The sequence below is a fragment of the Mesorhizobium sp. M0848 genome, assembly GCF_040319805.1.
Lineage (GTDB): Bacteria > Pseudomonadota > Alphaproteobacteria > Rhizobiales > Rhizobiaceae > Mesorhizobium.
The window spans coordinates 1-115,343 of the sequence record NZ_JAMYOM010000014.1 but is presented as its reverse complement, the minus strand read 5'-3'; the positions used below and the strand labels follow the sequence as shown (position 1 = coordinate 115,343).

98 protein-coding genes, 1 tRNA gene, 6 pseudogenes and 1 riboswitch (1 of these 106 running past the window's edge) are annotated in these 115,343 nt (G+C 61.0%); of the genes and pseudogenes, 62 read left to right on the top strand and 43 right to left on the bottom strand.

What is annotated here, in order from left to right; genetic code table 11:
* Together NKH95_RS17740 and NKH95_RS17735 are read left to right on the top strand one after the other, a co-directional pair.
* A protein-coding gene (locus NKH95_RS17740) for an ABC transporter ATP-binding protein (protein WP_352892189.1) crosses the window boundary here: on the top strand, positions 1 to 758 show its end. Its footprint begins 1,087 nt before the window's first position; only the last 758 of its 1,845 coding nucleotides appear in the window; the start codon falls outside the window, past its left edge; its stop codon occupies positions 756 to 758.
* 22 nt (positions 759 to 780) lie between these two features.
* Entirely contained in the window at positions 781 to 2,673 is a 1,893-nt protein-coding gene (locus NKH95_RS17735) for an ABC transporter ATP-binding protein (protein ID WP_023736290.1), read from the top strand.
* A 595-nt stretch (positions 2,674 to 3,268) separates the two neighbouring features.
* On the opposite strand, the gene NKH95_RS17730 is transcribed toward NKH95_RS17735, so the two are convergent.
* The 3 genes from NKH95_RS17730 to nifA form a co-directional block, all read right to left on the bottom strand.
* Complete coding sequence (locus tag NKH95_RS17730; protein ID WP_023766908.1) at positions 3,269 to 4,309, bottom strand: LLM class flavin-dependent oxidoreductase; 1,041 nt, start codon at positions 4,307 to 4,309, stop codon at positions 3,269 to 3,271.
* Positions 4,310 to 4,399: 90 nt separating this feature from the next.
* Entirely contained in the window at positions 4,400 to 5,539 is a 1,140-nt protein-coding gene (gene hisC, locus NKH95_RS17725; protein ID WP_031257920.1) for a histidinol-phosphate transaminase, read from the bottom strand.
* A 218-nt stretch (positions 5,540 to 5,757) separates the two neighbouring features.
* Positions 5,758 to 7,524, bottom strand: coding sequence for a nif-specific transcriptional activator NifA (gene nifA / locus NKH95_RS17720; protein ID WP_352892187.1), 1,767 nt, complete (start codon positions 7,522 to 7,524; stop codon positions 5,758 to 5,760).
* 1,282 nt (positions 7,525 to 8,806) lie between these two features.
* Between nifA and NKH95_RS17715 the strand changes: the two genes are divergently transcribed.
* Positions 8,807 to 10,135 (top strand): dicarboxylate/amino acid:cation symporter, encoded by a 1,329-nt coding sequence (locus NKH95_RS17715; RefSeq protein ID WP_032923201.1) that lies wholly within the window; start codon positions 8,807 to 8,809, stop codon positions 10,133 to 10,135.
* A gap of 305 nt (positions 10,136 to 10,440) precedes the next feature.
* Positions 10,441 to 11,472, top strand: a complete 1,032-nt coding sequence (locus NKH95_RS17710) for a LacI family DNA-binding transcriptional regulator (protein ID WP_023736284.1) — start codon at positions 10,441 to 10,443, stop codon at positions 11,470 to 11,472.
* Between the two features lie 489 nt (positions 11,473 to 11,961).
* Here NKH95_RS17710 and NKH95_RS17705 read toward each other — a convergent pair whose 3' ends face one another.
* On the bottom strand, positions 11,962 to 12,987 hold the full coding sequence (locus tag NKH95_RS17705; RefSeq protein WP_352892184.1) for a LysR family transcriptional regulator: 1,026 nt from the start codon (positions 12,985 to 12,987) through the stop codon (positions 11,962 to 11,964).
* A gap of 238 nt (positions 12,988 to 13,225) precedes the next feature.
* On the opposite strand from NKH95_RS17705, the gene NKH95_RS17700 reads away from it, so the two are divergent.
* The 13 genes and pseudogenes from NKH95_RS17700 to NKH95_RS17640 all read left to right on the top strand — a co-directional run bounded on the left by NKH95_RS17700 (position 13,226) and on the right by NKH95_RS17640 (position 25,929).
* Positions 13,226 to 13,819: a NodA family N-acyltransferase gene (locus tag NKH95_RS17700; protein WP_023736281.1), complete on the top strand. Its 594-nt coding sequence runs from the start codon at positions 13,226 to 13,228 to the stop codon at positions 13,817 to 13,819.
* Entirely contained in the window at positions 13,816 to 14,475 is a 660-nt protein-coding gene (gene nodB, locus NKH95_RS17695; protein WP_023766912.1) for a chitooligosaccharide deacetylase NodB, read from the top strand. The genes NKH95_RS17700 and nodB overlap by 4 nt, the downstream gene beginning before the upstream one ends.
* Before the next feature lie 14 nt (positions 14,476 to 14,489).
* Positions 14,490 to 15,848, top strand: a complete 1,359-nt coding sequence (nodC, locus tag NKH95_RS17690) for a chitooligosaccharide synthase NodC (RefSeq protein ID WP_352581813.1) — start codon at positions 14,490 to 14,492, stop codon at positions 15,846 to 15,848.
* A 35-nt stretch (positions 15,849 to 15,883) separates the two neighbouring features.
* A complete protein-coding gene (nodS, locus tag NKH95_RS17685) occupies positions 15,884 to 16,492 on the top strand; it encodes a nodulation methyltransferase NodS (protein ID WP_023736278.1) in 609 nt (202 codons plus the stop codon).
* A gap of 35 nt (positions 16,493 to 16,527) precedes the next feature.
* A pseudogene (locus NKH95_RS17680) lies at positions 16,528 to 16,773 on the top strand (carbamoyltransferase N-terminal domain-containing protein); the annotation flags it as partial.
* A 43-nt stretch (positions 16,774 to 16,816) separates the two neighbouring features.
* Entirely contained in the window at positions 16,817 to 17,728 is a 912-nt protein-coding gene (gene nodI, locus NKH95_RS17675; RefSeq protein ID WP_023766916.1) for a nodulation factor ABC transporter ATP-binding protein NodI, read from the top strand.
* 3 nt (positions 17,729 to 17,731) lie between these two features.
* Positions 17,732 to 18,520 carry an ABC transporter permease gene (locus NKH95_RS17670; RefSeq protein ID WP_023736275.1) on the top strand — a complete coding sequence of 263 codons (789 nt, stop codon included), beginning with the start codon at positions 17,732 to 17,734 and terminating at the stop codon, positions 18,518 to 18,520.
* Between the two features lie 66 nt (positions 18,521 to 18,586).
* Complete coding sequence (locus tag NKH95_RS17665; RefSeq protein WP_352892182.1) at positions 18,587 to 19,537, top strand: LysR family transcriptional regulator; 951 nt, start codon at positions 18,587 to 18,589, stop codon at positions 19,535 to 19,537.
* Between the two features lie 30 nt (positions 19,538 to 19,567).
* Positions 19,568 to 19,829 (top strand): annotated as a pseudogene (locus tag NKH95_RS17660) (hypothetical protein); the annotation flags it as partial.
* A 612-nt stretch (positions 19,830 to 20,441) separates the two neighbouring features.
* Positions 20,442 to 20,954: pseudogene (locus tag NKH95_RS17655) on the top strand (beta-barrel domain-containing protein); the annotation flags it as partial.
* Positions 20,955 to 21,667: 713 nt separating this feature from the next.
* On the top strand, positions 21,668 to 22,468 hold the full coding sequence (locus tag NKH95_RS17650; protein WP_352632591.1) for a calcium-binding protein: 801 nt from the start codon (positions 21,668 to 21,670) through the stop codon (positions 22,466 to 22,468).
* Between the two features lie 397 nt (positions 22,469 to 22,865).
* Positions 22,866 to 24,641: a type I secretion system permease/ATPase gene (locus NKH95_RS17645; protein ID WP_352892180.1), complete on the top strand. Its 1,776-nt coding sequence runs from the start codon at positions 22,866 to 22,868 to the stop codon at positions 24,639 to 24,641.
* Positions 24,616 to 25,929, top strand: a complete 1,314-nt coding sequence (locus NKH95_RS17640; RefSeq protein ID WP_352720444.1) for an HlyD family type I secretion periplasmic adaptor subunit — start codon at positions 24,616 to 24,618, stop codon at positions 25,927 to 25,929. Before NKH95_RS17645 ends, NKH95_RS17640 begins: the two co-directional genes overlap by 26 nt.
* A gap of 343 nt (positions 25,930 to 26,272) precedes the next feature.
* On the opposite strand, the gene NKH95_RS17635 is transcribed toward NKH95_RS17640, so the two are convergent.
* Entirely contained in the window at positions 26,273 to 26,371 is a 99-nt protein-coding gene (locus NKH95_RS17635) for a hypothetical protein (RefSeq protein ID WP_352892177.1), read from the bottom strand.
* A 108-nt stretch (positions 26,372 to 26,479) separates the two neighbouring features.
* Here NKH95_RS17635 and NKH95_RS17630 point away from each other — a divergent pair, with 108 nt between their 5' ends.
* The 6 genes and pseudogenes from NKH95_RS17630 to NKH95_RS17610 all read left to right on the top strand — a co-directional run bounded on the left by NKH95_RS17630 (position 26,480) and on the right by NKH95_RS17610 (position 30,957).
* Positions 26,480 to 26,704 carry a hypothetical protein gene (locus tag NKH95_RS17630; RefSeq protein ID WP_352892175.1) on the top strand — a complete coding sequence of 75 codons (225 nt, stop codon included), beginning with the start codon at positions 26,480 to 26,482 and terminating at the stop codon, positions 26,702 to 26,704.
* Positions 26,705 to 26,728: 24 nt separating this feature from the next.
* Positions 26,729 to 26,866: pseudogene (locus NKH95_RS33465) on the top strand (IS1 family transposase); the annotation flags it as partial.
* Positions 26,863 to 27,876, top strand: coding sequence for a hypothetical protein (locus tag NKH95_RS17625; protein WP_352892173.1), 1,014 nt, complete (start codon positions 26,863 to 26,865; stop codon positions 27,874 to 27,876). The pseudogene NKH95_RS33465 and the gene NKH95_RS17625, both read left to right, overlap by 4 nt.
* A gap of 42 nt (positions 27,877 to 27,918) precedes the next feature.
* Positions 27,919 to 28,464 carry a uracil-DNA glycosylase family protein gene (locus NKH95_RS17620; protein ID WP_352892170.1) on the top strand — a complete coding sequence of 182 codons (546 nt, stop codon included), beginning with the start codon at positions 27,919 to 27,921 and terminating at the stop codon, positions 28,462 to 28,464.
* A 422-nt stretch (positions 28,465 to 28,886) separates the two neighbouring features.
* Positions 28,887 to 29,405, top strand: a complete 519-nt coding sequence (locus NKH95_RS17615; RefSeq protein WP_352892168.1) for a hypothetical protein — start codon at positions 28,887 to 28,889, stop codon at positions 29,403 to 29,405.
* An 829-nt stretch (positions 29,406 to 30,234) separates the two neighbouring features.
* Complete coding sequence (locus NKH95_RS17610; RefSeq protein WP_352892166.1) at positions 30,235 to 30,957, top strand: hypothetical protein; 723 nt, start codon at positions 30,235 to 30,237, stop codon at positions 30,955 to 30,957.
* Positions 30,958 to 30,961: 4 nt separating this feature from the next.
* Here NKH95_RS17610 and NKH95_RS17605 read toward each other — a convergent pair whose 3' ends face one another.
* Positions 30,962 to 31,843, bottom strand: coding sequence for a hypothetical protein (locus NKH95_RS17605; protein WP_352892164.1), 882 nt, complete (start codon positions 31,841 to 31,843; stop codon positions 30,962 to 30,964).
* A 938-nt stretch (positions 31,844 to 32,781) separates the two neighbouring features.
* Here NKH95_RS17605 and NKH95_RS17600 point away from each other — a divergent pair.
* The 3 genes from NKH95_RS17600 to NKH95_RS17590 all read left to right on the top strand — a co-directional run bounded on the left by NKH95_RS17600 (position 32,782) and on the right by NKH95_RS17590 (position 35,506).
* The gene (locus NKH95_RS17600; RefSeq protein WP_352892162.1) at positions 32,782 to 33,582 is read left to right on the top strand and encodes a hypothetical protein; all 801 of its coding nucleotides are present in this window, start codon (positions 32,782 to 32,784) and stop codon (positions 33,580 to 33,582) included.
* A gap of 84 nt (positions 33,583 to 33,666) precedes the next feature.
* Positions 33,667 to 34,824 carry a DUF262 domain-containing protein gene (locus NKH95_RS17595; RefSeq protein ID WP_352892160.1) on the top strand — a complete coding sequence of 386 codons (1,158 nt, stop codon included), beginning with the start codon at positions 33,667 to 33,669 and terminating at the stop codon, positions 34,822 to 34,824.
* Positions 34,825 to 34,831: 7 nt separating this feature from the next.
* Positions 34,832 to 35,506 (top strand): hypothetical protein, encoded by a 675-nt coding sequence (locus NKH95_RS17590; protein ID WP_352892158.1) that lies wholly within the window; start codon positions 34,832 to 34,834, stop codon positions 35,504 to 35,506.
* A 447-nt stretch (positions 35,507 to 35,953) separates the two neighbouring features.
* Here NKH95_RS17590 and NKH95_RS17585 read toward each other — a convergent pair whose 3' ends face one another.
* The 7 genes from NKH95_RS17585 to NKH95_RS17555 all read right to left on the bottom strand — a co-directional run bounded on the left by NKH95_RS17585 (position 35,954) and on the right by NKH95_RS17555 (position 43,131).
* Positions 35,954 to 36,712: a competence protein CoiA gene (locus NKH95_RS17585; RefSeq protein WP_352892279.1), complete on the bottom strand. Its 759-nt coding sequence runs from the start codon at positions 36,710 to 36,712 to the stop codon at positions 35,954 to 35,956.
* Positions 36,713 to 37,863: 1,151 nt separating this feature from the next.
* Positions 37,864 to 38,337: a hypothetical protein gene (locus tag NKH95_RS17580; RefSeq protein WP_352892156.1), complete on the bottom strand. Its 474-nt coding sequence runs from the start codon at positions 38,335 to 38,337 to the stop codon at positions 37,864 to 37,866.
* A gap of 16 nt (positions 38,338 to 38,353) precedes the next feature.
* Positions 38,354 to 38,746 carry a helix-turn-helix domain-containing protein gene (locus NKH95_RS17575; protein ID WP_352892154.1) on the bottom strand — a complete coding sequence of 131 codons (393 nt, stop codon included), beginning with the start codon at positions 38,744 to 38,746 and terminating at the stop codon, positions 38,354 to 38,356.
* Positions 38,747 to 40,047: 1,301 nt separating this feature from the next.
* Positions 40,048 to 41,115 (bottom strand): hypothetical protein, encoded by a 1,068-nt coding sequence (locus tag NKH95_RS17570; RefSeq protein ID WP_352892153.1) that lies wholly within the window; start codon positions 41,113 to 41,115, stop codon positions 40,048 to 40,050.
* A 4-nt stretch (positions 41,116 to 41,119) separates the two neighbouring features.
* Positions 41,120 to 41,398: a helix-turn-helix transcriptional regulator gene (locus NKH95_RS17565; protein ID WP_352892152.1), complete on the bottom strand. Its 279-nt coding sequence runs from the start codon at positions 41,396 to 41,398 to the stop codon at positions 41,120 to 41,122.
* A gap of 3 nt (positions 41,399 to 41,401) precedes the next feature.
* Positions 41,402 to 41,737 (bottom strand): hypothetical protein, encoded by a 336-nt coding sequence (locus tag NKH95_RS17560; protein WP_352892150.1) that lies wholly within the window; start codon positions 41,735 to 41,737, stop codon positions 41,402 to 41,404.
* A gap of 200 nt (positions 41,738 to 41,937) precedes the next feature.
* A complete protein-coding gene (locus tag NKH95_RS17555; RefSeq protein WP_352892148.1) occupies positions 41,938 to 43,131 on the bottom strand; it encodes a tyrosine-type recombinase/integrase in 1,194 nt (397 codons plus the stop codon).
* A 433-nt stretch (positions 43,132 to 43,564) separates the two neighbouring features.
* On the opposite strand from NKH95_RS17555, the gene parS reads away from it, so the two are divergent.
* From parS to NKH95_RS17535, 4 genes are all read left to right on the top strand, one after another.
* Complete coding sequence (gene parS, locus NKH95_RS17550; protein ID WP_352554104.1) at positions 43,565 to 44,050, top strand: type II RES/Xre toxin-antitoxin system antitoxin; 486 nt, start codon at positions 43,565 to 43,567, stop codon at positions 44,048 to 44,050.
* Complete coding sequence (locus NKH95_RS17545) at positions 44,047 to 44,556, top strand: RES family NAD+ phosphorylase (RefSeq protein ID WP_352441449.1); 510 nt, start codon at positions 44,047 to 44,049, stop codon at positions 44,554 to 44,556. Before parS ends, NKH95_RS17545 begins: the two co-directional genes overlap by 4 nt.
* 229 nt (positions 44,557 to 44,785) lie before the next feature.
* Complete coding sequence (locus NKH95_RS17540; RefSeq protein ID WP_023813918.1) at positions 44,786 to 45,223, top strand: hypothetical protein; 438 nt, start codon at positions 44,786 to 44,788, stop codon at positions 45,221 to 45,223.
* Positions 45,224 to 45,398: 175 nt separating this feature from the next.
* Positions 45,399 to 46,508 carry a DUF4432 family protein gene (locus tag NKH95_RS17535; protein WP_352892146.1) on the top strand — a complete coding sequence of 370 codons (1,110 nt, stop codon included), beginning with the start codon at positions 45,399 to 45,401 and terminating at the stop codon, positions 46,506 to 46,508.
* Here the strand turns inward: NKH95_RS17535 and NKH95_RS17530 are convergent.
* The 3 genes and pseudogenes from NKH95_RS17530 to NKH95_RS17520 all read right to left on the bottom strand — a co-directional run bounded on the left by NKH95_RS17530 (position 46,505) and on the right by NKH95_RS17520 (position 50,337).
* Positions 46,505 to 47,394, bottom strand: a pseudogene (locus NKH95_RS17530) (alpha/beta hydrolase). The gene NKH95_RS17535 and the pseudogene NKH95_RS17530 overlap by 4 nt on opposite strands.
* A 23-nt stretch (positions 47,395 to 47,417) precedes the next feature.
* Positions 47,418 to 49,469, bottom strand: coding sequence for a Fe(3+)-hydroxamate ABC transporter permease FhuB (gene fhuB, locus NKH95_RS17525; protein ID WP_352892143.1), 2,052 nt, complete (start codon positions 49,467 to 49,469; stop codon positions 47,418 to 47,420).
* Positions 49,462 to 50,337 (bottom strand): ABC transporter substrate-binding protein, encoded by an 876-nt coding sequence (locus NKH95_RS17520; RefSeq protein ID WP_352892141.1) that lies wholly within the window; start codon positions 50,335 to 50,337, stop codon positions 49,462 to 49,464. Before NKH95_RS17520 ends, fhuB begins: the two co-directional genes overlap by 8 nt.
* A 598-nt stretch (positions 50,338 to 50,935) precedes the next feature.
* On the opposite strand from NKH95_RS17520, the gene NKH95_RS17515 reads away from it, so the two are divergent.
* Positions 50,936 to 51,190, top strand: coding sequence for a hypothetical protein (locus NKH95_RS17515; protein ID WP_031213787.1), 255 nt, complete (start codon positions 50,936 to 50,938; stop codon positions 51,188 to 51,190).
* An 83-nt stretch (positions 51,191 to 51,273) separates the two neighbouring features.
* On the opposite strand, the gene ggt is transcribed toward NKH95_RS17515, so the two are convergent.
* From ggt to NKH95_RS17500, 3 genes are all read right to left on the bottom strand, one after another.
* The gene (ggt, locus tag NKH95_RS17510; RefSeq protein ID WP_352892140.1) at positions 51,274 to 53,013 is read right to left on the bottom strand and encodes a gamma-glutamyltransferase; all 1,740 of its coding nucleotides are present in this window, start codon (positions 53,011 to 53,013) and stop codon (positions 51,274 to 51,276) included.
* 293 nt (positions 53,014 to 53,306) lie between these two features.
* Entirely contained in the window at positions 53,307 to 54,599 is a 1,293-nt protein-coding gene (gene rhaI, locus NKH95_RS17505; protein ID WP_352799170.1) for an L-rhamnose catabolism isomerase, read from the bottom strand.
* Between the two features lie 128 nt (positions 54,600 to 54,727).
* Entirely contained in the window at positions 54,728 to 56,830 is a 2,103-nt protein-coding gene (locus NKH95_RS17500) for a bifunctional rhamnulose-1-phosphate aldolase/short-chain dehydrogenase (RefSeq protein ID WP_352799171.1), read from the bottom strand.
* A 187-nt stretch (positions 56,831 to 57,017) separates the two neighbouring features.
* Here NKH95_RS17500 and NKH95_RS17495 point away from each other — a divergent pair, with 187 nt between their 5' ends.
* The 7 genes from NKH95_RS17495 to NKH95_RS17465 all read left to right on the top strand — a co-directional run bounded on the left by NKH95_RS17495 (position 57,018) and on the right by NKH95_RS17465 (position 64,163).
* Positions 57,018 to 57,827 (top strand): DeoR/GlpR family DNA-binding transcription regulator, encoded by an 810-nt coding sequence (locus NKH95_RS17495; RefSeq protein ID WP_352799172.1) that lies wholly within the window; start codon positions 57,018 to 57,020, stop codon positions 57,825 to 57,827.
* 55 nt (positions 57,828 to 57,882) lie between these two features.
* Positions 57,883 to 58,878: a rhamnose ABC transporter substrate-binding protein gene (rhaS, locus tag NKH95_RS17490; protein WP_023813908.1), complete on the top strand. Its 996-nt coding sequence runs from the start codon at positions 57,883 to 57,885 to the stop codon at positions 58,876 to 58,878.
* Between the two features lie 84 nt (positions 58,879 to 58,962).
* Positions 58,963 to 60,504 (top strand): sugar ABC transporter ATP-binding protein, encoded by a 1,542-nt coding sequence (locus NKH95_RS17485; RefSeq protein ID WP_352441457.1) that lies wholly within the window; start codon positions 58,963 to 58,965, stop codon positions 60,502 to 60,504.
* Positions 60,501 to 61,481, top strand: coding sequence for an ABC transporter permease (locus NKH95_RS17480; RefSeq protein WP_352632438.1), 981 nt, complete (start codon positions 60,501 to 60,503; stop codon positions 61,479 to 61,481). Before NKH95_RS17485 ends, NKH95_RS17480 begins: the two co-directional genes overlap by 4 nt.
* Complete coding sequence (locus tag NKH95_RS17475) at positions 61,478 to 62,473, top strand: ABC transporter permease (RefSeq protein WP_352632436.1); 996 nt, start codon at positions 61,478 to 61,480, stop codon at positions 62,471 to 62,473. Before NKH95_RS17480 ends, NKH95_RS17475 begins: the two co-directional genes overlap by 4 nt.
* Entirely contained in the window at positions 62,473 to 62,790 is a 318-nt protein-coding gene (rhaM, locus tag NKH95_RS17470; protein ID WP_352632434.1) for an L-rhamnose mutarotase, read from the top strand. The genes NKH95_RS17475 and rhaM overlap by 1 nt, the downstream gene beginning before the upstream one ends.
* On the top strand, positions 62,787 to 64,163 hold the full coding sequence (locus NKH95_RS17465) for an FGGY-family carbohydrate kinase (protein ID WP_352892138.1): 1,377 nt from the start codon (positions 62,787 to 62,789) through the stop codon (positions 64,161 to 64,163). The genes rhaM and NKH95_RS17465 overlap by 4 nt, the downstream gene beginning before the upstream one ends.
* Here the strand turns inward: NKH95_RS17465 and NKH95_RS17460 are convergent, their stop codons facing one another.
* The 3 genes from NKH95_RS17460 to galE all read right to left on the bottom strand — a co-directional run bounded on the left by NKH95_RS17460 (position 64,164) and on the right by galE (position 68,344).
* A complete protein-coding gene (locus NKH95_RS17460; RefSeq protein WP_352632430.1) occupies positions 64,164 to 65,990 on the bottom strand; it encodes an alanine racemase in 1,827 nt (608 codons plus the stop codon).
* A 2-nt stretch (positions 65,991 to 65,992) separates the two neighbouring features.
* Positions 65,993 to 67,243 carry a D-amino acid dehydrogenase gene (locus NKH95_RS17455; protein WP_352632428.1) on the bottom strand — a complete coding sequence of 417 codons (1,251 nt, stop codon included), beginning with the start codon at positions 67,241 to 67,243 and terminating at the stop codon, positions 65,993 to 65,995.
* A gap of 105 nt (positions 67,244 to 67,348) precedes the next feature.
* Positions 67,349 to 68,344 carry a UDP-glucose 4-epimerase GalE gene (galE, locus tag NKH95_RS17450; RefSeq protein ID WP_352632427.1) on the bottom strand — a complete coding sequence of 332 codons (996 nt, stop codon included), beginning with the start codon at positions 68,342 to 68,344 and terminating at the stop codon, positions 67,349 to 67,351.
* A gap of 268 nt (positions 68,345 to 68,612) precedes the next feature.
* Between galE and hemA the strand changes: the two genes are divergently transcribed.
* Entirely contained in the window at positions 68,613 to 69,890 is a 1,278-nt protein-coding gene (gene hemA, locus NKH95_RS17445) for a 5-aminolevulinate synthase (protein WP_127297829.1), read from the top strand.
* 73 nt (positions 69,891 to 69,963) lie between these two features.
* Here hemA and NKH95_RS17440 read toward each other — a convergent pair whose 3' ends face one another.
* Entirely contained in the window at positions 69,964 to 71,130 is a 1,167-nt protein-coding gene (locus NKH95_RS17440) for a pyridoxal phosphate-dependent aminotransferase (protein WP_023813898.1), read from the bottom strand.
* A 112-nt stretch (positions 71,131 to 71,242) separates the two neighbouring features.
* Entirely contained in the window at positions 71,243 to 71,665 is a 423-nt protein-coding gene (mscL, locus tag NKH95_RS17435; protein WP_023813897.1) for a large conductance mechanosensitive channel protein MscL, read from the bottom strand.
* A 264-nt stretch (positions 71,666 to 71,929) separates the two neighbouring features.
* Between mscL and NKH95_RS17430 the strand changes: the two genes are divergently transcribed.
* Complete coding sequence (locus NKH95_RS17430) at positions 71,930 to 75,418, top strand: PAS domain-containing hybrid sensor histidine kinase/response regulator (protein WP_352892134.1); 3,489 nt, start codon at positions 71,930 to 71,932, stop codon at positions 75,416 to 75,418.
* Between the two features lie 147 nt (positions 75,419 to 75,565).
* On the opposite strand, the gene NKH95_RS17425 is transcribed toward NKH95_RS17430, so the two are convergent.
* On the bottom strand, positions 75,566 to 76,474 hold the full coding sequence (locus NKH95_RS17425) for a LysR family transcriptional regulator (protein WP_023813895.1): 909 nt from the start codon (positions 76,472 to 76,474) through the stop codon (positions 75,566 to 75,568).
* A gap of 146 nt (positions 76,475 to 76,620) precedes the next feature.
* Here NKH95_RS17425 and NKH95_RS17420 point away from each other — a divergent pair, with 146 nt between their 5' ends.
* Positions 76,621 to 78,132, top strand: a complete 1,512-nt coding sequence (locus NKH95_RS17420) for an MFS transporter (protein WP_352892133.1) — start codon at positions 76,621 to 76,623, stop codon at positions 78,130 to 78,132.
* 32 nt (positions 78,133 to 78,164) lie between these two features.
* Here NKH95_RS17420 and NKH95_RS17415 read toward each other — a convergent pair whose 3' ends face one another.
* Positions 78,165 to 78,824, bottom strand: a complete 660-nt coding sequence (locus NKH95_RS17415; RefSeq protein ID WP_352774600.1) for a response regulator transcription factor — start codon at positions 78,822 to 78,824, stop codon at positions 78,165 to 78,167.
* A gap of 120 nt (positions 78,825 to 78,944) precedes the next feature.
* On the bottom strand, positions 78,945 to 79,373 hold the full coding sequence (locus NKH95_RS17410) for a hypothetical protein (RefSeq protein ID WP_352613069.1): 429 nt from the start codon (positions 79,371 to 79,373) through the stop codon (positions 78,945 to 78,947).
* 187 nt (positions 79,374 to 79,560) lie between these two features.
* On the opposite strand from NKH95_RS17410, the gene NKH95_RS17405 reads away from it, so the two are divergent.
* Positions 79,561 to 79,911: a DUF952 domain-containing protein gene (locus NKH95_RS17405; protein WP_023813891.1), complete on the top strand. Its 351-nt coding sequence runs from the start codon at positions 79,561 to 79,563 to the stop codon at positions 79,909 to 79,911.
* A complete protein-coding gene (locus NKH95_RS17400; RefSeq protein ID WP_023813890.1) occupies positions 79,908 to 80,984 on the top strand; it encodes a quinone-dependent dihydroorotate dehydrogenase in 1,077 nt (358 codons plus the stop codon). The genes NKH95_RS17405 and NKH95_RS17400 overlap by 4 nt, the downstream gene beginning before the upstream one ends.
* Positions 80,985 to 80,991: 7 nt before the next feature.
* On the opposite strand, the gene NKH95_RS17395 is transcribed toward NKH95_RS17400, so the two are convergent.
* Complete coding sequence (locus NKH95_RS17395; RefSeq protein ID WP_023813889.1) at positions 80,992 to 81,165, bottom strand: hypothetical protein; 174 nt, start codon at positions 81,163 to 81,165, stop codon at positions 80,992 to 80,994.
* Positions 81,166 to 81,452: 287 nt separating this feature from the next.
* Positions 81,453 to 82,826, bottom strand: a complete 1,374-nt coding sequence (locus NKH95_RS17390; RefSeq protein ID WP_352892131.1) for an MATE family efflux transporter — start codon at positions 82,824 to 82,826, stop codon at positions 81,453 to 81,455.
* A gap of 132 nt (positions 82,827 to 82,958) precedes the next feature.
* Here NKH95_RS17390 and NKH95_RS17385 point away from each other — a divergent pair.
* A pseudogene (locus NKH95_RS17385) lies at positions 82,959 to 83,764 on the top strand (histone deacetylase family protein); the annotation flags it as partial.
* Between the two features lie 156 nt (positions 83,765 to 83,920).
* On the opposite strand, the gene NKH95_RS17380 reads toward NKH95_RS17385, so the two are convergent.
* On the bottom strand, positions 83,921 to 84,235 hold the full coding sequence (locus NKH95_RS17380) for a DUF6460 domain-containing protein (RefSeq protein WP_196815359.1): 315 nt from the start codon (positions 84,233 to 84,235) through the stop codon (positions 83,921 to 83,923).
* A 20-nt stretch (positions 84,236 to 84,255) separates the two neighbouring features.
* On the bottom strand, positions 84,256 to 84,408 hold the full coding sequence (locus tag NKH95_RS17375) for a hypothetical protein (RefSeq protein ID WP_352892130.1): 153 nt from the start codon (positions 84,406 to 84,408) through the stop codon (positions 84,256 to 84,258).
* A gap of 236 nt (positions 84,409 to 84,644) precedes the next feature.
* On the opposite strand from NKH95_RS17375, the gene NKH95_RS17370 reads away from it, so the two are divergent.
* The 10 genes from NKH95_RS17370 (at position 84,645) to NKH95_RS17325 (ending at position 94,173) form a co-directional block, all read left to right on the top strand.
* On the top strand, positions 84,645 to 85,262 hold the full coding sequence (locus NKH95_RS17370; protein ID WP_128305256.1) for an outer membrane protein: 618 nt from the start codon (positions 84,645 to 84,647) through the stop codon (positions 85,260 to 85,262).
* A 317-nt stretch (positions 85,263 to 85,579) separates the two neighbouring features.
* Positions 85,580 to 85,972: a hypothetical protein gene (locus NKH95_RS17365; RefSeq protein WP_352441472.1), complete on the top strand. Its 393-nt coding sequence runs from the start codon at positions 85,580 to 85,582 to the stop codon at positions 85,970 to 85,972.
* A gap of 40 nt (positions 85,973 to 86,012) precedes the next feature.
* Entirely contained in the window at positions 86,013 to 86,687 is a 675-nt protein-coding gene (locus NKH95_RS17360; RefSeq protein WP_128305258.1) for a response regulator transcription factor, read from the top strand.
* Positions 86,684 to 88,183 carry a sensor histidine kinase gene (locus NKH95_RS17355; protein ID WP_352441474.1) on the top strand — a complete coding sequence of 500 codons (1,500 nt, stop codon included), beginning with the start codon at positions 86,684 to 86,686 and terminating at the stop codon, positions 88,181 to 88,183. The genes NKH95_RS17360 and NKH95_RS17355 overlap by 4 nt, the downstream gene beginning before the upstream one ends.
* A gap of 80 nt (positions 88,184 to 88,263) precedes the next feature.
* The gene (locus NKH95_RS17350) at positions 88,264 to 89,253 is read left to right on the top strand and encodes a glycosyltransferase family 2 protein (protein WP_196815360.1); all 990 of its coding nucleotides are present in this window, start codon (positions 88,264 to 88,266) and stop codon (positions 89,251 to 89,253) included.
* Positions 89,246 to 89,947, top strand: a complete 702-nt coding sequence (locus NKH95_RS17345) for a class I SAM-dependent methyltransferase (protein WP_352892128.1) — start codon at positions 89,246 to 89,248, stop codon at positions 89,945 to 89,947. Before NKH95_RS17350 ends, NKH95_RS17345 begins: the two co-directional genes overlap by 8 nt.
* Positions 89,925 to 90,392 (top strand): GtrA family protein, encoded by a 468-nt coding sequence (locus NKH95_RS17340; protein ID WP_031213781.1) that lies wholly within the window; start codon positions 89,925 to 89,927, stop codon positions 90,390 to 90,392. The genes NKH95_RS17345 and NKH95_RS17340 overlap by 23 nt, the downstream gene beginning before the upstream one ends.
* 38 nt (positions 90,393 to 90,430) lie before the next feature.
* The gene (locus NKH95_RS17335; RefSeq protein WP_352441475.1) at positions 90,431 to 91,912 is read left to right on the top strand and encodes a hypothetical protein; all 1,482 of its coding nucleotides are present in this window, start codon (positions 90,431 to 90,433) and stop codon (positions 91,910 to 91,912) included.
* Between the two features lie 196 nt (positions 91,913 to 92,108).
* The gene (locus NKH95_RS17330) at positions 92,109 to 94,022 is read left to right on the top strand and encodes an acyltransferase family protein (protein WP_352679616.1); all 1,914 of its coding nucleotides are present in this window, start codon (positions 92,109 to 92,111) and stop codon (positions 94,020 to 94,022) included.
* A 77-nt stretch (positions 94,023 to 94,099) separates the two neighbouring features.
* Positions 94,100 to 94,173, top strand: a tRNA-Gly gene (locus tag NKH95_RS17325).
* Between the two features lie 2 nt (positions 94,174 to 94,175).
* Here NKH95_RS17325 and NKH95_RS17320 read toward each other — a convergent pair.
* Together NKH95_RS17320 and NKH95_RS17315 are read right to left on the bottom strand one after the other, a co-directional pair.
* Positions 94,176 to 94,412, bottom strand: coding sequence for a hypothetical protein (locus tag NKH95_RS17320; protein WP_127266711.1), 237 nt, complete (start codon positions 94,410 to 94,412; stop codon positions 94,176 to 94,178).
* A 232-nt stretch (positions 94,413 to 94,644) separates the two neighbouring features.
* Positions 94,645 to 95,634, bottom strand: coding sequence for a LysR family transcriptional regulator (locus tag NKH95_RS17315; protein ID WP_352679613.1), 990 nt, complete (start codon positions 95,632 to 95,634; stop codon positions 94,645 to 94,647).
* Between the two features lie 312 nt (positions 95,635 to 95,946).
* Between NKH95_RS17315 and chvE the strand changes: the two genes are divergently transcribed.
* From chvE to araD1, 4 genes are all read left to right on the top strand, one after another.
* Positions 95,947 to 97,017: a multiple monosaccharide ABC transporter substrate-binding protein gene (gene chvE / locus NKH95_RS17310; protein WP_023813878.1), complete on the top strand. Its 1,071-nt coding sequence runs from the start codon at positions 95,947 to 95,949 to the stop codon at positions 97,015 to 97,017.
* Positions 97,018 to 97,140: 123 nt separating this feature from the next.
* On the top strand, positions 97,141 to 98,673 hold the full coding sequence (gene mmsA / locus NKH95_RS17305) for a multiple monosaccharide ABC transporter ATP-binding protein (protein ID WP_023813877.1): 1,533 nt from the start codon (positions 97,141 to 97,143) through the stop codon (positions 98,671 to 98,673).
* The gene (gene mmsB, locus NKH95_RS17300; protein ID WP_023813876.1) at positions 98,670 to 99,962 is read left to right on the top strand and encodes a multiple monosaccharide ABC transporter permease; all 1,293 of its coding nucleotides are present in this window, start codon (positions 98,670 to 98,672) and stop codon (positions 99,960 to 99,962) included. Before mmsA ends, mmsB begins: the two co-directional genes overlap by 4 nt.
* 299 nt (positions 99,963 to 100,261) lie before the next feature.
* Positions 100,262 to 101,254, top strand: coding sequence for an AraD1 family protein (araD1, locus tag NKH95_RS17295; RefSeq protein WP_352613082.1), 993 nt, complete (start codon positions 100,262 to 100,264; stop codon positions 101,252 to 101,254).
* 55 nt (positions 101,255 to 101,309) lie between these two features.
* Here the strand turns inward: araD1 and NKH95_RS17290 are convergent, their stop codons facing one another.
* Positions 101,310 to 102,080 (bottom strand): ABC transporter substrate-binding protein, encoded by a 771-nt coding sequence (locus NKH95_RS17290; protein ID WP_352774615.1) that lies wholly within the window; start codon positions 102,078 to 102,080, stop codon positions 101,310 to 101,312.
* 97 nt (positions 102,081 to 102,177) lie between these two features.
* Positions 102,178 to 103,272 (bottom strand): 2'-deoxycytidine 5'-triphosphate deaminase, encoded by a 1,095-nt coding sequence (locus NKH95_RS17285; RefSeq protein WP_352892120.1) that lies wholly within the window; start codon positions 103,270 to 103,272, stop codon positions 102,178 to 102,180.
* A 138-nt stretch (positions 103,273 to 103,410) separates the two neighbouring features.
* Positions 103,411 to 103,488: riboswitch (SAM riboswitch) on the top strand.
* Between the two features lie 57 nt (positions 103,489 to 103,545).
* On the opposite strand from NKH95_RS17285, the gene NKH95_RS17280 reads away from it, so the two are divergent.
* Positions 103,546 to 104,733 carry an O-succinylhomoserine sulfhydrylase gene (locus NKH95_RS17280; protein WP_352892118.1) on the top strand — a complete coding sequence of 396 codons (1,188 nt, stop codon included), beginning with the start codon at positions 103,546 to 103,548 and terminating at the stop codon, positions 104,731 to 104,733.
* A 5-nt stretch (positions 104,734 to 104,738) separates the two neighbouring features.
* On the opposite strand, the gene NKH95_RS17275 is transcribed toward NKH95_RS17280, so the two are convergent.
* Together NKH95_RS17275 and NKH95_RS17270 are read right to left on the bottom strand one after the other, a co-directional pair.
* Positions 104,739 to 105,890, bottom strand: a complete 1,152-nt coding sequence (locus NKH95_RS17275) for a ceramide glucosyltransferase (RefSeq protein WP_352892117.1) — start codon at positions 105,888 to 105,890, stop codon at positions 104,739 to 104,741.
* Positions 105,891 to 106,011: 121 nt separating this feature from the next.
* Complete coding sequence (locus tag NKH95_RS17270) at positions 106,012 to 106,215, bottom strand: hypothetical protein (RefSeq protein WP_352554071.1); 204 nt, start codon at positions 106,213 to 106,215, stop codon at positions 106,012 to 106,014.
* Positions 106,216 to 106,240: 25 nt separating this feature from the next.
* Between NKH95_RS17270 and apaG the strand changes: the two genes are divergently transcribed.
* On the top strand, positions 106,241 to 106,633 hold the full coding sequence (apaG, locus tag NKH95_RS17265; protein WP_013533640.1) for a Co2+/Mg2+ efflux facilitator ApaG/CorD: 393 nt from the start codon (positions 106,241 to 106,243) through the stop codon (positions 106,631 to 106,633).
* A gap of 48 nt (positions 106,634 to 106,681) precedes the next feature.
* Here the strand turns inward: apaG and NKH95_RS17260 are convergent, their stop codons facing one another.
* The 3 genes from NKH95_RS17260 to NKH95_RS17250 form a co-directional block, all read right to left on the bottom strand.
* Positions 106,682 to 107,713, bottom strand: coding sequence for an Hsp33 family molecular chaperone (locus NKH95_RS17260; protein ID WP_352892115.1), 1,032 nt, complete (start codon positions 107,711 to 107,713; stop codon positions 106,682 to 106,684).
* 78 nt (positions 107,714 to 107,791) lie between these two features.
* Positions 107,792 to 108,703: an ornithine carbamoyltransferase gene (gene argF, locus NKH95_RS17255; protein WP_352613090.1), complete on the bottom strand. Its 912-nt coding sequence runs from the start codon at positions 108,701 to 108,703 to the stop codon at positions 107,792 to 107,794.
* A 17-nt stretch (positions 108,704 to 108,720) separates the two neighbouring features.
* On the bottom strand, positions 108,721 to 109,920 hold the full coding sequence (locus tag NKH95_RS17250) for an aspartate aminotransferase family protein (protein ID WP_023811341.1): 1,200 nt from the start codon (positions 109,918 to 109,920) through the stop codon (positions 108,721 to 108,723).
* Positions 109,921 to 110,278: 358 nt separating this feature from the next.
* On the opposite strand from NKH95_RS17250, the gene NKH95_RS17245 reads away from it, so the two are divergent.
* The gene (locus NKH95_RS17245) at positions 110,279 to 110,797 is read left to right on the top strand and encodes a GcrA family cell cycle regulator (protein ID WP_023811342.1); all 519 of its coding nucleotides are present in this window, start codon (positions 110,279 to 110,281) and stop codon (positions 110,795 to 110,797) included.
* Positions 110,798 to 110,903: 106 nt separating this feature from the next.
* Here NKH95_RS17245 and NKH95_RS17240 read toward each other — a convergent pair whose 3' ends face one another.
* The 3 genes from NKH95_RS17240 to NKH95_RS17230 all read right to left on the bottom strand — a co-directional run bounded on the left by NKH95_RS17240 (position 110,904) and on the right by NKH95_RS17230 (position 114,108).
* Entirely contained in the window at positions 110,904 to 111,914 is a 1,011-nt protein-coding gene (locus NKH95_RS17240; RefSeq protein WP_023811343.1) for a magnesium and cobalt transport protein CorA, read from the bottom strand.
* Positions 111,915 to 112,003: 89 nt separating this feature from the next.
* A complete protein-coding gene (gene phoU, locus NKH95_RS17235; RefSeq protein WP_023811344.1) occupies positions 112,004 to 112,729 on the bottom strand; it encodes a phosphate signaling complex protein PhoU in 726 nt (241 codons plus the stop codon).
* Positions 112,730 to 112,842: 113 nt separating this feature from the next.
* A complete protein-coding gene (locus tag NKH95_RS17230; protein WP_352892112.1) occupies positions 112,843 to 114,108 on the bottom strand; it encodes an ATP-binding protein in 1,266 nt (421 codons plus the stop codon).
* Between the two features lie 224 nt (positions 114,109 to 114,332).
* Here NKH95_RS17230 and ppk2 point away from each other — a divergent pair, with 224 nt between their 5' ends.
* Positions 114,333 to 115,241: a polyphosphate kinase 2 gene (ppk2, locus tag NKH95_RS17225; protein WP_023811346.1), complete on the top strand. Its 909-nt coding sequence runs from the start codon at positions 114,333 to 114,335 to the stop codon at positions 115,239 to 115,241.
* Positions 115,242 to 115,343 lie beyond the last annotated feature (102 nt).

Here is a 115,343-nt window from a genome sequence, read left to right as displayed (position 1 = left end):
TTGAGATAAGCGACGGCACTCTGCGCTTCCACAATGTCTCATTTGCGTACCCCAATGTCGAAAACCGCGCCATTCTGAAGAACCTCAGCTTTGAGGCCCGGAGAGGCGAGACGATCGCGATCGTCGGTCCGCAGGGTTCCGGCAAATCGACGATGGCTCATCTGATCCCCCGCTTTTACGACGTGACCGGTGGCGCCATCACGTTGGACGGCCAGGACATACGCAATGTCACCCTCGAGAGCCTTCGCAAGGCGGTTGCCGTTGTACAGCAGGATGCGTTCCTGTTCACCACCACGATTGAGAACAACATCGCTTATGGCGACCCCTGGGCGAAGAGACAGCGAATTGAACGCGCTGGCGAATTCGCCCAGCTCCACAACTACATCCTCGGGCTCCCAGCAGGGTATGAGACGGTCGTGGGCGAACGCGGCGTCTCTCTCTCTGGCGGCCAGCGCCAGCGTCTCACGATTGCTCGCACCATGATGCTGCGCCCCTCTGTCGTCGTTTTCGACGACTCGATGGCCGCGATCGATGCCGGCACCGAGCAGCGCATTCGCGCGGCGACGCGGCGCTTCGCCAAGGATCGGGTGACGATCATCATCGCGCACCGGCTGAGTGCGCTTATGCATGCCGATCAGATCCTTTTTGTCGATAACGGCGAAATCGTAGAACGCGGCACGCATGAAGAGCTTCTGGCGAAGCGGGGACGCTACAGGGCCCTTTACGATCTCCAGACGCGCCCAGGTGATAGCATATGACCCAGTATGGGGGCGCCCGCTGATGGACCAGGGCCCCGGCGAACTCGAAGCCGAACGTGACGACGGCAGACGTCCTCCGCGCGCGGTCGTCGGCTCGCACCGGATCGAGGAGGAGATGTTCGGCCGGGCTTTCGACAAGAGCATCCTCCGCCGGATCTGGGGCTTCGTCCATCCCTATCGGGCAAAGGTAGTTGTCACGATTGTCGCGATGTTGATCTTCACCGGGACGCAGCTTCTCATCCCCTTGATCATCCGCTACGCGATCGACCAGGGCATGAACCCGGCAGCGAGCGATCGCTCAGCCCAGCTTGCGGCCGTCGGCGCGTTCCTTTCGGCGATTTTGGTCAATTTCGCCGCCGGTTACATGCAGGAAACCTTGGATGGGAAAATTGCCGAAACTGTCCTGTTCGACATCCGCCGCGCCATGTTTGGCCATCTGCAAAAGGTTTCGCTCTCGTTCATGGACAAGACTGAGGTCGGACGTCTGATGTCGCGCCTGCAAGGCGACGTTAACTCCATACAGGAGTTCCTGGAAACCTCGGTATATTCCCTAGGCGATGTTGCGCTTCTCTTCGGCATCGTTTTCGTAATGCTGTGGCTCGACTTTCGCCTCGGCCTCCTGACGCTGTCGGTTCTGCCGATCCTGGTGATCGTCCGCATTGTCTGGCTGCCGCGTGCCCGCGACGCCTTCATGGCTGCACACGAAACCAATTCAGTCGTCAATGGCGCGCTGGCCGAAGCCATTCACGGCGTGCGGACCATACAGTCGATGGATCGCCAGCAGGTGAATTTCATTCTTTTCGACGACCGGGCCCATGCCAACCTCAGGACCCAACTGATCGCTGCCAGATATGCACTGGTCATGGTGCCTATCGTCGATGGCCTCACGGGCCTCGCCTTGGCCGCCGTTATTGTGGTCGGCGGCTCGATGGTCGTGAATAGCCGTATAGATGTGGGCGTGTTGGTAGCCTACCTGTTTTACATCCAGCGCTTCTTTGACCCGATCCGCTCACTCACCTTGCAATATTCGATCATGCAGCGCGCCATGGCCTCAGGCAAGCGCCTGACCGATGTGCTCGATGTCAAGATCGATGTTCAGGACAAACCCAATGCCGAGGTACTTTCGCCCGAAATGGACGGCTCGGTCGAGTTTAGGGACGTCACATTCGGCTACGATCCGAACCGTTCGGTTCTGAAAAATGTCTCCTTCAGGGTCAATCCCGGCGAGACGGTCGCACTGGTCGGACCGAGCGGTTCTGGCAAATCGAGTGCGATGGCCCTGGTCCACCGCTTCTATGATGTTCAGCAGGGTCAGGTGCTGGTCGGCGGGCATGATGTGCGCGACCTCACCCAGGAATCGCTCGGCCGCCAGGTCGCCATGGTGCTGCAGGAGCCATTCCTGTTCACCGGGACGGTCTTCGAGAACATTCGATACCAGAAGACGGAAGCCACGCGCGACAAGGTGATCGAGGCGGCGAAGGCGGTCGGCGCGCATGACTTCGTCATGAGCCTCGCCGACGGGTATGAGACCCAACTTGGCGAACGCGGCGACAACTTATCTCTCGGCCAGCGCCAACTTATCAGTTTCGCCCGCGCCCTCGTCGCTGACGCCAAGATCCTCGTGCTCGACGAAGCGACCGCCAACATCGACAGCTATACGGAATTGCAGATTCAGAAGGCTCTGATCAAGCTGCTTGAAGGGCGGACTGGCCTCGTCATCGCCCACCGTCTCGCCACGATCCGGGGGGCCGACCGCATCATCGTGCTTCAGAATGGCCAAGTTGTTGCGACTGGCAACCACGATGAGCTAATAGCTATGGGCGGCCTGTATTCCAAACTCTACTATCTCAACTACGCCTCCTTCGACGACATCCCCGAACACGAGACCACCGTCCAAGCTGGCTCCCAGACCTGAGTTTTTGGCGGCCTTGTGGTAGTGGCGTTGACTTTCGGGCGTGTCGGCGGACCACTCAGGCCACCGCAGACGGCCAGCAGGCAGCATTCAAGGACAAGCACTCCTCGCAGAAGACCGGCTGCGAACGATTTCCTTCAGCATCATATCCCGACCGCGGTGCACCCCATCATCGGGCGAGCTCGCTCCCGTTGGTGGCTGGGCGTAGCAAAGCCGCTCGCGAGCGCGCCCTCAACAGCGCCGTAGCGAGTGGCGGCTTTGCTACCGCCGGGCCGCTGATGAAGCTGGAGGCGCCGCACCGACGCCGCCCCGGGCGAGAAGAACCTCTGCGGCGGGCTATGGGCAACGGGTAGCGCGAGCGCGACGAGCAGACGCGTGCCTGCATCGTGACGCGCTCGGCCATCATCTCCTTAGGATCATGCAGGTTCACACGATGGCCCGGACGCCAGCCAACGCACAAAGCTGGTATTCTGTGCCGCCGGCTCGTCGTCAGTTTGGCCTCCCTCCCGATTGCCCGTCCCCATCACGTGCACGCTCGAGCACGTGGATGTGAGGGAGCGCTGTACAACGATTCAACCTCAGACCGCGAATTTCATGGTCAGCCAAATCGAGCCATGATTTCGGATTGAATGGTCGTCGCGGTGTACAGGGAAGCATCTAGCGGCAGATTTCCAAATGCCAGTTGACAAAGCAGGTAGTTGGCACCTGCCACTTCCAACTGACCTAACAGAGCTTTTCGCACAGATTCTGCTGATCCTACCACGCACAATTCACTCTCGACTGCCGCATCGAAGGTCAGCGGCAGGTTTGGTGGAGTGGGGATAGCGTTAAGCTCGTAAAGGAATTGGAAGCTCTTGAGCCAGCGTTCGTAAGCAGGTGCCGCGAGCGAATAGGCATGTGTGTCACAACGCCCAACCACGACCATGCGGAGCAATCCGATAAATTGCTCCTGATCCCCCGCGCCAGCGTTGTCCTCTCGATAGGCGCGGAACGCATCAGTAGTTTTGCGAACAGAAGAGGAAGGTCCTACACACGCGATATTGGTTCCATTCGCAGCCGCCCAAGCTGCGGACTCGGGTCGATTGGCAGCAACCCATGTCGGCGGATGTGGACGCTGATGAGGTCTTAACGTCAAAGGAACGTCATTGAGATCAAAATGGCGGCCTTGATAGCATAGCGTGCCGACCTTCATCGGATTAACAAGTATTTCCATGAGGATTTCGCTGGCTTCGGCATAACGGCCCGGCACCGCGTCCGCACCAATCCCGAAGTAGCCCAATTCGATCGGGAGAGCACCGCGCCCTATGCCCAGTTCGAGCCTGCCACCGCTCAACTGGTCCAGCATACAGATCTCTTCGAACGCACGCAGCGGATGATAAAGCGCAAGCAGCATCACCAAGGGTCCGAGACGCAAGCGCCGGGTGCGCTGGGCGACGCTCGATAAGAACAGATTCGGCGATGGACCTCTCCCATGGGGAGTACAGTGATGTTCTGCGAGATGATAGGCATAGAACCCTAGCTGATCGCACGCCTCTGCTAATATCAGGCGATCTTCGTATTGCCGACCGATGTCGCGGCCATCCTCGTCCAGATGATCGAAGATGCCGAACGCTAGGTTTGAAGGAAAGACGTTTGTCACTCGATAAGTCCCCGATTTTAAAAGGCACGCTGTTCTCTTGCTGGGATGACCAAGCAAGTCGGAAGAGATGTGTGTGATCGCCGATTTGCGTCAGCGTAACGAAGAAGCAGAGCCTGACGCTTCCCTGCCCTTGGAGCTTGGCACCATTAAGCTTCCAGCAATGTCGCCAGCGGCAGCAAGAAATGCATCCATCTGCTCTTTTGTGCCGATGCTGACGCGGATGCAGTGTTCCAAGCCTTTGTCCGGAAAAAACGCGACAAGTATCTTTTGCCTTTCCAATGCTGCTTGCCACCATGAGCCGTCCTGTCCCGCGGGCACACGGGCCAGCAAGAAATTTGCGCGGGAGGGCGTTACGGAAAATCCGAGTTGCGACAGCGCGACTGTCACTCGCTCTCGTTCATCCTTGATGTGCTTGTGGTTCTCTGCGTAGGCGCCGCGATGCGCAAGCACGCTGATACCAACGGCATGCCCGATGACGTTCATGTTGAAGACGTTCTGGATGTTTCGCAGCCTGCCAATAATTTCAGGGTGACCGAAACCGAAACCGACGCGAATGCCGGCGGCGGCATAGCTTTTCGAGAATGACCTCAAGATCAGAACGTTCGGATACCGGTTGATGAGGCGCAGGCCATGATCGGGTGCAAAGTCGACGTAGGCTTCATCAAGGACAACCAAGCGGTCCGATTGTGCTACGAGGCGTTCGATATCGCTTATCGGGAGGAATGTTCCGGTCGGATTGTTTGGATTGGCCAACATAATGAACTTGGCGTCTTTTGCCGGACCGGAAAGCAATTGCTCCATTGGCAGGGAATGAGCTTGACATCCGATTTCGAGAAACTCGGCGCCCTGAATCATGGCAAGTTTGCGGTTGAACGAAAACCCTGGCGACATCATCGCAACCTTATCGCCAGGCGCGAGGAAAGCTCTGTAGATGAGTCCGAGCAGTTCAGACGACCCGTTGCCTGCGATGACCTGATCCCTGGAAACGCCATAGGTGCTGGACGCCGCTTCCCTCAAGCTGATGTTATCGTCATCCGGATATAGATACTGGCACTTGAGAGCCGCCACTGCACTTTGCATTATGATTGGCGGCAACGGAAACGGGTTTTCATTCGTATTCAGCTTGACAAAATTTCCGTCCGGCGCCGGTCCGTTGGACGGCAGAGCATCTAACTGTCGCGTCACTGGCGGAAGAGCCGAAAGCACAGTTTGCAGTTTTGCATCGGACATATTTTAACTCCGTTTCATTCACCAGGGGCATCCGTATGAGCTCGCAACGAGAGCAACATGGCGGACAGGATTGACGATGGAAGCGTTGCCTCTCACACGATGGTCGCAACGCAGACACGGGAATTCGGCCAGGCTGTCCTCGATGAATCGAGTGGAAGCGGACGCGGACCTGCATCGCTGCCGCAAGGCGCTAAGCAGCTCAGCTCATCTGCTCGGTTTCAGATACGCTTGATCTCGACGCCGTATTTCCTCAGCACGTAGCCAATCTGGCGCGGGGTCAGTCCAAGGAGGCGCGCTGCCTTTGCCTGCACCCAGCCACATCTTTCCATGGCAGCAATGACGCGCTCTATGTCGGGGGTCCTCGCACCAATTGGGTGTGTTGCGCCGGCACGCGCGACTGTGGTCGCGGCCGAAGAGGCTGCCGCATCCGGCGGCGTGGCCGGATTCACTGACTCCGGCAGGATCGGCGCTGGTTGCAGCGCGGCCTTGCCCGATCTGCACTTCCACAGCGCCTCGGCAAAGCATTGGCCTTGGGAGCAGGAAAAGTCGTTTCTCCCGATTGATAGTCCCTCGGCCAGGATCGCTGTCCGGTGCACGCAATTTTCAAGCTCGCGAATGTTGCCGGGAAACTCACATTTCATCAGCACTTCAATCGCACACGGATCGAAGGTAAGCGTACAGCCGTTCTCGTCGTTGAACTTCTTGAGAAACTCAGCTGCGAGCAGCGGAATATCGCTGCGCCTCTGGCGCAATGCTGGTACCAGCAAGGGAACCACGTTGATGCGGTAGTATAGGTCGGCGCGGAACTCATTCCTTGCAACCGCCTCTTCCAGGTTCCTGTTCGTGGCGGCAATCACGCGAACATCGACCTTAATGGTCTGATTGCTGCCGACGCGCTCAAACTCCTGCTCCTGCAGCACGCGCAGTAGCTTTGCCTGGAACGAGGCCGAGATCTCGCCAATCTCATCCAGAAACAACGTCCCCTTGTCAGCGAGCTCAAAGCGCCCCTTGCGGGAGTTGAATGCGCTTGTGAAGGCACCCTTCTCATGACCGAACAATTCGGATTCCAGGACTGTCTCTGGGAGCGCTGCACAATTGAGTTTAACGAAGGGCCGCTTGGCGCGCGGCGATAACTCGTGAATTGCCTTGGCAGCCAGCTCCTTCCCGGTACCGGACTCGCCTCGCAACAGAACCGTGGTTTTTGCCTTGGCTACGATCGCGATCTTCTCCAGCAGCGCGCTTATCGCCGGACTGTCACCAATCATCCCCTCGACATGAACTTTTTTGCGCCGGGGTGCAGGGTGCTTAACATCTGAAAATTTCGTCTGCAGCCGATCTTCCAACTCCGGCGGTCGCTCGCGGTCCCCCGCGCAGAAGCGGTGCAACTTGACTGTCTGTCCCACCATGTTGGCAATCATGGTGAGCAGTCGGACATCGTAATCGAGCCGATAGCTCGACCTGCTTTCCAAAGCCCTGTCCACAGTCAGCGCGCCTACGGCGTTCCCATCAACACGAATGGGAACGCCGATGAAGGACACGGTGTCGGAGGCCCCAAGCACCTCGATGTCAGCGGCAGTGAAGGCCGGATGCATCGCTATGTCCTCGGCGATGAGCGGCGTGTCCGTCGTCACAATCTGATCGATGGCGTTGCGCGGCACGCGCGACCGGGAGGGCTCATTGCTGTTCGTGTCGCAGTCGCTGGCCACGGTGATGTCCAGTCCGGCCTCGGCATCGCAGAGAGTGATGATGCCGTGCCGCATCTGCACTAATGAGTGCAGGAGATCAACGACCTTGGCCAACGTGAGTTCGAGCCGGGCGGGACCGGTGAGTATGTTCGATATTTCGAAGATTCCGGTGAGGGCGCGCTCGTGCAATACCCCATTCGCAGGATTCGTCTCGGACGTTGGACAACCCCTTATCGCATCCGGCAGCGATATGCCGCACTCGCTGGCATTTTGTTCTGATTTGCGAATGTTGTGGTGCATGTGATCCTCGATCTCGCGCCATCAAACGTAGGCCGGCGGCATGTGCGCCCGCGACGTCGCGAGCAAGCGCGAAAATACTCCGACGTGAACTCGTGCCGCCGCCGTTTGGTCGAGTGCAGAGCGGATCGAACCCTGATGCATCGCTTGGCTCTCCCCTCCACGAAGCTTGGCCATGGTCTCGGCTTGCACCAAGGCAACCACACGTTGTTTTCAACAGACTGGAGCGAGGCGGGATAGTCAATCGAGCTTTCTTTCATTCGTGAAAGGAAACCTCGCGGCATATGATAGAATTCATCAATTCTGTTTTTGCCGTTGAACGATGGAAATACTTGCGCCGGCGATGCGGTGCCCGAGCGGCTGACCGCGCCGAGTGTAAAAGCCGGGCCGTGCCATTCACCAGCGCCCGCGAAGGAGGGGCGGAAGTGATAATAACCGCCAACGGCACTGGTCGTTTGCGGCAACCGCCATTTTGCTCGAGTTGACCATGCGGCGGCGGTTTCGCGTGTGAAGGCGCGAAGCTGGCGTCGAGTACGGCTTGGTAGGCGGTGCTCGCAATTTCCAGATCGCATCGTCGTGGTCAGCGCCAACGGCGTCAATCTCTACGTCTCGACGTGGCTTTCATGCAGCGGGAGCGCTGCAAAGAGCACAGCCATTCTCGGCTCTGATGCCACCGATGAACCGCGAGCCAGAGGGATCGACCGGCAGCACTCTGTCAGTGAACATCAACGGGTCGTGCTGGACCCTCGTCGTTCCCGCCTTGTGCCAGCGCATTCATTCCATCATGGGTGCCACGGCTAGTCAGGGAAAGCGAAGCTCTCGGCCTCCTCTAGACCAACGGATTTCGTCATGTGGCGCAGGCGTTCCGGCGAGAGGAACTCGCCTGTCACAGCGCTTCCGAACAGGGGTAAGTTAGCCTGTCATCTGGACGGGCTTATGAACAGGCGACCTATTTGGTACGCGCTGGCGCCAGCGATGCGGCCCGGTCCAAAGCCGGCTAAAACGAGGAACCCACCACGCTCTGTGCAGCAAACCGCTAGCCAGAGGGATCGACCGGCAGCACTCTGCCAGAGACATCAAGGGCGTGCCGGACCGCGGCCTATCCCGCTGGTCTGACACCGCATCATTCCTCCATCATTGGCGAGCCCACCTCAGTTCAGGTCATGCGGATTCATCTGGCATGGGTATTGCGGCGGCGTTGGTGCAGCGTTCGACCGGAGCGCCGCGATAGGGAGAAGCCCGGGAGAAGTCACGCCACCTCGATCCGGTCAGGGAGAGAGAACCAGTGTCAGCTGCACAAGTCCGCGGCGCGAGTCCCGCGCCCCGCAAACCCTTCTACACCAAGCTCTACGCCCAGGTGCTTGCCGCCATCGCGCTCGGCGTCGCAATTGGCTATTTTTATCCGGAGACCGGCGAGAGCCTGAAGCCGCTGGGTGATGCCTTCATCAAGCTGGTCAAGATGATCATCGCGCCTGTCATCTTCCTGACAATTGCCACCGGCATTGCCGGCATGAACGATCTTCATAAGGTCGGCCGGGTCGCCGGTAAAGCGATGGTCTATTTCCTCACCTTCTCGACACTCGCGCTGATCGTCGGCCTCATCGTCGCCAATGTCGTCCAGCCTGGCGCCGGCCTCAACATTGATCCGGCCTCGCTCGATGTCCAGGCCGTGAATACCTATGCCGCAAAAGCTAGCGAGCAGTCGGTCACCGGCTTCCTGATGAACATCATCCCGCCAACGATCGTCGGTGCCTTCGCGGAAGGCGACATCCTGCAGGTGCTGTTCTTCTCGGTTCTGTTCGGCATGGCGCTTGCGATGGCCGGCGAGCCGGGCAAGCCTGTCGTTTGCTTCCTTCAGGCGCTCATCGCGCCTGTCTTCAAGCTCGTTGGAATTCTGATGAAGGCCGCGCCGATCGGCGCTTTTGGCGCAATGGCCTTCACCATCGGCAGATATGGCATCGGTTCGGTGGTCAACCTCGCGATGCTGGTCGCGACGTTCTATTTCACCGCCTTCCTCTTCGTGTTCGGGGTTCTCGGCGCGGTCTGTCGCTACAACGGCTTCTCGATCTGTTCTCTCATTCGCTACATCAAGGAAGAGCTGCTGCTTGTCCTCGCAACGTCCTCCTCGGAGGCGGCGCTCCCTTCGCTGATGCAGAAAATGGAGAAGGCAGGCGCCAGGCGTTCGGTTGTGGGTCTCGTCATCCCGGCCGGATACTCATTCAATCTGGACGGCACGAATATCTACATGACGCTGGCGGCCCTCTTCATCGCGCAGGCGACGAACACGGATCTGTCCATCGGCGATCAGGTGCTGCTGCTGCTCGTAGCAATGCTTTCCTCCAAGGGCGCTGCAGGTGTCACAGGCGCGGGCTTCATCACCCTGGCGGCTACGCTCGCCGTAGTTCCGAGTGTTCCCGTTGCTGGGATGGCACTGATACTCGGCATCGACCGCTTCATGTCCGAATGCCGGGCGCTGACGAATTGCGTCGGCAACGCAGTGGCATCCCTCGTCGTCGCCCGCTGGGAAGGAGAATTGGACCGAGCACAGATGAAAGCCGCCTTCTGCGGTCATCAGCTTGCCGAGGCATCAAACCGGCTACCCTCCTCCAAGTAAGGTGGGCGGCCCACGACCTGTTAAGTCGCCTAGCTGGTCACATGAACTGAACGACCGACCCGCAGCCTCTAAACGGCTCCTCACGGACCATGTAGCCGAAGCGCTAAATGTGTGAGTGCAAACCGTCACCGCCCTTTAAGCGAATGAGCCTTTCAGTATACCCGGCCGGTTTACGTCTGGAATGATGTTCGTCCAACACGCTGTTGGCCATTCGTATGGGACGTTTTCACTTTGCCACCCGAAACCGAAACGCGTTAGGCGACAGAGAGCCGGCCCGCGTCAAAAACCGATCAGAATAGGGACCTATGACCAAGCGCCCCACAATTGCCGATCTCGCCCGCGAAGCCCGAGTCAGCGTAGCAACGATCGATCGGGTTCTGAACGCCCGCCATCCGGTGCGCGAGGAGACCGCGCGGCGGGTCCACGACGCCGCCCACGCGATCGGCTATCATGCTGCCGGGCTAATCAAGCAGCGCTTGCGGCGAGACCTACCGCACTACCGTCTGGGCTTCATCTTGAGAAAACCGGCCCAGCATTTCTACCAAGATTTTGCGCGCGAGGTCGAAGCATCGGTCAATTTGGCCCAGTCCTTCCACGGCATTCCGCTCGTCGAATTCGCCCCGTCACATATGCCGAGCGACCTGATCGCACGGCTCAAGGATTTGGGCGCACGCTGCCATGCGATCGCGATGGTGGCACCGGACCACCCGAAAATTACAGCAGCGGTTGAGGACCTCAAGGCCAAAGGCATTCCGGTTTTCTCGCTGCTTTCCGACTTCGCCGCCGGCGTACGACAGGGGTATATCGGCCTTAACAACCGCAAGGTGGGGCGCACGGCCGCTTGGATGGTGTCGAAGGTCGCAAAACGGCCCGGCAAAGTGGCGGTTTTTGTCGGCAGCCATCGTTTCCAGGGGCACGAGCTCCGTGACGTCGGCTTTCGCTCCTATTGCCGTGAGAACGCGCCCACGTTCGAGGTGCTGGATCCTGTCATGAACCTCGAGAAACGGCAGATCACCTACGAGGCAACGCTTGATCTCATGCAGCGAGAGCCCGAGCTCGTCGGCTTCTATGTCGCCGGCGGCGGCATGGAGGGCGCCATCTCCGCGCTCCGAGAAGAGGGCAAAAGTCGCGATCTCGTCGCGATCGTGAATGAAATCACGCCGGAGTCTCGGGCGGCGCTCGCAGATAATATCGTCACGATGGCGGTCGCCACGCCAATGCGCCGACTTTGCCGGGAGCTGATAACGCTGATGACGCGGGCTATCGAGACCGGCACCGCTGAAACACCCGGACAGACATTTCTCCCGTTCGACATCCATCTGCCGGAAAATATATGAAACTCATGGGCTCTATCGTGAGCGGGGAGTTTCCTTTCATAAACGAGAGAAAGTTGAATGATGATCCAATCCCGCGGGGTGGCCGCACCCACGGACCTCAGCCGGGCAGAATGTAGCGCCGATTAGATGAACGGATCGGCCACGCGTTCAGGCAGAAGCGCGGGGTCAATTGCCTGGGTCCGCAGCGTCAAGCTCGACCTGCCCGACTTTCTCGGTGCAGGGGACTGTCGTCGACGCCAGTAGCCGAGCGAGGCTGGCACAGATGATCGACCACGTGGACCGCCATCTCCTCGCCTGGCCGCGCGTGAAAAGCCGCGGCAAGGCCTGCGACGTTGGCAATTAAGTGGGGCTGAGCATCTTCTGGGACTCCGCAAGCAAAATCGGAGGCGGCAGTCAATTCAGTAGCAACCCCGGGCGTGTGTTCTGCTCGTTCCTGGCCCTCGTACTTGACAAGCAACTGCGCCGCTCTGCTGGGCAAAGGCCCGGTGTTTAAGTGGGGCTTAACATCTTCCGGGACTTCGCACGCGAAATCGAGGTGGCAGTCGGTACCAACAACCGCAAGGTCGGATCGGCGTGCCCGAGACGCTCATTGATTTCAGGCAAAGGCGCCAGGCTAGATGCCTCCTGCAACATCATTTCCCGCATCCACATGCTTGCCGGATCAGTATTGTGAAGCTCAGGCCATTGGACGGCCTCCGTGAATGCGGGAGGAGGAAGTGGCGGCGGAAGTTGGACAATCCGCAGGGGTGTTGTTTGTGCGAAATGCTGCGCCAGCCGTAAGGGCATGGTCCCGATGCGGTTGCTGCCTGACAGGACGGGCGCGATCAGGCTAAAGCCCTGTACGACGACCTCGACACGTCTCTCGAAACCGTGCTCGAGCAAATACCATTCCTCCATGGTGGGCTGCCGGGTGTGCCTGAATTTGAGCACGACATGCCCCATGGACAAGTATCGCTCGAATGTAAGTGGCTCTGACAGCTGCTTGTTCGTGCCGCAGCCTACGCATACGAGCATATCTTCGAACAGGACTGCTCGAGGATGTTTCGACATGAACACTTCCGGCATAATCAGAAAATCAAGGTCGCCGCGCCGGAGAAGCTCCTCGGGGTCGTCGCAAATAGGCAGACATTCAAAGCGAACGGCGGGAGCTTCCCGCGCAGCACGCTCTACGATCTTCTTAAAAAATACGAGCGTGATGTAATCGGAAAGCATCATTCGGAAGAGACGATCCGATTGCGCTGGGTTGAAAGCGTCGGAGGAAATAATCGATAGCTGGATGTGCAGCAATGCCTCCCGGACTGCTGTGGCGAGCCCGTCGGCGCGCGGTGTCAAAATGAGCTCGCGGCCGTTCATCGTAAATAGCTCATCGTTGAAGTAGGCGCGTAACCGAGCAACGGCGGCGCTCATGGCCGGCTGGCTCAGGTTGATACTGCGAGCCGCGGCAGTGACTTTACGCTCCCTCATCAGAGCGTCCAGCACAACGAGGAGATTTAGATCGAGTCCCTTGAAACGCATGTCATGTTTTATCCAACGCGTGGATGCGTATCATTCAAACAATCAATTTTACGAATTTACGAGCCATGCATTAGAGGAACGTTAATGAGCGACGTCAAGCTCAAATCGACGACACGGGCCGGAACTTCGAGAGAGCGTCTGGCTCACCTTCGCCAACGACAACGGCTGAATGCAGCCAACAGCGCCGCTTTAATCGGGTAATGCGGCCGCAAAAAACTAATATGAAGAGAGGTCCTGAATGCGCCATCAGGTGCAGTGGAAGTTGTGCTGGGAAAACGAATTGCAGCTCTCCGATCACGTTGAGCTCGCCGAGTTCTTTCGTGATACGTACGGGCCGACTGGGGCGTCCAACGCAGAACCGTTCGAAGGTAGTCGAAGCTGGGCCGGAGCCAGGCCTGAACTCCGCGTGATCGCCTATGATTCAAGTGGTGTAGCGGCTCACATGGGCATACTGCGCCGTTTCATCAAGGTTGACGCGGTCGACCTGTTGGTGGCTGAGCTGGGCCTGTACGGGGTACGCCCGGACCTTGAGGGTCTCGGAATCGCCCATTCAATCCATGTCATGCTTCCAATACTGCAGGAGCTTGGCGTTCCATTCGCTTTCGGAACGGTCCGGGACGCGCTGCGGAATCATGTTGAGAGGTTCGGGCGGCGATACAGGCCTTTGGCCGTTTTGTCGGGAATTCGCGTGCGCTCCACCCGACCAGAGGCCCGCCTCGACCTGCCGCCCACACGCATCGATGACGCACTCACCATTGTTCTGCCGGTTGGACGGCCGATCAGCGAATGGCCCACGGGCACGATGATAGATCGGAACGGACCAGAGCTATGAGCCGTCCCGATTGCTTGTACGAAGTGCGCCGTGAGTGCTCTGACGGCACCGGCCGTCGCAGCGTTTATCTGACGTTTGACGACGGTCCCAATCGACTTTTCACACCGGAGATTCTCGATGTGCTGGCAGAGCAGCGGGTGCCGGCGACTTTCTTCGTCATCGGCGCCTACGCCTTAGAGCACCCAGATCTAATCCAACGGATGATCGCAGAAGGGCACGAGGTAGGCAACCACACGATGTCTCATCCGGATCTGTACCAATGCGGTTTCGGCGAAGTGCAACGTGAGGTCTTTGAAGCGAACGACGCCATCATGAGAGCGTGCCCGCAGGCCTCGGTGCGCTATGTTCGCGCGCCCTACGGCGCCTGGAGTGAAGAAGTCTTCACAGCGTCACAGATCGCCGGGCTGGCGGCCCTCCATTGGTCCGTCGACCCTCGAGATTGGTCTCGCCCTGGGGTCGACGCGATTATCGATAAAGTGCTCGCCTCTGTCCGGCCGGGCGCAATCGTACTCTTGCACGACGGATGCCCTCCCGGCGAGTTGGGCCGGGGCGCTCACGCCGGTCTGCGCGACCAGACGGTCACGGCGCTGTCCCGGCTGATTCCAGCATTGCGTGAGCGCGGATTTGTAATCCGCTCACTTCCTCAACATCACTAAACAAACGAGATCCCATGACTCTTCTTGGTACAACCAGCACTGTGGCCATATCGCTTTATGCGCTGCTCTCGACTGCTTATAAGAGCATGCAGGGGCTTTATGCTCTGCCGACAAACGACCCATCGGCGTTGGAGGTTCTCGTCGGCTCCGATCAACTGCCCAGCGTGGATGTCATCGTCCCCTGCTTCAACGAGGATCCGCGCACGCTTTCAGAGTGCCTGGCTTCCATTGCCGACCAAGAATACGCCGGAAGACTTCGGGTCTATGTGGTTGATGACGGTTCTGGAAATCGCGAAGCCTTAGGAACTGTCCACGAAACCTACGCGCGCGACCCTAGGTTCGACATCATTTTGCTTCCCGAGAATGTTGGAAAGCGCAAGGCGCAGATCGCCGCGATACGCCGCTCATCAGGGGATCTGGTGCTTAACGTTGATTCAGACACGTTACTCGCGTCCGACGTCATTGCCAAGCTTGTACCGAAGATGCGAGATTCAGCGGTCGGCGCAGTCATGGGTCAGTTGACGGCCAGTAACCGGACCGAGAGCTGGCTGACCAGGCTGATAGACATGGAGTACTGGCTGGCTTGCAACGAGGAGCGCGCGGCGCAGGCTCGCTTCGGTGCCGTTATGTGCTGTTGCGGCCCATGTGCCATGTACCGCCGGTCTGCGCTCCTTTTGTTACTGGACCAGTACGAGTCGCAGTTTTTTCGGGGCAAGCCAAGCGACTTCGGTGAGGATCGCCATCTTACTATCCTGATGCTGAAAGCAGGCTTTCGAACCGAGTACGTTCCGAGCGCCATCGCGGCCACAGTCGTCCCGAACAGACTAGGACCGTATCTGCGCCAACAACTCCGTTGGGCACGAAGCACATTCCGGGACACGCTGCTTGGGCTGCGCTTGCTGCCCAGCCTGAATAGCTATCTCACGTTGGACGTGGTCGGACAGAATCTCGGCGCGCTACTCCTCGCCATATCGGTATTAACGGGCCTCGCACATTTCGCACTGACAGGCTCTGTGCCTTGGTGGACAGGACTGATGATTGTGTCCATGACCCTGCTCCGATGCAGCGTGGTAGCATTTCGTGCCCGACAGTTTCGATTTCTGGGCTTTTCGCTGCACACGTTCATCAACATCTTTCTCTTGCTTCCGTTGAAAGCCTACGCGCTGTGTACATTGAGCAATAGCGATTGGCTGTCGCGAGGCTCTGCTGTCGCTACATCGAACACTGGGGGAAAACAGGCCCCCACCCAAACTCCGATCACTGGTTCCAGCAGGGCAGAATTCTCGCCGCATGCGGCTCCGCTTCGCAGGCTCAATCTTGCGCGGGATTCTTCGGAATTAGTGCTGTCGGGCAACATTTGCGGCGACGAGTGATCGCTAATTACCTAGTGGACGAGAGGTGCACGAGTTTGACCCAGAACGTGAATCATCAGTTGCTTGATCGGGAATTGGCCGCAGACGATCCGTGGCTTCTCGACGGCAATCCGTTCGAGCGGAAGCGCCACACGCAAATGCTCCAGCTGGCGCTTGCCCAAGGCTCCATTTCAAATGCCCTCGAAGTCGGGTGCGCTGCCGGCGCATTCACGGAAAAACTAGCCCCCTACTGCCAAGGGCTCACCGTCATCGATGTCGTGGCGCAAGCGATTGCTCGAGCACGTCAACGGATAAACGAGCCGTCGCGCATCAACTGGATAGTCTCCGATGTTCAACAGTTTTCGACCGACGAGTTGTTTGACCTGATCGTTGTGGCGGAGGTCCTCTACTATCTCGAAGACATAGCCGAGATGCGCGAGGCCGTCAAAAACCTGGTGCGGGTGCTTGCGCCTGGCGGGCATCTGATCTTCGGATCGGCAAGGGATGCTAATTGCCGTCGCTGGGGTCACGCCGCTGGTGCTGAGCCGGTCATCGCCATGCTGAACGAAACGTTGATCGAGGTAGAGCGTCTTGAGTGTCGGGGCGAGTCGGTCAACGAAGACTGCTTGCTCGTCCGTTTCCGAAACCCGCTTTCCGCTTCCTGATGAATCGAATCTATCGCCGTTAACCTGGAGACACTATGCGCATCTTTGGTATCAAGCTGACCCATGATGGGGCGATCGCCCTGGTCGAGGATGGACGGCTCGTCTTCTGCGTTGACCAGGAAAAGCGGCACAACGATCCGCGTTACCAAGCCATCGATAATTTATACGCAATTGTCGCCGCTTTACCGGAACAGGGGCTAAATCCTTGTGATGTCGATCAGTTCGTTATCGACGGCTGGGATGGCGAAGACGAGTCACAGTTTCAGGTCCGGCAGGCAACCAAGCAACCGCCAGTCTTGGCGTCCCTCTCGGTAAAATGAACCCATGTCCATGGTAGCGATCGATCTTACTGACGTAAGCAAAACTTATGACAAGCTCGTTGTCGACAGACTGTCGTTCCGCGTTGCGGCGGGGGAATGCTTCGGGCTCTTGGGACCGAACGGCGCCGGCAAAAGCACGATTGCGCGTATGGTCCTCGGCATGACATCGCCCGATGCGGGGAAGATTACTGTGCTCGGCGTTCCAGTGCCGGCGCGCGCGCGTTTGGCACGTATGCGCATCGGCGTGGTCCCGCAGTTCGACAATCTTGATACCACGTTCACTGTACGCGAGAACCTGTTGGTGTTCGGGCGCTACTTCCGGATGAGCAGACGCCAGATCGATGCGGTCATACCATCGCTGCTTGAGTTCGCCCGCCTCGAGAACAAAGCGGATGCGCGCGTCGCCGAACTGTCCGGCGGCATGAAGCGGCGCCTGACGCTCGCGCGTGCGCTGATCAATGACCCGCACTTGCTGGTGATGGACGAGCCGACCACCGGCCTCGATCCGCAGGCCCGCCACCTGATCTGGGAACGGCTGCGATCGCTGCTGGCGCGGGGCAAGACTATTCTTTTGACTACCCATTTCATGGAAGAGGCCGAGCGGCTGTGCGATCGGCTGTGCGTTATGGAGGAGGGGCGCAAGATCGCCGAAGGCCGCCCGTCCGCACTCATTGACGAGCAGATCGGCTGTGACGTGGTCGAGGTCTACGGCGGCAATCCGCATGAACTGGGTGCGCTGATCCGGCCGTACGCACAGCGCATTGAGGTGAGCGGTGAGACGCTTTTTTGCTATGCACCCGATCCGGAGCAGGTGCTGGCGCAGCTACGCGGGCGCGCGGGTCTACGCCTTCTGCAGCGTCCTCCCAATCTCGAGGATGTGTTTTTGCGGCTAACCGGGCGCGAGATGGAGGACTGAACAATGGGCGAACGTTATGCGGCGGGCATGCCCGCCAATGCGTGGAATTGGGTCGCGGTTTGGCGCCGCAACTATCTTGGATGGAAGAAAATCGGGCTTGCATCGGTGCTCGGCAACCTCGCCGATCCGATGATCTATCTGTTCGGTCTCGGCTTTGGAATCGGAACAATGATAGGTCCTGTTGAGGGCACTTCGTACATTGCGTTTCTCGCGGCTGGCATGGTTGCCACAAGCGCGATGGCATCGGCGACTGCTGAAACGGTTTACGGGAGTTTCGGCCGCATGGGCGACCAGCGCACCTGGGAAGGAATGCTATGCACTCAGCTGACGCTCGGCGATATCTTACTCGGCGAATTGGCGTGGGCAGCCACCAAGGCCCTGATGGCGGGCACAGCAATCACTATTGTTGCGACCACGCTAGGCTACGCATCGTGGCCATCCATCCTCTGCTTGCTGCCAGTCATCGCTCTCAGTGGCCTCGCCTTCGCGAGTCTAGCGATGGTCGTCACGGCGCTTGCGCCCAGTTATGAATATTTCATATTTTATAATACGCTTGTTATAACGCCCATGCTGTTCCTTTGCGGCGCGATGTTTCCGGTCAACCAATTGCCCGGCGCTTTTCAGGACGTCGCCTCCTTGTTGCCGCTCGCACATGCAATTGACCTCATTCGTCCGGCGATGCTTGGCCGTCCCGCCGGCAGCATGGGCCTGCATATCGGCGCGCTTTGCATATACACGGTTTTGCCGTTCTTCCTATCGGTTGCTCTGTTTCGTCGTCGGCTGATGCGTTGACGCTCTCACCATTCGTGAAATTGATTGTTTGGGCGATACCCATCCACGGGTCGGATAGGTCAATGCATGCGTTTTAAGGGACTCGATCTAAATCTCCTCGTTGTGCTGGACGCTTTGATCAGGGAGCGTAAAGTCACCGCCGCAGCCCGCAGTATTAACCTGAGTCAGCCGGCCATGAGCGCCGCCGTCGGTCGGTTACGCGCCTATTTCAGCGATGAGCTATTTACGATGAACGGCCGCGAACTCATTTTGACACCGCGCGCGGAGGGGCTCGCCACAGCAGTCCGGGAGGCATTGCTGCACATCCAGCTGTCGATTATTTCCTGGGACCCCTTTAACCCGGTCGGATCGGATCGTCGCTTCCGCATCATCCTTTCCGATTACCTCACACTCGTATTTTTTAAGAAGATCGTAAAGCGTGCTGCGCGGGAAGCTCCCGCCGTCCGCTTCGAATGTCTGCCTATTTCCGACGACCCCGAGGAGCTTCTCCGGCGCGGCGACGTTGATTTTCTGATTATGCCGGAAGTGTTCATGTCGAAACATCCTCGCGCAGCCCTGTTCGAAGATATGCTCGTATGCGTAGGCTGCGGCACGAACAAGCAGCTGTCAGAGCCACTTACATTCGACCGATACTTGTCGATGGGGCAGGTTGTGCTTAAATTCGGGGACACCCGGCAGCCCTCCATCGAGGAATGGTATTTGCTCGAGAACGGTTTCGAGAGACGTATCGAGGTCGTCGTACACGGCTTTAGCATGATCCCGCCCCTTCTATCAGGCACCAGCCGCATCGGGACCATGCCGTTGCGGCTGGCGCAGCATTTCGCGAAATTAACACCCTTGCGGATTGTCGAACTTCCGCCGCCACTTCCTGCCGCATTCACGGAGGCCATCCAATGGCCTGCGCTTCACAATAATGATCCGGCAAGCCTATGGATGCGGGAAATGATGTTGCAGGAGGCATCTCGTATGATTGCCCTGCCTAAGAGCACCGGACGTCTCAGTTGTCGGCCGAATTGAGAAACTGACCCCTCGGTTATGAGAGGAGGCATGGATGGCGATTGGGATTGGGCGATTCCTGCATTGTCGAGAACGATGCAGGGAGAGCAGATCCTTCAGCCTGAAGAGGTGGCAGCGATGCTGCGGCGGCATGAGGTTGGCGGGGAACCGACGGGCGAAGGAATTCGGGTGCGCGCGCAACACCATGCATCGGCATCTAAGCGAGGGCGGGACTGTTCCGTTTCGCAAGCCCGTGCGGCCGACGGCGTTTGACGGACTGGACGATTGGCTGCGGGAGCGCTTCTTCCCCCATGGGTCGAGCCGGATGACGATCTCGACCCGCTCCAGATGCACCGGGAACGCCTTGCGCGGTCGCGCAGCACGTCGCGGCTCGCCTGTCGGTCTTGCGGCCTTGCGGCCTCGAGTTCGGACTCAATCGCGCCGAGCCCGGTCTGGATTCGAAGGCGAAGGCCTGCTGGGCACGTTCGAGCTTCTCGGAGCTGCGACCGAAGCGCCGCGCTCCAGCTGCTTGACGATCCCTGAAGGTCGGCGAGCCTCTCCTGGGCACGCTCGTTGAGTGTCGCCATCCGGACGATCTCGGCCTTGAGTGTTCGCTCCGGAGTTGTTGCAGTTCGGCCTTCTCCGCCGCCATGGGGACGAATATCGCCTTGAGCGGAACGATTTCGTGGAGACGGGCCAAAGCGCTTCTCTTCATGACGCCGACAAAAGCTTATTTTGCACGGCCAGAGGCCCGCCTTTTGCGCCTGAGTCACTTCGCCACGGCCTATCCGGCCAACGTCGGACGCCGTCTCCGTTCGGCTTAAGCGCGCCAGTCCATGCCTTCGACGAGCGCCATCAGTTGGGCGCGGCAAGCCGGATCACGCCGTTCTCCACCCGCGGCCAGCGGAACTTGTCCTCGTCCAGCGAGGCGCAGGTCGGGGAGTATGGTGAGCGCAAGGTGGCGGCTGAACAGGAACTGCGACGGATCGATATCGTCGCGCCGCAGTCAGGCACCATTCAACAACTCGCAGTTCATACGCTCGGCGGAGTGATTACGCCCGCCGATCCGATCATGCTAATCGTGCCGGAAGGCGACGATCTTGCGCTGGAAGTACGGATCACCCCGAAGGACATCGACCAAATCCAGCTTGGTCAAAAGGCCGTGCTGCGGATGTCAGCCTTCAATCTGAGAACCACGCCGGAATTGAACGGATATGTCAGCCGGATCGCAGCCGATCTGGCGACGGACGAAAAAAACGGCATTTCGTATTACCTGGTGCGTCTATCGGTTCCGCATGCGGAACTGACGAAGCTCAACGACCTGACGCTCGTGCCCGGCATGCCGGCCGAAGCGATGGTCCAGACGGGCGAGCGTACGGCGCTTTCCTATTTTGTGAAGCCGCTGTCGGACCAAATCAGTCGGGCATTCCACGAGTAATGAAAGTAATGTTGGCGTAGGCCGCGTCGCGTAGAGCCCGTGCGGCCGACGTGCGGAAGCTGTCGTTCCGAGATCCTTGAACTCGCGGCTCGCGCGAACGCGCTCCCTAATGTTCCATTGCTCGCAATGGGCAGTGCTGGCGAGATACTCGGCAACACAGCCCTATGCCTGTTCTTCCGAGGCCGGCTTGACGGTGAGCGAATGCGTAACGCAGCTGTGAGGACCCGTCAGTTGTCGTTTCAGCTCGGCTTCGTCAACTTCGACAGCCTGTCGGCGAAAGGCGCTATCACGAGGCCATTGGCGGCAAATTGCCCTCCCCTTGTTGCGCGGTAGCAGCATGCGTGTCGGGGAAGGAACCGTCTCCGGCCCCCATTCATCGCTGAGGCCGCGCCGTACCCGCCGCCACCGGAACTTGTCCACGTCCAGCCCTTACGGTGCGGGTATGCCGGCGTCGAGCAAACAGAGAGAGATTGGGCCCAACCAGGGCGGCCGGTTACCAAGTTTTCCTCGTCCGCTTGAGTGTGAATGTTCGGGTCGATCGTCTGGGCGCGTCCCCGCCGCCTGCGAGCCCGCTACTGCTCAGCGGAAGGGCGAAGTGAACGTGAATGCATCCATTTCGTAAATGTGTGTCTATCCAAGCAATCGATTTCTCTAATTACCCGATGAGCAATATGAACGCGTCAGGCAGGGTGCATCATCAGGAGTATTTTTCGATGGCAAACATTATCAAGGGTAGCCCGGATGCCGAAACACTCCTCGGCACCAAGGGTGAAGATTGGATGGAGGGTTTCCAGGGCGGTGACTGGATTGACGGTCGTGGCGGCAACGACGAGATCTCGGCTGGCCCGGGCAGTGACCGAGCCCTTGGCGGCGAGGGTAACGACCGCATCTTCGGCGGAGATGGCTGGGACGATCTCTCCGGCGACAACGGCCGCTTCAACGCGCGCATCTCCGGTGAGGACAATGACAGGCTCAGCGGCGGTCCCGGCCAGGATGTCCTCTACGTGGGTGACGGCCAGGATACGTTGACCGGGGGCACCGACAATGACACGTTCGTGTTCCAGTTCCACAATCCGGTGCCTGGGGTCGATCCGAGTGTCGGGTCGAAGCCGGACATTACCACTATCACCGATTTCAACCCGGCGGAGGACAAGTTCGCCTTCGATGCGGTGGGCCTCTACAACGACGGTTTTGGCGCGAACTTCGTCAACAACGCCAGTATACAGTCCGGCTACCCGGTGAGCAGCTTCTACAGTGGCGCGGCCTCGGGTGCGAACGGCGAACATGTCGTGGTAATCACTGGCGAATCTTTCAACTCTGCTAATGAGGCAGCGCGTGCGATCTCCGGCGAGCACGCCGGCGACATCATTGTCTACCAAAGCAGCTACACCGACAGAGTCGCAACTCTGGCCTATGTCACCGCCGACGGCAGCGCGCACGAGTTCGCCCACCTGGGCGGTGTGGTCACCGTGGCCGACCTAGGCCTGACCGCGTCGGACTTCACCTTCGTTTGATCCAGAAAACCGATACGGAACCGCGCCCCGCCCCCCTGGGCGGGCGCTTTCCCGTTTCCGCTACTTGCCATGGGCCGGGGCGGCCGAGGGGCGCCCGGGAGCAGTTGCAGCGTGGATAGCTTGACGAAGCCCTGCGCGTCGCGCTGGTCGTGCACCGAAATCTCCTGAAAGTGTGGAGGCGGAAGCCTGTCCGGGCCCTTGCGGCCGGCCACGATGACGTTGCCCTTCCAAACCTTCAGCCGGACGGTTTGTTGACCCGCTCCATTAAATGCCGGGACCAAACATATTCGGCGGGAGCACTGATCCTGAACCAGCGAGCGGATGCAGTCGGTCGCCGGTCGGGGAGCAATATGGGGCTGAGTCGCCAGCCTCCGGAACTTACGTGAGAAGCCATTCCTTGAAGGATTCAGCTTTGAGACCTTTCCCTCTGAGTTCCGCTATTTGGGGCGTTGTGTTGATCAGCGGCGCGGTCAACGTGCTTGCGCTGATCTCGCCGCTGTTCATGCTTCAGGTCTATGACCGCGTTCTGGCAAGTGGCAGCGTATCGACGCTGGTGGGGCTCGTCGTGCTTGCTGCGGGGCTTTATGCGTTCCAATGCCTGCTCGACATTTTGCGCGCCCGCGTGCTGCTGCGGATTGGCGAGCGTTTCGATGGAGAGTTTTCCGGACGCGTTCACGATGCGATCGTTCGCCTTCCGCTTTCAACGCGCATGCCGGGCGACGGCTTGCAGCCGCTTCGCGATCTCGACAATGTTCGCGGCTTCTTGGGTGGAAACGGTCCGACAGCGTTCTTCGATCTGCCATGGATGCTGTTTTATCTTGGCATTTGCTTCCTCCTTCATTTCTGGATCGGCATGACGGCACTTATCGGGGCGGTCGGCCTCACATCTCTGACACTCCTTGCCAACACTCTCTCGCAACGGCCGATAAGCGATACCGTTGCCCACAACATGGCACGCAATGGTCTGCTGCAAGCAGCGCGTTGCAATGCCGAGGTCGTGCAAGCTCTCGGCCTTGGAAAGCGGATCGCTGCCCGATGGCAAAAGGCCAATGCCAAGTGTCTGGCCGCCAACCGGAAAGCTGGGGACGTGGCAGGTGGGCTGGGTGCCATTTCAAAATCGCTGCGCGTGCTGCTGCAATCGGCCATTCTTGCCGTCGGCGCGTACCTTGTCATCAGACAGGAGGCTACGGCCGGGGTTATGATTGCCAGTTCGATCATGATGGGGCGTGCGCTGGCTCCGGTCGATCTGGCCATTTCAAGCTGGAAACCTTTCCTCATGGCGCGCCAGGGTTGGGCGCGGCTGGAGGACCTCTTGGAAAAGGTTCCTGAATCCGCTCCTGTTATGCCAATGCCTGCACCTGAACGCGAACTGCGCCTCGAAAGCGTGACAATCGTTCCGCCCGGCGAAAGGAAGCCGACCGTGACCGGCCTTGCGTTTGCCATTCAGGCGGGAAGCGCACTCGGGATCATCGGTGCATCGGGCTCGGGCAAGTCGACACTCTCGCGCGCCATCGTCGGCGCATGGGCGCCGGTCGCCGGAAAGGTTCGCATCGACAGCGCAAGCCTCGATCAATGGGACCGGGAAGCACTAGGCCGTCATATCGGCTATCTGCCGCAAGGTGTTGAACTGTTCGACGGCACCATTGCCGAAAACATTGCTCGTTTTGAAGATAATCCTGACCCTGAGGCTATTGTCGCCGCGGCGAAAGCAGCGGGCACGCACGAACTGATCCTCCGATTTGAGCACGGCTACGAAACTCCGATCGGTGAGGCCGGATCGGCACTTTCCGCCGGGCAGCGCCAGCGTATCGGTCTTGCCCGTGCTCTTTATCGAGACCCTTTCCTTGTTGTGCTGGATGAACCCAATGCCAATCTCGATGCGGAAGGCGAGGCTGCGGTCGTTAAGGCGATCGCCTCCGTGCGCGAGCGCAAGGGCATTGCGGTTGTCGTCGCCCATCGGCCGAGCGCCATCCGCGCCGTGGATTTGGTGTTGGTGATGGAAGGTGGACGGCAGCGAGCATTCGGTGCGCGTGATGAAGCACTTTCCAAAGTCCTGAAGGGGACAGCGATGGCACGAGGCGCTGGCGTCAAGGCCATCGAATCTACACAGGATCGTGTGGGAGAGCGCGCTGACATGGAGGATCCCGGTGTCCGGCATTCATCAGAACAATGACGTTTCCAGCTCCATTCGCCGCCACCTGGTGGCGGGCCTTCTGGCGAGCGTAATCTTTGTGGGAGGAGCCGGAGCCTGGGCGGCCTTCACGAATCTCTCCGGTGCGGTTGTCGCGTCCGGACACTTTGTCGTCGATTCCTATGTCAAGAAGGTGCAGCACCCGACCGGCGGGGTGGTGGGAGAAATCCTGGTGCGCGAAGGCGATAAAGTGAAAGCCGGCGACATCCTCATGCGGCTCGATGCCACCCAGACGCGCGCCAATCTCGCCATAGTCACCAAGCGGCTCGATGAGCTCGCCGCCTACCAGGCAAGACTCGATGCTGAACGTGACGATCTCGCGGAGATCGCCTTCCCGGACTGGCTGCTCGTCCGAAGAGATGTTCCGGACGTAGCTTCGGCAATACATAGCGAGACGCTGCTGTTCGAATTCCGCAGACAATCCCGCGACGGAAAGCAGGCGCAACTGGCGGAACACATTACTCAATATCACCACGAGATCGAAGGATTCGAGGCGCAGGAAATTGCCTGTGAAAAAAGGATCGAGGTTCTCCTTAAGGAAATTGCTGTTCTGAGTGGGCTGCGCGACCAAGGCATTGTCTCGGACCAACGGTTGAACAGCCTGAAGATCCAGGTTGCCACTTTCGGTGGCGAACGCGGTGAGAAGATCGCACATCAGGCACAGACAGCAGCCCGCATAGCCGAAACGCGCCTGCAGATCCCGCAGATCGATCAGGATTTCAAGACCGAAGTCGGCCAGGAGCTCAGAGAGGTTCAGGCGCAGATCGGGGAGTATGGTGAGCGCAAGGTGGCGGCTGAACAGGAACTGCGACGGATCGATATCGTCGCGCCGCAGTCAGGCACCATTCAACAACTCGCAGTTCATACGGTCGGCGGAGTGATTACGCCCGCCGATCCGATCATGCTAATCGTGCCGGAAGGCGACGATCTTGCGCTGGAAGTACGGATCACCCCGAAGGACATCGACCAAATCCAGCTTGGTCACAAGGCCGTGCTGCGGATGTCAGCCTTCAATCTGAGAACCACGCCGGAATTGAACGGATATGTCAGCCGGATCGCAGCCGATCTGGCGACGGACGAAAAAAACGGCATTTCGTATTACCTGGTGCGTCTATCGGTTCCGCATGCGGAACTGACGAAGCTCAAGGACCTGACGCTCGTGCCCGGCATGCCGGCCGAAGCGATGGTCCAGACGGGCGAGCGTACGGCGCTTTCCTATTTTGTGAAGCCGCTGTCGGACCAAATCAGTCGGGCATTCCACGAGGAATGAAAGTAATCCACAGAAATATATTGTTGGTATTTATGTTGGTTGTTCGCAGGCTACGTGGGTAGTAACATCCTGAAAGTACTGGCATACTTTCCTCACTTGGATTCCGCCTCTGGGCACCATTTTCCTACTAAAAATGCTTTATTTCCAGTTGGATAGAAGGGCTCAGTGGATTTACATCCACCCGGAAATCCACCTTAGAACGCTTCGTTGGCACTATGCCAAACCTGCTTACCTTGTAGGTGTAGCAAGGTTGTCCAACTGGTCGCCCTTGGTCTCAAGCGCAATCACCCTAAATAGATTCCCCTTCGGTAAAATCGCGAAAATAAGATCGGGACAGCGTTAGTTAGAGGGTGAGGAACATTCCTTCTTCCTTGGCGGCAAAGGCCTTTCGGGCATCCTTCGGGGATGCCTCGTCTTCCATAGCCGAGACACAGGCTTCCACTGCCTGCTGCCATTTTGGGGCAGTGGGTCAGTTTGAAATTTGATCGATAGATTGTCGCTTTGAACAGTGATCACTTATATGATCCGAGACGTACGTGGAGGACTCACTATGACGATAACGATCAAGCAGCGGCCCGACGATTTTGAGGCAAAAGACGATGAATTTTTGCGGCGTCTTGGGGCTGCTATAGCCATCCATTGGGGCGCACTCTCGGAGATGCATCAAGTGGCCATCCTCGAACAAGCGGCAATGATGGGAGACAAGAAGGTGCCGGTATCTGAGATAAGAACTCAGCTAAAGGCATTCATTCAAAAACATTGGGACACGGAATAGGGATGCCTCGTAAGCCCAAGCGCCCGCGTGACGCCGGCAATGGCCGCTGGCGTGACTGGCAAGCTTTGGGAGGTTAGCGATATCGTTGCGCTGATCGAAGCGAAGGAAGCCGAAAAGCCGCTGGTTCGCGGACCACAGCGATATCGTAGGGCAAGACAATGAGTAAGCCACCCAAACGTCCAATCGATCTAAGACGCGAATCCGCGTTCTCGATGACAATCGGCGGCCAAGGCGACGGAGCAGCGGTCCTGAACATGGTCGCGACCACGGGATCAGCTTTTGTGATAAAGCAGAACTCAGTGCATGAGATCAGACTCGCGGATCAAATTGACCCTGATCGCACAAACATTAATGTTCCCAACACTCAGCAATTGTTCGCTGAGGCTGGTTCGGAATCCGACATCGTTGCCCGAACGTTTCTGTCGGCCGACGCACTTTTTACCAAAACCCATTTTCCGGATGAGAAGGTGAGAGACCGAGTGGTTTTGGTCTCGGCCGAAATCATGACTCACCTTTTGGCGGCGCAGAAGGTTCTGGATCACCTACAGGCAGACCAAGAAAAGCGAATTGCCGATGTAAAGGCGTCGAACGATCCGACAAGACTGCCAGCTGTCACGGAAGTCGAGTCTCGAGCGAATACGTTCATCCAGAAGGCGGAACACGCGCTTCAGGCAATATATCGTCTCGCCGAAGTCTTCTATGGCCCGCAAATGAGAGCCGAAGGAAAATTTCCTGACAACCTCCCTCTGGCCTTTGCAAAGGCCTTTGGGGAAAACGCCCCATCAACGGCTTATGCAAAGGCTGTGGCACTCTTTGGCCATCAGGTTCGCAACACGCGACATTGCGTCGAACACCGCAACGAAAATCAGCGGATCGTAGCGAAGGATTTTCAGCTCAGACCAGACGGAAAAGTTTATCCACCTTCAATTGAAGTTGTGCATCCCAAGACCCCCCTGGAGGAAACGGATCTTGCCGCATTCATGTCTGATTGGCTTGAGGGACTAACGGTTGTTACGGAGACGCTGCTTCTCTATCTCGCTGACAAGAATCACGCCCCTTTCGGAAATCTCTCTATGTGGGTTGGTTTAGTTCCCGAAGATCAAAGGCACCTGACGAAAGTTCGCGTGGGCTATCTAATGAACTTCGGCGGCAAATTGCAGCGCGTAGGCTAGGAAAATCCGCAAACTGGGACCGGCCCCTCCCGGAGCTCCGACGTGCGCTACCATCAGATTGTGCAGAAACGCAGAGAACTGTCGCGGCCGGGCTTCCTCACCCTGGCCGATGTCGGAATGGACGGTCCTTGGGTCAGCCCATACCAGATCATTTCCAAGTCTATGACAGGTCCAGTACTCCTTGCGAACAACTGGTTGGATGAGCAGTCGATCACGGCCAATCTGCCTCTCTTGCGCAAGCGCGGTTATCTGCCCGGAATGGTCTTCAATGACGTCCTGGACCTGATTAACGGCTTTGACCGAAAAGCGGTCTACGTCACACAAGTGTTCCATCTGGTGCCAGACATGCGCTACGGCGCGAAAGTTTCCCAGGCGGCCTTCGATGAGTCCTTCGATACGGTAACCCGGCACGAATTGCTCGACAGGTCTGTCGTTGCGCTAGGAAAGCGCGCCGCGAATATGTGCCGCCGGCATGGCGTGAAGTGCATTGAGACCAGGCATCCTAGCCACGGCGGTATAACCTATGCCGACCGCGCAAAGTTGATTGGCAGTGCGATCACCCAGGCGGGCGGCTTGTCAGGCCACTAGAATCGCAGGATGTCACGTGCACCGCGCGGTAGTGGTGAGACCCGGCCCTAGACCACCCCTGGCGTTGCCGAGAAAAGCCCGACAACAACCGACAACCGCTCCCATGGTCAGGTAATGCCTAGATGGGCTTATGCCGCTCAGCGGTCAAATCTCGCGCGGACTGCACGCCGTGAGGAAGTCAGGAAAAATCTTGCGCGATTTCGAAGCAAGGTCACTCCAGAAGGGGACCCCTCCCGTGCCGCAAATCTGTACCGGCCCCTCCCACTGAGACACGATTGCCATAACATTAGCATCGGCGCACACTTCCACCGACCGGAGACAGTGGCAGTTGGCCTGCGGTGGAAAGTGGCCTCATGTGTTTGCTAGCGGCCCTTATGCGATCAATATTGACCGGTCACGGACCGCATAGGGTTGTCTGTTCGGTGACTTTCCTCGCTCTTGCGCTTGTTTGTCCTGCGAAGGCAACTGATCCAAGCACGGCTAAAGGTGCGCCTTCTGCTTGCGATCCGGCATCGAACGCAAAAGAGGTGGCGGAGGCACGAGAAGGCATTAAACAATACCAAAAGTTCCTAGACGTCTTGAAATCTTCCGGTTTGCCCGTGCCGCCCACGCTTCAGGCTTTAGGAAACAAGTTTGGGGAAAGTGTAGAGATGGGTGTCGACCTGGCTGAGGCAGCAGGACAGGTGGAATTTGAGCTTCAGGAGATCAGAAAGAACAAATACAGCCTTTGCGCCCAATTTGACGATAACGAAGACGGAGTTTGCTGGGCAAAAGTTGATCGCTTGTGGCAGGCACGCAATGTCGAAGCGGTTCTCTCCAGCAATCCAGGTTCGGTTGTGCGTCGAGCGGTGAGCAAGTGGCTAGGCAATACCTGCCGAAAGACCTTCGATCCTTATGGCTCACCGTTGGGCAAAGAAGGATGGTATGACGGATCTAAATAATAGAACCGACTGGAAATTTGACTTAAAATACTTGATAGAATTAATCGTTACCTCATTGCACATGACGACCCTACGCACGTAGAGGGCGAAACACCGCCATTGTACGCGGGAGCCGGTCGGTATTGAGGCTGATATCCTTGTTGCGCGTTTCACTTGCAGGCCTCGACCAATCCAACTTGCCGCGTCGGCATGGATCTCCATTCCAACTCTGAGACGCATGGAGGCCAGTGCCGAAGCTGTCCGCCGCGCGCTCGAATCGGCCGGCGTCGAGTTCATCGCCGAGAATAGCAGCGGCGCCGAGTGAGGCTGCGCAAGGGTGGCGCTAATGACAGCGGCGGGCTAGTTGGAGCCTATGGCAGAAGACGAGTTCCAAGCAAACTGGAGGGGTGCGCGCAAACATCAATTTGACGAAGAAGCGCGCCGGAAGCAGGCCCGCGCTCAATCGCAAGTTCCCCGACGACGAGCCTCCCCCAATTGGTAAGCAGCATTGCCAATACATTAGCATTGACGCATATTGCCTTCTAAGTCTGTCCGTTGGATGCGACGCAGCAGTTTGGACCTGCAAATTGTCCATAAATTTTCGTGCGGGACTAAAACCCTGGGCCTAGGACGATCTGTTATGCGGTTCTTATCAACATGCCGTCGGATGCTGCCTTTTGTAGGGAGGTGGTGCCCCCTTTCGACAATTGGCCAACGGTTTCCTCGACAACACAGCCATCTGGCATCGCCAAAGGCGGCGCTGCGCGCACTGGTTACGATTGTTTGCGTTATCTTTGCCTGTATCAGTGCTGAAGCTGACGATAGCCAACTCCTAGGCAGAATAGCTAGTATGAAAAAGACCGTTAACGAGAAAGTTTGCCCTTCTCCGTTATTGCTGGCCCCAGAAATGAATTATAAAGACTATTGCGGCGAAGATTACATGGAGCGTATGAATATATACGAGATTAGCCGCTGCCAAGACAAAGTGAATAGTTACAATAACGCAATGTACCCATACAATGCGTTCGTAAAAAGGTGTGCTAAATCTCCCTATGACAACAACGCCGTCAATCCGACGCCAAAGGGGCTCGATCTAAGTAAACAGCTCGATTCAGCTGCCTCCAGTGCTAAAGGAGCCGAGCAAAAGCGCGATAGCTCTCTGGGGAACATGGACGACGAATTCCAATCAAAGATGAAAGACTCCGCTAAGAAATACGTTGATACACACCAAGCAGAAATCGAAGAGCAGGCGCGGATCGCTGATCAAATCGAGGCCGAAAAAAAACAGGCAGAAGCTGCGCGGAAAGATCAGGAGGCTGCGTGGCGTCGAGCGCAAGAATTTAAGGCACGTATGCGTAGACAGGCGGAAGCCGAAGAGCGACTTTCGCCGTCCATTATCGGTCCAACTAATTCATGTATGGATACGTGCAGCTCGCGCACTGACTTTAAGGGGTTGGGACCGCCGGGGTCAGGTTACAGGATTGCCCACTGTGCGGTTCAATGTGGCCTTTGGGATGGAAATAGGTCCAGCAGCGGCGGCGAATACTATTATTCAAGGATGATGGAGCCGTAATTTCCTATTTCGTCGGCCTCAATAGCGTCTTTGAAATCCAGCCGTCCACCCCAGCCCAATGAATCTTACACCATTCGAACTTGTATCCCTCGATCTTTTTGCACTCGGTAGGATAAAGGTTGCCAGACCATATCGGTATAGTGCCAATAGGGACTGAGTCATCGCTTTTGCGGGGCTGGTCTCTGATGGTAAGCGCCTCGATCGCGGGGGGTGCCACCACGATAAACGGTTCCGACAGGTCTTTTGGCTTTGTAAGGCCCGACTTGGAGGCCTGTATGAGAATGTTCATTCCCAGAGCAACATTCGCCACTTGCTCTTCGCAGATCCCATCTAGCAACAAGGAAGATTTGCTTTCGCGTTTTGTCACGTTGTCACGATAATTGTCGCCCTGATTTCCGTGCTGCTTGGAACCGTCGGCCCCTATCCCGTACTCGTCCTCAGGATAGTCGTATAGGCCGATGCATGGTTTGCTATCAACGCACCTCAGAGCAACCCTGCTCCCCTCCACGGTGGCGGTATTCAGCAGCCCCCAGCTAGCGCCATACTGGACTTTTGATTCCGTGACTTCACCGATCGACTCCCAAGTCTCCAGTTTGGTGACGTCCACCCCTGGCTTGGCATAGTGATCTGTCACCTTTTCCCGAACGCCAAGCTGATATTCATCGCCAATAGAGCTAAGCTCTTTTAGAATTTTGTCAGGGCCATCAACGATGGGTGGGGCTTGGCAGCTCATAGTTTTCTTAAGAAGATCTATCGCTTGATGGACAGTCTCCTCAGTAATTATTCCTGCATTATTGGTTTCTTGCGCCAAGGCAAGATGGACGCTGACGTTGCACAAAAATGTCGCGCATGACGTGGCTCTGACAAATAGACCCCATGAGAGCATGCCCCTGATCCCCACGTTGATCGCACAGATTGTGGTGTCGAAGTTGGTGAAAGGCGTCTCGCCTTTAAGTATCTGCTAATTTATTAATTGATGCAATCTATCGAGACCGCTTAGCGGTGGGGGTAGTGGGGGTGGGTTTCGGGGCGGCGGGAGCTATGGCTCTGGGTTCATACAGGCCCGACGGCTGCGTGACGGGGCATTGACACTACAAGGCAGCAGCTGATTAGCGCACGCCACTGTCCGGTCATTTGTCGGCCCCAGACAACACCAACAGCCCGCCAGGCCCACCATAGTCCTCCCTGTTCTTCCTAAACGCTGGAAAAGAGCATGTTTCAATGCTGGCTTCGGCGTGCGGTGTGATAACGGGCAATCTCCACGATCAGGGTAACTTCACTTTTCGGTGGATGTTTCTTTTCCATGGAAGGGAAATTCCATACGACACATCCCCAGGAAAACCAGTCGTCCACCTACAGGCAACGGACAATTCGTAGGTGAGGTGTTTTTTCCCAAGTCGTCGTCGTTCCATAGTCGTTCGTTGGGTATTCTATGTCGGTCTATCTTTTTGATAATTCATATTAAAATGGGGTTATTGGTTGGTATGCCTATCTATTAGGGTGTCGTGACCGCTGTCGGATGGCAGCTTTGCGCCTCATGTCGGTTTGCGGACTGTTATGCAGGTTCCCAAAAACAGACGTCACAATTCCCTCGAACTGTCCGAGAGTGTGAAATGGGACTTTCACACTATGACCACGCGCTGAAATTACGCCGGTTCGAGCGCAGCTAAACATGCCTATGGCGGGCGGCAGGGTTACCTCCGGCTAGCCAAGCGCGACTGCGAGCAACCTGCGGGCTGCTTTTGCTTTTCTGGGGATGGAAACCACCCTAACCCTAACGGGCGCACCCGGCGACTACTATATTGTGGTGAGGGGAGCGCTGGTATGGCCGTCAGGACTTGGATTCGGAATCGAGGATACGTCACCGCTTTGAAGATCGCGGCTAAGAAACCCGTACCGGAAAGGCTTTTCATCACCGGTTCGTCCGCTAGCGGCAACGACTGCGTTCATATCCGGTTCTATGATCCGGCTAACCAGAACAATGAGATCTTGGTAGACGGGCTCGGGCAGGTGGCTGCCTCCGGCCACTACTACAACGAGCCAACTGGCGGCGCCTATGCCTGCAGTATCCCCCGCGCCGGTCTGCAGGACTTTGGCTTCAAAGCCGAACACTATTTCAAAGGCCATCGCATCACCACGACCGAAGCCTGGCGCTTTGTTTTAAGTCAATGGACTTTCTATCATTGGATTTACCACCTCAAGGACCGGTGGGCGCAGGCACGCTTCAACCGAAGGCCGCTCGTGCGGCAGGGGCGCATTGATGTCCTCCGGTACTTCGTCTCGAACACGATCGAGAAGGGTGGTTTCACGTCAGATCGGACAGACCTGATCTGGAAACTCTATTCCCTACGAAGCTTCAGGCACCCCGACCGTGAAGCCACGACGAATTATTACGGGCTTATCCTGCAATCGCTTGTACAATCCGGAGAGTTGGACCAGGAGGCCGGAAACTATCGGCTGTCCGTTAGCGGCATCTCAGGGCTGATTGCTTACGAGCTGGAGGAGAGGCGATTCAAGCAGAACGCCCGGCTACAGGCCATTCTTGCCGTGTTGACCGGCGTTCTTATCCTGGTTGGCCTTGCTCAGGTCGTGGTGAGCTATCTCGCGGTGCCCGCCGTTCAATAACTGTGGTGTGGGCGCACCAAATCGTCATACAGCCGATGACTCCGGCAATAATATCGCTAGGCTACGGCCAACGCGGAGGGACGCATGGACGACAACAACGATCTGTTCAGCAGCGTAGGCGAGGTCAGTGAAGATGACCTCAATATCAAGCCCAAAGATTTCCAGGAAATGGTGGTTGCACCTACCGACTGGACTATTGGCGTTCTGGTCGACCTGCTGAAGCGGAAGAAAATCGACCTCCAGCCTAACTATCAGCGCCGAATCGCTTGGACGACGGACAAGGTGTCGAAGTTCATCGAGAGCCTGTTCCTCCGGCTCCCGGTCCCCCAGATCGTGCTTGCAGAAACGCAACCGGGTCGTTTCGCTGTGATCGACGGCAAGCAGCGCCTGAACTCGCTTGCCCGATTCTGCCTAGACACGAAGGACCCGCTGCGGCTCAAAGGTTGCGAATACCGGGCGGACCTGGAGAACCTGACCTATGACGAGATGCAGCAGAAGCCGGCATTGGAAGGCGCTCTGGATGCGTTCCAATCCCATACTGTTCGAACCACGGTCATCAAGAACTGGTCGAACGAACTGCTGTATCTGCTTTTCCTGCGCTTGAACCAGAACAGCGTGACGCTGTCGCCTCAGGAGTTGCGGCGCGCGCTGTTCCCGGGGCCGTTCGTGAACTGGCTCGACGACATGACGACGGCCTCACCAGGCATGCAGATGATCTTTACCAAAGTGCCCGATTTCCGGATGCGCGATATGGAGGTTGCAACGCGCTATATCGGGTTCCAGATCTTCGGCGGGTCGTACGTCGGCAATATGAAGCAGTTTCTGGACGATGTGACTTCCTACTGCACCAAAGACTGGAAAGGCATGGAGCCGGTGCTGAACGAAACGTGGCATCGCTTTGAGACTGCTGTGGACGCTACCGTCAAGATCTTTGGTTACGACGCGTACAAGGTGTGGCAGGAAGGCCGCTTCCTCATGGCCAAGAACCGGGCGGTCATGGACATCATGAATTACTATTTCTCGGAGCCGCATACGGCAGCGGCAGCCATTCAATCCGCGGATGCCGTTAGGGACGCCTTCAAAGGGCTCTGCGAACACAACGAGGCGTTCGTTCGATCGCTGCAGGTTTCAACTAAAACCGAGGATGCGACGCAAATCCGCTTCACCGAGTGGCGTCATGCGCTGGTACACACGCTCGGCAACGGTGTGATCCAATACCCGTCGCAGAATTTCCAATTCTGAGCCGACCATGGTCACCCGTCTGTTCAGGGACCTTGAAGCTCGGCTGCTTCATCTGGTTGCGCAGCTACCCGCACAACCAGCGGCGCCTGCTACGCTCGCACCGCCGGTCATTCATGACGCCGCATCCATCTACGCGGTGATGACACATGCCGCGTGCGAGGCGTACATGGAGGACCGCTGCAAGCTGGCAGCTGACACCGCTCTTGCAGACTATACGACCAAGAACCGGTTAGGGCGCATCGCAAAGCACCTCTGCGTATTTCCGTACTTCAAAGCCACCTCTGACGGTCCCGATCTGGCGAAGGTCGCTGCCTTGATCGGAATCGCCGGTTTTGGGATTTTAATGAAGCCAGCCATGATCGCCGCATCACGTGCCGACATTACCAGGGCGCTGGACAGAGGTCATAAAATCTATCTCAACCAGATAACCAAAAACCACGGGATGTCCTTTAATTACCAGTTCAACCTGTTGGCCCTCATCGGGGTCGACATCAACGGTTTTGACCCCACTTTCAAATCAAGGGTCGTATCGCTGGCGACCTTACGGGGCGAGGCCGCGCACCGGAACATTATAGCGGCGCAGACCATTCCGGCCGATCTGGCGGTATGGACCGCCGACCTAATTGCAGGTTACCGAACGCTAGACGACGAAATCACGAGGCTCCGGCGCATCGGGGCCTGACTCGCTGCTACTGTGGATGCCTCTGCATTACCGTGACCCCCAAACGATGATACAGAGCTGGCCGACCATCAGACCAGTCCTAAGAACCCGCCAATGCCGATGGCATACTTTTCCGCGCGCGTCACTCCGCACCTCGCGGCGTGCTGCGCTGCTCCAGCCCAGCCGGAAGCTTGCCCGTCCAAAGGTAGACCTTATGCTCGCCTTGCCCGCTGTCGGACGTTTGTCGGGGCGATGACAGGCAATTGCTAGCTGATCGCACGGTCGCCTGGTCGTTATCGCCGGTCTTTTCCGGTGACTGTGCGTCGGCCGCAGGAAGTCAGAAAAAATCTGCCGCGATTTCGAAGCAAGGAAACGTAAGAAGGTACCCCTCCCTCCCTGGGTTTTCATGTGGTGTCTGGGGGTAAGCACAACTGCTAGTCAGAGAAGCATTGGCGCTCCTCTGGTTCCTCAAGTGTCCCTCATCCTGCGACTACGGCGGAACGGTCTCCGGCGGCGCGGAGGAGGCGCATAAGCCCAACGGCCGGCCTCAAGCGCCCGCTCATACCTGAATCTGGTGGCGACCATTCCCAATATCGCTTGACCTGGAAAGATCTCCGCACGCTTCCGCGCCGCATTTATGAATGCACTTGGCGGCAGCGCCGCAACGACGGCATGCCCTTCGACGCGTTCCGGCAACAAACACCAGAGCATGCTGGGATTTGGTCCTGATGGCTCACTTGTAGCCGCGACACCTTCAAAGTCGAAGAACACAGGCGCAGTGCATTTAACCCACGCGATAGGGAAGCACGCTTCCGGGCTAGGTGTAATGAAAATGCTTGTTCGGGGTATCGGCCTGAAAAGCCTTCGACCTTGAAGAAACCGGGATCGATCTCTCTTCAGCCTCATTCCGTCCACGACCCAGACCATATTTCGATGGAACACCTCGCGTGCTGCCATCTCCTGTGCCGGCAAATGCGAATGCTGGAACTCGATGACCAAGCCATACTCGGTCTTCACATCTGCAATATGTTTCTCACCTGTCTCGTCACGCTGGATCACCTCCTGCCATCCCGCTGGAAATTGGTCCTTCCAGCCGCGATGCCACGGGGTTTCCGGCTCCCACCACGGGTCGCAGTTCCTGCTGCCGCGATGCGCCCAATGCCAGACCCTTTGCGTTCCGCACCTTGCAGTCATTGGCTGCGTGCACCCCGGGCAGAAAGCGATCATTCCAGGCGATGCCTCACACCGCACGTCGTTCACCAATGCAAACCGCATCTTCTTCTCCATAAGCGTTCAGGGCCGCACACCATCGCAGGCGGCAGCCAGATTCTTTGTTTGGGAAGCTATGTCGGCAGCGCGGCCAGCCTGAGCTGGTGCTGTTTCTTTTTATCTTCGACGTGAGGTCAGACCGTCGTCGGTTATCATACGGCTCAGAAAATGCCCGGCGCCGCTTCTTCTCAAAGCACGCACTAAAAATCATCTAACCGGCTGGTTCAGTCAAGTCTGTCGGGAAAGCGGCTAGGTCACAGTCTCAGCCACCGTAGACCGCCCCTGTCGCTGCCGAGAAAGCCCGGCAACCGCCGATGAGCGATCCGGCGGTCTGAGAGTGCCGACAAACGGTATCCCGCTCAGCGGCCAAATCTCCCGCAATTAGCCGGTGTGAGGAAGTAAGAAAATTTCTGGTGAGAATTTAGAAGCAAGGTAGATAGGAATAGGGGCCCTCCCAGTGGGCAAGCTGCCTTCGAGCGCGGTTGGCAAAGACCTTGACTCGCAATGAGGCTTGCGTGGAGTAATGATGTCGCCTTGCTTTAAAAAGGGGAATTGTGTTGCGCAATGCGTTGATAATACTGCTCCTGCTGGCTTGCAGCAGAGCCGAGGCAGCGCAGCCGACGCAGAGGGAAATCGATAATCTTGCTATGCTTCAGCTGCTGCCGATATGTGGAGTCTCCGAGCGAAAGGCCCAAAAGGCTTGGCACGTGCTCATGGATGATCTTTACCGCAAGTACGGCGCGACGCCGCAGACAGTGAGGAAACGAGTGAACCGCTCGATCGACAAGATAAGCGCTGATATGAAGCGGACCCCTCAGGGTCGGGATCTTTTCTGTGATGCTTTCCGCCAAGCTTTAAGGCGCCAGTAGCGTTCAGATTCGAACTCCATCCATGTCGCCGCTGCTTCGGCCCGACAAAGGCTGACAAGGCGATGTGTGCAAGTAAGCGGTTATGCCTCTCAGCGGTCATTTCTCGGGCGAATAGCCGGTGTGAGGAAATCAGAAAAAATCTGGTGCGATTTCGAAGCACGGTCACTCCAGAAGGATACCCCTCCCAGCCCGCAAATCAGGACCGGTCCCCAGGCTCTACTGCTAGAGCTGCTTTGCGCCTCATGACCGATCGACCTCAATTCCAACCGATCGTAATCGTGTCGCTGCGGCGTGTAATACCGAATCGTCAAACCTCTCAGAATGTCGAAGGGAAACCGCCTCGAAAGTCAGCTCGGCCATTTGCCGTTCAAGGAGCATGGAGAAGCCCTCCGATGGTTTCGCGCTGAGTATCAGGTCCTTGACCGTCTCTAGCTCGCCCACTCGGGCGATCTTTTGACGTGTTCGCGCCAACCGCGTCGTTTTTTCGCGTTCGCTCGAAAGCGTGCCTTCCAACGCGTAGATGCTTCGCCATACGTCATGCTCAAATGTGCCCGGCTTTTCCGATGGAAGGATTTCATAGAGACGCAAATCAGCTGCACGGGCAACAGCCAGCTCCCCTTGTCGACGGGCATTCGCGGCGATTTGTCTGAGGCTCTTCGGATCGACGCATCCCTCTATCATCTTCAGGGCGCGTGAGGCTGCCATATTGGTCATGGGTCTCACTTTCTGCTCATGCGACCGGAAGTGACTGAACGAACCGGGCCAAGCGATCGGCCTCCCTGTCTGTCAGGTCGTCGGGGAGATCGATGCTAATCTGAAGCCCTGGCCGGAGATGAAAGCTGTGTTGGAGCATGCCCGCCACGCTCGCAGGACCCTCGGCGACCTGACCGGGGTTTTCCAGGAGATCAAGGGCGGAAGCGATCCGCTCAATGTGCTGAGTGCCCACGTTTGCACTGCTGTTCATCAGATGATGCAAAAACGTTCCACTGAATCCAAGTTTACGACCCAAGGCCGCATATGCCATCCCCGTTCGTTCTTTGATCGCCACAAGGCGTTGGACTGTTTGCGGCGTCAGCGGTCCATTGGGGAATTGCTGGAATTTTGTAGGGTCAAAGGTAGCCATATGATTTTCTCCCGCCGCCCGCGATAAGGGGCACAAGGGCGGTGTATCTGTTACATAAACTTTTGTCAACTTTTGATTATAGATGATAAGTGATGCGCGTTCGCCATCCCTGTTTGTGCACACCTCGGCCCGTTCGGCACCTCGGTCTCTAGGCTCCGGTCAATCAGGGAAACAACAAATACGGTAGCGATATGTCGGCAAGGAAAGCTTGGGAAGGTACCCCCCTCCCAGCGCAAAATAGGAACCGCCGCTCCCTCGGCCTGCTCCGATGAAGCAGTTCTTTATGGGGCCCGCTCAGTGAGCGGGTGTCGCTGACGCCGTCGGCTTGCCGGCTTTTTCGCGCGTCGCACGCACAGCAACATCCCTGTGCTTGTTCACCGTTCGTAGAGTTGGTCGCGTATTGCCGTGTGCCAACTCCCAATGAGGCGTGCCCGCCCAGTGCGTAGGCGCACCCGTAATGACACCCAAGAGATACGGCTGCTGGGCGGCAGCAAAGTCGCCTGCATAAAGGCCACCTGCGCGTGGTTCTTCCCCGCTGTCCGCTCATGTGTCGCGGCGACAAATGTAGTTGGCAGGCGGGCCAGCGGCGTTTGTTCCTCACCCAACGAAAAGAGCACGGTCCTACCTAAGCGACGGCCGATGGTAAGATGGGAATGGGTACCCCTCCCGTGCCGCAAGTCGGGACCGGCCCCTCCTAGCCTCAGAAACAGCCACCACCAAGCGCAACGGTATCTGCCGGCTCCAACACCGGCCAAATGCCACAAGCCACTGTGCGGCCTTTTCTCGGGTCACTAAGCTGACTCGCCGTAGCCGATCACTTGTACCTGTGAAGCATGGTCTAGACCGTTGAGTGGATGCCGCCTGGTCCGGACCGACTCATCCCGCCAACGCCGATGACTGCGGCGCGGGAAAACAGGTCCTAGAAGCGTACGAAGGCGGTTTGCAAGGACTTTGCCGGCTGACGTGCCGTTTCAAGCTGTATCGCCCGTTGTCGAAGGCTGACCTTCCACCAACGCTGGACGCCGGGCGAAAAGAGCACTGTTCCGCCAAGGTCTCAGCGTTAAGCCGACACGGTGGCTTTCAGCCAGCCCTTTTTCGGGGCCGACGTAATCATTTTCACTACATGGTTCTTTTCCAGAACCGAGAATTCCATGTCCCACGACGTCAGAAAGCGCTGTCGTCGCATGAGGCTTGTCGGCGTTAAGTCGTGATCGTTCTATATGAAAGCTGTGGTTGTCTTATCTTACTGAAAATTCGTAGGAATTGAGCGGTAGTGTTGTCTGTGCACTTCATTAGGGTTGTTACGGCCGCCTTTTTCGCAGCCATATGCGGTTCCGTCTCAGTGGGATTCTTGTGAAGCAGGTTTGCAGCTTCTTCATTGTAAGCGGGTGTCGCTGACGCCGTCGGCTTGCCGGCTTTTTCGCGCGTCGCCTTGCCTGCATCTTTCTGAGGGCATTGCGGAACCGCCCCTTTATCTGCGCCGGGGATGATCGCCAAACTTCTTCCGGGACTTCTGCTATCTGTGGCCATTCACGCTGTTCGAGCACTTTGATCGCAAGGTGGGCGACCCTTCTTGCTCGGTAGTCCACACTGCGGAAAAGTGCGGTTACCTGAACGGCGTTCGCGCGCGCGTTGGTCGGTTTCGCGTGCCGCATCACGGTCCGCGGTGAGAGCTGCTTGCCAAGTTTGACGTAGTCGATCTGTTCCAGCACTAGGAACCGGTGAAGGTAGCTTTCCAAGTTGGCGTTGATGAGGTCCGAAAGTTGGTCGCCGCCGAAATGAGCCTTGACAGCCCGGCGGCCCTTCGATGTCCATTCAAGGCGGGTAATGATCGATCCAAATTGCCGTAGCGCCAGCTTCCTTCGCCGAATGTAGATTTTCAGGTTGTGGGCCGCCTTATCGTGCTCGAAGTAGACCGTGGGGTGGTCGAACAGGCCTCGACGCTTCAGTCGCTCCGCCGTGAGACTCGGACCTTTTTTCGCCTTGCTTACGAACCCGATGTACCCGCGCTTGTGATTTACCTTGTCGAGGTGCCGTAGCTGCCAATCTCGAAGAAGGAGGGCGCCTTTTACCGACCCAGCATCAAGGTCGAAGGCCGCTTCCACCTTGTTTGCCCAATAGGAGCCGAGTGCAGCTTCATGCTTTTTCAGGAGCCTCAGCACCGCCTTGCCTGGGAGGCAAACGATCTTAAGTCGGCTGCCTTGCCTCCCATGCCTGTTCTCAATTTGGAACGCGTGGCTACGTTGCTCAAGCTGCTTCTTTGGCAAGATTTGCTCTAGCTGGTCTTTTGGCACGTCGGTGCAAATGTTGACCGCGTCGAAGGTCGGCTGAAAAGTTCCAATGCCAGGGATGGTCAGGATCGCGGGCATGGCGCTATCTCAAGCCCGCTTCTTCCAACCGCAAACGGATACGCTTGTTCTTGTTCTTCGATGCCTGTGGCGGCTGTACCGACGCATTTACGTGCGTCTGGCGGGTTGCCATTTTCTTCTCAATCACGGCCAGCACTTCCCTCTCGATCCACCAGGTGTGGCCATCTATCCTGATCGGTTCCGGCAACGTGCCGCGTTGCGCGTAGCGCCAGACTGTCGCGACTGACACGTGCATCGTCACGGCAACTTCCTTGACGCTCAGAAATTTCACGGCCTGAGCCATCACCTAAACTCCTGTGCCACGGCTATGCAGGTCTGCTTTTATGAGCAGCACGTCGCGGACAAGGAACAGACGTTGCCCCTTTGCACTCAGTTCGTTGATCTCGAGTTCTCGGCTTAGTTTGCCGAACTCAGCAGCGCCGATGCCGAGCATATTGGCTGCCACGCTTGCCCGAACATAGCGGTGCTCCCAACCGAAAAACCCCAGGCGTAGCGTGCGGCGCTGGGTCGGGGGTAGCAGTTCATCCCGCTCGCGGTCAGTCAGCTCGTGCCAAGTTCTTACCCGCTGGGCGTCGGTGCCATGCTGCCTTACTCGTGGTCCCCTCGTGATCTTTTTGTCCATCGGCGCAACCTCATAGTTTGACTAGGTCGCGGGTCGGTATCAGTAGACGGTTAGGTCGACAAGAAAAGTGAATCCATCACTCCGGACGCAGCTCCGTCCAGCGCGTGCGCGTAGGCACGCGTAACAGCCAGAGGGGAAAAATATTTCAGCGGTTCTACAAAAAATATCGAGCGGCGCTGTCCGACCGACCTTTCGTGCACCTAGAGCCGGACCCGCGCACGGTAGTTTTTCCCGACGTGGCTTGCGACATGGACCGCCCAGCGCTCCAGCAACTCACGCCTTTGATCCAAATAGTCGGTGCGGCGGTAGGACCTTTCAACGCTTGAGCCGATCGTATGGCCAAGCATGGTTTCGGCTACCTCATGCCGCGCGTTCGTCGTTTCCGCCAGCCAATCCCGCAATGATGATCTGAACCCGTGCGGCCTGTACTCCAGCTTGGCACGCTTCATGTGCTGGCTCATGGCCATATCGCTAATGACGCCCTTCTTCGGGTTGGCAAAGAGGTAGCCGTCACGCTCGAACTGCTGGGCCTTCTCAATCACGGCCAGCGCTTCCGCTGACAAGGGCACCCTGAATTCCGTGGTGGCGTCCCGCCGCCCCTTCATTGCCTCGGCCGGTATCGTCCACACGTCACCTTCAATCTGGTCCTGGCGAATATATCTGATAGGCGCTGACCTCACCCCCGTGAGGATCAGCAAGCGCAGGGCCAAATGCGTGATGTTGTCGTCTTTAAGCGTGGCGTAAAACGCGGGCAGGTGCGACCAAGGCATGGCGGGAATATTCTGGGCTTTATGACGCTGCTTTCCCAACAAGGCCCTTGCCTTATCTGTGGCCAGTAGGTCGACTTCCAGGCCCAGGGCAGCGGCGTGTTTTAGACATATGCTCAGCCGGTTCATTGCCTTGCGCGCGGTATCGGCCTTGGCATGCCAAATGGGCGCCAGCGTGTCGCGTATGTCCCGCTGATCTATTTCCCCAACCGGCACTTTTCCCAGCTTGGGCAGCACATGCAGTTCCAACGGCGTAAACCATCGGCCAGCTTTCCCGTCTCCCTTCAGCTCAGCCTTGCGCGACTCAAAAGCATCTTGGGCGATGTCGGCCAAAAGGTGCAGGTTGCGTGCGGCTTCCCGCTTCTCCCGGTCGCGTACCTTGATGGGGTCTTTTCCAGCCCGCGCCACTGCCCGCCATTTGTCGGCACCATCGCGCGCTTCCTTGAGGCTGACTTCCACGATGGACCCCAGGCCCATTTCCCGCCGCCTGCCGTATATGGTGTAGCGCAAGAACCACTGGCCTCCGCCGTCTTCGCGCCTGAGCAACCACAATCCACCGCCGTCGGCGTGCTTGCCTGGCGCTAGCTTCTTGACGGCAATGGCACTTAGTCGGTTGAGGGCACGCATTGCATCCACCTCTCCAAAATTCCCAAATACACCTATCGCAAACCACCGCAAGATCCACCTTTCTATCTATGATAGGTTGCATTCATTTGCGACAGTGTGAGACATGAGAATCGGCTAAGTGTCTGCATTAGCAAGAAGGTTGACCCACCATGATACACGTTGAGGTCGTACGAAAATGCCGCCTCTGGGCACCATTTTCCAGACAATATCAATGACTTAATCGTTGGACGCTTAGCCGTCTTGCGCGCCGTCAAGACCCTGCCCACTACGTCAGATACGACCGCCTTTCCGGCCTTAATTCTAATCATCTGGCTACCGACGCCGCGCACTCGGTCATATCTTCCGGACTGGGTTCAAGTAGCGCCCGCTGCCCACTTGAAATCGCCACCGTCAACTGTCATATTTTACGCGACAGTTGACGCAGGAGGCGCACATGACGGCTACGGCGGATAAGGTCGTTACGGAAGCGAGAGACGGCGGTCTCCAACGAGTGGAGGCACTGCTCGGCGGGTCTCGTATATTGTCGCGTCGATTGACCAGCGCACTTGATGCGCATGAATTGCTTCTAAGTGGCCTGCCGGCCTCGGCGCTAAACCATCTCGTCGGACAACTGGTCTTCATTGACAAGACGGCGTCCCTCGAAAAGGCGGTTGGTATGAGCCTGCGAACCTGGCAGCGCCGCAAAGACGCTCCATCCAAGCCTCTTAGCCAAGAGCAAAGCGGACGGACTTGGAAATTCGCAGAGATCCTGGCGAAGGCGACGGATGTCCTCGGTACGCAGGCGGAAGCTGAGCAATGGTTGGAGCGCCCGGCGATCGGTCTCGACCAGCGCCGTCCGATCGATCTTCTGGGCACTCCCGCCGGCGTGGAACTGGTCGAAGACTATCTCGAACGGCTTGAATACGGCGTCTATGCATGACGCCTCTGCCAATAGCGCTCGGAGGAACGGAACTCATCGCGTGGCGGCTTGACCAGGCCGTCCATGCCGCGACATGGAATAGTGGCGAAGGTGCCTATCGGGTGGGCGGCCGCTGGAACAGCAAGGGCGTAAGAGCTGTGTACTGCTCGATCGATCCCGCCACGGCTATCCTCGAAGTCGCCGTACATAAGGGTTTTCGCGCCCTCGACACAGTTCCTCACACGTTAACAGCCGCTGTCATCAGCGATGCATCGGCTATACATGTCGTCGATCCTGCAAGCGTGCCCAATCCGAACTGGCTGCGCCCCGGCATACCAAGCGCGGGTCAGCAGGCATTCGGGGATGACCTTCTGATGGGCCATCGCGTGGTGGCGATACCGAGTGCGGTCTCTTCACATAGCTGGAACTTGATCTTCGTGGCAAGCGTAGCGACAGATACCTATGCGCTGAAGCTCCAGGAAACTTTTGCTCTCGACACAAGGCTGCATCCCCCGGCCGGCCGCTAATCTGGCCGCGTGGGCGCTGTGTGCAAGGCGTCGGCTCACCGGGAGTCGCAGCCAAAATATCTGCCGCTTGGTGACGGCCAGCAGGGTGGCCATAAAAGCTGGCCAACCGGTCACCGCAAGCATCATTGGCCGAAACAAGTTTGCGCTCTTCTGCCTGCATGCGGATTTAATTTGCTTGGCCACCCGTCAACCCTGGGGCAAACTGCCTGCCGGGGCTGCAGGAGGTGAAATGAGAGCACGCGCAGCAACGCTTGGGGATCTGGAGGATGTCTTTCGCGGTCTGTCCAAGCGGATGTCGGACGAATACGTGGCGGCCGGCAAGGACAGCAAGATCGCCTACGACAATCTGATGATGAATTTGAAGGAGGGCCGCGCGCACGCGCTTGTCGAGGGCGACAAGGCCGTGGCGATCATCGCCTGGCATGAGAACAGCGACGCCGCCGACACGCTGTTCGCCGCACGGGAGGACTTCTTCCGTGCCGCGACCGTTCGCTTCTGCAAGCGGCATATCCGGCACATCCAGGCGCTCGCCGGCAACCTCGCCATCCACTCGCGCAGCTGGCTGCAGGGGCCGGATGTCGCAAGATGGTTTGGCGTTATCGGCTATGTCGAGCGCGGCCGGGAGAATGGCGCCACTTTGTTCGAGCTGCCGCCGGCTCGCGGATAGGCAATCGCGGGATATTGCCTGGCAAGCTTGCAGTTTCGAGCGCTCTCCCAGGAGGGCGCGAAGAGACTTTTCCACCAGCCGTCCTGGCAGAAGCTGTGAGGCGTGCTGCCGTTGATTTCCAGATGTTTCCTGCGACTATCGGCACGCACGCTTGCGGAAGATAGAGGTCGAAACAATGCATCTGGACTACTCCGATCACGTCTTCGTCGACCTCGTGCCCGAGCAGTTCGGCGCGTCGGAAACCATCGTCGCGCGCTATCGCGGGCTTGTCGCCACCGCCTTTCGCTATCGATCCGGCGTTGCCGGGCTTCGGATCAGCAACGCGAAGGGCGAAATCGTCATGCTGCCGTTCCAAGGACAGCAGATCTGGGACGCGACCTTCCTCGGCCGCTCCCTGACCATGCGCTCGATGTTCGATGAGCCGGTCGCGACCCGGGACTATCTTTCCAACTACGGCGCGCTCTTCATTCACTGCGGCGCCACCGCAATGGGAAATCCGGGCCCGGATGACCGTCACCCGCTTCACGGCGATCTGCCCAATGCGCCTTATCAGGACGTGCAACTGATCGCCGGCAGCAATTCCGAAGGACCCTTCATGGCGCTGACGGGGCGCTGCCGACAGACCGTCGCTTTCAGCCATGACTATGTGATGGAGCCGACCGTACGGCTGCAACTCGATGCCAGCAGCGTCGCCGTCGACATCGTGATCGAGAACCTGAAACGCTCGGCCATGGAGTTGATGTACCTGGCGCACATCAATTTCAAGCCGGCCGATGGCGGGCGCCTGGTCGACACCGTAGCGGATGATTCCGCGGACATTGTCGTGCGCCAGACGCTGCCGCCCTTTTTCACACCGAGCGAAAGCTACCTTGCTTACCGCGATGCCGTTGTCGCCGATCCTTCGCGGCATCGCCTGCTGACCAAGGGCGAGCCGATCGACCCAGAACTCGTGCTGACGATGAGGGCTAAGGCGGACCTCCAGGGCTGGGCGCACGCCTTGCAGGTCCATCCGGACCGTACGGCGGATTTCGTCAGCTTTCGCCCCGACGAGCTCAATTATGCCGTCCGCTGGATCACGCGCGGCGCCGACCAGGACGCACTTGGCCTCGTGCTGCCGGCCACCGCCGAACCAGACGGCTATCTTGCGGCCAAGGAAAGAGGCCGCCTGGTTCGCGTCGTACCCGGGGAAAAATTCCGCTGTGCCCTGCGTTTTGGCGCTATGGACGCGGACGCAGCCGCACAACGGGAACAAGCCATCGCAGCGTTGAGAGGTGAAGGCCGTTAGTCGCAAGCCCTGACCGCAAACGCTGCCTGAACCGCGCGATTGACCGTGACCGGCAGGATCGACATGTGGTTCTCGCCGGCGTGCAGCTCGAAGCGCGCGCGCACGCCCGGGAGAGCATCAAGCCGCTGCGCCATTGCCCGCGCGAATTCGTCGGTGCGTGTCACCTTCTTCTGCCGCAGGCGCTTTTCCTCGTCCTCGGCGCCAATCTGGAACGGCGCCAGCTTCTCGGTCTCGTACTCGCCGGCCGACAGGATCATGGTCGCCGCCAAACCAGCGGGAACGGCGGCCTCGAAGGTTTCGAGAAAGCGGTCGATGGCACGCTCTTCCCAATAGAGGGCGGGGCTCGCCGCGATCCAGGTCTGGAAGGCACACGGCCGCGTGAACAGGGCATAGAGCGCGAACAGGCCACCGAAAGAATGGCCGTAAAGCGCCTGGCGGTTTGTGTCGACCGTGACCCGACTGGCGACCCATGGCTTGAGCTCGTCTTCGATGAAGGCAAGGAATTCCGCTGCCCCACCCGTCCGAACTTCGGGCGTGCCCTCGTAGAAGGGCGGGTAGGTCTTGCCCGGCGGCGGGCCGAGATCCCATGAGCGGCGCAACGGGTCGTAGGCGCCCTCGACGGGATAGCCGATGGCGACGATGACGCCCCAGCCGACATTGGTGCCCGTTGGATAGAAGGCCTGCGCGCGCATGGCGTCGACCGCCGTGCCGATGACGGCATTGCCGTCGGTCATGTAGAGGACCGGCCAGCCGGCTTCTGGCACCGGCCCGGACGGCACATGCAGGAATATCCGCCAGGGGGCGCCGCCCTGCGCCGGGACAAGATCGTGGACGTCGTGTCGGCGATCAAGGCTGGGGTCGCGTTGGACATGGATATCTTGGACATGGATATCTCCAGGAGCAAAACGGTCAGCGGCGGCGCAGCAGCCACATCAGCACCGGGCCGCCGATCAGTGTGGCGACGAGACCGGCCGGGACCTGGCGCGGGAAGATGGCGGTGCGGCCCACCCAGTCGGCGGCGACCATGATCAGCGCGCCGGCGAGCACCGCGCCAACGGCCTGCGGCAGCGCACGGGAGAGGCCAAGGCGACGGGCAAGATGCGGCGCCATCAGGCCGATGAAGGTCAGCGGACCGACGATCAGCGTCGAGGCTGCGGTGAGTGCCGCGACCACCAGCAGCACGAAAAGCCGCGTCCTCTTCAGATCAATGCCAAGGCCCTGCACGGCGGCGGGGCCGAGCGGCAGGATGTCGAGCCAGCGCATGAAGAAAGGCGCGAGCGCGAAGAGGCAGACGGCGATACCACCGGTCAGCAAGGCGTCACCGACATCGACGCCATAGGTCGAGCCGGTCAGCCAGTTGAGCAGCAGCATGGCACGCGGATCGCCGGTGGCGGTGAGCACCAGGATCAGCGCGTCGAACAAGGCCGTCAGGGCAACGCCTGCGAGCAGCAGCCGCTCCGGCGCATAGGCGGCACGGCGGCCGATCGCCAGCGTCACCAGCAAAGCGGCGAAGGCGCCGATGGTTGCCGCCGCCGTCTGAACCGGGCGTCCGGCATCGGAGAGCGCAAACAGCGCCACCATCATGCCAAGGGCGGCACCGGCGCTGATGCCAAGCACTTCCGGGCTGGCCATCGGATTGCCGGTCAGCCGCTGCATCATCAGCCCGGCGAGCGCCAGCATCGCCCCGGCGCTCAGCGCGGCAAGCACACGAGGCCACCGCCACGACAGCAAAGGCTGCAGCTCGTCGCCGAAGGCGAAGGTCCAGCCATGCGGACCCGGTCCATAGAGCAGGGCCAGCCCGAGCAGCAAAAGCAGGGCCAGGCCGATCGCCGTCAGTATAAGGCCGGGCCGGCTTGCGCGCGGCAGGCGCGCGGCCATCAAGGTCGGGACTTCCGAGCCAAGAGCAAGGCGCGGCAGCAGCCAGAGAAGCAGAGGCGCGCCGAGAAGTGCTGTGATCGCTCCGGTCGGCAGCAGGTCGCCTTGCGGTCCAGTGGCGATCTGTACGGCCTGGTCGGCTGTCCACAACAGCGCCCCGCCGATCAGCGGCGCCATCACCAGTTGTTGGCCCAGCCGCCGGGCACCGCCGATGCGCGCGAGCGTCGCCGCGGCCAGGCCGACGAAACCGATGACGCCGACAGCGGCAACGACAAACGCGATCAGGGCGACCGCGGCCGCCAGTCCTGCGAAGCGATAGGCGCCGAGCGGCACGCCGAGGCTGCGCGCGCCTTCATCGTCGAGACCAAGCAGGGCCAGCGGCCGCACCATGAGGAAGATCGCCAGTGCCGCGCCGCCGATGCGTGGCAACAGCCACAGTGTCGTCGACCAGTCCTGCTGGCCCAGCGAACCGGCGCCCCAGATGAACAGGCCGGCCAACCATTCATGCCGCAGCACAATGAGGGCAGCGCCGATAGCGCCGGCATAGAGACTGACAACAAGCCCCGCCAGCACGACCGAAAGCGGTGACAGGCCTTTGTGCCAGGACAGAGCGATGACGGCGGCAAGGGCAACGAATGCGCCGCCCAGCGCCACCCATTCGCGGCCAAAGGCAAGCAGCGACGGTGACAGAAGCGTTGCTAGTGCCAGCGCCAGATAGGCGCCGGCCGAGACACCGACCGTTTCGGGCGAGGCGAGCGGGTTGCGCAGAACCTGCTGCAGGACGGTTCCGGCAAGCCCGAGCGCCGCACCGCATAAAAGGCTGACGGCAAGCCTGGGCAGGAAGGCGTAGTGGACGAGCACCTGCCGCATATCATCAATGTCGGGGGCGGCGAGCGATTGGAGCCAAAGCGCCGATGGCAGCTGCACGGTGAGGTTCGAGACGGTTGCCGCGATCGCCGCCACGACCAACATCACGCAAAGCAGGATCGCGCCTACCGGCTGATTGCTGAAAAAGCTCCACGCGGAGGCCCGGCCGGCAGATGCATGCTTTCCCCCTTGGGCAATGGCCGCAGCATCCTCAGCCACGGGCGGCCTCCGCGGTCATCGCCGACGCCAGGACCCGAGCAAAACGGCGCGCGGATGGAAGCGCGCCAAACATCAGGACGGCAGGAAGGCGCATGATCGAGTGGTTGCGCACGAAGGGCATGACGTTCCAGACCGGACTTTCGGTCAGCGTGCCGCCGGCGCCCTCAGGCAAGGGTTCGAGATAGGCGAGGCGCGCATCGCTGGATGTTGCCAGCCCGTCGATACCGACGGTCGAAAACCCCCAGTAATTGGTCTCCGCCGTCCACGCGTTGCTGAGCCCGATGCGGTCGAACACCTCCTGAAACAGGCTCTTTGCGCCGTAGACGCGCACATTGCGAGGGTCCAGGAAGCTGACGACATAGATCGGCCGTGCCGACAGCGGCGCCAGTTGCCGGCGAATCTCCGTAAAATACGCGTCTGCCGCCGCGATCAGCGCTTCGCCTTCGCTTTCCTTGCCGACAAGCCCTGCAAGCTGGCGCGTCGCCTCGACGGCGCGCTGATAGGGCTGCCCGGCTTCGGTGTAGAGACCGATCGTCGTCACCGGAGCCACGCGTTCGAGCAGCGGCTTGATGCCGTCGAGATATGGCATGGACAGGATGATGTCGGGCCTGAGCTGCTGCAGGAATTCAAGATTGGGCTCGAGCAGCGTGCCGACATCGGCGATGTCAGGCGGCAGCCGCGGCTCGACCACCCATTTCTCCCAGACCTCCCGATCGGCAATGGCGACCGGGCTGACGCCGAGCATGAGCAAGGTCTCGGTCAACCCGTCATCCAGGCAGACTATGCGCAACGGACGGGCTTCAGCCGTGGAGAACCCCATGCCGGCGAACGGCAGCGTGAAAAGCCCGAGCGCCTGGCGCCGGGTCATTCGGCTGCGCAAGTGATCGGACGCGGCTCTCGACTGGGGCTCTCGGTCTCTCTGCAATGCGGCGTGCCCTGGTTTTCGGGATACGGTCTCCAGTGACCACTGCCCGGTTGACTATGAAACATGAGTCTAATAGTCAACATTTTGATGGCCCTGACAAGTCAACTTTACGCAACCGCATGCCGGGCGCAGCCGCCGCTTGGCCGCAAGGCGATTCGCCCGTACAACAGCGCTGTGCGATGTGGCCGCCAAAAAAATCACGGCCCGCGAAGCCCAATCCGCGCCTCGCATCATTTTTCCTCCACGAAGGCATTCCATGATAGACGAAGCCACGGTCGTCTTTGGGCAGCCGTTTCCTGGATTGCCTGAGAGACCAAGGAACGAACCAAAAAAGCCGGCAGCAAGCCGCCGCCTGAAGACGTCAAGGACCGGTCGAACGCATCAAGGCAGCGCGATCGGGTTGCACTCGGCAAGGCTTGATGATTTGTTGCCGCTATACGGAGAACGAATGATGCGAGAGCCTGCCGGTCAAGACGAATACGGGTCGACGAACCCCTTCGATCCGGACGACCTGCCGACGTTGAACGCAATCGGCCCGAGCATGGGTAGCGGCAATGATTTCGAGAGATATGCCGTTGCCGTGATCATCGTGTTCGGTGCGCTGATCATTGGCGGGCTGATGGCCGCATCAATGGTCTTCGGGCACCGCAACGGCTTCCTCTTCGCGCTTGGCGGCGCCACGTCCGCCTGGATATCCGGAAACGCGCTGCTACTCGACCGGCCGCGTATCTATGCGCTGTTCGTCGGCATTGCCGCCTTGATGCTGGTTGCGTCCACCCTCACGCTGGTCTTGTGAGCCAGAAGACACAAGGTCCAGCACCGGCCTTCTAAGCCGGTGCTCAATTCCAAGGGATCGCACCAGACCCTTTGGGGTTTCGCCTAGTATCCGAGCGCCTCGCCAGAGGCCGCGCGGCTGTCGATGGCGCCGTTGTAGCGCGCGCCGCCGCCCTTCTCGATTTCCGCCAGGCTCTTGCCGCCGACCAGGATGCCGGCCGCCTGCCCCCAGGTCTGGTCAGCGAGATCGAGGTGATATCCCATGCCGGCCAGCAGCTTTTCTGTGTCCGGCGACAGGCCGAACGGCTCGACATAAACCTTGTCGGGCAGCCATTGATGGTGGATGCGAGGCGCGTCGATCGCCTCCTGGATGTTCATGCCGTGGTCGATGACATTGACGATCGCTTCCAGCGTGATGGTGATGATGCGCGAACCACCCGGGCTGCCGATGACCATGAACGGCTTGCCGTCCTTGGCCACCACGGTCGGGCTCATCGACGACAGCGGCGTCTTCTTCGACTGGATGGCGTTGGCCTCGCCCTGGACCAGGCCATAGAGGTTGGGCACGCCGGGCTTCTGGGTGAAATCGTCCATCTCGTTGTTGAGCAGGATGCCGGTGCCGTCGGCAACGACGCCGGCGCCGAAGGACCCGTTCAGCGTGTAGGTGACCGCGACCGCGTTGCCGTCATCGTCGATGATCGAATAATGCGTCGTCTCCTTACTCTCGCCAAAGCCCTTCGGCATCAGTTCCTGCGACACGCCGGCCCGGAACGGGTCGATCTTGTCGCGGATATCCTTGGCATAGGCCTTATCAAGCAATTTCGAGACCGGATTGTCGACGAAATCGGGATCGCCGAGCGCGGAATTGCGGTCGACATAGGCGTAGCGCATCGCCTCGATCATGACGTGGACCGTCTCGGCAGAACCGGCACCGAGGTAGGATAAGGGATAGCCCTCCAGAACGTTGAGTATCTCGCAGATGATGACGCCGCCGGAGCTGGGCGGCGGCGAGGAGGTGATCTCGTAGCCGCGATAGGTGCAGGTCACGGGCTTGAGTTCACGCACCGCATATTGCTCGAAATCCGGTTTGGCGAGAATGCCGCCCTTGGCGCCGCTCGCCTTGACGATGGCATCGGCGATGGCGCCTTTGTAAAAGGCATCCGTACCCCTTTCGGAAATGGCGGCGAGCGACGCCGCGAGGTCGGGCTGGACCAGCCGCTCGCCGATGCCATAGGGCTTGCCGTCGGGTTTCAGGAATATGGCGGCCGCCGCGGGGTCCTTCGCCAGCCTGTCGGCACTGCCGGCAAACGAGGCGGCGTCGCCCTGGTTGAGGATGAAGCCGTCCTTGGCGTAGCCGATTGCCGGCGCCATCAGATCCTGGCGGGACAATTTGCCGTATTTTTCACGGGCCAGTTCCAGACCGGCCACCGAACCCGGCACGCCGACCGCAAGATAGCCGTCGAGACTGGCCCCCTTCACCGGGTTGCCGTCCTTGTCGAGATACATGGTTTTTGTCGCCGCCAGCGGCGCCCGCTCGCGGAAATCGAGAAAGGTCGATTTGCCGTCCTTGAAGCGGATGGTCATGAAGCCGCCGCCGCCGATATTGCCGGCATTGGGGTAGACGACCGCGAGCGCATAGCCGACGGCAACCGCCGCATCGACAGCATTGCCGCCCTTCTTCAAGACCTCGATGCCGACTTCGGACGCCAGATGCTGGGCCGTCACCACCATGCCGTGCTCGCCCTTGGCCGGTTGCGGGGAAGCGGCAAAGGCGCTCGTCAACGGCGCCAGGGCGAAGGTGATGCAAAGACTGGCGGCGATCAGTGTTCTGCGGGTGAGCGGCATGGCGTGCCTCCGGGAGCGTGAGGGGTGCGCCTAGAAGAGCCTCTTGGGGTGGGTTAGTCTAGCCAATAGTAACGGGTGGCGATCCTTCACACCCCCCTCTGTCCTGCCGGACATCTCCCCCGCAAGGGGGGAGATCGGTTGTTGTCTCTGCTTTCGCCAATCTCCGACGTTGCAGGAAGAGCGCTGTCGATGAAGCGGCCAATCTCCCCCCTTGCGGGGGAGATGTCCAGCAGGACAGAGGGGGGTGCTCAAGTGCCGCCCTCTCTGTCCAATCGACGGAAAAAACTAAAGGCCTACACAATCCCGCCTGAACCGCCGGCGACCGCCGGCCGTTCGGCCGCGACCTTGGCGCGGTAGCCCGCCGCACGATAGGCTGCGACCGGATCGATGGCACCGCCGGTCTTCAGCCGCGCCATGGCGAGGATCGGCTCGACATCGGTGCGGTAGGCGGCTTTCAGCGTCTGCGTCGCCATCAGCGCGTCGTTCAAGTCCTGAAAACCTTCCAGCGCCTTGCGGTCGACGAGCAGCGCCTGCGCATAGGCGCGCTGCACCTCGACCGCCGACAGCATCAGGCTTTCGATCGGGTCGGTTACGTTGTGGCTCTGGTCGAGCATGTGCGCCGGGTCAAAACCCTCGGCGCCGGACAGTTCGGCATCGACCAGTTCGTTGAAGACGAGGAACAGCCGGTAGGGGTCGATCGAACCTGCATCGAGATCGTCGTCGCCATATTTCGAATCGTTGAAATGGAAGCCGCCGAGCTTCTTGAACTGGATCAGCCGCGAGACGATCATCTCGATGTTGACGTTGGGGGCATGGTGGCCAAGGTCGACGAGACAGAACGCCTTGTCGCCCAACTCTTGCGCGATCATGTAGTTGGTGCCCCAGTCCTGCACGACGGTGGAATAGAAGGCCGGCTCGTACATCTTGTGCTCGGAAAACAGCTTCCAGTCGGCGGGCAGCCCGGCATAGATCTCCTTCATGGCGTCGAGATAGCGCTCGAACGCCTTGGCGAAATTCACCTGACCGGGAAAGTTCGAACCGTCGCCGATCCACACCGTCAGCGCCCTGGAGCCCAGCGTCTTGCCGATCTCGATGCATTCGAGATTGTGCTCGACCGCTTGCCGGCGCGTGCCGGCATCGGCATGCGACAGCGAGCCGAATTTGTAGGAAAGCGTCTGGTCTTGGGCGTCGGAAAAGGTGTTGGAGTTCATGGCGTCGAAGCCGAGCCCGAAGCGCGAGGCTGCCTGCTTCAGCCGGTTCGGGTCGGCCTTGTCCCACGGAATGTGCAGGGAGACGGTCGGCGTCGCCTGCGTCAATTGCTGGATGACGGCGCAGTCCTCGATCTTGTCGAAGATGTCGCGCGGCTCACCGGCGCCGGGAAAGCGGGCAAAGCGCGTGCCGCCAGTGCCGACGCCCCAGGACGGGATCGCCACCGCGAATTTCTCGACCTTGTCACGGATGTCGTCGATGGCGATGCCGCGACGGTCGAGGCGTTCGCCGAGCGAGGCGTAGTCGCGCTCGAGGTTGGCCTTGCGCGCGGCGTTGTCCTTGTCGACGAGGTCGGCGGAGATGATGGATTCGGACACTACGATTCCTCCCAAAATGCGTACGGTCGGCGCTGCCCCCGCCGGAGCGCTTCCTTATCCCCGTCACTATACGGGGAGAAGGTGCGGGCAGTCGGATGAGGGGCAGCGCAACCCTCCAAGACAATCGCTCAACGCGTGAATGATTGCGCGTTGCCTGCGTCGACATTGATGATGTTGCCGGTGGACTTGGCCGACATGTCGGAGGCGAAGAAATAGATCGCCTCTGCGATGTCTTCCGGGAAGACCGACCGCTTGAGCATCGAACGCGAGCGATAATGCTCCTCCAGATCGTCGGTCGACATCTTGTAGGCGGCGGCGCGCTGTTCCTTCCACTCGCCGGTCCAGATCTTCGAGCCGCGCAGCACCGCGTCCGGGTTGACGACATTGACCCTGATCTGGGCTTCCGCGCCCTCGAGCGCCAGGCAGCGCGCCAGATGGATCTCGGCGGCCTTGGCGGTGCAATAGGCGGCGGCGTTGGGCGACGCGGCAAGGCCATTCTTGGAGGCGACGAAGACGACGTTGCCGCCGATCTTCTGGGTGCGGAACAGCCGGAACGCTTCCCGCGAGACCAGGAAATAACCGGTCGACAATATGTCCATGTTCTTGTTCCACAGCGCCAGCGTCGTCTCCTCGATCGGCGCCGAGGTGGCGAGACCAGCATTCGACACCAGAATGTCGATGCCGCCGAACTCGACCGCCGTCTCGGCGAAGCCTGAGATGACCTGCTCCTCGGCAGTGACGTTGATCAGCACGGGGCGGACGAAATCCTTGCCATAGGCCTTGGCCAGTTCCTCATTGGCGCTGGCCAGCGCTGCTTCGTCGATGTCGGCCAGCACCACGCAGGCGCCTTCGCGCAGCAGCCGGTTGGCGGTGGCGCGACCGATGCCGCCTGCGCCACCGGTGACCAGCGCGATCTGGCCGGCGAGCGCCTTCGGCTTCGGCATGCGCTGCAGCTTCAGATCCTCGAGCAGCCAGTACTCGATGTCGAAGGCTTCCTGTGCGGGCAGGCCGACATAGGACGAGACCGTCGAGGCGCCGCGCATGACATTGATGGCGTTGACATAGAATTCGCCCGAAATGCGGGCCGTTGCCTTGTCGCCGGCGAAGGTGAACATGCCGACGCCGGGCATCAGGTAGACGACAGCATTGGGATCGCGGATGGCGGGCGAGTCCGCGTGCTTGCAGCTGTCGTAATAGGCTTGATAGCCGACGCGATAGGCAGCCACGTCGTCGGCGAGGCGGGCGATGACCGCATCGACATCGGGTTTGGCCGGATCGAACTCGATGACCAGCGGGCGGATCTTGGTGCGCAGGAAATGGTCCGGGCACGACGTGCCGAGTGCCGCCAGCGGGCGCAGATCCCTGGAATTGACGAATTCGAGCACGGCGGCGGAATCATCGAAATGGCCAAGCTTGTGGCTCTTTTCCGAGATCAGGCCGCGAATCCTGGGCATCAGCTTTGCGGCAATGGCACGGCGCTCAGTGGCATCGAGCGACTTGACCACTTCACCACCGAAAATGGCGAGGCCCTCGGACCGGCGTTCGAACCACTCGATTGCCTGGTTGATCACCGAGATCGTCGTCTCGTAGCATTCCAGAGGGGTGTCGCCCCAGGTGAACAGGCCGTGGCTTTCCAGGATGACGCCCTTGGCGGCCGGATGTTCGAGGCAGAATTTTTCCAGCCACAGGCCAAGTTCGAAGCCCGGACGCTTCCACGGCAACCAGCCGATGGCGTCGCCGAAGATCTCCTTGGTCAGCGCCCTGGAATCCTTGGCGGCGGCAATGGCGATGATGGCGTCGGGATGCATGTGATCGACAAAAGGCTTCGGCACGAAGGCATGCAGCGGCGTGTCGATCGAGGCCGCGCGCGGATTGAGGTTGAAGGTGCAGTGCGGCAGGAAGCCGACCATCTCATCCTCGTGCTCAACGCCGCGATAAAGGCCTTTGAGCGCGCGCAGCTTGTCCATGTAGAGCGTGGCGAAGCCGTCGAGCTTGATAGAAGCGCTGTCGCCGCCAGAGCCCTTGACCCAAAGCACTTCGGCGTTCTCGCCGGTGAGCGGGTCTTTCTGCCAGATCTTCGAGGAGGTGTTGCCGCCGCCATAGTTGGTGACGCGCTTGTCCGAGCCAAGCACATTCGATCGATAGACGAGCCGCTCCGGCTCGCTCATCGCTTGAGCCTTGGCCTCATCCCACAGATTGGCGAGGCGCGCGCCGGTGCGCTTGTCGAGCATAGGGTATCCTCCCGAAAGGCACGCAAACGCTGCGGCCAATTTTGGGCCGAATTTCCACGGAAGCATCTAGCTTGTCAATCATAAACGATCAAGATCGATCATATTGCACTGCACAATGAAATTATATGATCGGAAATGATTGACACTGCGCGTTTTGGATGCCTAGATGCCCAGGCAGGGAGGAACCATGCACGAAAAAGAGCGCCACAGGATCATTCTGTCCGCCGTCCAGGAAAAGCCTGTTGTGACGGTGCAGGAGATGGTCGACCTGACGGAGTCCTCCGAGGCGACAATCCGGCGCGATATCGCGGCACTCCATGTCCAGAAGCGCCTGCGCCGGGTGCGCGGTGGCGCCGAGGCTATATCGCCGCCGCAGTTCATCGGTCTCGCCGGCCGGCCCTTTTCCGTCAACGAAACGATCAACGCCGCGCAGAAGCGGACAATCGCACGCGAAGCGGTCGAGCTGTGCAAGGATGGCGAGCCGATCATCATCAATGGTGGCACCACCACCTTTCAGATGGTGCATTTCCTGACCGGCCGCCGCATGCCGATCTTCACCAATTCGTTCCCGATCGCCGAACACCTGCTCAAGCACTCCAAGAACACGGTGATGCTGTCGGGCGGCACGATCTACCGCGAGCAGAACATCATCCTGTCGCCCTTCGACAATGACGTGACGCGCAATTTCTATGCGCGCCGCATGTTCATGGGCGCGCAGGGGCTGGGGCCGCTTGGCCTGATGGAAGGCGATCCGCTTTTGATCCAGGCGGAGCAGAAGCTGATCGACCAGGCCGACGAGTTGGTGGTGCTGGTCGACTCCTCGAAATTCCGCAAACGCTCCAGCCTGATCCTGTGCGGCCTGTCGCGCATCGCCACCGTCATCACCGATGACGGCATCGAGGATCGCGAAGCCAAGATGCTGGAAACCGCCGGCGTGACGCTGATCGTCGCCCGCACATCCGCAACCAACAAGGAAGAATCTTCACTGCAGGCCTGAGGCCAACTCGCGCTCGCAGCGGCGATGGAATGCAACGCTCAAGGGAGGAAATTCGATGAGCTTCTTGAAGAAATTGATGGTGACGGCTGCATTCTCAGCCGCCATGTTCGTGAATGCCGCCTATGCCGAGAACGTCAAGATCGCGTTGGTGGTGAAGTCGCTCGGCAACGGCTTCTTCGATGCCGCCAACAAGGGCGCCGAAGAGGCGGCCAAGGAACTCGGCGATGTCGACATCATCTACACCGGCCCGACCAAGGCGACCGCCGAAGCGCAGATCGAAGTGGTCAATTCGCTGATCGCGCAGAAGGTCAACGCCATCGCCATTTCGGCCAATGACGCCGACGCGCTGGTACCGGTGCTGAAGAAGGCCATGGAACGCGGCATCACCGTCATCTCCTGGGATTCGGGCGTCGCCAAGGAAGGCCGCCAGCTTCACCTCAACCCGTCCGACACCGGCCTGATCGGCGAGACCATCATCAAGCTTGCCGCCGATTACCTGCCGGAAGGCGGCGAAGTCGCCATCCTGTCGGCCTCCTCGACCGCGACCAACCAGAACGCCTGGATCGATGCGGCCAAGAAGATCCTGCCGGAGAAGTTCCCCAAGATCAAACTTGTCGCCACCGTCTATGGCGATGACGATTCGGCCAAGAGCACTGATGAGGCCAAGGGCCTGTTGAAGTCCTATCCGAACCTCAAGGCGATCATAGCGCCGACCACCGTCGGCGTCGTTGCCGCCGCCCAGGTCGTCACCGATGAGAACTTGATCGGCAAGGTCAATGTCACCGGCCTGGCGCTGCCGTCCGAGTTCAAGAAGTTTATCGACAACGGTTCCAGCCAGGCGGTTGCGCTGTGGAATCCGATCGACCTCGGCTACTCGGCCGTCTACCTCGCCCATGATCTGGCGGTGAAGAAGGAAGAGGCGAAGCCCGGCGCCACGCTGTCGATCGGCCGCGTCGGCAAGGTCACGCTCGACGACACCAACTCGGCTGCGATGGCTCCGCCGTTCCAGTTCGACAAGTCGAACATCGAGAAGTTCTCCAAGATTTATTGATCTGGAGCGCTCTCAAGCTGTCGCGGCGGAGCTCACGTCCCGCCGCGACTTTAAACGGACCTTGTTTCAGGGCTTGATACGACTATGGACACGACAGCCCAACCCGGCACGGTGAAGGAGCAGCCTCTAGCCTCGGCTCCACGCCTGACGCTGTCCGGCATCTCCAAGAGCTTTCCCGGCGTGCGCGCGCTGCACAATGTCAGCCTGTCGCTCTACCCCGGCCAGGTGACGGCGCTGATCGGCGAAAACGGCGCCGGCAAGTCGACGCTGGTCAAGATCATGACCGGCATCTACCAGCCCGACGAGGGTACCATCAGCATCGACGGCCAGGCAGTCACCCTGCCCAGCGCGCATGCCGCCTTCGGCTATGGCGTTACTGCCATCCATCAGGAAACCGTGCTGTTCGACGATTTGACGGTCGCCGAAAACATCTTTCTCGGCCACGCGCCGCGCACGCGTTTGCGCACCATCGACTGGCGCACGATGCGCAAAAATGCGCGCGAAGTGCTCGACACCATGCATGCCGGCCATATCGACGCCGATGCGCGCCTGAAGGACCTCGGCATCGCCAACAAGCATCTGGTCGCCGTCGCGCGCGCCATGTCGATCGACGCGCAGATCGTCATCATGGACGAGCCGACCGCCGCGCTTTCGATGAAGGAGATCGAGGAGCTCTTTTTGCTGATCGAGTTCCTCAAGAGCGACGGCAAGGCGATCCTGTTCATCAGCCACAAGTTCGACGAGATCTACCGTATCGCCGACCGCTACACGGTGTTCCGCGATGGCGAGATGGTCGGCGAAGGCCTGATCACGGATGCCGGCCAGAGCCAGATCGTGCGCCTGATGGTTGGCCGCGCGGTCGATCACATCTTCCCGCAGCGCAAGGCCGAGATCGGCGCGCCGGTGCTCTCCGTTTCCGGCCTGTCGCATCCGACCGAATTCAACGACATCGGCTTCGAACTGCACAAGGGCGAGATCCTCGGCTTCTACGGCCTGGTCGGCGCCGGCCGCAGCGAGGTAATGCAGGCGATATCGGGCATCACCCGCACATCAGCCGGCACGATCACGCTGGAAGGCAAGACGCTCGCGCCGAAATCGGCGGCGGATTCGATCGATGCCGGGATTGTCTACGTGCCCGAAGAACGCGGCAAGCAAGGCGTGGTGATCGGCCTGCCGATCTTCCAGAACGTCTCGCTGCCTTCGCTCAAGCGCACGTCGAAGTCCGGCCTGCTGCGGCTGGCGGAAGAGTTCGATCTGGCCCGCTCCTACACTGAGCGGCTCGACCTCAGGGCCTCCTCGCTAAGCCAGGACGTCGGCACGCTGTCGGGCGGCAACCAGCAGAAGATCGTCATCGCCAAATGGCTGGCGACGTCGCCCAAGGTGATCATCCTGGACGAGCCGACCAAGGGCATCGACATCGGCTCGAAGGCCGCCGTGCACGGCTTCATGGCCGAGTTGGTGGCGCAAGGCCTGTCGGTGATCATGGTGTCCTCCGAGCTGCCCGAAATCCTCGGCATGTCCGACCGCGTCGTCGTCATGCGCGAGGGGCTCGTCGCGGCGGTCTACGACAACAAAGGGCTCGACGCCGAGACGCTGGTTCGGACGGCAGCAGGGATCGCGGCATGAAGGCTTTCCTCAAACACCGTGAAATCTGGCTGTTGGCGGCCATCGTCGTGCTGATCGGCCTGATTTCGACGCGTTTCCCGGCCTTTGCCGACCCCGGCAATCTGCGTCAAGTGTTCAACGACACCTCGATCCTGATGATCCTGGCGCTCGGCCAGATGGTGGTCATCCTGACCCGGTCGATCGATCTGTCGATGGCGTCCAATCTCTGCTTCACCGGCATGGTGGTGGCGATGCTGAACGCCGCGCATCCGGCAATCCCCATCCCGCTGCTGATCGTCATTGCGCTGGCCGTCGGCCTGGTGCTCGGCGCCATCAACGGCCTTTTGGTCTGGCGGCTGAACATCCCCTCGATCGTGGTGACTTTGGGCACGCTGACCATCTATCGCGGCGCCACCTTCGTGCTGTCCGGCGGTGCCTGGGTCAATGCCGACAAGATGAGCCCGGAATTCATCGGCTTTCAGCGCGCAGCCTTCATCGGCATTCCGGTGCTGTCGTGGATCGCCATCCTGGTCATCGCGCTGTTCTTCATCCTGATGACGCGCACCGCGCTCGGCCGCTCGATCTATGCCATCGGCGTCAACCCGACGGCTTCCGTCTATGCCGGCATCGATGTCGGCCGCACGAAATTCATCGTCTTCTGCATCTCCGGCATGATCGGCGGCCTGTCAGGCTATCTCTGGATCTCGCGCTATGTGATTGCGTCGGTCGAGGTCGCCAATGGCTATGAGCTCAACATCATCGCCGCCTGCGTCATCGGCGGCATCTCGATCGCCGGCGGCATCGGTTCGGTCGGCGGCGCGGTGCTCGGTGCGCTGTTCCTCGGCATCATCTCCAACGCGCTGCCGGTCATCAACATCTCACCCTTCTGGCAGATGGCGATTTCCGGCAGCGCCATCATTCTGGCCGTCGTGCTGAATGCGCGCGGCGAACGCCAGCAAGGCCGCATCATCCTGAGAAAGGTGGAGGCGGTGACATGACCGACATCCCTGCCCCACGCCACATTCCCGACCGGCTCGACAAGCCGCTTCGTTCGGCGATCTTTTCCTGGGAAGCGCTGCTGGTCGTGGTGGCCGTCGCCATCTTCGCCATCAACAGCTTCGCCTCGCCCTATTTCCTCGACCCTTATTCGCTGTCCGATCTCACCTTCAATTTCACCGAGAAGGGCCTGATCGCCTTCGCCATGGCGCTGCTGATCATCTCGGGCGAGATCGATCTGTCGGTGGCCGCCATCATCGCGCTGGCGTCGACGATGATGGGCATGGCGGTGCAGGCCGGCGCCGGCACGCCGGCGCTGGTGGCGATCGGCATCGTCGTCGGGCTCGGCTGCGGCGCCTTCAACGGGCTGCTGGTGACAAGGCTCGGCCTGCCGTCGATCGTCGTCACCATCGGCACGATGAGCCTGTTTCGCGGCATCGCCTTCATCATCCTCGGCGATCAGGCCTATAAGGGTTATCCCGCAAGCATCGCCTTCTTCGGCCAGGGCTATGTCTGGTGGGTGGTGTCGTTCGAGCTGGTGCTCTTCCTCTTTGCGGCCGTCGTCTACTGGTTCCTGCTGCACCGTACGAGTTTCGGCCGCCGTGTCTTTGCCATCGGCAACAATCCGGTGGCGGCGCAGTTTTCCGGCGTGCGCGTCGGTCGCACCAAGTTCATCCTGTTCTGCCTGACCGGGCTGATGTCGGGCATCGCCTCGGTGCTGATCACATCGCGGCTCGGCTCGACGCGGCCGTCGATCGCGCAGGGCTACGAACTGGAAGTCATCACCATGGTGGTGCTCGGCGGCGTAAGCATCCTCGGTGGCGCCGGCAGTATTGTTGGCGTCGTGCTCGCGGCCTTCATCATGGGGCTGGTGACCTTCGGGCTTGGCCTGCTCAACGTGCCCGGCATCGTCATGTCGATCTTCATCGGCCTGCTGCTGATCATCGTCATTGCCTTGCCGATCGTCTGGCGGCGGCTCCGTGGAGGGCGTTGATGGCCGAGAAATACGCATTCAAGATGAAGCTCAAGCCCGGCATGAAGGCCGAGTACAAGAAGCGCCATGACGAAATCTGGCCGTCGCTGGTCGCGCTGCTGAAGCAGGCCGGCGTCTCCGACTATTCCATTCATCTCGATGAGGAGACCAATATCCTGTTCGGTGTGCTGTGGCGGCGAGACGACCACGGCATGGACGAATTGCCCGGGCATTCGGTGATGCAGCACTGGTGGGCTGAAATGGCCGGCATCATGGAAACCAGACCGGACAACGAGCCGGTGGCCGTGCCGCTGGAAACAATGTTCCACATGGCATGAGTGCGATGCGCCACATCGCCGTCATCGACATCGGAAAGACCAACGCCAAGGTGGCGCTGGTCGACCTCGCTACGTTGAGCGAGGTGGCGCTGCGCCGCATGTCCAATGCGCCGGCGCGACAGGCGCCCTACCCGCACCACGATGTCGAGGCCTTGTGGGCATTCATCCTCGAAAACCTTGCCGGCCTCAACCGCGAACAGCGCATCGACGCCATTTCGATCACCACCCACGGCGCGACGGGCGTGCTGGTCGACGCGGCGGGTGAACTGGTGCTGCCGGTCCTCGACTATGAGTTCGATGGCCCCGACAGGTTGGCAGCGGATTATGACGCGATCCGCCCGCCTTTCGCCGAGACCGGCACGCCGCGCCTGCCGCTCGGCCTCAATCTCGGTGCGCAATTCTTCTGGCAGCAGAAAAGCTTCCCGGCCGAATTCGCCAGGGCCGCCGCGATGCTGATGTACCCGCAATACTGGGCGTTGCGCCTGACCGGCATCGCCGCCAACGAAGTTACCTCGCTCGGCTGCCACACCGACCTGTGGAACCCATGGACGGCGGATTTTTCATCGTTGGTCGACAGCCTGGACTGGCGGAGCCTGATGGCGCCGGTGCGGCCGGCCAGGGATCGTCTCGGCCCTATCCTGCCCACTGTTGCGGCGCGAACCGGACTCGATCCGCAAACACCGGTGTTCTGCGGCCTGCATGATTCCAACGCCTCGCTGCTGCCGCATCTGCTGTCCGACAAACCACCTTTCTCCGTCGTCTCGACCGGCACCTGGGTGGTGTCGATGGCGGTCGGCGGCAAACAGATTGCGCTGGATGCCGCGCGCGACACGCTGGTCAATGTCAACGCACTCGGCGATCCCGTTCCCTCGGCACGCTTCATGGGCGGCCGCGAGTTTTCCGTGCTGACCAAGGACCAGCCGGAGCAGTGGACCGAGAATGATGTCGGCGCCGTGCTGGCGCGAAAGATGCTGCTGCTGCCGTCGACCCAGCAAGGGTCGGGGCCGTTCCCGCATCATGCCGCAACATGGCTCAATGCCGACGGCATCAACAAGGGCCAGCGCTTTGCCGCCATCTCGTTCTATCTGGCTTTGATGACGGCGACCTGCCTCGACCTGATCGGCGCCGACGGCCCGACCACGGTCGAGGGCCCCTTTGCCCGCAACCGGCTGTTTGTCGGTATGCTGGCCGCGGCTACTGCTCGCAACGTCGTGGCCTCGGAGGCCGCTACCGGCACCAGCATCGGCGCGGCGCTGCTGGCATCCGATCAGCCGGCGACGCACGGCAAGGGCGAAAGAATAGAACCGCCTGTAGACCCGGCCTGGGTTGATTATGCCAGCGCATGGCGCGCGGCAGTGGACGTGCAGGGCTGATCAAAGAATCCGCTTGCCGAAAGCAGACATGACGAAGTTGACCGCGTCGGTGCCGATCCGCGGCTCCAGATCCGCCGTCAGGCCCGACACATCCATCGACAGCAGCCCGCCGGAGAGTGCGATCGCCTCCATCGCCTGATGCGTCTCGCGCACGGTCAGCCCGCCGGAGCCTGCTGCCCAGCCGGCGAATTCGGTTGCGGTGGGCGAGTAACTGACATGAAAGCCTTGCGTGCCTGAGGTGGCGATGCGGATCGCTTCATGCATCAGGTCGCGCATGCCCATGGCGTCGATATCGGTCATGGTGAATGCCGACACGCGCGAATCCTTCAGCACCCGCGCTTCGGCCGGATCGGCGTGACGCAAGCCGACGATGACGACATTTTCCGGCGACAGCTGCGGCTGCAGCGCACCCGCCTTGTGGTCGAGGCCGAGAGTGCGCGCCAGCACCGAGCCTTCCGGCAGGTCGATGCCCTCCTCGTCCTCCGGCATCAGGGCGGCGATGGAATCGATCCAGATCAGGCCGAAGGAATGTGTCGCGCGCGCCGTCGCGGTCAGCGCCTTGTGGGCGATGCGCCGGTCGGCGCCTGCGATGAGGCGGACCAGCCCCGATGGCGGCCTCTCGACATCGGCGAGTTCCACCACGTCGAAGTTCATCGCTTCCAGCCGCGCGCCGGTGCCTTCCCGGGCCAGGATGCCGGCAGCTCCCTGCCCGGCCGTGATCTGCACCATCTTGCGACCGGAAAAATCCTCGACGTCGTGCATCGGGGCCTTCTCGACATATTCCGAAGTCATTGCCAAAAGCATGGCGCCATAGCTCATGCGGAAGGCGACGCGGTCGCCGACGGAGGGCCTCGGATCGGCATCGGCGACGTCGAGCAGCAGATGATCGCTGGAGGCGCCCAGCACCCGTATCCCCTTGGCGATCGGCGTCAGCCCCTCGACCAGCACGTCCTCGCGGCCGATATTGGCGATGGCGCGCAGCCTGTCGCCCTCGTCGGGGAAGACCGGCTGGTTGCCGAAGGCGTCATAGCCGGATTGGCCGATCGGCCGTGACGGCTTGAGCTTGACCTCGATGATGTCGCTGGTCAGCCGGCAGGCATCGGGTTCGAGCTCCGCCCACGGCGTGTCGCGGAAGGTCTCGACGCCGCCTTGCAGGATCGCCTCGCCGACCCGCAGATTGTTGATGCCGGCCGGCAGTCTGCCTTCGAGCAGCAGCGGCAGCGACGACGAGGCACCGCCGGAGATCACGTCGAGGCTTCTGCCGGACAGGCGCTCGGTCTTGTAGGCATGGGCGACGAGTTGGCCGAGATTTTCCGGCGTCGGCATGATGGCGCCGAAACAGCCGAGATTGGTGCCGATGCCGGCAATGCGAACGCCCTTGAACTGCAGTATCTGCTCGACCGTCGGAATAAGGTCATTTGGCCAGATGCCTTCGCGCAGATCGCCGAGATCGATCATCAGCATGATGTCGTGGACGCGGCCCATGCGCTCGGCGATGCGCGAAATCTCGCGGATGGTGGCGAGTTCCGACTGCAGGCTGATGTCGACGGTGCGTACCACCTCCTCAACCCGCGCCATCGGCGGGCTGCGCAACAGCATGATCGGCGCGTTGATGCCGCTGTCGCGCAGCCGGCGGATGTTCTCGAAGCGCGATTCGGCGATGCCGGCGACACCGCCGCGCAGCATGGCGCGCGCCACTTGCGGCATGCCGCAAGTGCCCTTGGTAACGCCGAATACTTTTATGCCCGACAGCGCGCAACGCTCGACGATCGTGCGCGCATTGCGCTCGATGCGGCCAAGGTCGATGGCGACTTGCGGCCCCGACATTTCTAGCCTCCGTAAACCAGCCCTTGCGGGTCGATCTCCGGCTTGCGGCCGGCAACGAGATCGGCAAGGAATTTGCCGGAGCCGCAGGCCATGGTCCAGCCGACATGGCCGTGGCCGGTGTCGAGATAGAGGTTCTTGTAGCGCGCCTGGCCGATGACCGGCACCGAGTTGGGCATCATCGGCCGCAGGCCCGCCCAGAACACAGCCTTCTTCTCGTCGAAGGCACCCGGGAAAAGATCCTTGCCGGTGCTGATGATCGTCTTGAAATCGGCGGGCTTGAAAGTTCGATCGAAGCCGGTGAATTCAGCCGTCGAGGACATCCGCAAGCGGTTGCCCAGCCTGGAATAGCCGATCAGCCGGTCCTCGTCGGCGCCGCCCATGGTCGGTCCCTTGCTTTCGTCCTCCAAGGGAATCGTCGCGGTATAGCCTTTTACCGGATAGACAGGCAGGTCGATGCCATAGCGGCGCCCGAGCAGGCCGCTCTCCGGTCCCATCGAGATGACCACGGCATCGCCGGCGACCGGGCCGGCCGACGTCATCACCGCGCGCACATGATCGCCCTCGATGTCGAGGCCTTCGACTGTCGTTGCGAACAGGAATTTGACGCCGAGCTTCTCGGCAGCATAGGCGGCCAGCCTGTCGACAAACTGCTTGGAATCTCCGGTCTGGTCGGTTGGCGAATAGACGCCACCGGCAATCTTGTCCTTGACGCCGGCAAGGCCTGGTTCCAGCTCGACCAGCCGGTCGCGGCCGACGATTTCGATCGGCAGGCCGTGCTTGGCAAGATAACGGTAATTGTCGGTACCGGTGTCGAGGCTCTTTTGCGAGCGGAAGAAATAGAGAATGCCCTTCTTGCGCTCGTCGTAGTGGATGCCGGTGGCTTCCGAAAGCGCATTGATGCAGTCGCGCGAATAGAGCGCGAGCCTGAGCTTGATGTCGGTGTTGGCGCGCAGGCGCGCCACCGTGCACTGGCGCAGGAAACGCATGCTCCAGGCGAGGAAATAGGGATCGAGGCGCAGCCTGACCTTGATGCCGAGATCATGGTTGTAGAGCCCGCGCAGGAAGGTCTTCAAAGCCGCCGGCGAGGCCCAGGCGGTAGCGTCACCCGGTGACACCAGGCCGGCGTTGGACTGGCTGGTGCCTTGTGCCGCCGCCGGATGGCGCTCGATCACCGTCACCTCATGGCCGTCGCTGGCCAGATAATAGGCGGCCGCCGTACCGACAACACCGGCCCCGAGCACCGTTATTTTCATGCCATCCCCCAAGAGCTCCTCGCGGTGCGGCGCCTCCGCGCCTTGCCGCGAATGCCTTCAATAGCGCTTCACTGCCCGCCTTGCGAGCCCTTGGGAGAACCCGGCTCAGCCGCGCGCGGAGTTCTTGCCGGTCAGAATGCGCTCCCAGGCGAGCGCGTCGGCGACGATCTGGTCGAGATCGTCGCGTTGCGGGGTCCAGCCGAGCTCGGCGCGGGCGAGATCCGAATTGGCGACCACCGCCGCGGCGTCGCCAGGGCGACGGTCGCCCATCTTCACCTCGAAATCACGGCCAAAGGCGCGGTGCACGCTGTCGATGACTTCGAGCACCGAATAGCCATGGCTGTAGCCGCAATTGGCGACGAGGCTGGTGCCCCCGGCGCGCAGCCGCTGCAGGGCCAGGCGATGCGCCGCCGCCAGGTCGCTGACATGGATGTAGTCGCGCATGCAGGTGCCGTCCGGCGTCGGATAGTCGGTGCCGAACACCTGCATGAACGGCCGCTTGCCGAGTGCCGTCTCGCAGGCAACCTTGATCAGATGGGTGGCGCCCGGCGTCGACTGGCCGGTGCGGCCCTTCGGGTCGGCGCCGGCGACGTTGAAGTAGCGCAGCGCGGTATAGCGCAGGCCATGCGCGATCGACGCGTCGCGCAGCATCCACTCACTCATCAGCTTGGACAGGCCATAGGGCGATTCCGGCGACAGGCGGGCGTCCTCGCGCACCGGCTCCAGGCCGGCTCCGCCATAGACGGCGGCGGTCGATGAAAAGATGAAATTGGGCACGCCTTCGCGCACCGCGGTTTCGATCAGCGTGCGCGTCTTCGAGGTGTTGTTCTCATAGTAGCTGAGCGGGTCGGCGACCGATTCCGGAACCACGATCGAGCCGGCGAAATGAATGATCGCGTCGACCTTGTTCTCCCTGATGACCCCGCCGACCAATTCCCTGTCGGCAACATCGCCGACAACCAGCCTTGCCTCGGGCGCCACCGCCCATTCGAAACCGGTGGAAAGACGGTCGAGAACGACCACGCTTTCGCCGGCATCCAGCAGCTCCCAGACCATATGGCTGCCGATGTAACCGGCGCCGCCTGTAACCAAAACCGTCATCCGCGTCCTCGCTTATCCAAGATTTATCGGAAACTGTCTCAACCCCCGCTCTACTGGAAAGCCCGCCGCATGACCATTGGAACCCGTGGTAACCGGCCTCGCCGGCCAGTGGCATTGTCCTGAAACAAAGTTGATCCAGATCAAGGGAATAGGCCACGATCCGTGGTCGTTAGGAACAGGTCCGGGGCGTGGCATTTTGACCAAAAAGGCCAGGTGGACGACCAACAGGCCAATGATTATGATCCCGCGCAAAAATTGGGAAGTCGACATGAACTATCAGCGGTTCTTCGAGGAAGCGATCGACCAGCTCCATGCCGAGCGTCGCTACCGCGTTTTCGCCGACCTGGAGCGCATCGCGGGCAAGTTCCCGCGCGCCATCTGGCGTTCCAATGGCCGCGCCGAGGAAATCACCGTCTGGTGCTCCAACGACTATCTCGGCATGGGCCAGCATCCCGACGTCATCGCCGCTTTCCAGAACACGGCAGGCAAGATGGGTTCGGGCGCCGGCGGCACCCGCAACATTTCCGGCACCTCGAACCCGCTGGTCGAGCTCGAGGTGGAGCTTGCCGATCTGCACGACAAGGAAGCGGCACTGGTCTTCACCTCCGGTTTCGTCTCCAACGAAGCCTCGATCTCGACCATCGCGAAGCTTTTGCCCAACTGCCTGATCATCTCGGACGAATTGAACCACGCATCGATGATCGAAGGCGTGCGGCGTTCCGGCGCCGAGAAGAAGATCTTCCGCCACAACGATGTGGCGCATCTGGAAAGCCTTTTGCAGGCGGCGGGGCGCGAACGCGCCAAGCTCATCGTCTTCGAAAGCGTCTATTCGATGGATGGCGACATCGCGCCAATCAGAGAGATCGTCGAGCTCGCCGAGCGCTACAACGCCATGACCTATATCGACGAGGTCCATGCCGTCGGCATGTACGGGCCGCGCGGCGGCGGCATCACCGAGCGCGAAGGCCTGGCCGACCGCATCGACATCATCGAAGGCACGCTGGCCAAGGCATTCGGCACGCTGGGCGGCTATATCACAGGCACCAGCGCCGTGATCGACGCCGTGCGTTCCTATGCGCCGGGCTTCATCTTCACCACGGCACTGCCGCCGGCGATCGCGGCTGCCGCGACCGCGTCGATCCGCCATCTCAAGCGCTCGCAGGCCGAGCGCGACGCCCAGCAGCAGCAGGCGAGCCGAACCAAGCAGATCCTGTCGGCCGCCGGCCTGCCGGTGATGGACTCGCCGACCCACATCGTGCCGCTGCTGGTCGGCGATCCGGAGGCCTGCAAGATGGCCAGCGACCGCCTGCTCGGCGTGCACGGCATCTACATCCAGCCGATCAACTACCCGACCGTGCCGCGCGGCACCGAGCGGCTGCGCATCACGCCGACGCCGTTCCATTCCGATGCGCTGATCGCCGAATTGCAGGATGCGCTGGTCGAGACCTGGGATGCGCTCGGCATCCCCTATGGCTCCGCCGGGCGGCCTTCGGTGGCCAAGAGCGACCGCATCATTCCCCTGCTGGTGCCCAAGTCAGGCGGCTGAAGCCGTTTGAAACTCGGCTCCGGCGGCTATCTGGCTCGCCGGAGCGATTTTCAATCCGCGCTTCGTCGGCGGCTCAAATAGCCTTCATCCAATTTGCCAGCCGGTGCGCCGCTTCCTCGATCTGGTCGAGGCGGCGGTGGAAACACAACCGCAAAAACGCCTCGCCGCCGGGGCCGAAAGCGGTGCCTGGCGCCAGGCCGACATTGGCCTTGTCGACAATGTCGAAGGCAGCGGTGCGTGAATCGGTGATGCCGTCGACAGTGAAAAACAGATAGAACGCGCCCTGCGGCACGGTGAACCGAGCACGATCCGTGGCACCGAGGATGCCGCAGACAAGGTCACGCGCCTTGCGCGCCCGCTCCACCTGTTCGGCAACGAAGGCATCGCCCCCGTCAAGCGCGGCGGCCGCGCCGCGCTGCATGAACTGGGCGACGCCGGAGTTCGAATACTGGATCAGGTTCTCGAACACCTGCTGCAAGCTCGGATGCGTCTTGATCCAGCCGACGCGCCAGCCGGTCATCGCCCAGTTCTTGGAGAAGGAGTTGACATAGAGGATGCGGTCTTCCGCCGACGCGATGTCGAGGAAGGACGGCGCGCGGCCGTGGCCATAGTGGAAAAGCGAATAGATCTCGTCCGCGATGATCCAGAGGTTTTTCGCGCGCGCCAGATCGAGGATGGCCTGCAAGGTCTCATGATCGGCGGTCCAGCCGGTCGGATTCGACGGCGTGTTGATGAACAGCGCCTTTGTGCGCGGCGTAATCGAAGCCGCGATCTTCTCGACGTCGCAGGACCAGCCATTGCCGGAATTATCGAGCGTGACCGCGACCGGAACGGCTCCCGCTATCGCTGCTGCAGCATCGAAATTCGGCCAGGCCGGCGACAGATAAACCACCTCGTCGCCCGCGCCGGCGAGCGCGTCGAGCGCCAGCTGGATGGCATGCATGCCGGAGCCGGTGACGATGAATTCTTCCTCCGGGAAGGTCTTGCCGAAATGCTTGGCATAGTAGCGGGAGAGCGCCTGCCTGAGATCGGGGATGCCCCTTTGCCAGGTGTAGAATGTCTCCCCGCCGGCCAGCGCCTTCGACGCGGCATCAGTGATGAAGGCCGGCGTCGGCAGGTCGCCCTCGCCGGCCCAGAGCGGAATCATGCCTTCGCGCAGGCGGCCGTAGTTGACGACGGCGACAATGCCGCTTTCGGGTGCCGCACGGGCCTCGGTGCGCAAGCTGTCGATCAGGGTCATGGGCGGGTCCGTTTTGGTCTGCGGTTTTCGTCTGCGGTCCTTACCAGATGCGAAAACAGAAAACCCCGGCCGCGAACGACCGGGGTTTTGGTCCAGCAAATGCTGCCCGTGGTCAGCGCCTGGCGAGCAGATCGCGAATTTCGGTGAGCAGAGCGACATCGGCGGGCGGCGGAGCGGCCGGAGCAGCGGGCTTCTCGCGCTCAAGCCGCCTGCGCATGTTGTTCACCGCCTTGACCATCAGGAAGATGATGAACGCGAGAATGAGGAAGTTCAGCGCCACGGTGATGAAGCTGCCATAGGCAAAGACCGCGCCCTGCTTCTTGGCATCGGCCAGCGAGGTCGCGTTGACGGCTGAGGACAATCCGAAGAAATAGTTGTTGAAGTCCAATCCGCCGAAAATCGCACCGACGATCGGCATGATGATGTCGTTGACAAGGGAATCGACGATCTTGCCGAAGGCCGCGCCGATGATGACGCCGACCGCAAGGTCCATCACATTGCCCTTGGAAATGAATTCCTGGAATTCTTTCAGCATTCGACCCTCCTTGTCGTGACTGGCCAAGCTGCCGTTTCCGTCCTTGCGGCATCGACCTGAGGCAACATAACAAAAACCTCCGGTTGCAACATCGATAAAAGGGAGAAAACAACCGCTTTCTTCTTACCTGACGGCACCTTGCTTGTACTGTCTGAATATCGCGGTCGCGATCATGCTTCCAAAGCCGCAATGGACTCGGACGCCAAGCTGTGATTGCGTCCGGGCAAGCCGGATAGAAAGACGGCAGAGGAGGAAAGTCCAAGCGTGCAGGGCTTGTTCATCGTCATCATCGCGATCGCCTATGTGACGCTGCTGTTTGCCATCGCCAGCATCGGCGACCGCCGCTCGGCCATCTCCGAGCCGAGCCGGGGGCGGCCTTTCATCTACGCGCTTAGCCTCGCGATCTACTGTACGTCCTGGACTTTCTTCGGCTCGGTCGGTCTTTCTTCCGAACGCGGCCTCGAATTCCTCGGCATCTATACGGGCCCGGTGCTCGTCTTCGTGTTCGGCTTCCCGCTGCTCAACCGCATCGTGCGGCTGGCCAAGACCGAGAAGATCACCTCGATCGCGGATTTCCTCGGCGCGCGCTACGGCAAGAGTTTCACCGTCGCGGCGATCGCCACGCTGATCGCCACCATCGGCGCGGTGCCCTATATCGCACTGCAGTTGAAGGCGATCTCCGGTTCGGTCAGCCTGATGGTCGAGCACTATACGGGATCGCCGCCTTCGTTCGATCCCTTCGTCAGCGACATCTCTCTGGTCGTCGCCATGCTCCTGGCGCTGTTCGCGGTGCTGTTTGGAACCCGTCACGCCGACGCCACCGAACACCAGGATGGGCTGGTGCTGGCGGTGGCGGTCGAAACCGTCGTCAAGCTCGCCGCCTTCCTGGCGATCGGCCTGATGGTCACCTTCCTGATCTTCGGCGGCCCGGGCGACATGTTCGACAAGCTCGCTGAGAACGCCCAGGTCCGACAGGCGATGAGCTACAACACCTCGCTCGCCACCTGGCTGGTGCTGACTTGCCTGAGCGGCTTTGCCATCATCATGCTGCCGCGGCAGTTCTACGTCACCATTGTCGAGAACCGTGGCGAGGCCGAATTGCGCACCGCGACATGGGTGTTTCCGCTCTACCTCGTGGCGATCAACCTGTTCGTGCTGCCGATCGCCTTCGCCGGTCTTTCGCTGGTCGGCACCGGAACCAGCAGCGATCTCTACGTGCTGTCGCTGCCCCTGTTCAGCGGTCATGATGTGCTGGCGATGGCGGCTTTCATCGGTGGCCTGTCGGCGGCGACGGCGATGGTGATCGTCGAAAGCGTGGCGCTGTCGATCATGATCTCCAACGACCTCGTCATTCCATTGTTCGTGCGCCGCCTGCTCAAGACCTCGACTTCCGAGACCGAGGACTGGTCGACGCTGATCCTCAATGTGCGGCGCGGGGCGATTTTCATCCTCTTGTTCATCGCCTTCCTCTATTATCGCGAGAGCACCGATAGCGCGCGGCTGTCGTCGATCGGCCTGATGTCGTTCGCGGCCATCGCGCAGTTCGCGCCCGCCCTGATCGGCGGGCTGATCTGGCGCGGCGCCAATGGCCGGGGTGCGGCACTTGGCATGGTCGCCGGCATCCTCGTCTGGGGCTACACGCTGCTGTTTCCATCGCTTGCCGCCCCTGATACCGGCATCATCGTGCACGGGCTGTTCGGCTTCGAGGCGCTGCGGCCGCAGGCATTGTTCGGCACCGTCGCCGAACCGCTGAACCACGGCGTGCTGTGGAGCCTGTCGCTCAACGCGGTGTTCTTCGTGCTCGGCTCGCTGTCGCGCGCATCGGTGCCGCTGGAACGCATCCAGGCGTCGATCTTCGTGCCGCGCGATGCCGGCCCGATGCCAAGCCTGCGCCGCTTCCGCACCGCCATCACCGTCAACGACCTGAAGGACACGATCGGGCGCTATCTCGGCGTCGAGCGCACCGAGCGCTCTTTCCAGTCGTTCGAAAAGACCAACGGAGCCTCGCTGCACGGCAACGAGCAGGCGAGCATGGACGTCATCCGCTTCTCCGAGCAATTGCTCGCCAGCGCCGTCGGTTCCTCCTCGGCGCGGCTGATCCTGTCGCTGCTGTTTCGGCGCCACGACCGCGAATCCAGGGATGCTTTCCGCTTGCTCGACGACGCCACCGAGGCGCTGCAGCACAACCGCGACCTGTTGCAGATCGCGCTCGACCAGATGGAACAGGGCATCACCGTCTTCGATCGCGATTTCCGCCTGATCTGCTGGAACCGCCAATACCGGGCGCTGTTCGACCTGCCCGACGAGATGGGCCAGGTCGGCGTCTCGCTCGACCGCATCCTGCGCCATCTCGCCGAACGCGGCGACATCCCCGCCGATCAGCGTGTGGCCATGCTCAACCGGCTGACCAGTTTCGTCAGCCCATGGCAGATGGAGCTGAAAACCTCGGGCCGCATCCTGGAACTGCGCTCCAACCCGATGCCGGACGGCGGCATCGTCGCCACCTATGCCGACATTTCCGGGCGCGTGGAACAGGATCTGGCGCTGAAGCGTGCCAATGAATCGCTGGAACAGCGCGTCAAGACCCGCACCATCGAACTGACCCGGGTCAATGAGGAGCTGGCGCAGGCGCAGATGCTGGCCGAGGAGGCCAATCTCGGCAAGACGCGCTTCCTCGCCGCCGCCGGCCACGACATCCTGCAGCCGCTGAACGCCGCCCGGCTCTATTGCTCCTCGCTGATCGAGAAGGCCGGCAAGGGGCCTGCCGGCAAGGCGGCCGTCAACATCGAATCCTCGCTGGAATCGGTCGAGACGATTCTCGGCGCCGTGCTCGACATCTCCCGCCTCGATGCCGGCGCAATGAAGCCGGACGATACCGCCTTCAACCTCGACGGATTGCTGCGCCAGATCGGCAACGACTTCCGGCCGCTCGCCGCCGAAAAGAAGCTCGCGCTGACCATCATGCCGTCATCGCTGACAGTGACGACGGACCGCAATCTGCTGCGCCGCCTGATCCAGAATCTCGTCTCCAACGCCATCAAATACACGCGCCACGGCCGCGTGCTGGTTGGCGTCAGGCGGCGCGGCGAACTGGCCGAGATCCAGGTGATCGACACCGGCATCGGCATCGCCGGCGACAAGCTGAACACCGTCTTTCGCGAATTCACCCGGCTCGACGAGGGCGCGCGCGAGGCCGAAGGCCTCGGTCTCGGCCTCTCCATCGTCGACCGCATCGCCCGGGTGCTGCGCCTGGAGATCCGGATCTTTTCCAACCCAGGCAAAGGCACGCGCTTCTCCGTCATCCTGCCCGTCGCGGCCGTGCAGGAACCGCGACGCGAAATCGACGCCAGGGTTCCTGCCCGCGCGACGGCTTCGCTGGCCGGGCTGCACGTGCTGTGCATCGACAACGACGCCCGCATCCTCGAAGGCATGCGGCTCCTGCTCGAAGGCTGGGGTTGCAACGTCGACACCGTGTCCGGTTCAAAGGATCTGGAGACCGCGAAGATACACCGCCCGGACATCGTTCTTGCCGACTACCATCTCGACGGCGAAACCGGTCTCGAACTCGTCGTCAGGCTGCGCGCGACCCATGGCGACAACCTGCCGGCCGTGCTGGTCACCGCCGACCGCTCCAACGAGGTGCGCACGGCCGCCGGCGGGCTCGAGATTGCGGTGATCAACAAACCGCTCAAACCAGCGGTACTGCGCTCGATGATGGCCAGGGTCAGGCCGCTAGCACCGGCGGCCGAATAGCATCAAGGGCGGCCGGTCTCAGCCCTGGTGTCCGAGGGTGGTGTCCTAGAGCATTTCACCGTTTCATGGAAACGGCGTTCTGCTCTAACTCTTTGTTTTAACCCAATTCTAGACGGAAAACCGCTTCACACTTTTCCTAGAATTGCTCTAGGCCAGGCCGTCGACCATCTGGGAACTGCGGAACCGGGGCCGTCCGGCATTGCCCGCCACAGGCGGACGATGCTCGCGAAAGGCCATTGCAAGCGTCCTCAGCGCCTCGCGGGACTTGGCGTCCGTCAGCGTCGAAAGCAGCACGATCTCGGAAGGCGGCAGCGCCGGAAGCCCGAATTTCCGGCTGACCTCGATGGTGCCGGATGGGGCAAGCCGGCAGGAAAATACCGAGGCTGCGAGGCCGGCCGAGACAGCTTCGGCAACGGCGAAGGAGCCGCAGCCGAGGAACACCTCCGTCCACGGTATTCCGACAGCGTCGAGCGCGCGGGTCGTGATGTTGCGGATACCGCATGATGGCGAGGATGCCGCCAGGCGCAGCGGCTCGTCGGCCCGGTGGATGAAGTCGGGCGCGGCGTACCAGCCGAAATGTTCGGGCGCCAGCACTTCACCATCGCGCCGGTCGTCCTCCCGGCGGATGATCGCCGCGTCGATCTCACCGCGATCAAAAGCGTCCAGCAGGTCGTGTGAATCATCGAGCCGCACTTCGATGGTGAGCGCCGGGTCATGCGCATTGAGCCGCGCCAGCAATGTCGGGACTTCCGCGCCTCCGACATGGGTGGCGATGCCCAGTGTGAAGCGGCGGCGCACCGAAGACAGGCTGGCAATGGCGCGATCGTGTGCCGCGAGGAAGTCGCGTGCGGGCTGGAGAAACACCGCGCCCTGCGCGGACAAGCGAACCAGCCGAGGCGTGCGCTCGATCAATTTCTGGCCAACGCGCTCTTCCAGCCGCTTCAGCTTCACGCTGATCGCCCCTTGCGTGCTGCCAAGAGCCTCGGCCGCACGCGTAAAGCTCTGAAGATCGGCGATGGCGACGAATGTTTTCACAGCGTCTACGTCCAGCGTCATGTCAGCTATCCGCACTTGTTGTCTCTGAAATTGCCAACCATGCAATTCTAAAATGATCAAGCCTCGCCTACCCTGGGCCATACGCGCGCCGGGCGAGCTGCAATGGATTCGCCGATTGCCGACAAATACGTTCGAAAGGTTGAATCATGCCCACTGTATTGACCCGCCGAGGCATCATCGTTCTGTTTGCCGCCTGCCTGGCGTGCCTGATGTTCGGCCTGGAGATTTCAAGCGTTCCCACGATCCTGCCGACATTGGAGCAGGTGCTGCACGCCGACTTCAAGCAGCTGCAATGGGTGATGAACGCCTATACGATCGCGGTCACGACGGTGCTGATGGCGGTCGGCACGATCGCCGATCGTTACGGGCGCAAGCGTGTCTTTCTGGTCTCGATCGCCGCCTTCGGCCTGACGTCACTGATCTGCGGCGTCGCCGAAAGCGTCTCCACGCTCATCGTCGCCCGGTTTTTGCAGGGCCTGAGCGGCGGTGCCATGCTGATCTGCCAGCTTGCCGTGCTGTCGCATGAATTCCGGGAAGGGCGCGAACGCGCCGTCGCATGGGGCTGGTGGGGCGTCATCTTCGGCACCGGCCTCGGCTTCGGCCCCATCATCGGCGGCGGCATCGTCGCGGTCTCGAGCTGGCAATGGGTGTTTCTTGTCCACGTGCCGGTTGCGGCGCTGGCGTTCGCCCTCGCTCTGATGGGCGTCCACGAATCGAAGGATCCACAGGCGGGCAAGCTCGACGTAGCAGGCATCCTGACGCTGTCGCCGTCGGTTTTCTGCCTCGTTTTCTACATCATCCAGGGGCCGGATCTGGGTTTCTCCAGCCCTGCCGCGCTGGCGATCCTCGGTATCTCGATAGTGAGCTTCATCGCCTTCCTCATTGCCGAGAAGTTCAGCCAGCGGCCGATGTTCGACTTCTCGGTCTTCCGGATCCGGCCCTTTGCCGGCGCCATCGTCGGCTCGGCCGCGATGAACCTCAGCTATTGGCCTTTCATGATCTACCTGCCGATCTGGTTCCACGCCGGGCTCGGCTATGACACCGTCTCCACCGGCCTTGCCCTGCTTGCCTACACGCTGCCGACGCTTGTGCTGCCACCGTTGGCAGAGCGCTTTTCGCTGCGTTATCGGCCCGGCATCATCATTCCGGCGGGCCTCGTCATCATCGGCGTCGGGTTCATCCTGATGAAATTCGGCAGCGCCGCCGCGCAACCGGACTGGCTGACGATGCTGCCCGGCTGCCTGATCGCGGGGATGGGTCTGGGAATAACCAACACACCTGTCACCAACACGACGACGGGTTCCGTTTCGAGCGATCGCGCCGGCATGGCCTCCGGCATCGACATGAGCGCGCGCATGGTTTCATTGGCGTTGAACATCGCGGTGATGGGCTTCATCCTGGCCAGCGGTGTGCTGGCGCATCTGGGGCATGCGCTGCCCGACCTCGACGCTGCCCAATTGCGTCTTCTCGCCGAAGCTATCGCTGCCGGAAATCCCATCTCCGGGCTCGCCGCTTCCGTCGCCCAGGATGCGCTGCGCAACGGCTTTGGCTGGGTCATGCTCTATGGCGGGATCGGCGTCTGGATCATGGCCGCCATCAGTTTCGCAAGCTTCAACGGCCGGCCGATGCGGCGGACGGAGGTTCAGTGCTCTGATTGAACAATGTCCTGATTGAACAGGCGCCCTGGCGATCAACCCGCCGGCTGCAGCGGGTCGCTTCCGATCTTGGACAGCAGGATCACCGCCTGCGTGCGGCTGTCGACGCCGAGCTTCTGCAGGATGGCGGAGACATGCGCCTTGATGGTAGCCTCCGATACGCCGAGTTCATAGGCGATCTGCTTGTTGAGCAGGCCCTCGGCCAGCATGCCCAGCACCCGTGTCTGCTGCGGCGTCAAAGCCTGCAGCCGCTTGATAAGGTCCGATATTTCGGGATCGCGCTCGATGCCGAGATCGACGCCGACTGGTGCTGCGATGTCGCCGGCAAGCACCGATTGCACCGCGCTGCGGATCTCCTCCATGCTGGCCGATTTGGAGATAAAGCCGGAAGCGCCGAGATCGAGCGCCCGCCTGATGGTCGCCGGATCGTCATGCGCCGACACCACGACCAGCGGCACCGCCGGATGGATGCCACGCAGCGAGACCAGGCCGGACAGGCCGCTGGCGCCCGGCATCGACAGGTCGAGCAGCACCAGATCGACGTCCTCGTTGGCCACGACCAGCGCCTTGGCGCTCTCGAAATCGCCGGCTTCATGGATGGCGGCGACATTGCCGATGCCGGCGAGTGCTTCGCGCAGCGCACCGCGAAACAGCGGGTGATCGTCGGCGATGACGAAAGAATAGCCTGCCGGCAAATGTCCCTCCCCAAATCCCCGATGATTTTTGGCTTTTCGGGTTCAATTGGACGATTATGAGGGGCTGCGCGCTGTTTTCAAGCGGCAAAGCCAGCGCGCCGCCTCCCGTGGTTGAAACGCTCAGGTCTTCTGCGAATTGGGCTGGGCGCCGTTGTCCTTGTCCATATCCCTGACGATGCCCATGAAGCCGCGAAGGAAGCGCTCCATGTAGCTCATCGTCTTGTTGAAATCCTCCTCGCTCGGCAGTTTCGATTCGAGGCGGGCGGAGAGCGAATTCTCGAGCTTGGTGACGCGCTCGTCCATCACCTTCATCGAGGTTTGCAGGCGGTCGACCTCGTCCTGGAAAGCAGCGCGTTCGTCGGCCGCCATCTTGCAGACGAGCTGGCCCGAACGCTCCTCGCAAATCGACATGGCGCCGGTCTGCGTGTCGATACGGACAAAGCCGTTGTCAGACTTTTCCAGCCGGTAGCGGTCGGTTTCTTCCGAATAAGCTGAAGCCGCGACCAGCGAAACGAGCGCGGCGGGGATCAAGATGTGCTGCAGACGCATGTTGTCCTCCATGGCCAAGGTCTGGAATATCGCATGTTTGCGCCGGAAATGGGGAAGACCCTTGGCGTGGCCTTTCCCGAATGGCTGGTTCGGAATCTTCTTGACGCAATTCCCAAGGGAAAGCGCTATGCGCTTTCCCCGGGAAAACCGTTTCACACTTTTCCTGGAACTGCTCTATAGCGCAACCATGTCTCAGATTATCTACAAGATAACCCCGCAAGCGCCATGGCGCGAGGCCGAAACGCATGGCCGCTTCACCGGCGCGCCGATCGATGTCGCCGACGGCTTCATCCACTTCTCCACGGCAGCACAGGTCAGGGAAACGGCGACAAAGCACTTTGCCGGCCAGACAGACCTTTTGCTGGTCGCCGTCGACGGCGCCGGCCTGGGCACTGCGCTGAGATACGAGGTCTCGCGCGGCGGCGAACTGTTTCCGCATCTCTACGACGTTCTGGACCTGAAAGCAGTGCTGTGGGTCCGACCACTGCCGCTTGGCGCCGATGGTGTGCACCAGTTCCCGGCACTGGAGGGGCAATGAGCGTGCTCGACCGGCTCGGCCAGAAGCTGCTGTTCGCCTTCGATCCGGAAACGGCGCATGGCCTGTCAATCGCCGCCTTGCGATGCGGCGTTCCGGTTGGTGCGCCGGCGGTCCGCGACGACAGGCTGAAGGTCAGCGTCTGCGGCCTCGATTTCCCCAATCCGCTCGGCATGGCGGCCGGCTATGACAAGAACGCCGAGGTGCCCGACGCGCTGCTTGGCCTCGGCTTCGGTTTCGCCGAGGTCGGCACGATCACGCCGCTGCCGCAGGTCGGCAACCCGAAGCCGCGTATCTTCCGGCTGACGGCCGACGATGCGGTGATCAACCGGCTGGGCTTCAACAATGAAGGCCATGCAGCGGCCGAAAAGCGCCTTGCCGCGCGTAAGGGCCGCTCCGGCATCGTCGGCGTCAACATCGGCGCCAACAAGGACAGCAGCGACCGCGTCAGTGACTATGAGCGCGGTGTCGCCCAGTTTGCGCAATACGCCAGCTATCTCACCGTCAACATCTCCTCGCCCAACACGCCGGGCCTGCGCAACATGCAGGCGCGCGAGCAGCTCGGCGAGCTCTTGTCGCGGGTCATGGCCGCGCGCGCCACGGGAACGGCGCAGCCGCCGGTGTTCCTGAAGATCGCGCCGGATCTGGTCGAGGCCGAACTGGAGGACATCGCCGCCGAGGTCACCGAGAAGCGGATCGACGGCGTCATCGTCTCCAACACCACCATCTCCCGACCGCCGCTGCGTAGCGGCGACACCGCGCGCGAGACCGGGGGACTCTCCGGCAAGCCGCTCTTCGAGCGTTCGACCATCGTGCTGGCGAAGATGCGCAAATTACTCGGGCCGGAGCTTGCCATCATCGGCGTCGGCGGCGTCGATTCCGCCGATACGGCGCTGGACAAGATCCGTGCGGGCGCTGATCTGGTGCAGCTCTACACCGGCATGATCTATGCCGGGCCCTCGCTACCAGCCCGCGTTCTTTCCGGAATGATCCGTTTCGTCGAAAAGGAACGGTTGAAGTCGATTTGCGAGTTGCGCGACAGCCGCCTCGACTTGTGGGCGTCCAGGCAACTCTGAACCGCTCTCAGGAGCGTAGATTGCGACTGACGGCCCGCTCGCAGATGGTGCCGCCGATGGCAGGCAACACGCCGAAGAGAAGCAACTGCGCGGTTCCGCCGATGCCAGAAACCGCGGAGAGAATGAACGCAGCGAGCAATCCCAGCGCCGCGCCCAAGACATAGGGCAGGTAGCTTCGCATAAGCTCGCCCTGGAACAATTGGTGCATCAAGTCTGTTGGAAATCGACTGGAAGTGCAAGTGCATCCGACCGCACAGCATTGGCACCGGGTTCCTTCGGAGTCTCGCCGAGGCGTTGGCTGACGGAGCATCAAACGAAAAACCCGCCTGTGCGGCGGGTCACTGGCGCAAATCAGCACCATAAACAAATATGTACCATAGCTGAGGTCACCGAGTCAAGAAAAAATTCCTATCGCGAACAGGTGCCGTTCGGTGCCTGGACGGCGCAGGGCCTTCCGGGGGACATCGTCTAAAACGCCGTCCGTACCCTGAGCCGCAGGATCGTCAGCAGGCTGAAGCCTCGCACCAGCAGGAAGACGTGCAGCGCCGCCCACAGTCCATTGTTGCCGAAGGCGGGCGCAAGGGTCAGCAGCGCGGCCGCGAAAACCAGGAACGACAGAAGCATCATGTTGCGCATGTCGCGGGACCAGGTCGCGCCGATGAAGACGCCATCCATCTGGAACGCCAGCACACCGCTCAGCGCCGTGAATGCCGCCCACGGCAGGTAGATGTCGGCCACCGAACGGACTTCCTCCGATGTCGTCACGAGTGCGACCAGATTGGCGCCCCCAGACAGCATTACCAGCGTCGCGGCTCCCGCCAGTCCGAAACCCCAGAACAGCGTCAGCCGGACGGCCTGGCGGAACGGTGCGGCGGCGCGCGCGCCGACTGCACGGCCCGCCAGCTGTTCGGCGGCGGTGGCAAAGCCGTCGAGGAAATAGCCGGCGACGAGAAAGAAATTCATCAGCACGGCGTTGGCGGCCAGCGTCACCGTGCCGAACTGTGCGCCCTGGCGGGTGAACAATGCGAAGGCGGCGAGCAGCGAGAACGAGCGGATCATGATGTCGCGGTTGAGCGACATCATGCGCAGGAAGGCGGCCATGTCGAGCAGGCGGTGGCGCGGCAAGGGCGGGGCCGACCGGAACCGGCGGATCACGATCGCCAGGCCGAGCAGCATGGCCAGGAACTCACCGGTGACGGTCGCCCAGGCAACGCCGGCGACACCCCAGCCAAGTTCCAACCCAAGCAGAAAGCAGAGCGCGATGTTGATGCCGTTGAGCACCAATTGCAGCATCAGCCCGAGCCCGCCCTCGCCGCGCCCCAGCACATAGCCGAGGATGGCGTAGTTGATCAGCGAGAACGGTGCCGCGAGCAGCCTGATCCTGATGTAGACGCCCATCGCCTCGCTGACGCGCGGTTCGGCGCCCATGAACTTTTGCCCGACGATGGCGACCAGCGGCGCAAGGGCAGCGAGCACGATGCTGGCGATAACCGCGATCAGCACGGCGCGCCAGAACACCGCCTGTTCCTCCAGGGCATCGCCACGCCCAAACGCCTGTGCGACAAGGCCGGTGGTGCCCGAGCGCAGGAAATTGAAAGAGGTGAAGACGACGTCGAAGATCAATGCGCCGGCCGCCAGGCCGCCAAGCAAGGCGGCATCGCCGAACTGGCCGATGACAGCCGTGTCGACCAGGCCGAGCATCGGCGTCGTCAGATAGGCAAGCGTCATCGGCACGGCGATGGCGAGCACGGAGCGGTTGGTGACGACAAATGATCCGGGGTGAGTCGGGGATCCCGCGTGGATGGGGGATCCGGCGTCGGCTGGTGTTGCACCTTTGTCCAAGGATTGCTGCCTTGCTGATTGCGGCTTGATAGAACCGTCGATGTGCCCCATTTTCCGGCCACCGCGCAATCACCTATCCCTTGACGGCCAACCGAAATCCCGGTCTGGCGTGAGCCAGCCGGATACGATTTCATGCCTCTGCAGATCGTCCATCATCCCGACTACGACGCCGGCTTCGCCGTCAACCATCGCTTTCCGATGAGCAAATATCCCTTGCTGATGGAGGCGCTGCGTACACGCGGCCTCGCCGGCCCCGACGCGCTCAGCACCGCCGAACCGGCGTCTCCGTCATGGCTGGAGCTTGCGCATGCGGCGGACTATGTCGACCAGGTCGTCAACTGCCGCGTGCCCGAGAAGGTCGAACGCGAGATCGGTTTTCCGATCGGACCCCGCGTCTCGCTGCGCGCGCAGCTTGCCACCGGCGGCACGGTGCTGGCGGCGCGGCTGGCCTTGCGCCACGGTATCGCCTGCAACACCGCCGGCGGCAGCCACCATGCACGGCGCGCGCAAGGCGCGGGCTTCTGCACCTTCAACGATGTCGCCGTCGCCGCGCTGGTCCTGCTCGCCGAAGGCGCGGCACGCAACATCCTGGTCGTCGATCTCGACGTGCACCAGGGCGACGGCACCGCGGATATTCTCGCCGATGATCCGCACGTGTTCACCTTTTCCATGCATGGCGACCGCAACTACCCGTGCGCAAGATCGCCTCCGACCTCGATGTCGCGCTGCCCGACGGCACGGGTGACGCCGCCTATCTCGAGAGGCTCGCCGACATCCTGCCGGAACTGTCCGCCCAGGCCCATTGGGACATCGTGTTCTACAATGCCGGCGTCGACGTCCATGCCGCGGACCGGCTTGGCAGGCTGTCGCTATCGGATGACGGCCTGCGCGCCCGCGACGACATGGTCATCAGCCATTTTCGCGCGCAGGGCGTTCCGGTGTGCGGCGTCATCGGAGGTGGCTATTCAACGGATGTGCCCGCACTCGCGGCGCGCCACGCCATCCTGTTCGAGGTCGCCGCGGGCTACGCCTGATAGTCCTTTTTCAAGCACGGTCTTGTCGGAAAACCGGTTCCCACTTTTCGGGATCATGCTCTACTTCCGGTAGTTGGCGATCCTCAACAGGATGAAGGCCGGCACGACGATAGCCGCGCCCAGCAGGATATACCCGAGAAAGCGGTCGATGGCGTGGAAGCCGAGATTCCACAGGTCCATGAAGAACTTCCGGATGCCGTAGAGCACATCCATCGGCGACCAGCCGAAGGCATTCATGACCAGGCCGACGAGGAAAGACACCACCAGCAGTTTCAGGATCACCTTGAGCGGCGAGTCGCCAAGAAAGCGCGTCAATGCGGACAAGGCCCGTCTCCAGATTGAGGTACCCAGACTCGAGGGCTTCGGCCCAGACATACGCACTTGGCTTGCCCGCTTCAAGCCGGCAGTTTTGCGGGATGCCAAAGGCCTCCACCGAGCGATTGCATGGCAAGATTGTGCTGCTGAACTGGCCAAACCCGCGCCAGACTGTTAAATTTGCGTAAACAGAACCGCTTTAATACCTTGAAAATAAAGCGAAAAATCTTCATTTTTCGACTTCCCGCAATGTGCGTGCAATTTTCGCCTGCGAGACGGTCGGCGTCTTTCAGGTGATTGGCCGCGCGGGCGCTCTGACCCCCCTACCACAGCTGGCGAAAGCCAGTCCCAGGACCGCGCAACCATCCTGAAAGACGCTAAATCGGAGCCCGACCGCCCCAACGGTCGAGTTCTTCGGGAATTAACCTGCGCATCGATTGCCGGATGCGCGCGTGTGTGGAGTAATGCAGTGTTCTCTCAAGCAAAGATCATCCTGACGGCAAGTGCCCTTGCCGTATGCCTCCTAGGGCCGGCGATGGCCGCCGACCTTTCGCCCACCTACAATGATCCCCCCGCGTTCCAGTGGAGCGGCGCCTATGTCGGCGTGCATGGCGGCACGGCGTTCACCGGGATGCCGAACCCGTTTGCCGGCAGGAATGGTCTCAGCGGCGGCGTTCAGGCCGGCTACAACCAGCAGATGGGTCCAGCGGTTCTCGGTGCCGAGATCGAGGGCTCCTATCTTGGTGGCGCCGAGCACGACGTCCGGGGCGGCAAGATCAAGGAAAAGTGGCGCGGAGCCGCCAAGGCCAAGGCCGGCTTGAGCTTCGACCAGACGCTGCTGTTTGGAACCGGCGGCGTCGCCATGACCAAATTCGACAAGGGCGACAAGGTAAGCAGCACCGACGGATGGAAACTCGGCTATCTGGTCGGCGGCGGCATCGAGCAGGGTTTTGCCGGCGGCCTCTCGGCCAAGGTCGAGTATGACTATGTGCGCACCCCAGGCGTCGAAACGACGTCCGCCCTGGGCAAATCCAAGGCGACGATCGGCAGCCATGAACTGAAGGCCGGCATCAACTACCGGTTCTAGGGCAGGCCATGGGTTCCGTTGAACCCGTCTGTATTTTGCTCGAACGACCTTGCGCGGCGCCCGGATGCAACGGGGCCGCGCAATTGCTTTGCGTCCATCCGCACCGGCGTCGACGCGTGTCGGCAGACCGCATTTGTGTGCCAGGTCCTGCGTAATGTCGATGCAATCTTCACACCCTAAAGCGCGTCGCATCGAAGCGGATCATGCGGCCCGCTTCAGGTTTTTGTTTTTGTGCATGTCGTTGTCCCCAAAACCGGGGCCACTTTTGGGCGACATGCATTCGGTGCCGCGGATAACCTTGATGACGGGAATCGGATATGTCCAAACGCAGCGCAAACCATCTGGTGTGGATCTCCAAGGCGTTCTTCGTCGCAATCGTGCTGGTGCTGACGGGATGCGCCTCCGACATTATGAAGAACTACATCGGGCAACCGGTCGAATCGGTCATTCTGGACTACGGGCCGCCGACCGCCGTCGTTGATCTCGGTCGGGGCGAGCGGGCCTATCAGTGGCGGACAATATCCACCAACGCGGTTTCCGGGACCTCCAGCGGCGAGGTTCGCCACACAAAACACGGAACCGTCTACGAAGAAACCGAAACGCCTGGCTATATCGAGCGCCAGGAATGCTTCTATACGTTCTATGCCCGCGCCTCGGGCGGCCGATGGTTCATCACCAATTTTCGTCAACCGAAGCTGGAATGCGAATGAATTGCCACAGCGTGCCGGCTGCCTGTGACGGAGAGTGCGCATGCGCATCCTGCTGATCGAGGACGAGCCGGAAATGGCCTCGGTGCTGAAGACCGCGCTCGAGCGCCAGGACATCATCGTCGACCATGCCGCGACACTGGCGGATGCCGAAGCCGTGGCGCGGCTCGGCCACCATGACGCGGTGGTGCTGGACCGCCGGCTGCCGGACGGCGATGGCCTCAGCCTGATCCCGCGCCTGCGGGCCTTGCATCTGGACGTGCCGGTGATCGCGTTGACGGCGCTCAGCGGGCTCGACGATCGCGTGGCGGGGCTCGATGCCGGCGCCGACGACTACATGGTCAAGCCGTTCGCCACGGTGGAACTGGTTGCCAGGCTCAATGCCTTGCACCGGCGTTCGTTCACCACGCGCGCCCACCAGACGGTGGTCGGCCGCCTCACCTATGATTTTCGCCATCGCGAGGCGCTTGTCGAGGACCAGACGCTGGAGCTGCCGCGGCGCGAACGGCTGGTGCTCGAAACGCTCATCCGCAGGCCGGGCCGGACGATTATGCGCGGGACGCTGGAAGAAGCCGTCTATGCTCTCGACGACGAGATCGGCTCTAATGCATTGGATGCGCACATTTCGCGGCTGCGTCGCAAGCTTGACGACGTCGCTGCCGGTATCGAGATCAGGGCGATCCGCAACCTCGGTTATCTCTTGCGGGCCGCCTCGTGAAGAAGCCGCGCACGCGATCGCTGCAATGGGTGCTGGTGCGGCGGATGATCCTGCTGCAGGCGGCGACACTCCTTGTCTTCATCGTGCTGTGCGCGGCCGCGCTATGGATCGCCAATCCGCGGCTTCTTGTCGACAACGAAGCTGCCGTCGCCGCCCTCAAGGATGCCGTCGATCGTGACGGCAACGGCATATTGATCGTCCATGAGACCGACGGGCTGCGTTCGTTTCGTGAGGGTTTCCCCAATGTCTGGTACATCATTCGCGACAACAGCGGCCAGAGCATCCGCTTCGGCAGCATACCCGACGTCTACACCAGGAATTTTGGCGATCTGCTGGGCCAGGCCGATCACGCCACCATCGGATTTTCCGAAGATGATTTGAGGCCGGAGGCCTATCTCGAAAGGGTTTCGACCAAGGCCGGCACGGTTCAGATCATCGCCGCGACAAGGTCATCGCGGGAAGAGACCGAGGGCCTCGAGGTCACCATTTCGGCCAGCATCGACGTCGCCAAGAACCCGGATGGCAGCAGGAACTGGGAGAAGGCGCTTCCCGCTCTCGTGGCCATCATCGTCATCCTGCTGTTGCCGATTGTCCTCGTCATGGGAGCCACGACCCTGGTGACGACGCCAGCCGTCGTGCGCCGGTCGTTTGCCGGACTTGTCGACACCGTCCAGCAGGCCGCGCGCATCGACATCGGCACCCGTGCGATGCAACTGCCGGTCAAGAATGTGCCGCAGGAGATCGCGCCGCTCGTGCATGCTTTCAACCAGACGCTGGCGCGCCTCGCCCAGGGCTATGACCGGCACAATCGCTTCCTCACCGACGCCGCGCACGAACTGCGCACGCCGATCGCCATCCTGCGCACGCGCGCCGAATTGCTGAAGCAGGAACCGCAAAGCGCGCGCCTGCTGCATGACATCGAGCGCCTGTCGCATCTTGCGCAACAGCTGCTCGACCACCAGTTGCTCGACCGCCCGGCGGACCAGCGCCAAATCATCGACCTCTGCGATCTTGTCAGCCGGGTCGCGGCCGACTTTGCCCCGCTCGCCATCGAAGCAGGCTACGATCTTGCCTTCGAGCCGACAGCCAACAAGGTCCATGTCGAGATCAACGTGCCGCAGATCGAGCGGGCGCTGGCAAATCTCGTGCGCAATGCCATCGATCATGGCGGCGGTTCCGGCACGATCACCATAGCGATCTATGAAACCGGCGGCGTCGAAATCCGCGACGAAGGCCCAGGCATTCCGGCCGATGAGCACGAGAATGTTTTCGAGCCCTTCTACCGCCTGCAGCCGCAATCGCGCGGCGCCGGTCTGGGATTGAACCTTGCCCGGCAGATCGCACTGCTGCACGACGGCTCCATCCGGATATTGGCGGGCTCCTGGCAAGGCGCCCGCATTCGCATGGAGTTGCCGGTTCGGTCGGTGGCCGCGTGCGGCAGAAATGATGGCCGGCCGACGGTTGCGGCCGATCCCATTGGCTTATCTGTTTTCTAACCAATTGCCGCTATTCCCAATCGAATAGCGGGAGCAAGGCTTTGGTGGAGACGGAGAGAAACACCGCGCGACGCGGCGTCATGCTGTCGGTGGTCATCCCATGCTACAACGAGCTGGATGGCGTGGCCGAACTGCACCGGCGGGTCACGGCCGCATGCCTTGAACAAGGCCCTTCCTACGAGATCGTCCTTGTCATCGATGGCGCGACCGACGGTACGCGCGAGGCCATTCTACAACTGGCCGAAAAGGACGAACATGTCGTCGCCATCGACCTCGCCCGCAATTACGGCCACCAGATCGCGTTGAGCGCCGGGCTCGAATTCTGTCGCGGCCAGCGCATTCTCATTCTCGATGCCGACCTGCAGGATCCACCTGAACTGCTCGGCGCGATGATGACGAAGATGAACGAAGGCTTCGATGTGGTCTACGGCCAGAGGCTGACGCGCGATGGCGAAAGCTGGTTCAAGCTCGCCTCCGCGTCCATGTTCTATCGCTTGCTGCGCCGGATGGTCGACGTCGACATAGCCCCGAATACCGGTGATTTCCGGCTGATGAACCGTCGTGCGCTCGACCATCTGAACGCGATGCCAGAACGTTACAGGTTCATTCGCGGCATGGTTAGCTGGATCGGGCTGAAACAGGTGGCTTTCCCCTATGAGCGGCACCGCCGCTTTGCCGGCACCACCCATTATCCGCTGAAGAAAATGCTTCTTCTGGCGGTCGACGCGATGACCAGCTTCTCCATCGTGCCCTTGCGCTTCGCTTCGCTGCTCGGAATGATGTTCGGGCTTCTGGGGCTGGTCGTGCTCGGCTACACGCTGTTCGAATGGTCGGTCGGAAACGTGTTGCCCGGCTGGACCAGCCTTGCCGCGATCGTGCTGATCCTCGGCAGCGTCCAGCTTATGGTGCTCGGAATCTTCGGCGAGTATCTCGGGCGCATGTACATGGAGACAAAGCGGCGGCCGCTCTACTTCGTCAACGAGATCGTTTCGCGCAGCCAGGCGGTGGAGGACGGCGAATTGCCGGTCCATCGCCTGCAGGAGATGGCAAAGAGGGCCGCACGTGCTTGAGGCGGAGTTCGACCAGTTTGCGCGGGAATATCAGGAGCAGCATGCCGCAAGCATAAGGCTGAGCGGCGAAAACCCGGATTTCTTCGCCAGGTACAAGATCGACGACGTCGCCGCGACGCTGCAGCGGGCCGGTGTCAAACCCCGACGAGTACTGGATTTCGGCGCCGGCGTCGGCAATTCGCTCGGCCATATGCGCAACGCGTTTCCCGACGCGGAGATCACCTTGCTCGATCCTTCGCGGGAATCGCTCGACATCGCCAGCAAGCGCTTTCCCGGCCAGGCCGCCTTCACGCATTTCGACGGCAAGACAATTCCTTTTGCCGACGGCAGCTTCGACCTGGCCTTCGCGGCCTGTGTATTCCACCATATTCCCGAGGACCTGCAGATCGGACTGTTCGCCGAGATCGGCAGGGTGCTGGCCGATGGCGGCAGCTTCTTCGTCTTCGAACACAATCCCTGGAACCCGCTGACCACGCACGCGGTGAGAAACTGTGCCTTCGATGAAAACGCGGTTTTGATAAATTCGCGCGAGATGCGCAGGCGCATGGCCGAGGCGGGCCTTGCCAATACGAGGATCGTCTACCGGATTTTCTTTCCTCGGATGCTTGCGAGACTGAGGCCGTTCGAGCGCTTCCTCACCAAGGTACCTGTCGGAGCCCAATATTTTGCGCATGTGGTCAAGCCTGCCGTTTGACTTCCCGAGGATGCTGCGATTTGGCGCCGTCGGTCTGTTGAACACGGCGCTGGGATACGCTGTCATCCTGGCCGGGCTTGCGCTGGGTCTGGGCGACATCCTTGCCAACGCCACGGGTTATGCCGCCGGCCTTGTCCTCGGCTTCTTCCTCAACCGCCAATGGACCTTCAGCAGAGCCGATGGTTTCCAGCCCGGAACCGCGCTGCGCTACGGGGGTGTCTTTCTGGTCGCCTACAGCGTCAATCTGGCCGTCGTGATCGCCGCCCGTTCAGCAGGCATCGTCGAAAACCCGCTGGTCCACCTCGCGGGAATCTGCGTCTATTCGGTTGTTTTCTATCTTGGCTCGGCTCGCTTCGTGTTTGTGGGGCGCGGGGACGACAGCACCGACCGCACAGTTCGGGTGGCCGACAAGCCTCGGCAGCACCCCGCCAATCCAACACCTTGAACCCAACTGTCACCGGAACCGATCAGAGGCGGCGCAGCATGAACGACGCTCAGGCCAGTGCGGAGGCCGCGACATACAACGAGCGGAACAGGCTGATCTTCTGCCTGTTCGCGGCCTTGGCGATGGCCGGTGCGTTGGGTGCCCAGGCAGGCGCCACCCTGCAGGATCCCGACAGCTGGTGGCAAGTGAAGGTCGGTCTGGATTTCCTGACTAACCGGACATTTCCGACCGTCGATCCCTATTCCTACACGTTTGCCGGCCAGCCCTGGATTGCCAAGGAATGGCTGGGACAGGTCCTGCTGGCTCTTGCCTACCGGGCGGGCGGCTGGAACGGGGTCGTCACCGCGATCATCGCCTCGATCTCCCTGACGGTTTTCCTCATGGGGTGGTTTCTCAGCGCATGGCTGAAACCGATCCTGGCGATTACACTGGCCTTCGCGGCGGTGTTCCTGATCAACCCGATCTTCACGGCGCGTCCGCATGTCTTCACCTTCCCGATCATCGTCATCTGGACGGCGGTGCTCTTCGGTGCGGCGAGGGAAGAACGGGCGCCGCCCTGGTGGCTGCTTGTGCTGGTCGTGTTATGGGCGAACCTGCACGCCACCTTCACCTTGAGCTTCGTCATCGCGGCTTTTGCCGGTCTCGATCTGCTGGCGCGCACGGGCCTGTCGAAACCGTCCCTGCTGGCGAAGTGGATCGCGTTCGGTCTGCTTTGCCCGCTGGTCAGCCTGATCCACCCCTACGGCGTCCAGGCCATCCTGGCGACGCTCGCCGTGGCCTACGGCAATGAGGCGGTGTCGCTGATCATGGAATGGAAACCGTTCAATCAGCCGGACAGTCCCGTCCAGGAAGCGGCGATGCTGCTGGCGCTTTTCGGGCTACTGGTGTCCCGATTGCGAATTGGCTGGGCCAAGGCCTTGTTCGTCGTCTTCACCTTGCATGTCTATCTCGCCCATGTGCGCTTCATGTATCTGTTCTTCCTGCTGATTCCGCTGGTGATGGCGGCCGAGGTCGCCCAGCAATATCCCTCGCTTTCGGCCACCGCATGGCTGGCCGAAAAGCGCGACGGACTGGAGAGATTCTTCGCCAGGCGGTTCTACGCCATCTGCGGCACGGCAGCCGTTCTGCTGATTGGCGGGGTCACTGTGCTCGGCAGCGTCTATCAGGTAGCGCCAAGTCCGAAGACATCGGCCAGCGGGGCGCTGGCATTCGCGCAAAGCCATCATCTATCCGGCAACGTGCTGAATTCCTACAATTTCGGCGGCACGCTGATTTTCCACGGGTTCAAGACCTATATCGACGGACGGACGGACCAGCTGTTCCTGGGAGGTTTCACAAAAGCCGATGACGAGACGGGTCACAGCAACGGCAAGCCACTCCTCGAAGCCCGGTTGAAGAAATACGCAATAGGCTGGGCGCTGCTGTCGGCTGACGACGCCCGCATCCCCTTTTTCGACCAGTTGGGCTGGAAGCGGGCCTATGCGGACGACCATGCAGTGATCTATCTGCCTGGCGCCTGATCCTGGTGCGTTGCTGGCGAATTTCGCGACGGCCAATATATGCCTTGACACGTATGTTGCAGCGCAGCAAATTACTGCTTGGGGATAAGCCTGTGAGATCGATGAGCCGGGATTTTCAGCACGACCTGAGGCATCGCCGAATGAGCGTGGCGGGTGCGGCCGCACGGATCCTGGTGGCCGTGTGCGAGCCGGCCGGATGAACTACCGGCGCGACATCGACGGCCTGCGGGCCGTTGCGGTGCTACCCGTCGTGCTCTTCCATTTCGGCGTGTCCGCCATTCCTGGCGGCTTCACCGGCGTCGACATCTTCTTCGTCATATCGGGCTATCTGATCAGCGGCAGCCTGCTCGATGACCTTGAGCGGGGCCAGTTCTCGATCGGCCGCTTCTACTGGCGCCGCGCACGGCGCATCGTGCCGGCGCTAACCTTCGTCATCCTGCTCGCGAGCATTGCCGCCTGGTTCATCCTTCTGCCTTCGGATCTCCACGAATTCAGCCTTAGTGTGATCGCCGCCTCGACCTTCTGGTCGAACATCTATTTCTGGAAAACGACGAACTATTTCTCCATCGACGCCGAACTGCGGCCGCTCCTGCACACATGGTCGCTTTCGGTGGAGGAGCAGTATTACATCTTCGCGCCGATCCTCCTTTATCTGATCCACCGATACGTCTCGAAGCGCTGGCTGACGGTACTTCTGCCGATGGCCATCGGCAGCTTTGCCCTGGCAGTCATATCAACCTCGCTGGCACCGACGGCCGGCTTCTATCTCTTGCCGACGCGCATATGGGAGCTGGCGCTGGGTGCCATGCTGATGTTGCGGAAGCCTCCGGTCCTAGCCAGTCGGCTCGCGGCGGACCTGATCGGCCTCGCCGGCTTTGCCCTGATTGCGTTTGGCTTTGTGATGATTTCGGACAGCGATCCGTTTCCCGGCTACAACGCCCTATTCCCCTGCATCGGAACTGCTCTGCTGATCTATGCTGGCCAGGATAGCGCCGGCAGGCCGGCATCTGTCGCCACTCGCGTGCTTCGGTTGGCGCCGCTGGTCTGGGTCGGCCTCATTTCCTATTCGCTTTACCTCGTCCACTGGCCGATCAACTCGTTCGTCCATTATCTCTCCCTGAAGACTGTCGGTGTGCCAACGATTATCGCGATGACGGTGGCCAGTTTCGCCTTGGCGGCATTCTCCTGGAAATATGTCGAGCAACCCTTCCGCCACAAACGCGCCTATACCGCCCCCCTGCCTATCTTCGCCTTTTCGGCGACGGCAATCGTGCTGCTGTGCGCCGGTGGGTTGGCCGGTGCACTGGGCAACGGTTTCCCGCAACGGTTTCCGGATTTCTCGACCGAACGTATCCGGGTCGGCGACTGGCGCAACGGCATCTGTTTCAACGAAAACGGGACCCGCATCGAAGACTGGAACCACGCCGACTGCACCCGTACAACGGGCTTTGCCACCAATGTGCTGCTGTGGGGCGATTCTTTCGCTGCCCATTATGTTCCGGGACTTGAGCCCAACGCCCAGAAAATCCAGGCCAATGTCATCCAATACACCTATGCCGGCTGTCCGCCCGACCTGACCTATTTTTCCTATGCTCGGCCCGCCTGCACCCGCTTCAACGAACGGGCCTTGTCGATCATTCGCGACGCCAACATTCAGGCGGTGATCCTGAGCGGTCGATGGACCGACTACCAGGCCAGGGGCTTCGACGGCCTGCAGAAGACGATCGATCGGCTTCGCGAGATGGGGGTCAAGGTCTATACCGTCGGCCAGTCTCCGGAATTCATTGCCGACGTCCAGAAGATCGCTTTCTTGGTGAAACGGGAGCATACCGGAACCACATCCTGGCCGATGGCTATGGATCCGGACATCAACGCACGGGTTTTGCCGTTCACCAAAGGAGCCGATTTCATAGATCCGCTGACATATCTGTGCGACTCGGCAGGTTGTTCATACGCCGATGCCACGACCAATGAATTTCTCTACTTCGACTATGGCCACTTCTCTTCCGCCGGCGCGACGCTGGCCATCTCGAAATACTGGCCAAGCTTCGCCACCAGCAACAAGGTCGCGGAGGCAAAACGGCAATTCACGGCGGCGGGCGCGCCGTGATCCGCAGCACGACCGTCGTGAGAACAGACCGCTTTGCGATTGCCCGAAGGCTAACCCTCATGGTAACGAGGGCACACGCGGGTATGATGTAATGGTAGCTTGTCAGCTTCCCAAGCTGAACGCGAGGGTTCGATTCCCTCTACCCGCTCCAGTCTAAGGCGTCAGAACCATTTCAGCGCCTGCCTGTTCGTCGAACACAACCGAGCAGCCTCGCGCAAGCGCCACCGTTGCGAGGGCGTTTGCTGCCACGTCATCCGATGAAACGAAATCGCCGGTCAACACCCGCAATTCTTCCACGCCTTCAGCCATGGAAACGAAATTCCCGACCGATCGATCGTGCTTGCAGGCCTCGATCACGCAAAGCAGATCGATGATTTCGAAGCTGCGCATGTTCAGCCTCCAGAGAAATCGTCCCTTGCAAGATCATGAACGCATCGGCGGGAAACAATGTTCCCAGGTTCGCTTTCGCTAGAGCAATTCCAGGAAAAGTGTGAAACGGTTTTCCGTCCGGAATTGCGTCAAAACAAGGAGTCAGAGCGGGTCGCCGTTTCCGTGAAACGGTGAACTGCTCTAGCCTCGGCCTGGCGGTGCTTTCGCCGGACAACCTTACCCGAGCGAGCCATCATCCCACTTCTCTCAGAATGAAGTCGTGCAGCATCTTGGCGGCCGGCGACAGTGCGCGATTCCTGACCGTGATCAGGCTGTAGGGCCTGACCTCGATGTCGAATTCGGTCTGGACGACGTCGATGGCGCCGGCCAGCCCGTCAGGGTTCTGGATGAATTTCGCCACCTGGACAGAGACCGGTGCGATGGCATCGGATTGCGCGACCATGACCAGGGTCAGGAGCAGCGAACTGGTGTTCAGGATGCGGTCCGGCAGAGCGATGTTGCGGTTGAGGAAGTTGCTCTCCATCGCCTGGCGCAAGGGCGAGCCGCCAGACTGGAAGACCCAGTCATAGGCGGCGGTCTCTTCCAGCCGCACCGCCTCGCCCTTGGTGAGCGGATGGCCTCGGCGCACGATCAGGCAGGCCTTCTCGACGCCGATGACGCGCGACTCGAACAGCCGCGGATTGAGATCGTCGGGGATGCGCGCGATGATGAAGTCATGGCGCGTGGCGATCAGCTCGCGTGCCAGCACATTGGAGGTCTCGACCTGCATGGTGATCTCGATGCGCGGATAGATGCGGCGGATCTCACGAATTGCCGGCACCGCCAGCTCGATAGCCGGCGCGGTCACGGCACCCAGGAAAACCGAACCACCCTTGCCCGCCTTGAGCTCGGAAATCTCGCGGTCCACCTCGCGCATCTCCAGCAGGATCGAGCGCGCGCGCCTGGCCAAAGCCTTGCCGTATGGCGTCAAGGTGATACCGCGCGGCAGCCTCTCGCACAGCTTGACCTCCAGCACCGCCTCCATCTCCGCGATCATGCGCGAGGCCGCCGGCTGCGAAATGTTCAGAACCTGGGCTGCCGCGCTGACCCGGCCATGGTCGTCGAGCGCGACGATCATGCGCATGTGACGCAGACTGAGACCGCTGCGCAGCAGGGTTTCGCCATCGCCCGGTGCTTCTCTGTAACCATTTGAAGCTGTTGCCAGATTCCCGGGCCGCGCCATCGCTTTTCCCTGCCTTCTGCTCGTGTGAGGCCGACCTTGGAGTCAGCCCGTCACGTCCCAATACATATACCAACCATGATATAGCAACCATCAAAGATCGCATTTGACAGTTATGGCAAAGACCCACACCCTCCGCGCGTTCCAAGACGTGACGGTCGCTGACGAGAAAAATCGTATCGATTGAATCAGCGTCTCGGGGCCATGGGAGGATACCGGAGATCGATATGACGGCAGCAGTGCCTTGGCGCTTCTGCACGATTGCGCGGCCCGCGACCCCCGGGGTGCCGCGTCCATCAAACAGGGAGAGTTGAAGTGAAAATCATCAAGACACTGGCCGCCGTCGCGGCCCTTGGCATCGCTGCCATGACCTACTCGGCGCACGCAGCCGACAAGGGTCTTGTCGGCGTGCTGATGCCGACCAAGACCTCGCAGCGCTGGATCAATGACGGCGATGCCGTCAAGTCCCAGCTCGAGGCTCTCGGCTACACCGTCGACCTGCAATACGCGCAGGACGACATCCCCAACCAGCTCAGCCAGCTGGAAAACGAAATCACCAAAGGCCCGAAGGCGCTGATCATCGCTTCGATCGACGGCACCACCCTGTCGGATGCTCTGCAGAAGGCCGCTGACGCGGGCGTCGTCGTCGTCGCCTATGACCGCCTGATCAAGAAGACCGCCAATGTCGACTACTACACCACCTTCGACAATTTCGGCGTCGGCGTGATCCAGGCGAATTCGCTGGTCAAGGGCCTCAAGGAGCGCTTCCCGAACACCAAGCCGTGGAACGTCGAACTGTTCGGCGGCTCGCCCGACGACAACAACGCCTTCTTCTTCTACAATGGCGCCATCTCCGTCCTGCAGCCGCTGATCGACGACGGCTCGATCAAGATCAAGTCCGGCCAGACCGGCATGGACAAGGTCGGCACGCTGCGTTGGCTCGCCGCCACCGCCCAGGCGCGCATGGACAACCTGCTGTCGGCCAACTATTCGGACGGCAGCCGCGTCGATGGCGTTCTGTCGCCCTATGACGGCCTGTCGCGCGGCATCACCGCCTCGCTGCGCGCCGTCGGTTACGGCACCGAGGCTCAGCCGTGGCCTGTTGTGACCGGCCAGGACGCCGAAACCGCTTCGGTCAAGCTGATCATCTCGGGCGAGCAGTACTCGACCGTGTTCAAGGACACCCGCGAACTGGCCAAGGCCACCGTCGAACTCGTCGACAAGGTGCTCTCGGGCGGCAAGCCGGACGGCCTCGATGAAAAGACCTACAACAACGACGTCAAGGTCGTTCCTTCGATCCTGCTGACGCCGCATGAGGTCGACAAGTCGAACTACCAGGCGCTGGTCGTCGACTCCGGCTACATCAAGGCCGACGAACTGAAGTAATCCCGGTTACAAAGTCAGGGGGTCCTGCGCAACGCAGGGCCCCTTTTCGTTCACCAGCGAGCCCGGTATTGTCACCGACCTCGCCGGCAATGTTTGCCGAGCTCTCAAGGAGCGGTAGTCCCCATGGCCTCGACGATTTTGGAGATGCGCGACATCACCAAGACGTTTCCCGGCGTGAAGGCGCTGTCGAACGTCAATCTCAGCGTCGAGGAAGGCGAGATCCATGCCGTGGTCGGCGAAAACGGCGCCGGCAAGTCGACGCTGATGAAGGTGCTGTCGGGCGTCTATCCCTCCGGCACCTATGACGGCCAGATCATCTTCCAAGGCCAGGAATGCCAGTTCAAAGGCATCCATGACAGCGAACACAAGGGCATCGTCATCATCCACCAGGAGCTTGCGCTGGTGCCGATGCTGTCGATCGCGGAAAACATCTTCCTCGGCAACGAACACGCCAAATTCGGCGTCATCGACTGGGATGCCAACGAGGCGCGCACCAGCGCGCTGTTGAAGAAGGTGGGCCTCAAGGAGGACCCCAAGACGCTGATCACCAATATCGGCGTCGGCAAGCAGCAGCTGGTCGAAATCGCCAAGGCGCTGAGCAAGGAAGTCAAGCTGCTGATCCTGGACGAGCCGACGGCTTCGCTGAGCGAGAAGGACAGCCAGGCGCTGCTCGACCTTCTGCTCGAGTTCAAGCGGCAAGGCATGACCTCGATCCTGATCTCGCACAAGCTCAACGAGGTGAACCGGGTCGCCGACAAGGTGACGGTGATCCGTGACGGGCGCACCATCGAGACGCTGGCCAAGAAAGACATCTCGGAAGACCGCATCATCACTTCGATGGTCGGCCGCTCACTCGACGACCGCTATCCGCCGCGCGAGCCTGATATCGGCGAGGTCGTGTTCGAAGTGAAGAACTGGTCGGTCTATCACCCGATCCATGCCGAGCGGCAGGTGATCAAGGGTATCGACATCAACGTGCGCAAGGGCGAAGTGGTGGGTATTGCCGGGCTGATGGGCGCTGGCCGCACCGAATTCGCCATGAGCCTGTTCGGCCGCTCCTACGGCCGCCGCATCTCCGGCGAGGTGCTGCTCAAGGGCAAGCCGGTCGACGTATCCTCGGTGAGCAAGGCGGTCCAACACGGCATCGCCTACGTCACAGAGGACCGCAAGACCTACGGTCTCAACCTCATCGACCATATCAAGCACAACATCACGCTGGCCAATCTTGGCGGCGTCTCGCGCCACAGCGTGATCGACGACATGCGCGAGCTCGCCGTTGCCAACGACTATCGCAAGAAGACCAATATCCGCGCGTCCAGCGTCTATCAGATGACCGGCAATCTCTCCGGCGGCAACCAGCAGAAGGTGGTGCTGTCGAAATGGCTGTTCGCCGACCCGGACGTGCTGATCCTCGACGAGCCGACGCGCGGCATCGATGTCGGCGCCAAGTACGAAATCTACACGATCATCGCCCGCCTCGCGGCTGAGGGTAAGGCGATCGTCGTCATCTCGTCGGAAATGCCAGAATTGCTCGGCATCACCGACCGCATCTACGTCATGAACGAAGGGCGCATCGTGGGCGAAATGCCCGCCGCGGAAGCAAGCCAGGAAAAAATAATGCGCGCCATCGTTCGGGGAGAAGGAAAAGCAGCATGAGCACCGAAAGCGCCCCCGCCCCGCAGAGCAAAGTCGCCGAAGACGTGCAGCAGGGTCCACGCATCGCCGTCTCGGCGCTGGCGACGAACCTGCGCGAGTACGGCCTGATCCTGGCGCTGATCGCCATCATGGTGTTCTTCCAGTTCACCACGAACGGAACGCTGTTCAAGCCGGTGAACCTGAGCAATCTGGTGCAGCAGAACTCGTTCATCATCGTGATGGCGCTGGGCATGCTGCTGGTGATCGTCTCCGGCCATATCGACCTCAGCGTCGGATCGGTCGCCGGTTTCATCGGCGCGCTGGCGGCGATGATGATGGTCATCTGGCCGCTCGGCCCGTTCAGCAATCCGCTGGTGGTGTCGATCATCTGCCTGATCGTGGGCGGCGCGATCGGCGCCGCGCAAGGCTACTGGATCGCCTATCACCGAATACCGAGCTTCATCGTAACGCTGGCCGGCATGCTGATCTTCCGCGGCATCTGCCAGGCCCTGCTGGGCGGCGGATCCTCGGTGGGGCCGCTACCCGATGGCTTCAAGGCGCTCAGCTCCGGCTTCATTCCGGATGTCATCGGGCCACTGACGCTTATCCCGCCGACGGTGAACGCGGCCGGCAAGACCATCATGGGCAGCGGCCTGACGCTGCACATGACGACGATCGTGCTGGGCCTGATCGCCGTGCTGGCCTATGCCTATTTCGGGGTGAGGACGCGCCGCAAGCGCGAACGCCATGGCTATGAGGCCGAGCCCTTTGCCCTGTTCGTCGTCAAGACGCTGGTCGGCAGCGCGCTGGCCCTGTTCCTGGTCTACCAGTTCGCCAGCTACAGGGGCCTGCCGGTGGTGCTGCTCGTCATGGGCGTGCTGATCTCGCTGTTCGTCTTCGTCACCAAGCGCATGACCATCGGCCGCCGTATCTACGCCATGGGCGGCAATTCCAAGGCCGCGCAGCTGTCGGGCATCAACACCGAGCGGCTGACGCTGATGGTGTTCATCAATATGGGCGTGCTGTCGGCGCTCGGCGGCCTGATCATCGCGGCGCGACTGGGACAGGCGGTGCCGGCCGCGGGCCTCGGCAGCGAGCTCGACGTCATCGCCGCCGTCTTCATCGGCGGCGCCTCGGCCATGGGCGGCGTCGGTCAGGTCATCGGTGCGGTCGTTGGCGGCTTCATCATGGGCGTGATGAACAACGGCATGTCGATCATGGGCGTCAATGTCGACTGGCAGCAGGTGGTCAAAGGCCTGGTGCTGCTCGGTGCCGTGATCTTCGACGTCTACAACAAGAACAAGGCCTGAACGGGCTTAAGAGCAATTCCAAGGAAAAGTGTGAAACGGTTTTCCGCCCGGAATTGCACCACAATGAGTTAGAGCGGTTCGCCGTTTCCGTGAGACGGTGAACTGCTCTAGTCGAGGCAAGCAGGAGGCATACGATCGCGGCGCTGCCGGCAACCCGGTAACAGAAGTCCCTGAGGGACCAGGCCCGCGAGCGCAATCCGAACTGAGAATTTAAACCGTGGCATGGACGAGGTCCGGCCGCGCCGAGCAAGGTCTGCCGTTTTGGCAGCCCTGCCAAGGCAAATGAGAGAGGATTCATCATGCTGATCTCCCAGATCCTTGACGACGCCGAGACCATCCGCGTCGTTGCCCGCAATAGCGGCAAGACCCGGATCATCAATGGCGCCCGCAGCGTCTATTCGCTGGCGATGGAGGCCGCCCGCACCGGCGTCGGCCTCGTCGCGCTGATCGAACGCAAAGGACTTGGCGAGACGGTCGATCTCGAGGCCGCTTACAAGAAGGGGCGGCTGCTGTCGCCGATCAACCACCCCGATCCGGCGCATCTGCACCTGACGGGCACCGGGCTGACGCATCTCGGCTCGGCGGCGACGCGCGATTCCATGCACAAGAAGCTGAGCGCCGACGGCGAGGAGCAGCTCACCGATTCCATGAAGATGTTCCGCATGGGGCTGGAGGGCGGCAAGCCCGCGAACGGCCAGATCGGCGTGCAGCCGGAATGGTTTTACAAAGGCAACGGCACGATGGCGGTGGCGCCAGGTGCCGCACTCCTGTCACCGGCCTTTGCCAAGGACGCCGGCGAAGAGCCCGAGGTGGCCGGCATCTATGTCATCGGCGACGACGGCGCACCTTTCCGCGTCGGCTTCACGCTGTCGAACGAGTTTTCCGACCACGTCACCGAGCGCGTGAACTATCTGTTCCTCGCCCATTCCAAGCTGCGCAACGCCTCGTTCGGTCCGGAAATCCTGATCGGCGACCTGCCGCCCGATATCCGCGGCACCTCGCGCATCGTGCGCGACAGCGAGGTGCTGTGGGAAAAGCCGTTCCTGTCCGGTGAAGCGAACATGTCGCACACCATCGCCAATCTCGAACATCACCATTTCAAATACGCGGCCTTCCGCCAGCCGGGCGACGTGCATGTGCATATGTTCGGTACGGCGACGCTGTCCTTCGCCGACGGCATCAAGACCGAGGCCGGCGATGTGTTCGAGATCGAGGCTGGGGACTTCGGCCTGCCGCTGCGCAACCCGCTGGAGATCGAGCTGCCCGTGAAGGTGGCTGTGAAGGCGCTTTGAGGTAGCACCCTCCCTTCTCCCCTTGTGGGAGAAGGAAGAGACGCTCTTCGACGTTTCAATAAATATCGAAGTCGAAATACTTGGCCTGAATCTTCTTGTAGGTGCCGTCGGCGACGATCGCGTCGATGGCCGCGTTGAGCTTGTCGCGCAGGGCCGTGTCGTCGAGGCGCACGGCAATGCCGGCTTGCGTTTCGGTGCCCTTGACGTCGCCGACCAGCTTGCAGCAGCCGTCGCTTGCCTTCTTCAGCCAGTCCATCAGCACGAACTTGTCCGAGATCACGGCGTCAAGGCGGCCGTTGGTCAAGTCGGTGATCGCCTCTTCCTGGGTCGGATAGAGTTTGGCCTCCGCGCCCGCCTTGCCATATTCATTCTGGGCATAGTCGGCCTGCGTGGTCGAAGCCTGGGCGCCGACCGTCTTGCCGGCAAGGGCCGCCGGTTCGGTCGAGGTCAGGTCGCTGTCCTTCGGCGCCACCAGGGCGAGCGGTGTCGTATAATATTTGTTGGTGAAGGCGACCTGCTTCTTGCGCTCCTCGGTGATGCTCATCGAGGCGATGATGGCGTCGAATTTCTTCGCCTGCAAAGCGGGAATGATGCCGTCCCAGTCCTGCGTGACGATCTCGCATTCGACCTTCATCTGCGCGCACAGCGCATTGGCGATGTCGATGTCGAAGCCTTCGACCTTGCCGTCAGCGGTAATGGTGTTGAACGGCGGATAGGCGCCCTCGGTGCCGATCTTGATTTTCTCCTGCGCCTGCGAAAGCGAGCCGGCCGCCATCACCAGTATGGCAGCGCCTGCCACCGATATGATCCATTTCGAAATCTGCATTTTCTTGGTTCCCCTTGAACGCCGGCATCTTGACTACCAACAAGGCAGCCAAGCATGGCGAGCCGGTACAGGCAAGTATTTTGCCTGACGGCGGCGCTCAGCGCGCGGCGCGGAAATGCTTGGACAGCTTCAGGCCCTGCGCCTGATAGTTGGAGCCGAGATCGGTGCCGTAGAGCGCCTGCGGCCGCTTCAGCATGTGCTCGTAGACCAGCCGGCCGACGATCTGGCCATGGTCGAGAATGAACGGCACTTCGTGGCTGCGCACTTCCAGCACCGCCCGGCTGCCCGTGCCGCCAGACGCGGAATGGCCAAAGCCCGGATCGAAGAAGCCGGCATAGTGGACGCGGAACTCGCCGACCAGCGGATCGAAGGGCGTCATCTCGGCGGCGTAGAGCGGCGGCACATGCACCGCCTCCTGGCTGACGAGGATGTAGAACTCGTCGGGGTCGAGCACCAGTTCGCCGGCGCCGCTCTTGTGGATCGGCTCCCAGAAGTCGACGACTTCCTGGGCCCCGCGCTTGTCGACATCGACGAGGCCGGTGTGATGCTTGCCGCGGTAGCCGACCAGACCGTTCTGATCGCCGTTGAGGTCGATCGACAGCGCGATGCCGCCGCCGGAAATGTTCGGCGGCTCGGTGGCGACCAGCGTCTGCGCGCGATGCAGCTCGTGCAGCTCGGCTTCCGAGAGCAGCGCATTGCCGGTGCGGAAGCGGATCTGCGACAGGCGCGAGCCGGTGCGGACCACGATCGGGAAGGTGCGCGGGCTGACTTCCAGAAAGAGCGGGCCATGATAGCCGGCGGCGATCTTGTCAAACTCGTGGCCGCGATCGGTCATGACACGGGTGAAGATGTCGAGCCGCCCGGTCGAGCTCTTCGGATTGGCCGAGGCCGAAATGTCCGCCGGCAGCGCCAGGCTTTCAAGCAAGGGCACGATATAGACGCAGCCGGTCTCCAGCACCGCGCCCTCGGCAAGATTGATCTCGTGCAGCTGCAGCCGGTCGAGCTTTTCCGAGACCTTGTGGTTGGGGCCGGGCAGGAAGGAGGCCCGCACCCGCCAGGCCTTGTCGCCGAGCCTGAGATCAAGGCTGGCCGGCTGGATCTGGTCGGCGTCGAGCGCACGCGCCGACTTCAGCGCGCCGAACTGGAACAGCGCCGATATGTCCTGATCGGGAAGAATGCCTGTCTGCCGCAAGGCTCCACTCCTAGGTCAGACGTTTTTCTTGTCGCAGGTTCTGGTCGCAAAACCGTGGAACACTTTTGCGGAACCTGCTTGGTACAAACCTCTTAATGAAGCCGGCAATTGACGCAAGCGTGGCGCGGGTCTAAAGGGTCGTTATCCCGTGGTGATTTGGCCGGTCGGCTTGCAGCCACGTTAAACAAGTCGCTAAAGGACCGTCGGGCCGCAAGGCCGTATGGACCGGTTGCGACTTTCGCGGCCGGTTTTTTTGTGTCTGGAAGAAAAGCGATGAGCACCAAGAAGCACAACTGGAAGCCTCAGACGGCACTCGTGCACAGCGGAACGCTGCGTTCCGGTTTCGGCGAAACGTCGGAAGCGATTTACCTGACCCAGGGCTATGTCTACGAAACGGCACAGGCCGCCGAAGCCCGTTTCAAGGGCGAGGAGCCAGGCTTCATCTATTCGCGCTACGCCAATCCGACCGTCGACATGTTCGAGAAGCGCATGTGCGCGCTGGAAGGCGCCGAAGACGCCCGCGCCACCGCCTCCGGCATGGCCGCGGTGACGGCCGCCCTTCTGTGCAGCGCCAAGGCCGGCGACCATATCGTGGCGGCGCGTGCGCTGTTCGGCTCCTGCCGCTGGGTGGTCGAGACGCTGGCGCCGAGATACGGCATCGAAGCGACGCTGGTCGACGGCACCAATATCGCCAATTGGGAAAAGGCGGTCAAGCCGAACACCAAACTGTTCTTCCTGGAAAGCCCGACCAATCCGACATTGGAAGTGGTCGATATCGCCGCCGTCGCTTCGCTCGCCAATTCGATCGGCGCAAGGCTGATCGTCGACAATGTCTTCGCCACGCCCTTGCAGCAAAAGCCCTTGCAGCTCGGCGCCCATATCGTCGTCTATTCGGCGACCAAGCACATAGACGGCCAAGGGCGCTGTCTCGGCGGCGTCATCCTGTCGGACAAGAAGTGGATCGACGAGAACCTGCACGACTATTTCCGCCATACCGGCCCAAGCCTGTCGCCGTTCAACGCCTGGACGCTGCTGAAAGGCCTGGAAACGCTGCCGCTGCGCGTGCGCCAGCAGACGGAAAGCGCGGGCAGGATCGCGGATTTCCTGGCCGAACGGCCGGAAATCGCCCGCGTCATCTATCCCGGGCGCGCCGACCATCCGCAGGCTGATATCGTCAAGAAGCAGATGTCGGGCGGCTCGACGCTGATCTGCCTCGACGTCAAGGGCGGCAAGCAAGCGGCCTTCGCCCTGCAGAACGCGCTCGACATCGTCTTGATCTCCAACAATCTCGGCGATGCCAAGAGTCTGATCACCCACCCGGCGACGACGACGCACAAGAATCTGAGCGACGAGGCGCGCGCCGAGCTCGGCATCGGGCCGGGCACGCTCCGGCTGTCGGTCGGGCTGGAAGACACCGACGATCTGCTTGAGGACATCGCGCAGGCGCTGAAGGCCAGGTAGGGCCTTCAGGCGCCGGACGGCGTCTCCTCCAGCTCGGCCGTCTTGGTGCCGATGGTCATCGCATTGCCGCGCCAGTCGACGGCGCCGCCGAGCCAGCCGCGCCCCCACATCGCCGGAAGGATCAGGTCGCGCGCCATGATCGCCGTGACCATGCGTGGCGACAGGTACCAGCCCTTGGACCAGGCCAGCGCGCACTCGGGAAGGTAGAAGGCTACCAGCACTGCAAGGGCGGTTGCCCAGAGGCTGAAGCCGGCACTGGCCGCGGCAATCAGCGCAAGCACCAGCGGCACCACGGCGCCGGTCAGGATTTCGGGTGCGAAGAACAGAGGGAAAGTGACGCGGCGCAGGCGCGCCCAACGGGCCTGACGCGACCAGATCTCGTCAAAAGAGCGCCGGCCAAGCGGCTGCTCGAAGGGGGCGGCGACGAGATTGACGCGCAGGCCGAGACTGTTCACCAGCTTGGTCGCGGCGGCATCCTCCGCGATCTCGGCGGCCAGCGCGCGGATGCCGCCATTGGCGTCGAGCATCGGCTTGTTCCAGAGCATGCTCTTGCCCTGGGCAAAGCCCAGGCCGAGCGCCTCGCCGGCATATTGCCAGCGCGCCTGCAGCGTGTTGAGGAAAGCGCATTCGACCTCGGCCCAGAAGCCGGCCGGCCGCGAGCCAATCGGCGTCGAGCAGACAAGGCCGGTGCCGGGCCGCCAGGCAGCCATCAGATGCTGGACGTAGTCCCTCGGCATCAGCACGTTGGAATCGGCCAGGACGACCCAGTCGTGCCGCGCCGCCTCCCAGCCCTTGACGCAATTATTGAGTTTCGGATTGGCGCTGATGCGGTCGTCGCCGACAAGCAGCCGGGCCGGCACTTTCGAAAACCGGACGATCGTCCTGTTTATCAATTTGACCACCGGATCGTCGGCATGGGCGACGCAGAAAATCAACTCGTAGCGCGGCCAGTCGAGCGAGAAGGCGCGCTCCAGCGTCTCCTGCGTGAACGGCTCGACGCCGCGCGACGGCACGACGATCGACACCGGCCGTGGCTTGCCGGCCGGCGCGGCAATGGCGCGGCGCCGTTTCAGACGCGAAGCGGCGAGCACGATGCTGGCGAGATTTGAGAGGATGAGGGCAGTTGAAAGCGTGGCGGCTATGAGAGTGAGTTCCATCGAGATCCGGTCACTCCAGGAAAACCGGTCCGTCAGAACAATCTGGCTGGCATGACGACCGATTCAACAATTTGACAGAGCGCCCGAGTCGTGCGGCACTGGTCGGCGCACACCATCATTGTCATGTGTCACTTAAATGACATTCTTTGCCGCCACCTGCGGTTCCGTCCGCAATGACAGGACGCGCACCGTTGACCAGCCCGCGTGGAGCGCCGAAAGTTCGACCTAGAGCCTGTTCCATCCCGATTGAACCGGGATGGGGCTCTATCTCTGTTTCTTTGAGCATGATCTTTTCTGAAAACCGGTTCCCACTTTTCAGGATCATGCTCTAGATTGTTTTGGAGCCGCTTATGTATAGCGCCGTCACGCGCAACATCGAAGTGCAGGTCAGGCCGTTCTATCTGGAGGACCGTTCGGATCCCTCGGAGAACCGCTATGTCTGGGGCTATCAGATAACGATCGACAATCAGTCGGACGATTTCGTGCAGCTTCTGTCGCGCTATTGGCACATCACCGACGGCACCGGCCGGGTCGAGGAAGTGCGTGGCCCCGGCGTGGTCGGCGACCAGCCCGAACTCAATCCCGGCGACAGCTACCAGTACACGTCCGGTTGCCCGCTCTCGACACCATCCGGCATCATGGTCGGGCACTACACGATGCGCAACAAGCGGGGCGAGACGTTCGACATCGCCATTCCGGCGTTTTCGCTGGATCTGCCGGGGACGCGGCGGACGGTGAATTGATTTCGCCTCACCGGCCGCGGAGCGGCCGGTGAGGCGTGGTTTTTTTCTCTACTGGGCCGCAAATTCCGCCGGATCGAAATCATATTGCTTCGAGCAGAATTCGCAGGCGACGTGGATGCCGCCGTCCTCTGTACTGTCCTTGATCTCCTGCGCGGAAAAACCCTCGAGGATGCCGCGGATCTTGTCCCTGGAGCACGAGCACTGGTCGGCGACCGGAACGCCGCCGAAGACGCGCACGCCATGCTCGTGGAACAGCCTGTAGAGCAGCCGCTCGGCGCCGATCGTCGGGTCGATCAGTTCGGTCGGCTCGATCGTACCGAGCAGCGCCAGCAACTCCTGCCAGGAATTGTCGACCGGGTCGTGGACCTCCTCGCGCGGATCGCCATCGCCACCCGGCAGGTCCGGGACGCGCATGCGCTCGGGCGACTGCGGCAGGAACTGCGCCAGGATACCACCGGCGCGCCACTGCTCGCGGGCACCGCCAGGACCGGGCGTCAAAAGCTTGGCCACCGACAGCCTGAGATCCGTCGGGATCTGCTCCGACTGGCGAAAATAGGTGCGCGCAGCATCCTCCAGCGTCTCGCCGTCGAGCTGGACGATGCCCTGATAGCGCTGCGTGTGAGCGCCCTGGTCGATGGTCAGCGCCAGCACGCCGCTGCCGAGCAGCGTCTGCTGCGAGGTTTCGCCGGCCGCGACCAGCGCTTTCAGCCGGTCGGCATCGAAACGCGCATAGGCGCGCAATGCCGAGGGCGTGGAAAAATCGGCGACCAGCATGTCGACAGGCCCGTCGGTGCGGGTCTGCAGGATGAATTTGCCCTGGAACTTCAGCGAAGTGCCGAGCAGCACGGTCAGCACACAGGCCTCCGCCAGCAGGCGGGCGACCGGCTCGGGATAATCGTGGCGGCTGAGGATGGCGTCCAGCATCGGCCCGAGTTGGACGGTGCGGCCCCGCACATCGAGCGGGCCGACCTCGAACGGCACGACATGATCGTCGCCGGCATAGCCGAATTCGCCGAGTTTGGGGTGATGTTCAGTCACTTGATAGGTTTCCAACATGACAAAGCTCCGGGGCGCGGCCATGCCGCCCTCCGGGGCGCATGCGTCGAAACGCGCTGTTTTTGCGTGATGGCCCGCAGATAGGCATCACACCTCCGGAGATCAAGCGCCGAGGCACCAGGCGAGCACGGCCTTCTGGGCATGGAGCCGGTTCTCGGCCTCGTCGAAGACCACCGAATGCGGTCCGTCGATGATCTCGTCTGTCACTTCCTCGCCGCGATGCGCCGGCAGGCAGTGCATGAACAGCGCGTCCGGCTTGGCCTTCGCCATCAGCTTGGCATTGACCTGATAGGGCGAGAACACATTGTGGCCGCGGGCGCGATGCTCCTGGCCCATCGACACCCAGCAATCGGTGACGATGCAGTCGGCCTGGTCGACGGCCTCCTCGGGCGAGCGGGTGAAGTGCAGCTTGCCGCCGTGCGCCTGCGACCAGTCGATGTGCTTCTGCGCCGGCTCGCTGCCTTCGGGCACGGCGACGTTGAGGTTGAAGCGGAATCGCGCCGAGGCCTCGATCAGCGAATGCAGCACATTGTTGCCGTCGCCGGTCCAGGCGATGGTCTTGCCGGCGACCGGACCGCGATGCTCCTCGAAGGTCATGATATCGGCCATCAGCTGGCAGGGATGGGTGTCGTCGGTCAGTCCGTTGATCACTGGCACGGTGGCGTTCTCGGTCAGCTCCAGCAGTCGCTCATGCGAGGTGGTGCGGATCATGATCGCATCGACATAGCGCGACAGCACCTTGGCGGTGTCGGCGATGGTCTCGGAACGGCCGAGCTGCATCTCGGTGCCGGTCAGCATGATGGTCTCGCCGCCGAGCTGCCGCATGCCGACGTCGAAGGAGACGCGTGTGCGCGTCGACGGCTTGTCGAAGATCATCGCCAGCACCTTGCCTTCGAGCGGTTTGGTGCGCTCGCCGGCCTTGAGGCGCGCCTTTCGCACCACCGCATCGTCCAGCATGAAGCGCAAATCGCCTTCGGAAACGGCGGAAAGATCGGTGAAATGGCGAACTGACATCAGCAATGGTTCCGGGATTACTTCGCCGCGGCGGAAGCGATCGCCTCCGCCAGGCCCTTGGCGCCGGCGCGAATGCGGTTGAGCGCGTCATGGATCTCGGCGTCGGTGACGGTGAGCGGCGGCAACAGGCGAATGACGTTGTCGCCGGCCGGAACCGCCAGCAGGTGCTGGTCGCGCAAGGCCATGTTCACCTTGGTGTTGGGCATGGCGCATTTGAGGCCGAGCATCAGCCCGGCACCCCTGATGTCCTCGATGATTTCGGGAAACTCGTCGGCGACCGACGCCAGCCCCTGCTTCATGAGCAGCGCCTTGCGTTGGACATCTTCGAGGAAGCCGTCTTCCAGCACGACGTCGAGCACGGCGTTGCCGACTGCCATGGCCAGCGGGTTGCCGCCGAACGTGGTGCCATGCACGCCAGCGGTCATGCCGACGGCCGCTTCATCCGTGGCAAGGCAGGCACCCATCGGGAAGCCGCCGCCAATGCCCTTGGCGATCGCCATGATGTCTGGCGTTACACCTGACCATTCATGCGCAAACAGCTTGCCGGTGCGGCCGATGCCGCACTGGACCTCGTCGAAGATCAACAGCAGGCCGTGCTGTTCGCACAATTGCCTGAGCCGCTTCAGCGATTGCGTCGGCACCGGACGGATACCGCCCTCGCCCTGCACCGGCTCGATCAGGATGGCGGCCGTCTCCGGCGTGATCGCCTTTTCGGCGGCGTCGATGTCGTCGAAACTGACCTGATCGAAACCTTCGACCTTGGGGCCGAAGCCCTCGAGATATTTGTACTGGCCGCCGGCCGCGATGGTCGCCAGCGTGCGGCCATGGAAGGCACCTTCGAAGGTGATGACGCGGAAGCGCTCGGGGTGTCCGTTGACGAACTGGCAGCGGCGCGCCGTCTTGATCGCGCATTCCAGCGCCTCGGCGCCGGAATTGGTGAAGAACACCTTGTCGGCGAAGGTGGCGTCGGCCAGCCGCTCGCCAAGCCGGCTCTGCCCGGGGATCTCGTAGAGGTTGGAGACATGCCACAGCTTGGCTGCCTGCTCGGTGAGTGCGGCGACCAGATGCGGATGGCTGTGGCCCAGCGAATTGACGGCGATGCCGCCGGCAAAGTCGAGATATCGCTCGCCCTTGTCGGTAATCAGCCATGTGCCTTCCCCGTGGTCGAAGGCCAGGGGTGCGCGAGCAAAGGTCTCGTAAAGCGCCGAACCGCTCATTATATGCGTCTCCGGTACCGGAAAATCAAAAAAGCCGCCAAAGCGGCGGCCTGTGCGGCTTATCCCGTTTTTCGGCCATGAAGTCAACGAAAACGTCGCGTAGTGGCGCGCGGCAAGCCCCCTGACGGGACGCCGGCTCATAAGCGACCGGGCAAGTTGGGGAAAACCGAAAAAACCGATTCGTGTTGCACTTGGGACTCTTGTCACCGAGTCAGCGCATAGAGTAGTTGTAGTCGAGAAATAACTAGATTTCGTGCGGCGGACCTAATCACCAGATATATGTGGTGTCTGCCCCGGCAAATGTTGCCGGGTCGGGAGAAGGATTCCGATTGCCGCACGCTTAGAGGAGCGCGGTCTCATGAACTGGACTGACGAGCGGGTAGAACTCTTGAGAAAACTGTGGTCGGAGGGTCTGAGCGCAAGCCAGATTGCTGCGCAGCTTGGAGGGGTCAGCCGCAATGCGGTCATCGGGAAGGTGCATCGGCTGAAACTCTCGGGCCGCGGTCGCTCGACCGCCACGCCGGCACGCCAGAAAAAGGCGGCACAAGGATCGACCGTCCAGAAATCGGTATCACGCGCTGCAACCACGGCACGCCATGTCACGACATCGATCGGCGCGACGGCCTTGCAGACACAGTTCGACGCCGAACCGGTGGCGCGCCATTATATCCGTCCGGTTGAGAATGTCGTGCTGCCGATCTCGCGGCATCTGCAGCTGGTCGAGCTGACCGAGCGGACCTGCAAATGGCCGAACGGCGATCCGCTTTCAGAGGACTTCCATTTCTGCGGCAACGATGCCGCCGAAACCGGTCCGTACTGCAAGTACCACGCCCGCGTGGCATTCCAGCCGGCATCGGAGCGGCGGCGGAGCCGATAGTTAGGGATTGGGCAGTAGGCAGTAGGCAGTAGGGGCAATATGCTCTGAATTTCTTGCCCTACTGCCTACTGCCTACTGCCTACTGCCTACTGCCTACTGCCTACCCTCACAGCCACCCGTTCTTCCTGAACCGCCAGTAGAGAAACGTGCAGATCAGCACGATAGCGCCCAGCACCACCGGATAGCCGTATTCCATCTTCAGTTCCGGCATGTCGCTGAAGTTCATGCCGTAGATGCCGGCGAGCGCCGTCGGCACCGCCAGGATTGCGGCCCAGGAGGCGAGCTTCTTGGTGTTCGCGGTTTCCTGACTCTGGCCGACCAGCAAGCTCGCCTCGAAAGCGAACGCCAGCACCTCGCGCAGACTGTCGATCTTCTCCTGGACGGTGCGGATGTGATCGGTGACGTCGCGGAACAGCGGATGCATGGCGGTGTGTATCTGCGGCAGCTCGGCGCTGGTCAGCCGTCGGCAGACTTCGACCAGCGGAAGCGCGGCATTGCGCAGGCGTAGGAGATCGCGGCGCAGCATATAGAGCCGTTCGATGTCGGGAGCGGTCATCGGCTTCAGCAGAACCTTGTCCTCGATCGCCTCGACCTCGTCCTCGATCTGCTCGAGCACCGGCATGTAATTGTCGACGATGAAATCGAGAATGGCGTAAAGGACGAAATCCTCACCCTTGGCCAGCGAGTGCGGGCAGCTTTCCCAGTGCTGCCGAACGGCGGCATAGGACGTCGAAGGACCGTGCCTGACGCTGACGATGTAGCCTGAGCCAACAAACAAATGGGTCTCGCCGAAGGTGACCCGACCGTCGATCAGCTGCGCGGTGCGAGCGACGATGAACAAGGCGTCGCCATATTGCTCGATCTTCGGCCGCTGGTGCGGGTGCTCGGCATCCTCGATTGCCAGCTCATGCAGGTGAAATTGCGCCTGGACGCGCAGCAACAGGTTACGGTCGGGCTCCAATAGGCCGATCCAGACGACATGACCGGATTTCTTTGCCCATTCGCCGGCTTCCTCGATGGGAATGTCGGCGATGCGGCGCCCGGCCGTGTAGACGCCGCAAGCGATAATGCCGGATGTCGGCCCAGGCGCCGGGGTCAGGTTCCGAACATTTTCCATCACGACCTCCCGGAGCAAATCCACGGACGAGGATAGAGGCAAAGCCCGGAAAGCTTAGCGTAAATCGGATTACGGTTCGAGAGGCGCGTTCACTTCAGCGGCTGCGTCCCGGAAAGGCTGATTTTGTCGGTCTTGTCGCCCTTGGGCCGCTCAGCCGGCAACTGATCGCCGGTGACGATGTAGTAGATGGTCTCGGCTATGTTGGTGGCGTGATCACCGATACGCTCGATGTTCTTGGCGCAAAACAGCAGATGCGTGCAGGGCGTGATGTTGCGCGGATCTTCCATCATGTAGGTCAGCAATTCGCGAAACAGCGATGTGTACATGGCGTCGATCTGGTCGTCACGATCGCGCACGAAGCCGATTTTCTCCACCGAGCGAGACGCGTAGACGTCGAGCACTTCCTTGAGCTGGGTCAACGCCAGGTTGGACAGAGCCTCGAGGCCGCGGAACAGGCTGGTTGGCTGGCGTCCGTCGGTGACGGCGACCACCCGCTTGGCAACGTTCTTGGCGAGATCGCCAACCCGTTCGAGGTCGGCGGAGATGCGAATGGTCCCGACGATCTCGCGCAAATCCCCCGCCATCGGCTGACGCTTGGCAATGATGATGATCGCCTTGTCGTCGATTTCGCGCTGGCCCTCGTCCAGTACGGTATCGTCGCGGACGACCTTCTGGGCAAGGCCTGGGTCGGCATTGACGAGAGCGGCGACCGCCTGTTCGACCATGCGCTCGGCATGGCCGCCCATCGCGGCGATGCGCTTCGACAGATATTTCAACTCCTCGTCATAGGCGCTGACGATGTGCACGGACTGCATGGCAAAATGCCTTCCCACGGGATGTTTTGATTTTGAGTCGTTTCCTCGAATCCCCGCTGATACGCTAGCCGGATGACAGAAAAAAGAAACAGTCCCCTTGAATTAGGGCGATATCAGTGCGTCGGCAAATGAACCGAGAATGCCGCGCCGTTGCCGACTTCGGACTTGATCGAAAGCCGGGCGTTGTGGCGCGTCAGTATATGCTTGACGATCGACAGGCCGAGGCCGGTGCCTTTCTGGGTCCGGCTGGTCTCGACGTCGACGCGGTAGAAGCGCTCGGTAATGCGCGGAATGTGCTCCTCGGGAATGCCGGGGCCAAAGTCCCTGATCGTCACGTCGATGCCCGGCTCTGATCCGGCATCGCCATGCGCTATGGATACAACCACGCGCCCACCAGACTGCCCGTATTTGCAGGCGTTTTCCAGGAGGTTCTCGAAAACCTGGAAAAGCTCATCTCGATCGCCAGGCACATGAAGCGGCCCATCGGCGTAGTGCCGCTCGATGGCAACGGCGTTTTCGCTGGCCAGCGGTCCGAGCGAATCGATGACGCTGTCGACTGTCTGGCGCAGGTCCACCTCGGTTCCCGGCTTCAGATAGGGTTTCATCTCGAGCCGCGACAGCGACAACAAATCGTCGATCAGACGCGCCATGCGACCGGTCTGGCTCTGCATGATCTGCAGAAACTGGTCGCGCGCCGCCGCGTCGTTGCGGGCTGGCCCGCGCAGCGTTTCGATAAAGCCGGCGATTGAGGCGAGCGGCGTGCGCAGTTCATGGCTGGCATTGGCAATGAAATCGGCGCGCATGCGGTCGATCCTGCGCGTTTCGCTCTGGTCCTTGAACACCAGCACATAGAGATCGGTGGCGTGACCGACCGAGGACACACTCACCCGGTAGGCACGTTCGACCGGCAGCTTCTCCATGTAGTCGACGACATCGGAGGCGATATCACCAGATAGTACGCCATCCAGCAGGGTCTGCATCTCCGGTGCCCGGAATTTCAGCGACAGCGACATGCCTGGCGCGATGCCACCGAAAGCGGCGAAGGCGGCGGCGTTGGCATGCACGATGGTGGCAGCCCGGTCGAAGATGATCAGCGGATCGGCGACGGCGGCGGCCAGATATTCACCCGAGAGCCGCTGCAGGCCGATGGCCTCGATGGCAGCGCCGCTGTCGGTGGATTGGCGCGCGGCGGCGGTCGGCAGTATAGCCGCTGCAAGCAGCAACAGCAGCGCCGCGGGGACGACATAGGCTGAAATCCCGGCCAAGGCATAAACAGCGAGAACCGCAACAATACCGGCCGCAAGCAGCCAGCGGCTATTCCACAGCCGTGCGGCCATGGTTTGCGTGACGCCTCTCTGCTCTGTGTCCAGGTCAGCCATTCGCTCGTGACCTGCCCCCCAATGTCTTCGCACCCGGTCGCACGGTGGCGGAAAACTTCCACCAGATCGCTTGCCGCATGACCCCGAAAATCGGGAATCGATTTTCGGAAAGGATCATGCGCAAATTAAAAGTGCTACAGCGTCCTTTGCGCATCCAAACGGACGCGCGGCGCTGTAGTGGCTCCCCATAGCATGAGTCCGGAAGCTGGAAAGGGTTCGTCTCGATGAAAAAAGCCAAGGAAAGTCCCGCCGCGCCAACTTCGGGGCCGCTGAAGATCAGGATCGGCGGCAAGGAGAGGGAGTTCGACATCGATAATCCCGTGCTTCCCGACTGGGTCGAGGACAACAAGCTGACCGCCGGCGGCTATCCCTACGACAAGAAGATGAAAAGCGACGAGTATGACGAGATGCTCGAGAAGCTGCAGATCGAGCTGGTCAAGGCGCAGGCCTGGCTGCAGTCGACCGGCAAACGGGTGATGGCGCTGTTCGAGGGCCGCGACGCTGCCGGCAAGGGCGGCACGATCTTCGTGGTGCGCCAGTACCTCAATCCGCGCACGGCACGCAACGTGGCGCTGACCAAGCCGACCCCGACCGAGCTTGGTCAATGGTACTACCAGCGCTATGTCGACCACTTCCCGACTTCAGGCGAATTCGTCACTTTCGACCGGTCCTGGTACAACCGCGCCGGTGTCGAGCCGGTGATGGGTTTCTGCACCCCGCAGCAGCACGAGCAGTTTCTCGACGAGACGCCGCATTTCGAACGGATGATCTCCAACGAGGGCATCCACTTTTTCAAATTCTGGCTGAACATCGGCCGGGAAACGCAGCTCGAGCGCTTCCACGACCGCCGCTACAGCCCGCTGAAGAGCTGGAAGTTTTCCCCCATCGACGTTGCAGGCATCACCAAGTGGGACGACTACACCAAGGTGCGCGACACAATGTTCGAGCGCACCCACAAGGAATTCGCGCCGTGGATCATCGTACGGGCCAATGACAAGCGGCGCGCGCGGCTGGCGATCATGCGGCGCATCCTGTCGTCTCTGCCCTATGAGGGGCGCGATCTCGAAATCATCGGCAAGGAAGACAAGAAGATCATCGGCGAAGGGCCGTCATTCCTCGGCAAGCAGGATTGACGCTTCCGCGCCCCGCCGCGGGGGGCGCCCCGCGCCGTGCGGGTTTCGTTAGGCAACGCCCCCCGCCCCGGGCCGAGCGTGACACACCCCCACCGGGTGTGG

Bases quoted from the DNA above. Each gene is read 5' to 3' on its own strand.
- NKH95_RS17580 (WP_352892156.1), bottom strand. From the start codon at position 38,337: ATGACCAATATGGCAGCCTCACGCGCCCTGAAGATGATAGAGGGATGC.
- NKH95_RS17560 (WP_352892150.1), bottom strand. From the start codon at position 41,737: ATGGACAAAAAGATCACGAGGGGACCACGAGTAAGGCAGCATGGCACC.
- NKH95_RS17520 (WP_352892141.1), bottom strand. From the start codon at position 50,337: ATGACCCGGCGCCAGGCGCTCGGGCTTTTCACGCTGCCGTTCGCCGGC.
- NKH95_RS17320 (WP_127266711.1), bottom strand. From the start codon at position 94,412: ATGCGCAGCTTCGAAATCATCGATCTGCTTTGCGTGATCGAGGCCTGC.
- NKH95_RS17380 (WP_196815359.1), bottom strand. From the start codon at position 84,235: ATGTCTGGGCCGAAGCCCTCGAGTCTGGGTACCTCAATCTGGAGACGG.
- NKH95_RS17515 (WP_031213787.1), top strand. From the start codon at position 50,936: ATGGGTAGCGGCAATGATTTCGAGAGATATGCCGTTGCCGTGATCATC.
- ggt (WP_352892140.1), bottom strand. From the start codon at position 53,013: ATGCCGCTCACCCGCAGAACACTGATCGCCGCCAGTCTTTGCATCACC.
- NKH95_RS17700 (WP_023736281.1), top strand. From the start codon at position 13,226: ATGCGCCATCAGGTGCAGTGGAAGTTGTGCTGGGAAAACGAATTGCAG.
- araD1 (WP_352613082.1), top strand. From the start codon at position 100,262: ATGCTGATCTCCCAGATCCTTGACGACGCCGAGACCATCCGCGTCGTT.
- ppk2 (WP_023811346.1), top strand. From the start codon at position 114,333: ATGAAAAAAGCCAAGGAAAGTCCCGCCGCGCCAACTTCGGGGCCGCTG.
- nodC (WP_352581813.1), top strand. From the start codon at position 14,490: ATGACTCTTCTTGGTACAACCAGCACTGTGGCCATATCGCTTTATGCG.
- NKH95_RS17340 (WP_031213781.1), top strand. From the start codon at position 89,925: ATGTGGTCAAGCCTGCCGTTTGACTTCCCGAGGATGCTGCGATTTGGC.
- nodB (WP_023766912.1), top strand. From the start codon at position 13,816: ATGAGCCGTCCCGATTGCTTGTACGAAGTGCGCCGTGAGTGCTCTGAC.
- NKH95_RS17495 (WP_352799172.1), top strand. From the start codon at position 57,018: ATGCACGAAAAAGAGCGCCACAGGATCATTCTGTCCGCCGTCCAGGAA.
- parS (WP_352554104.1), top strand. From the start codon at position 43,565: ATGACGGCTACGGCGGATAAGGTCGTTACGGAAGCGAGAGACGGCGGT.
- phoU (WP_023811344.1), bottom strand. From the start codon at position 112,729: ATGCAGTCCGTGCACATCGTCAGCGCCTATGACGAGGAGTTGAAATAT.
- NKH95_RS17420 (WP_352892133.1), top strand. From the start codon at position 76,621: ATGCCCACTGTATTGACCCGCCGAGGCATCATCGTTCTGTTTGCCGCC.
- NKH95_RS17275 (WP_352892117.1), bottom strand. From the start codon at position 105,890: ATGGAACTCACTCTCATAGCCGCCACGCTTTCAACTGCCCTCATCCTC.
- hisC (WP_031257920.1), bottom strand. From the start codon at position 5,539: ATGTCCGATGCAAAACTGCAAACTGTGCTTTCGGCTCTTCCGCCAGTG.
- NKH95_RS17365 (WP_352441472.1), top strand. From the start codon at position 85,580: ATGTCCAAACGCAGCGCAAACCATCTGGTGTGGATCTCCAAGGCGTTC.
- NKH95_RS17735 (WP_023736290.1), top strand. From the start codon at position 781: ATGGACCAGGGCCCCGGCGAACTCGAAGCCGAACGTGACGACGGCAGA.
- NKH95_RS17270 (WP_352554071.1), bottom strand. From the start codon at position 106,215: ATGATCCTGAAAAGTGGGAACCGGTTTTCAGAAAAGATCATGCTCAAA.
- NKH95_RS17375 (WP_352892130.1), bottom strand. From the start codon at position 84,408: ATGAAGATTTTTCGCTTTATTTTCAAGGTATTAAAGCGGTTCTGTTTA.
- NKH95_RS17395 (WP_023813889.1), bottom strand. From the start codon at position 81,165: ATGCGAAGCTACCTGCCCTATGTCTTGGGCGCGGCGCTGGGATTGCTC.
- NKH95_RS17465 (WP_352892138.1), top strand. From the start codon at position 62,787: ATGAGTGCGATGCGCCACATCGCCGTCATCGACATCGGAAAGACCAAC.
- NKH95_RS17565 (WP_352892152.1), bottom strand. From the start codon at position 41,398: ATGGCTCAGGCCGTGAAATTTCTGAGCGTCAAGGAAGTTGCCGTGACG.
- apaG (WP_013533640.1), top strand. From the start codon at position 106,241: ATGTATAGCGCCGTCACGCGCAACATCGAAGTGCAGGTCAGGCCGTTC.
- NKH95_RS17650 (WP_352632591.1), top strand. From the start codon at position 21,668: ATGGCAAACATTATCAAGGGTAGCCCGGATGCCGAAACACTCCTCGGC.
- NKH95_RS17315 (WP_352679613.1), bottom strand. From the start codon at position 95,634: ATGGCGCGGCCCGGGAATCTGGCAACAGCTTCAAATGGTTACAGAGAA.
- NKH95_RS17710 (WP_023736284.1), top strand. From the start codon at position 10,441: ATGACCAAGCGCCCCACAATTGCCGATCTCGCCCGCGAAGCCCGAGTC.
- NKH95_RS17260 (WP_352892115.1), bottom strand. From the start codon at position 107,713: ATGGCCGCGCCCCGGAGCTTTGTCATGTTGGAAACCTATCAAGTGACT.
- NKH95_RS17400 (WP_023813890.1), top strand. From the start codon at position 79,908: ATGAGCGTGCTCGACCGGCTCGGCCAGAAGCTGCTGTTCGCCTTCGAT.
- NKH95_RS17705 (WP_352892184.1), bottom strand. From the start codon at position 12,987: ATGCGTTTCAAGGGACTCGATCTAAATCTCCTCGTTGTGCTGGACGCT.
- NKH95_RS17360 (WP_128305258.1), top strand. From the start codon at position 86,013: ATGCGCATCCTGCTGATCGAGGACGAGCCGGAAATGGCCTCGGTGCTG.
- hemA (WP_127297829.1), top strand. From the start codon at position 68,613: ATGAACTATCAGCGGTTCTTCGAGGAAGCGATCGACCAGCTCCATGCC.
- galE (WP_352632427.1), bottom strand. From the start codon at position 68,344: ATGACGGTTTTGGTTACAGGCGGCGCCGGTTACATCGGCAGCCATATG.
- mmsB (WP_023813876.1), top strand. From the start codon at position 98,670: ATGAGCACCGAAAGCGCCCCCGCCCCGCAGAGCAAAGTCGCCGAAGAC.
- NKH95_RS17500 (WP_352799171.1), bottom strand. From the start codon at position 56,830: ATGCTCGACAAGCGCACCGGCGCGCGCCTCGCCAATCTGTGGGATGAG.
- NKH95_RS17280 (WP_352892118.1), top strand. From the start codon at position 103,546: ATGAGCACCAAGAAGCACAACTGGAAGCCTCAGACGGCACTCGTGCAC.
- NKH95_RS17290 (WP_352774615.1), bottom strand. From the start codon at position 102,080: ATGCAGATTTCGAAATGGATCATATCGGTGGCAGGCGCTGCCATACTG.
- NKH95_RS17590 (WP_352892158.1), top strand. From the start codon at position 34,832: ATGGTCACCCGTCTGTTCAGGGACCTTGAAGCTCGGCTGCTTCATCTG.
- NKH95_RS17245 (WP_023811342.1), top strand. From the start codon at position 110,279: ATGAACTGGACTGACGAGCGGGTAGAACTCTTGAGAAAACTGTGGTCG.
- NKH95_RS17595 (WP_352892160.1), top strand. From the start codon at position 33,667: ATGGACGACAACAACGATCTGTTCAGCAGCGTAGGCGAGGTCAGTGAA.
- NKH95_RS17600 (WP_352892162.1), top strand. From the start codon at position 32,782: ATGGCCGTCAGGACTTGGATTCGGAATCGAGGATACGTCACCGCTTTG.
- mscL (WP_023813897.1), bottom strand. From the start codon at position 71,665: ATGCTGAAAGAATTCCAGGAATTCATTTCCAAGGGCAATGTGATGGAC.
- argF (WP_352613090.1), bottom strand. From the start codon at position 108,703: ATGTCAGTTCGCCATTTCACCGATCTTTCCGCCGTTTCCGAAGGCGAT.
- NKH95_RS17670 (WP_023736275.1), top strand. From the start codon at position 17,732: ATGGGCGAACGTTATGCGGCGGGCATGCCCGCCAATGCGTGGAATTGG.
- NKH95_RS17350 (WP_196815360.1), top strand. From the start codon at position 88,264: ATGCTGTCGGTGGTCATCCCATGCTACAACGAGCTGGATGGCGTGGCC.
- NKH95_RS17335 (WP_352441475.1), top strand. From the start codon at position 90,431: ATGAACGACGCTCAGGCCAGTGCGGAGGCCGCGACATACAACGAGCGG.
- NKH95_RS17630 (WP_352892175.1), top strand. From the start codon at position 26,480: ATGACGATAACGATCAAGCAGCGGCCCGACGATTTTGAGGCAAAAGAC.
- NKH95_RS17480 (WP_352632438.1), top strand. From the start codon at position 60,501: ATGAAGGCTTTCCTCAAACACCGTGAAATCTGGCTGTTGGCGGCCATC.
- mmsA (WP_023813877.1), top strand. From the start codon at position 97,141: ATGGCCTCGACGATTTTGGAGATGCGCGACATCACCAAGACGTTTCCC.
- NKH95_RS17535 (WP_352892146.1), top strand. From the start codon at position 45,399: ATGCATCTGGACTACTCCGATCACGTCTTCGTCGACCTCGTGCCCGAG.
- NKH95_RS17555 (WP_352892148.1), bottom strand. From the start codon at position 43,131: ATGCGTGCCCTCAACCGACTAAGTGCCATTGCCGTCAAGAAGCTAGCG.
- NKH95_RS17330 (WP_352679616.1), top strand. From the start codon at position 92,109: ATGAACTACCGGCGCGACATCGACGGCCTGCGGGCCGTTGCGGTGCTA.
- NKH95_RS17610 (WP_352892166.1), top strand. From the start codon at position 30,235: ATGAAAAAGACCGTTAACGAGAAAGTTTGCCCTTCTCCGTTATTGCTG.
- nodI (WP_023766916.1), top strand. From the start codon at position 16,817: ATGTCCATGGTAGCGATCGATCTTACTGACGTAAGCAAAACTTATGAC.
- nifA (WP_352892187.1), bottom strand. From the start codon at position 7,524: ATGCACCACAACATTCGCAAATCAGAACAAAATGCCAGCGAGTGCGGC.
- NKH95_RS17405 (WP_023813891.1), top strand. From the start codon at position 79,561: ATGTCTCAGATTATCTACAAGATAACCCCGCAAGCGCCATGGCGCGAG.
- NKH95_RS17570 (WP_352892153.1), bottom strand. From the start codon at position 41,115: ATGCCCGCGATCCTGACCATCCCTGGCATTGGAACTTTTCAGCCGACC.
- NKH95_RS17625 (WP_352892173.1), top strand. From the start codon at position 26,863: ATGAGTAAGCCACCCAAACGTCCAATCGATCTAAGACGCGAATCCGCG.
- NKH95_RS17605 (WP_352892164.1), bottom strand. From the start codon at position 31,843: ATGCTCTCATGGGGTCTATTTGTCAGAGCCACGTCATGCGCGACATTT.
- NKH95_RS17455 (WP_352632428.1), bottom strand. From the start codon at position 67,243: ATGAAAATAACGGTGCTCGGGGCCGGTGTTGTCGGTACGGCGGCCGCC.
- NKH95_RS17460 (WP_352632430.1), bottom strand. From the start codon at position 65,990: ATGTCGGGGCCGCAAGTCGCCATCGACCTTGGCCGCATCGAGCGCAAT.
- NKH95_RS17475 (WP_352632436.1), top strand. From the start codon at position 61,478: ATGACCGACATCCCTGCCCCACGCCACATTCCCGACCGGCTCGACAAG.
- NKH95_RS17540 (WP_023813918.1), top strand. From the start codon at position 44,786: ATGAGAGCACGCGCAGCAACGCTTGGGGATCTGGAGGATGTCTTTCGC.
- NKH95_RS17250 (WP_023811341.1), bottom strand. From the start codon at position 109,920: ATGAGCGGTTCGGCGCTTTACGAGACCTTTGCTCGCGCACCCCTGGCC.
- NKH95_RS17485 (WP_352441457.1), top strand. From the start codon at position 58,963: ATGGACACGACAGCCCAACCCGGCACGGTGAAGGAGCAGCCTCTAGCC.
- rhaS (WP_023813908.1), top strand. From the start codon at position 57,883: ATGAGCTTCTTGAAGAAATTGATGGTGACGGCTGCATTCTCAGCCGCC.
- NKH95_RS17410 (WP_352613069.1), bottom strand. From the start codon at position 79,373: ATGCGTCTGCAGCACATCTTGATCCCCGCCGCGCTCGTTTCGCTGGTC.
- NKH95_RS17585 (WP_352892279.1), bottom strand. From the start codon at position 36,712: ATGATCGCTTTCTGCCCGGGGTGCACGCAGCCAATGACTGCAAGGTGC.
- NKH95_RS17440 (WP_023813898.1), bottom strand. From the start codon at position 71,130: ATGACCCTGATCGACAGCTTGCGCACCGAGGCCCGTGCGGCACCCGAA.
- rhaM (WP_352632434.1), top strand. From the start codon at position 62,473: ATGGCCGAGAAATACGCATTCAAGATGAAGCTCAAGCCCGGCATGAAG.
- NKH95_RS17665 (WP_352892182.1), top strand. From the start codon at position 18,587: ATGCGTTTTAAGGGACTCGATCTAAATCTCCTCGTTGTGCTGGACGCT.
- NKH95_RS17575 (WP_352892154.1), bottom strand. From the start codon at position 38,746: ATGGCTACCTTTGACCCTACAAAATTCCAGCAATTCCCCAATGGACCG.
- NKH95_RS17240 (WP_023811343.1), bottom strand. From the start codon at position 111,914: ATGGAAAATGTTCGGAACCTGACCCCGGCGCCTGGGCCGACATCCGGC.
- NKH95_RS17545 (WP_352441449.1), top strand. From the start codon at position 44,047: ATGACGCCTCTGCCAATAGCGCTCGGAGGAACGGAACTCATCGCGTGG.
- NKH95_RS17425 (WP_023813895.1), bottom strand. From the start codon at position 76,474: ATGACGCTGGACGTAGACGCTGTGAAAACATTCGTCGCCATCGCCGAT.
- NKH95_RS17230 (WP_352892112.1), bottom strand. From the start codon at position 114,108: ATGGCTGACCTGGACACAGAGCAGAGAGGCGTCACGCAAACCATGGCC.